Annotated in this window: 117 protein-coding genes, 3 tRNA genes and 4 pseudogenes (1 of these 124 running past the window's edge); 59 read left to right on the top strand and 65 right to left on the bottom strand. The window is 61.9% G+C overall.

What is annotated here, in order from left to right; translation table 11 throughout:
• The 5 genes from BDK61_RS11975 to BDK61_RS11955 all read right to left on the bottom strand — a co-directional run.
• Positions 1-190: the beginning of a DoxX family membrane protein gene (locus BDK61_RS11975; RefSeq protein ID WP_007190793.1), read on the bottom strand. 224 nt of this gene lie to the left of the window's left edge; only the first 190 of its 414 coding nucleotides appear in the window; its start codon is at positions 188-190; the stop codon falls past the left edge of the window.
• Between the two features lie 94 nt (positions 191-284).
• Positions 285-845, bottom strand: coding sequence for an NAD(P)/FAD-dependent oxidoreductase (locus tag BDK61_RS11970; RefSeq protein WP_121303934.1), 561 nt, complete (start codon positions 843-845; stop codon positions 285-287).
• 95 nt (positions 846-940) lie between these two features.
• The gene (locus BDK61_RS11965; protein WP_121303321.1) at positions 941-1,690 is read right to left on the bottom strand and encodes a pirin family protein; all 750 of its coding nucleotides are present in this window, start codon (positions 1,688-1,690) and stop codon (positions 941-943) included.
• A 207-nt stretch (positions 1,691-1,897) separates the two neighbouring features.
• Positions 1,898-1,972, bottom strand: a tRNA-Val gene (locus BDK61_RS11960).
• A 48-nt stretch (positions 1,973-2,020) separates the two neighbouring features.
• Entirely contained in the window at positions 2,021-2,290 is a 270-nt protein-coding gene (locus tag BDK61_RS11955; protein ID WP_004957121.1) for a DUF7553 family protein, read from the bottom strand.
• Positions 2,291-2,438: 148 nt separating this feature from the next.
• Between BDK61_RS11955 and BDK61_RS11950 the strand changes: the two genes are divergently transcribed.
• Positions 2,439-3,386: an MBL fold metallo-hydrolase gene (locus BDK61_RS11950; protein ID WP_121303320.1), complete on the top strand. Its 948-nt coding sequence runs from the start codon at positions 2,439-2,441 to the stop codon at positions 3,384-3,386.
• A gap of 49 nt (positions 3,387-3,435) precedes the next feature.
• On the opposite strand, the gene BDK61_RS11945 is transcribed toward BDK61_RS11950, so the two are convergent.
• The 14 genes from BDK61_RS11945 to BDK61_RS11880 form a co-directional block, all read right to left on the bottom strand.
• On the bottom strand, positions 3,436-4,986 hold the full coding sequence (locus tag BDK61_RS11945) for an NADH-quinone oxidoreductase subunit N (protein WP_007190797.1): 1,551 nt from the start codon (positions 4,984-4,986) through the stop codon (positions 3,436-3,438).
• Entirely contained in the window at positions 4,987-6,522 is a 1,536-nt protein-coding gene (locus BDK61_RS11940) for a complex I subunit 4 family protein (RefSeq protein WP_004957115.1), read from the bottom strand. It lies immediately after the preceding gene.
• The gene (nuoL, locus tag BDK61_RS11935) at positions 6,523-8,619 is read right to left on the bottom strand and encodes an NADH-quinone oxidoreductase subunit L (RefSeq protein ID WP_121303319.1); all 2,097 of its coding nucleotides are present in this window, start codon (positions 8,617-8,619) and stop codon (positions 6,523-6,525) included.
• A 3-nt stretch (positions 8,620-8,622) separates the two neighbouring features.
• Positions 8,623-8,925, bottom strand: a complete 303-nt coding sequence (nuoK, locus tag BDK61_RS11930) for an NADH-quinone oxidoreductase subunit NuoK (protein WP_004591676.1) — start codon at positions 8,923-8,925, stop codon at positions 8,623-8,625.
• Entirely contained in the window at positions 8,922-9,320 is a 399-nt protein-coding gene (locus BDK61_RS11925) for an NADH dehydrogenase subunit 6 (protein ID WP_004957109.1), read from the bottom strand. The genes nuoK and BDK61_RS11925 overlap by 4 nt, the downstream gene beginning before the upstream one ends.
• Positions 9,317-9,586, bottom strand: coding sequence for an NADH-quinone oxidoreductase subunit J (locus BDK61_RS11920; RefSeq protein ID WP_004518193.1), 270 nt, complete (start codon positions 9,584-9,586; stop codon positions 9,317-9,319). The genes BDK61_RS11925 and BDK61_RS11920 overlap by 4 nt, the downstream gene beginning before the upstream one ends.
• Before the next feature lie 292 nt (positions 9,587-9,878).
• On the bottom strand, positions 9,879-10,340 hold the full coding sequence (locus BDK61_RS11915; protein WP_004518194.1) for a NuoI/complex I 23 kDa subunit family protein: 462 nt from the start codon (positions 10,338-10,340) through the stop codon (positions 9,879-9,881).
• Between the two features lie 43 nt (positions 10,341-10,383).
• Positions 10,384-11,427: a complex I subunit 1/NuoH family protein gene (locus BDK61_RS11910; RefSeq protein ID WP_004957106.1), complete on the bottom strand. Its 1,044-nt coding sequence runs from the start codon at positions 11,425-11,427 to the stop codon at positions 10,384-10,386.
• Entirely contained in the window at positions 11,427-13,109 is a 1,683-nt protein-coding gene (locus BDK61_RS11905; protein ID WP_004957103.1) for an NADH-quinone oxidoreductase subunit D, read from the bottom strand. The genes BDK61_RS11910 and BDK61_RS11905 overlap by 1 nt, the downstream gene beginning before the upstream one ends.
• Before the next feature lie 6 nt (positions 13,110-13,115).
• On the bottom strand, positions 13,116-13,808 hold the full coding sequence (locus BDK61_RS11900) for an NADH-quinone oxidoreductase subunit B (protein WP_004957101.1): 693 nt from the start codon (positions 13,806-13,808) through the stop codon (positions 13,116-13,118).
• Positions 13,801-14,214, bottom strand: a complete 414-nt coding sequence (locus BDK61_RS11895) for an NADH-quinone oxidoreductase subunit A (protein ID WP_004957100.1) — start codon at positions 14,212-14,214, stop codon at positions 13,801-13,803. Before BDK61_RS11895 ends, BDK61_RS11900 begins: the two co-directional genes overlap by 8 nt.
• A 156-nt stretch (positions 14,215-14,370) precedes the next feature.
• A complete protein-coding gene (locus tag BDK61_RS11890) occupies positions 14,371-15,021 on the bottom strand; it encodes an AIR carboxylase family protein (RefSeq protein WP_004957098.1) in 651 nt (216 codons plus the stop codon).
• Between the two features lie 46 nt (positions 15,022-15,067).
• Positions 15,068-15,490: a hypothetical protein gene (locus BDK61_RS11885; RefSeq protein WP_007190801.1), complete on the bottom strand. Its 423-nt coding sequence runs from the start codon at positions 15,488-15,490 to the stop codon at positions 15,068-15,070.
• A gap of 2 nt (positions 15,491-15,492) precedes the next feature.
• Positions 15,493-17,115 (bottom strand): uracil-xanthine permease family protein, encoded by a 1,623-nt coding sequence (locus BDK61_RS11880; protein ID WP_121303318.1) that lies wholly within the window; start codon positions 17,113-17,115, stop codon positions 15,493-15,495.
• A 121-nt stretch (positions 17,116-17,236) separates the two neighbouring features.
• Between BDK61_RS11880 and BDK61_RS11875 the strand changes: the two genes are divergently transcribed.
• Positions 17,237-18,511 (top strand): HEAT repeat domain-containing protein, encoded by a 1,275-nt coding sequence (locus BDK61_RS11875; protein ID WP_004957094.1) that lies wholly within the window; start codon positions 17,237-17,239, stop codon positions 18,509-18,511.
• A gap of 42 nt (positions 18,512-18,553) precedes the next feature.
• Complete coding sequence (locus BDK61_RS11870) at positions 18,554-20,179, top strand: phospholipase D-like domain-containing protein (RefSeq protein ID WP_121303317.1); 1,626 nt, start codon at positions 18,554-18,556, stop codon at positions 20,177-20,179.
• Between the two features lie 41 nt (positions 20,180-20,220).
• Here the strand turns inward: BDK61_RS11870 and BDK61_RS11865 are convergent, their stop codons facing one another.
• On the bottom strand, positions 20,221-22,134 hold the full coding sequence (locus tag BDK61_RS11865) for a DHH family phosphoesterase (protein WP_121303316.1): 1,914 nt from the start codon (positions 22,132-22,134) through the stop codon (positions 20,221-20,223).
• Between the two features lie 94 nt (positions 22,135-22,228).
• Between BDK61_RS11865 and BDK61_RS11860 the strand changes: the two genes are divergently transcribed.
• Genes BDK61_RS11860 through BDK61_RS11850 form a run of 3 tightly spaced genes read left to right on the top strand, consistent with a single transcriptional unit; the run spans position 22,229 to position 23,856 of the window.
• On the top strand, positions 22,229-22,726 hold the full coding sequence (locus BDK61_RS11860; protein ID WP_004957088.1) for a Mov34/MPN/PAD-1 family protein: 498 nt from the start codon (positions 22,229-22,231) through the stop codon (positions 22,724-22,726).
• A complete protein-coding gene (locus BDK61_RS11855) occupies positions 22,723-23,151 on the top strand; it encodes an adenylyltransferase/cytidyltransferase family protein (protein WP_004957086.1) in 429 nt (142 codons plus the stop codon). Before BDK61_RS11860 ends, BDK61_RS11855 begins: the two co-directional genes overlap by 4 nt.
• A 39-nt stretch (positions 23,152-23,190) precedes the next feature.
• Positions 23,191-23,856: a cupin domain-containing protein gene (locus BDK61_RS11850; RefSeq protein WP_007190806.1), complete on the top strand. Its 666-nt coding sequence runs from the start codon at positions 23,191-23,193 to the stop codon at positions 23,854-23,856.
• A 36-nt stretch (positions 23,857-23,892) separates the two neighbouring features.
• Here BDK61_RS11850 and BDK61_RS11845 read toward each other — a convergent pair whose 3' ends face one another.
• The gene (locus BDK61_RS11845; RefSeq protein ID WP_121303315.1) at positions 23,893-24,327 is read right to left on the bottom strand and encodes a hypothetical protein; all 435 of its coding nucleotides are present in this window, start codon (positions 24,325-24,327) and stop codon (positions 23,893-23,895) included.
• Positions 24,328-24,548: 221 nt separating this feature from the next.
• Here BDK61_RS11845 and BDK61_RS11840 point away from each other — a divergent pair, with 221 nt between their 5' ends.
• Positions 24,549-24,815, top strand: a complete 267-nt coding sequence (locus BDK61_RS11840) for an ATP synthase subunit C (protein ID WP_121303933.1) — start codon at positions 24,549-24,551, stop codon at positions 24,813-24,815.
• A gap of 95 nt (positions 24,816-24,910) precedes the next feature.
• Here BDK61_RS11840 and BDK61_RS11835 read toward each other — a convergent pair whose 3' ends face one another.
• The gene (locus tag BDK61_RS11835; RefSeq protein ID WP_121303314.1) at positions 24,911-26,071 is read right to left on the bottom strand and encodes a pyridoxal phosphate-dependent aminotransferase; all 1,161 of its coding nucleotides are present in this window, start codon (positions 26,069-26,071) and stop codon (positions 24,911-24,913) included.
• Positions 26,068-26,481 carry a 6,7-dimethyl-8-ribityllumazine synthase gene (gene ribH, locus BDK61_RS11830; RefSeq protein WP_121303313.1) on the bottom strand — a complete coding sequence of 138 codons (414 nt, stop codon included), beginning with the start codon at positions 26,479-26,481 and terminating at the stop codon, positions 26,068-26,070. Before ribH ends, BDK61_RS11835 begins: the two co-directional genes overlap by 4 nt.
• Before the next feature lie 151 nt (positions 26,482-26,632).
• Between ribH and BDK61_RS11825 the strand changes: the two genes are divergently transcribed.
• The 3 genes from BDK61_RS11825 (at position 26,633) to BDK61_RS11815 (ending at position 30,307) form a co-directional block, all read left to right on the top strand.
• A complete protein-coding gene (locus BDK61_RS11825; protein ID WP_121303312.1) occupies positions 26,633-28,606 on the top strand; it encodes a flippase activity-associated protein Agl23 in 1,974 nt (657 codons plus the stop codon).
• Between the two features lie 25 nt (positions 28,607-28,631).
• The gene (locus tag BDK61_RS11820; protein WP_121303311.1) at positions 28,632-29,777 is read left to right on the top strand and encodes a 5-(carboxyamino)imidazole ribonucleotide synthase; all 1,146 of its coding nucleotides are present in this window, start codon (positions 28,632-28,634) and stop codon (positions 29,775-29,777) included.
• An 89-nt stretch (positions 29,778-29,866) separates the two neighbouring features.
• Positions 29,867-30,307, top strand: a complete 441-nt coding sequence (locus tag BDK61_RS11815) for a plastocyanin/azurin family copper-binding protein (RefSeq protein WP_121303310.1) — start codon at positions 29,867-29,869, stop codon at positions 30,305-30,307.
• 193 nt (positions 30,308-30,500) lie between these two features.
• Here the strand turns inward: BDK61_RS11815 and BDK61_RS11810 are convergent, their stop codons facing one another.
• The 4 genes from BDK61_RS11810 to BDK61_RS11795 are packed head-to-tail and all read right to left on the bottom strand — an operon-like array spanning position 30,501 to position 32,942.
• The gene (locus BDK61_RS11810) at positions 30,501-31,142 is read right to left on the bottom strand and encodes a 30S ribosomal protein S3ae (RefSeq protein ID WP_004957064.1); all 642 of its coding nucleotides are present in this window, start codon (positions 31,140-31,142) and stop codon (positions 30,501-30,503) included.
• Positions 31,135-31,365 (bottom strand): KEOPS complex subunit Pcc1, encoded by a 231-nt coding sequence (locus tag BDK61_RS11805; protein ID WP_004518217.1) that lies wholly within the window; start codon positions 31,363-31,365, stop codon positions 31,135-31,137. Before BDK61_RS11805 ends, BDK61_RS11810 begins: the two co-directional genes overlap by 8 nt.
• Positions 31,362-32,471 (bottom strand): hypothetical protein, encoded by a 1,110-nt coding sequence (locus BDK61_RS11800; protein WP_121303309.1) that lies wholly within the window; start codon positions 32,469-32,471, stop codon positions 31,362-31,364. The genes BDK61_RS11805 and BDK61_RS11800 overlap by 4 nt, the downstream gene beginning before the upstream one ends.
• A complete protein-coding gene (locus BDK61_RS11795; RefSeq protein WP_004957060.1) occupies positions 32,472-32,942 on the bottom strand; it encodes a 30S ribosomal protein S15 in 471 nt (156 codons plus the stop codon).
• Between the two features lie 296 nt (positions 32,943-33,238).
• Between BDK61_RS11795 and BDK61_RS11790 the strand changes: the two genes are divergently transcribed.
• The gene (locus tag BDK61_RS11790) at positions 33,239-35,005 is read left to right on the top strand and encodes a DUF7289 family protein (RefSeq protein ID WP_241432601.1); all 1,767 of its coding nucleotides are present in this window, start codon (positions 33,239-33,241) and stop codon (positions 35,003-35,005) included.
• A gap of 147 nt (positions 35,006-35,152) precedes the next feature.
• Positions 35,153-36,877: pseudogene (locus tag BDK61_RS11785) on the top strand (polymer-forming cytoskeletal protein).
• Positions 36,878-36,883: 6 nt separating this feature from the next.
• On the opposite strand, the gene BDK61_RS11780 reads toward BDK61_RS11785, so the two are convergent.
• The 5 genes from BDK61_RS11780 to BDK61_RS11760 are packed head-to-tail and all read right to left on the bottom strand — an operon-like array spanning position 36,884 to position 40,215.
• Positions 36,884-37,627 carry a DUF7289 family protein gene (locus tag BDK61_RS11780; protein WP_121303308.1) on the bottom strand — a complete coding sequence of 248 codons (744 nt, stop codon included), beginning with the start codon at positions 37,625-37,627 and terminating at the stop codon, positions 36,884-36,886.
• The gene (locus tag BDK61_RS11775) at positions 37,620-38,063 is read right to left on the bottom strand and encodes a DUF7266 family protein (RefSeq protein ID WP_007187785.1); all 444 of its coding nucleotides are present in this window, start codon (positions 38,061-38,063) and stop codon (positions 37,620-37,622) included. The genes BDK61_RS11780 and BDK61_RS11775 overlap by 8 nt, the downstream gene beginning before the upstream one ends.
• Positions 38,053-39,033 (bottom strand): DUF7261 family protein, encoded by a 981-nt coding sequence (locus tag BDK61_RS11770; RefSeq protein ID WP_121303307.1) that lies wholly within the window; start codon positions 39,031-39,033, stop codon positions 38,053-38,055. The genes BDK61_RS11775 and BDK61_RS11770 overlap by 11 nt, the downstream gene beginning before the upstream one ends.
• Positions 39,021-39,608 (bottom strand): DUF7288 family protein, encoded by a 588-nt coding sequence (locus BDK61_RS11765; protein ID WP_121303306.1) that lies wholly within the window; start codon positions 39,606-39,608, stop codon positions 39,021-39,023. The genes BDK61_RS11770 and BDK61_RS11765 overlap by 13 nt, the downstream gene beginning before the upstream one ends.
• A 1-nt stretch (position 39,609) precedes the next feature.
• Positions 39,610-40,215 (bottom strand): DUF7287 family protein, encoded by a 606-nt coding sequence (locus BDK61_RS11760; RefSeq protein WP_121303305.1) that lies wholly within the window; start codon positions 40,213-40,215, stop codon positions 39,610-39,612.
• Between the two features lie 210 nt (positions 40,216-40,425).
• Here BDK61_RS11760 and BDK61_RS11755 point away from each other — a divergent pair.
• The 3 genes from BDK61_RS11755 (at position 40,426) to BDK61_RS23850 (ending at position 44,587) form a co-directional block, all read left to right on the top strand.
• Positions 40,426-40,497, top strand: a tRNA-Ala gene (locus BDK61_RS11755).
• 305 nt (positions 40,498-40,802) lie between these two features.
• Complete coding sequence (locus BDK61_RS11750) at positions 40,803-43,508, top strand: DUF7289 family protein (RefSeq protein WP_244209776.1); 2,706 nt, start codon at positions 40,803-40,805, stop codon at positions 43,506-43,508.
• A complete protein-coding gene (locus BDK61_RS23850) occupies positions 43,490-44,587 on the top strand; it encodes a hypothetical protein (protein WP_244209774.1) in 1,098 nt (365 codons plus the stop codon). Before BDK61_RS11750 ends, BDK61_RS23850 begins: the two co-directional genes overlap by 19 nt.
• Before the next feature lie 179 nt (positions 44,588-44,766).
• Here BDK61_RS23850 and rpl12p read toward each other — a convergent pair whose 3' ends face one another.
• The 5 genes from rpl12p to BDK61_RS11725 form a co-directional block, all read right to left on the bottom strand.
• On the bottom strand, positions 44,767-45,114 hold the full coding sequence (gene rpl12p, locus BDK61_RS11745; RefSeq protein WP_004591725.1) for a 50S ribosomal protein P1: 348 nt from the start codon (positions 45,112-45,114) through the stop codon (positions 44,767-44,769).
• A gap of 17 nt (positions 45,115-45,131) precedes the next feature.
• Positions 45,132-46,178, bottom strand: a complete 1,047-nt coding sequence (locus BDK61_RS11740; RefSeq protein ID WP_121303304.1) for a 50S ribosomal protein L10 — start codon at positions 46,176-46,178, stop codon at positions 45,132-45,134.
• Position 46,179: 1 nt separating this feature from the next.
• Entirely contained in the window at positions 46,180-46,818 is a 639-nt protein-coding gene (locus tag BDK61_RS11735) for a 50S ribosomal protein L1 (RefSeq protein ID WP_004957040.1), read from the bottom strand.
• A gap of 244 nt (positions 46,819-47,062) precedes the next feature.
• On the bottom strand, positions 47,063-47,551 hold the full coding sequence (locus BDK61_RS11730; protein WP_004957037.1) for a 50S ribosomal protein L11: 489 nt from the start codon (positions 47,549-47,551) through the stop codon (positions 47,063-47,065).
• Positions 47,552-47,686: 135 nt separating this feature from the next.
• Positions 47,687-47,887, bottom strand: a complete 201-nt coding sequence (locus BDK61_RS11725; protein ID WP_004957035.1) for a VNG_1110C family protein — start codon at positions 47,885-47,887, stop codon at positions 47,687-47,689.
• A 158-nt stretch (positions 47,888-48,045) separates the two neighbouring features.
• On the opposite strand from BDK61_RS11725, the gene BDK61_RS11720 reads away from it, so the two are divergent.
• The 9 genes and pseudogenes from BDK61_RS11720 (at position 48,046) to artA (ending at position 57,222) form a co-directional block, all read left to right on the top strand.
• The gene (locus BDK61_RS11720; protein ID WP_121303303.1) at positions 48,046-49,155 is read left to right on the top strand and encodes an OBG GTPase family GTP-binding protein; all 1,110 of its coding nucleotides are present in this window, start codon (positions 48,046-48,048) and stop codon (positions 49,153-49,155) included.
• A gap of 132 nt (positions 49,156-49,287) precedes the next feature.
• Positions 49,288-49,728 carry a TIGR04206 family protein gene (locus BDK61_RS11715; RefSeq protein WP_011223605.1) on the top strand — a complete coding sequence of 147 codons (441 nt, stop codon included), beginning with the start codon at positions 49,288-49,290 and terminating at the stop codon, positions 49,726-49,728.
• Positions 49,729-49,800: 72 nt separating this feature from the next.
• Positions 49,801-50,553: a VOC family protein gene (locus BDK61_RS11710; protein WP_011223604.1), complete on the top strand. Its 753-nt coding sequence runs from the start codon at positions 49,801-49,803 to the stop codon at positions 50,551-50,553.
• Between the two features lie 429 nt (positions 50,554-50,982).
• Entirely contained in the window at positions 50,983-52,026 is a 1,044-nt protein-coding gene (locus BDK61_RS11705) for a DUF7827 domain-containing protein (protein WP_121303302.1), read from the top strand.
• Positions 51,983-52,462: pseudogene (locus tag BDK61_RS11700) on the top strand (IS5/IS1182 family transposase); the annotation flags it as partial. The gene BDK61_RS11705 and the pseudogene BDK61_RS11700, both read left to right, overlap by 44 nt.
• 46 nt (positions 52,463-52,508) lie before the next feature.
• Positions 52,509-53,654 (top strand): ISH3 family transposase, encoded by a 1,146-nt coding sequence (locus tag BDK61_RS11695; protein WP_121302812.1) that lies wholly within the window; start codon positions 52,509-52,511, stop codon positions 53,652-53,654.
• Positions 53,655-53,839: 185 nt separating this feature from the next.
• Positions 53,840-54,355: pseudogene (locus BDK61_RS11685) on the top strand (transposase); the annotation flags it as partial.
• Between the two features lie 20 nt (positions 54,356-54,375).
• Positions 54,376-56,073: pseudogene (locus tag BDK61_RS11680) on the top strand (DUF7282 domain-containing protein); the annotation flags it as partial.
• A 147-nt stretch (positions 56,074-56,220) separates the two neighbouring features.
• On the top strand, positions 56,221-57,222 hold the full coding sequence (artA, locus tag BDK61_RS11675) for an archaeosortase A (protein ID WP_121303301.1): 1,002 nt from the start codon (positions 56,221-56,223) through the stop codon (positions 57,220-57,222).
• 24 nt (positions 57,223-57,246) lie between these two features.
• On the opposite strand, the gene dph5 is transcribed toward artA, so the two are convergent.
• On the bottom strand, positions 57,247-58,026 hold the full coding sequence (gene dph5, locus BDK61_RS11670; RefSeq protein WP_011223602.1) for a diphthine synthase: 780 nt from the start codon (positions 58,024-58,026) through the stop codon (positions 57,247-57,249).
• A 75-nt stretch (positions 58,027-58,101) separates the two neighbouring features.
• Between dph5 and BDK61_RS11665 the strand changes: the two genes are divergently transcribed.
• The 4 genes from BDK61_RS11665 (at position 58,102) to BDK61_RS11650 (ending at position 60,406) form a co-directional block, all read left to right on the top strand.
• The gene (locus tag BDK61_RS11665; protein ID WP_121303300.1) at positions 58,102-59,082 is read left to right on the top strand and encodes a class I SAM-dependent methyltransferase; all 981 of its coding nucleotides are present in this window, start codon (positions 58,102-58,104) and stop codon (positions 59,080-59,082) included.
• Between the two features lie 86 nt (positions 59,083-59,168).
• Positions 59,169-59,582 carry a universal stress protein gene (locus BDK61_RS11660; RefSeq protein WP_004957014.1) on the top strand — a complete coding sequence of 138 codons (414 nt, stop codon included), beginning with the start codon at positions 59,169-59,171 and terminating at the stop codon, positions 59,580-59,582.
• A gap of 78 nt (positions 59,583-59,660) precedes the next feature.
• Positions 59,661-59,734: transfer RNA gene (locus tag BDK61_RS11655), tRNA-Thr, on the top strand.
• A 366-nt stretch (positions 59,735-60,100) separates the two neighbouring features.
• The gene (locus tag BDK61_RS11650; RefSeq protein ID WP_004957013.1) at positions 60,101-60,406 is read left to right on the top strand and encodes a DUF7562 family protein; all 306 of its coding nucleotides are present in this window, start codon (positions 60,101-60,103) and stop codon (positions 60,404-60,406) included.
• Positions 60,407-60,477: 71 nt separating this feature from the next.
• Here BDK61_RS11650 and BDK61_RS11645 read toward each other — a convergent pair whose 3' ends face one another.
• Positions 60,478-61,518, bottom strand: a complete 1,041-nt coding sequence (locus BDK61_RS11645; RefSeq protein ID WP_121303299.1) for an NAD(P)-dependent alcohol dehydrogenase — start codon at positions 61,516-61,518, stop codon at positions 60,478-60,480.
• A gap of 159 nt (positions 61,519-61,677) precedes the next feature.
• Positions 61,678-62,121, bottom strand: coding sequence for a PGF-CTERM sorting domain-containing protein (locus BDK61_RS11640; protein WP_244209770.1), 444 nt, complete (start codon positions 62,119-62,121; stop codon positions 61,678-61,680).
• Between the two features lie 38 nt (positions 62,122-62,159).
• On the opposite strand from BDK61_RS11640, the gene BDK61_RS11635 reads away from it, so the two are divergent.
• Positions 62,160-63,152 carry a transposase gene (locus BDK61_RS11635; protein WP_121302489.1) on the top strand — a complete coding sequence of 331 codons (993 nt, stop codon included), beginning with the start codon at positions 62,160-62,162 and terminating at the stop codon, positions 63,150-63,152.
• Positions 63,153-63,160: 8 nt separating this feature from the next.
• On the opposite strand, the gene BDK61_RS11630 is transcribed toward BDK61_RS11635, so the two are convergent.
• The 3 genes from BDK61_RS11630 to BDK61_RS11620 are packed head-to-tail and all read right to left on the bottom strand — an operon-like array spanning position 63,161 to position 64,585.
• Complete coding sequence (locus BDK61_RS11630) at positions 63,161-63,382, bottom strand: hypothetical protein (RefSeq protein ID WP_244209768.1); 222 nt, start codon at positions 63,380-63,382, stop codon at positions 63,161-63,163.
• Between the two features lie 54 nt (positions 63,383-63,436).
• Positions 63,437-63,679, bottom strand: a complete 243-nt coding sequence (locus BDK61_RS11625) for a DUF7385 family protein (RefSeq protein ID WP_004957007.1) — start codon at positions 63,677-63,679, stop codon at positions 63,437-63,439.
• Between the two features lie 42 nt (positions 63,680-63,721).
• Positions 63,722-64,585, bottom strand: a complete 864-nt coding sequence (locus BDK61_RS11620) for a cytochrome c oxidase subunit 3 (RefSeq protein ID WP_004957006.1) — start codon at positions 64,583-64,585, stop codon at positions 63,722-63,724.
• A gap of 165 nt (positions 64,586-64,750) precedes the next feature.
• On the opposite strand from BDK61_RS11620, the gene BDK61_RS11615 reads away from it, so the two are divergent.
• The 3 genes from BDK61_RS11615 to BDK61_RS11605 all read left to right on the top strand — a co-directional run bounded on the left by BDK61_RS11615 (position 64,751) and on the right by BDK61_RS11605 (position 66,773).
• The gene (locus BDK61_RS11615) at positions 64,751-66,097 is read left to right on the top strand and encodes a hypothetical protein (RefSeq protein WP_121303298.1); all 1,347 of its coding nucleotides are present in this window, start codon (positions 64,751-64,753) and stop codon (positions 66,095-66,097) included.
• Positions 66,094-66,405: a C2H2-type zinc finger protein gene (locus BDK61_RS11610; RefSeq protein ID WP_007187770.1), complete on the top strand. Its 312-nt coding sequence runs from the start codon at positions 66,094-66,096 to the stop codon at positions 66,403-66,405. Before BDK61_RS11615 ends, BDK61_RS11610 begins: the two co-directional genes overlap by 4 nt.
• Before the next feature lie 83 nt (positions 66,406-66,488).
• A complete protein-coding gene (locus tag BDK61_RS11605; RefSeq protein ID WP_004957000.1) occupies positions 66,489-66,773 on the top strand; it encodes a DNA-directed RNA polymerase subunit L in 285 nt (94 codons plus the stop codon).
• Positions 66,774-66,775: 2 nt separating this feature from the next.
• Here BDK61_RS11605 and BDK61_RS11600 read toward each other — a convergent pair whose 3' ends face one another.
• On the bottom strand, positions 66,776-67,624 hold the full coding sequence (locus BDK61_RS11600; protein ID WP_121303297.1) for a hypothetical protein: 849 nt from the start codon (positions 67,622-67,624) through the stop codon (positions 66,776-66,778).
• Positions 67,625-67,916: 292 nt separating this feature from the next.
• On the bottom strand, positions 67,917-68,732 hold the full coding sequence (hisF, locus tag BDK61_RS11595; protein WP_004956996.1) for an imidazole glycerol phosphate synthase subunit HisF: 816 nt from the start codon (positions 68,730-68,732) through the stop codon (positions 67,917-67,919).
• Between the two features lie 116 nt (positions 68,733-68,848).
• Between hisF and BDK61_RS11590 the strand changes: the two genes are divergently transcribed.
• From BDK61_RS11590 to BDK61_RS11580, 3 genes are all read left to right on the top strand, one after another.
• A complete protein-coding gene (locus BDK61_RS11590) occupies positions 68,849-69,040 on the top strand; it encodes a DUF7550 family protein (RefSeq protein ID WP_049919044.1) in 192 nt (63 codons plus the stop codon).
• A gap of 93 nt (positions 69,041-69,133) precedes the next feature.
• A complete protein-coding gene (locus BDK61_RS11585) occupies positions 69,134-70,345 on the top strand; it encodes an FIST signal transduction protein (protein WP_121303296.1) in 1,212 nt (403 codons plus the stop codon).
• 3 nt (positions 70,346-70,348) lie between these two features.
• Complete coding sequence (locus tag BDK61_RS11580; RefSeq protein ID WP_004956989.1) at positions 70,349-71,566, top strand: sensor histidine kinase; 1,218 nt, start codon at positions 70,349-70,351, stop codon at positions 71,564-71,566.
• 85 nt (positions 71,567-71,651) lie between these two features.
• Here BDK61_RS11580 and purL read toward each other — a convergent pair whose 3' ends face one another.
• On the bottom strand, positions 71,652-73,814 hold the full coding sequence (gene purL / locus BDK61_RS11575; RefSeq protein WP_121303295.1) for a phosphoribosylformylglycinamidine synthase subunit PurL: 2,163 nt from the start codon (positions 73,812-73,814) through the stop codon (positions 71,652-71,654).
• 329 nt (positions 73,815-74,143) lie between these two features.
• Here purL and BDK61_RS11570 point away from each other — a divergent pair, with 329 nt between their 5' ends.
• Positions 74,144-74,509: a hypothetical protein gene (locus BDK61_RS11570; RefSeq protein WP_004956984.1), complete on the top strand. Its 366-nt coding sequence runs from the start codon at positions 74,144-74,146 to the stop codon at positions 74,507-74,509.
• Between the two features lie 65 nt (positions 74,510-74,574).
• Here BDK61_RS11570 and BDK61_RS11565 read toward each other — a convergent pair whose 3' ends face one another.
• Complete coding sequence (locus BDK61_RS11565) at positions 74,575-74,907, bottom strand: hypothetical protein (protein ID WP_121303294.1); 333 nt, start codon at positions 74,905-74,907, stop codon at positions 74,575-74,577.
• A gap of 311 nt (positions 74,908-75,218) precedes the next feature.
• Positions 75,219-75,755 carry a hypothetical protein gene (locus BDK61_RS11560; protein WP_007187764.1) on the bottom strand — a complete coding sequence of 179 codons (537 nt, stop codon included), beginning with the start codon at positions 75,753-75,755 and terminating at the stop codon, positions 75,219-75,221.
• Positions 75,756-75,844: 89 nt separating this feature from the next.
• Between BDK61_RS11560 and BDK61_RS11555 the strand changes: the two genes are divergently transcribed.
• Complete coding sequence (locus tag BDK61_RS11555) at positions 75,845-76,078, top strand: DUF2249 domain-containing protein (protein WP_004956978.1); 234 nt, start codon at positions 75,845-75,847, stop codon at positions 76,076-76,078.
• On the top strand, positions 76,075-76,392 hold the full coding sequence (locus BDK61_RS11550) for a cupin domain-containing protein (protein ID WP_004956976.1): 318 nt from the start codon (positions 76,075-76,077) through the stop codon (positions 76,390-76,392). The genes BDK61_RS11555 and BDK61_RS11550 overlap by 4 nt, the downstream gene beginning before the upstream one ends.
• Before the next feature lie 79 nt (positions 76,393-76,471).
• On the opposite strand, the gene BDK61_RS11545 is transcribed toward BDK61_RS11550, so the two are convergent.
• Positions 76,472-76,744 carry a glutamyl-tRNA reductase gene (locus BDK61_RS11545; RefSeq protein ID WP_004956974.1) on the bottom strand — a complete coding sequence of 91 codons (273 nt, stop codon included), beginning with the start codon at positions 76,742-76,744 and terminating at the stop codon, positions 76,472-76,474.
• Entirely contained in the window at positions 76,741-77,025 is a 285-nt protein-coding gene (locus BDK61_RS11540) for a DUF2249 domain-containing protein (RefSeq protein ID WP_049919043.1), read from the bottom strand. Before BDK61_RS11540 ends, BDK61_RS11545 begins: the two co-directional genes overlap by 4 nt.
• A gap of 89 nt (positions 77,026-77,114) precedes the next feature.
• Between BDK61_RS11540 and BDK61_RS11535 the strand changes: the two genes are divergently transcribed.
• A complete protein-coding gene (locus BDK61_RS11535; RefSeq protein ID WP_121303293.1) occupies positions 77,115-78,428 on the top strand; it encodes a hypothetical protein in 1,314 nt (437 codons plus the stop codon).
• 1 nt (position 78,429) lies between these two features.
• On the opposite strand, the gene BDK61_RS11530 is transcribed toward BDK61_RS11535, so the two are convergent.
• The 3 genes from BDK61_RS11530 to BDK61_RS11520 form a co-directional block, all read right to left on the bottom strand.
• The gene (locus tag BDK61_RS11530) at positions 78,430-78,693 is read right to left on the bottom strand and encodes a DUF7521 family protein (protein ID WP_004956968.1); all 264 of its coding nucleotides are present in this window, start codon (positions 78,691-78,693) and stop codon (positions 78,430-78,432) included.
• 186 nt (positions 78,694-78,879) lie between these two features.
• Complete coding sequence (locus BDK61_RS11525) at positions 78,880-79,179, bottom strand: DUF7521 family protein (protein WP_121303292.1); 300 nt, start codon at positions 79,177-79,179, stop codon at positions 78,880-78,882.
• 2 nt (positions 79,180-79,181) lie between these two features.
• Entirely contained in the window at positions 79,182-79,559 is a 378-nt protein-coding gene (locus BDK61_RS11520) for a helix-turn-helix domain-containing protein (protein WP_004516178.1), read from the bottom strand.
• Positions 79,560-79,770: 211 nt separating this feature from the next.
• Here BDK61_RS11520 and BDK61_RS11515 point away from each other — a divergent pair, with 211 nt between their 5' ends.
• Positions 79,771-80,922, top strand: coding sequence for a multicopper oxidase domain-containing protein (locus BDK61_RS11515; protein WP_004956964.1), 1,152 nt, complete (start codon positions 79,771-79,773; stop codon positions 80,920-80,922).
• 268 nt (positions 80,923-81,190) lie between these two features.
• On the opposite strand, the gene BDK61_RS11510 is transcribed toward BDK61_RS11515, so the two are convergent.
• Positions 81,191-81,772, bottom strand: a complete 582-nt coding sequence (locus BDK61_RS11510) for a halocyanin domain-containing protein (RefSeq protein ID WP_121303291.1) — start codon at positions 81,770-81,772, stop codon at positions 81,191-81,193.
• A gap of 270 nt (positions 81,773-82,042) precedes the next feature.
• On the opposite strand from BDK61_RS11510, the gene BDK61_RS11505 reads away from it, so the two are divergent.
• The gene (locus BDK61_RS11505) at positions 82,043-82,567 is read left to right on the top strand and encodes a cytochrome c maturation protein CcmE domain-containing protein (protein WP_121303290.1); all 525 of its coding nucleotides are present in this window, start codon (positions 82,043-82,045) and stop codon (positions 82,565-82,567) included.
• Positions 82,568-82,581: 14 nt separating this feature from the next.
• Positions 82,582-84,111, top strand: coding sequence for a sulfite oxidase (locus BDK61_RS11500; protein ID WP_121303289.1), 1,530 nt, complete (start codon positions 82,582-82,584; stop codon positions 84,109-84,111).
• A 38-nt stretch (positions 84,112-84,149) separates the two neighbouring features.
• Here the strand turns inward: BDK61_RS11500 and BDK61_RS23740 are convergent, their stop codons facing one another.
• The gene (locus tag BDK61_RS23740; RefSeq protein ID WP_004956957.1) at positions 84,150-84,272 is read right to left on the bottom strand and encodes a hypothetical protein; all 123 of its coding nucleotides are present in this window, start codon (positions 84,270-84,272) and stop codon (positions 84,150-84,152) included.
• 2 nt (positions 84,273-84,274) lie between these two features.
• Positions 84,275-85,039 carry a cytochrome c biogenesis protein gene (locus tag BDK61_RS11495; RefSeq protein ID WP_004956955.1) on the bottom strand — a complete coding sequence of 255 codons (765 nt, stop codon included), beginning with the start codon at positions 85,037-85,039 and terminating at the stop codon, positions 84,275-84,277.
• A 145-nt stretch (positions 85,040-85,184) separates the two neighbouring features.
• On the opposite strand from BDK61_RS11495, the gene BDK61_RS11490 reads away from it, so the two are divergent.
• From BDK61_RS11490 to ccsA, 3 genes are read left to right on the top strand one after another with little or no spacing between them, the layout of a single operon-like run.
• The gene (locus tag BDK61_RS11490) at positions 85,185-86,609 is read left to right on the top strand and encodes a cytochrome-c peroxidase (RefSeq protein WP_004956952.1); all 1,425 of its coding nucleotides are present in this window, start codon (positions 85,185-85,187) and stop codon (positions 86,607-86,609) included.
• A 49-nt stretch (positions 86,610-86,658) separates the two neighbouring features.
• A complete protein-coding gene (locus tag BDK61_RS11485; protein ID WP_004956950.1) occupies positions 86,659-87,123 on the top strand; it encodes a thioredoxin family protein in 465 nt (154 codons plus the stop codon).
• Positions 87,120-89,486 carry a cytochrome c biogenesis protein CcsA gene (gene ccsA / locus BDK61_RS11480; RefSeq protein WP_121303288.1) on the top strand — a complete coding sequence of 789 codons (2,367 nt, stop codon included), beginning with the start codon at positions 87,120-87,122 and terminating at the stop codon, positions 89,484-89,486. Before BDK61_RS11485 ends, ccsA begins: the two co-directional genes overlap by 4 nt.
• 12 nt (positions 89,487-89,498) lie before the next feature.
• Here ccsA and BDK61_RS11475 read toward each other — a convergent pair whose 3' ends face one another.
• Both BDK61_RS11475 and ccmA read right to left on the bottom strand, forming a co-directional pair.
• The gene (locus BDK61_RS11475) at positions 89,499-90,176 is read right to left on the bottom strand and encodes a heme exporter protein CcmB (protein WP_004956946.1); all 678 of its coding nucleotides are present in this window, start codon (positions 90,174-90,176) and stop codon (positions 89,499-89,501) included.
• A complete protein-coding gene (ccmA, locus tag BDK61_RS11470; RefSeq protein WP_121303287.1) occupies positions 90,173-90,871 on the bottom strand; it encodes a heme ABC exporter ATP-binding protein CcmA in 699 nt (232 codons plus the stop codon). The genes BDK61_RS11475 and ccmA overlap by 4 nt, the downstream gene beginning before the upstream one ends.
• A 53-nt stretch (positions 90,872-90,924) precedes the next feature.
• Between ccmA and BDK61_RS11465 the strand changes: the two genes are divergently transcribed.
• Entirely contained in the window at positions 90,925-91,599 is a 675-nt protein-coding gene (locus BDK61_RS11465; RefSeq protein WP_121303286.1) for a cytochrome c biogenesis CcdA family protein, read from the top strand.
• Positions 91,600-91,628: 29 nt separating this feature from the next.
• Here the strand turns inward: BDK61_RS11465 and BDK61_RS11460 are convergent, their stop codons facing one another.
• Positions 91,629-92,327, bottom strand: coding sequence for a hypothetical protein (locus BDK61_RS11460; protein ID WP_244209765.1), 699 nt, complete (start codon positions 92,325-92,327; stop codon positions 91,629-91,631).
• Between the two features lie 39 nt (positions 92,328-92,366).
• Between BDK61_RS11460 and BDK61_RS11455 the strand changes: the two genes are divergently transcribed.
• The 5 genes from BDK61_RS11455 (at position 92,367) to BDK61_RS11435 (ending at position 97,143) form a co-directional block, all read left to right on the top strand.
• Complete coding sequence (locus tag BDK61_RS11455; protein WP_121303285.1) at positions 92,367-93,392, top strand: hypothetical protein; 1,026 nt, start codon at positions 92,367-92,369, stop codon at positions 93,390-93,392.
• Positions 93,393-93,566: 174 nt separating this feature from the next.
• Positions 93,567-93,881 carry an Htur_1727 family rSAM-partnered candidate RiPP gene (locus BDK61_RS11450; protein ID WP_121303284.1) on the top strand — a complete coding sequence of 105 codons (315 nt, stop codon included), beginning with the start codon at positions 93,567-93,569 and terminating at the stop codon, positions 93,879-93,881.
• Entirely contained in the window at positions 93,878-95,113 is a 1,236-nt protein-coding gene (locus BDK61_RS11445; RefSeq protein WP_121303283.1) for a TIGR04347 family pseudo-SAM/SPASM protein, read from the top strand. The genes BDK61_RS11450 and BDK61_RS11445 overlap by 4 nt, the downstream gene beginning before the upstream one ends.
• Before the next feature lie 249 nt (positions 95,114-95,362).
• Positions 95,363-96,049 carry a PHP domain-containing protein gene (locus tag BDK61_RS11440; RefSeq protein WP_004956929.1) on the top strand — a complete coding sequence of 229 codons (687 nt, stop codon included), beginning with the start codon at positions 95,363-95,365 and terminating at the stop codon, positions 96,047-96,049.
• Positions 96,049-97,143 (top strand): asparagine synthase C-terminal domain-containing protein, encoded by a 1,095-nt coding sequence (locus tag BDK61_RS11435; protein ID WP_121303282.1) that lies wholly within the window; start codon positions 96,049-96,051, stop codon positions 97,141-97,143. Before BDK61_RS11440 ends, BDK61_RS11435 begins: the two co-directional genes overlap by 1 nt.
• A gap of 7 nt (positions 97,144-97,150) precedes the next feature.
• Here BDK61_RS11435 and BDK61_RS11430 read toward each other — a convergent pair whose 3' ends face one another.
• Together BDK61_RS11430 and BDK61_RS11425 are read right to left on the bottom strand one after the other, a co-directional pair.
• Entirely contained in the window at positions 97,151-97,627 is a 477-nt protein-coding gene (locus BDK61_RS11430; RefSeq protein WP_011223578.1) for an NUDIX hydrolase, read from the bottom strand.
• A gap of 43 nt (positions 97,628-97,670) precedes the next feature.
• Positions 97,671-98,645 carry a transcription initiation factor IIB gene (locus BDK61_RS11425; protein ID WP_004591831.1) on the bottom strand — a complete coding sequence of 325 codons (975 nt, stop codon included), beginning with the start codon at positions 98,643-98,645 and terminating at the stop codon, positions 97,671-97,673.
• A gap of 225 nt (positions 98,646-98,870) precedes the next feature.
• Here BDK61_RS11425 and gatC point away from each other — a divergent pair, with 225 nt between their 5' ends.
• From gatC to BDK61_RS11405, 4 genes are all read left to right on the top strand, one after another.
• On the top strand, positions 98,871-99,149 hold the full coding sequence (gene gatC, locus BDK61_RS11420) for an Asp-tRNA(Asn)/Glu-tRNA(Gln) amidotransferase subunit GatC (protein ID WP_004956920.1): 279 nt from the start codon (positions 98,871-98,873) through the stop codon (positions 99,147-99,149).
• Positions 99,150-100,427 carry an Asp-tRNA(Asn)/Glu-tRNA(Gln) amidotransferase subunit GatA gene (gene gatA, locus BDK61_RS11415; RefSeq protein ID WP_007187744.1) on the top strand — a complete coding sequence of 426 codons (1,278 nt, stop codon included), beginning with the start codon at positions 99,150-99,152 and terminating at the stop codon, positions 100,425-100,427.
• Positions 100,428-100,518: 91 nt separating this feature from the next.
• The gene (locus tag BDK61_RS11410) at positions 100,519-101,664 is read left to right on the top strand and encodes a M48 family metallopeptidase (protein ID WP_121303281.1); all 1,146 of its coding nucleotides are present in this window, start codon (positions 100,519-100,521) and stop codon (positions 101,662-101,664) included.
• Positions 101,665-101,705: 41 nt separating this feature from the next.
• Positions 101,706-101,888, top strand: a complete 183-nt coding sequence (locus tag BDK61_RS11405) for a hypothetical protein (protein ID WP_004956911.1) — start codon at positions 101,706-101,708, stop codon at positions 101,886-101,888.
• Positions 101,889-101,920: 32 nt separating this feature from the next.
• Here BDK61_RS11405 and BDK61_RS11400 read toward each other — a convergent pair whose 3' ends face one another.
• A complete protein-coding gene (locus tag BDK61_RS11400; RefSeq protein ID WP_121303280.1) occupies positions 101,921-103,024 on the bottom strand; it encodes a glycosyltransferase family 4 protein in 1,104 nt (367 codons plus the stop codon).
• Here BDK61_RS11400 and BDK61_RS11395 point away from each other — a divergent pair.
• Positions 103,010-104,467: an MFS transporter gene (locus BDK61_RS11395; protein ID WP_269764279.1), complete on the top strand. Its 1,458-nt coding sequence runs from the start codon at positions 103,010-103,012 to the stop codon at positions 104,465-104,467. The two genes, BDK61_RS11400 and BDK61_RS11395, sit on opposite strands and share 15 nt — an antisense overlap.
• 23 nt (positions 104,468-104,490) lie before the next feature.
• Here the strand turns inward: BDK61_RS11395 and BDK61_RS11390 are convergent, their stop codons facing one another.
• The gene (locus BDK61_RS11390) at positions 104,491-105,540 is read right to left on the bottom strand and encodes a glycosyltransferase family 4 protein (RefSeq protein WP_121303279.1); all 1,050 of its coding nucleotides are present in this window, start codon (positions 105,538-105,540) and stop codon (positions 104,491-104,493) included.
• A gap of 168 nt (positions 105,541-105,708) precedes the next feature.
• On the opposite strand from BDK61_RS11390, the gene BDK61_RS11385 reads away from it, so the two are divergent.
• From BDK61_RS11385 to BDK61_RS11375, 3 genes are read left to right on the top strand one after another with little or no spacing between them, the layout of a single operon-like run.
• Positions 105,709-105,996, top strand: coding sequence for a ribonuclease P protein component 4 (locus tag BDK61_RS11385; protein ID WP_004956898.1), 288 nt, complete (start codon positions 105,709-105,711; stop codon positions 105,994-105,996).
• Between the two features lie 52 nt (positions 105,997-106,048).
• Entirely contained in the window at positions 106,049-106,297 is a 249-nt protein-coding gene (locus BDK61_RS11380) for a YhbY family RNA-binding protein (protein WP_004956895.1), read from the top strand.
• On the top strand, positions 106,297-107,175 hold the full coding sequence (locus tag BDK61_RS11375) for a mechanosensitive ion channel family protein (protein ID WP_004956892.1): 879 nt from the start codon (positions 106,297-106,299) through the stop codon (positions 107,173-107,175). Before BDK61_RS11380 ends, BDK61_RS11375 begins: the two co-directional genes overlap by 1 nt.
• A gap of 255 nt (positions 107,176-107,430) precedes the next feature.
• Here BDK61_RS11375 and BDK61_RS11370 read toward each other — a convergent pair whose 3' ends face one another.
• Together BDK61_RS11370 and BDK61_RS11360 are read right to left on the bottom strand one after the other, a co-directional pair.
• Positions 107,431-108,753: a sensor histidine kinase gene (locus BDK61_RS11370; protein WP_244209763.1), complete on the bottom strand. Its 1,323-nt coding sequence runs from the start codon at positions 108,751-108,753 to the stop codon at positions 107,431-107,433.
• A gap of 658 nt (positions 108,754-109,411) precedes the next feature.
• On the bottom strand, positions 109,412-109,954 hold the full coding sequence (locus BDK61_RS11360) for a DUF998 domain-containing protein (RefSeq protein ID WP_229380431.1): 543 nt from the start codon (positions 109,952-109,954) through the stop codon (positions 109,412-109,414).
• Between the last annotated feature and the right edge of the window lie 27 nt (positions 109,955-109,981).

The raw sequence follows: 109,981 nt of genomic DNA, 5'->3' as shown, positions 1-109,981 counted from the left end.
CGAGCCCGCCAAGGATGAGGAGCCCACCGGACGCGAGGACGGAGAATCTCGGCGCCGGGAGGCCCTTGTACTCGGCGTAGCCGGCCATCTGTTCGGTCTGCGTAAAGTGGCTCAGGCCCGTAAAGGCGAGCACGCCGCCGAAGAGGACACGGCCGGCGACGAGCAACACGACGTTGAGTTCGGGTGCCATCACAAACTCACCACCGAGCCAACGCGGGCGTTTCCAGCAGTGTGATTCGGGATAGTAGCGGAATTCATTGTGGGAGTCGATTCTGGCTGCATCGTTAGAGTTCCGGCACGTCTGACGGCATATCGAAGTCGTGGTAGTACTCGCCTTTCTCTTTCGAGAGAATGTCGAGAACAGCGGCAGCACCGTCACCGGCTGCGATGACCGCCTGCCACTTCTCCGCTCGCCCCATCGCACCGGTCGCGTACACGTTCTCGACCGACGTTTCCATGTCGACAGTCACGTCGACGACATCCTCATCGGTGAACGCACAGCCGAGATCCTCGGCGAGGCTTCGGTCACCACCAGTCGCGAGAACGACGTACTCCGTGGTGTACTCGTCGTCGTCCGTTGTGAGGACAAATCCGTCGTCAGTCTGTTCGATGGCCGTGACTTCTGTCTCGTACAGCGTTGCGCCACGGTCCCGGGCCTGCCCACGGGCAATCGTGAGGAACTCCTCGCCGCTAATTGAGCGCACGGCGGGGTAATTGAACAGGTGCGCCTTGTGCATCCACGACTCGTCCGTATCGAAGGTGATCGTTTCGAGGTCGTTCTTCGCAGCGTACTGTGCCGCACTCAGGCCGGCGGGGCCGCCGCCGACAACTGCTACATCTGCCATGTTACAGGACACGGACCGCCCACAGAAGAGTTTTACCATCTGGTAAAATATAGTCGAAGCCTCACGTCTGGCCCTGACCCACGCGACGCCCCCACTTACAGAACGTACGGTCCGCGCTGTCGAATCGGCTCGCCGTGCGGGCGACCCGAGACGGCGACGACGCGGAGTGAGTCATCGCTCTGGAGCGTCACCGACCGCGTGTCAGTGACCGGCAGCACATCACCCGCAGTGAACGGTTGCCCCTCGACCGTTCCGTCGCCGGCGACACCGTAGAGAAATCCGGACCACCCTTCCGGGACCGACCACGTCCATGTGTCGGCCACGGCGGCATCGAGATACTCCATCGGCGTATGGAGGCTGATCGGTGAGCCCTCGCCGATAACTGTCGTGACCGTCGCGCCGCCCTGCTCCGCCGTCGGCAGCGTATCGGCCGTCGCATCGCCGTAGTCCGGGTCAGCGTCCTTCTCCGCCTGCGGCAGGTTCACCCAGAGCTGGAGGCCGGTGCAGGCCTGCCCGTCGGCGGGGAATTCGGAGTGGCGTATCCCGCTCCCGGTCGTGATACGCATCGCGTCGTTCTCGTATGCGGTATTTGCAACGCCCAGCGAGTCTTCGTGCTCCATAGCACCCTCAATCATGTACGAGACGATCTCGAACCCGCGATGGGGGTGCATCGGAAACCCGTTGTCGGGGTCGATGTAGAACTGCTCGAACAGGACAAACGGGTCCAGATTGTACGGATAGCTGTCCGTCGGAAACGCACGATTCGAATTCACGCCCGTCCCATGCCGGACTTTCTCTCCGGATAGCGGCCCGACAGCCGACGCCCGCGACTCGCTTTCGGTCATACACTTCCTTGTTTACCGAGCGGTAAAAACGGCGTGGCTGCAGCGCAACCGACCGCTATCTAGACTCCCCGTGGCGCTACGACGGTGGTACCAAATTCGCGGTGCGCTCACCGAGGCTAATTCTGGATACTCTGTGTGGCAACTCCGAATTACGAGAATGGTCCCAAACGGTCGTACGCCCTCCTTCAAAAGCGTGCAGTGAGCGGATGGGTTGGGGCGGATTCGAACCGCCGACTTCCTCCGTGTGAAGGAGGTATCATAACCGAACTAGATCACCAACCCAGTGCACTCAAGTCTATTCGAGCGCATCCCTTAAGAATTGCTTTCCGACTACGCTTCCTGCTCTTCGGTACCGCGGTACTCGCTGATCTTTTCGCGGGCGTCAGCGATCGCTTCCTCGGCTTCCCCCTCTGCTTTTCCCTGCAGTTCCTTCAGGTCGGCCTTGACGGCCTCCAGTCGGCTGGGTTCCGGCTCTACTTCCTTCCCAGTGAGTTCTCGGAACCGTTCCTCGACCGGTTCGAGTTCCTCTTTGACGCCCTTGGTTGCGGTTTTGCCGGCGCGCTTCAGGTAGTATCGTGCGTCTTCGAAGTGTTTGTTCATATCTGACCCTACGAGAAGGACGAATATATCTTTTGTGCCCGGAAAACAATGAGGAACTACGGGTAACCGAGGGACGACGAGCGGCCACGATGGTAAACGTGTCGTACGGGTACGAACTGTTTTGCGCCACCACCTGCAACGAGGAGATATGTTCACACGGGTGTCGATTCCGACGCCATTTCAGGTCGGGCCAGTCAATGCATACATCGCGCGACGAACTATCGTCGATCCGGGCCCCGACAGCGAGGAAGCGTGGTCGCGTCTGGTCGAGGCGCTTGAAGCACGCGAGCTGTCGCCGGATGACATCGAGCAGGTACTTGTCACACACCCGCACCCGGACCATTTCGGCATGGCGAACCGGTTTGCCAAGCGAGGGGCGCGTGTCCTCGCCAGCGAACCGGGAGCAGAAATCATGGGCGATTTTGCGGCGCAACTGCACACTGAGCAGTCCTACTTCGCGGATTTCTTCGAGCGCTGCGGTGTCTCACGCGAGACTGCTGAAACTGTCACCCAGCTACCGGAAGCCTTCCTGCCCTACGCTCAGAGCGTCGACACCGACCGCGCGCTCGCGGCCGGTGATACCGTCACCGTCGACGATACAGAACTTACGGTCGACACCGTTCAGGGCCACTCTGCGGGCGAAATAATCTTCTCATATGACTTTCAGGGCCGCCGCGAAGCGGTTGTCGGCGACAACGTGCTGGGTGACATCACGCCCAATCCGTTCCTGCAGGTGCCCGACGAGAGGGGGACGCGCCCGAAGGTGTTACCGGCATTTAACGACTCGCTACGATGGCTCCGCGAGCAGGGTCACGACCGCTTTCTCACCGGCCACCGCGAGCCCGTCGAATCACCGCCGGAACGCATCGACGACATCCTCGCGGAACACGACCAGCGCACCGCGGAGGTCGCCGACATCGTCTCTGGCGGAGCGACGACACCGAGCGACGTGATGACCGCGCTGTTCGGCGACCTCCCGGCCACAGAGTACTTCGCCGGGATGAGCGAGGCTGTCGGCCACTTGGACGTACTCGAAGTCACTGACCGTGTGGAAAAACGCGAGAGCGGCGGCGTCTTCGTGTACGAATCAGCGTAAGCCGCTGCCGCACTGAACGAACGGGAGAAACGGAACGGAAGTCGGTCCGTTACAGCAACTGCGCGGCCTGGAACGCGATTTCGGAGACGCGGTTGAACCCAGGAACGAGTAGCACCGTCACGATGGCGGCACCCACCACGGCGGTGTACAGCCCCATCGGGTACGACTCAATGGTCCGGCTGCCGGTCGGTTCCTCGATCCACATCGCCTTGACGACGCGAGAGTAGTAGAACAGGCTGAGCGCACTGTTGATGATGAGCGCGGCGGCCAGTGACCACGCGCCGACGTTGAGCGTCGCCGAGAACAGGTAGAACTTCGAGAAGAACCCGCCGCCGATCGGCAGGCCGGCGAGGCTGAACAGGAACACCGTCATCGCCGCGCAGGCGACCGGCGCTTCCTTGCCGAGGCCGTTGTAGTCCTCGAAGCGGCGGCCGACGCCCCAGTACTCGGCCAGCGCAATGAACAGGAACGCGCCCGTGTTCATGAAGCCGTAGACGAGCAGGTGAGACATCCCAGCGCTCAGGCTGAGACTCAGGCCCTCACCGGAACCAGACACGGCGGCGAGTCCGATGAGGACGTACCCGGCGTGACCGACGCTGGAGTAGGCCAGCATCCGCTTGACCGTCTCTTGGGTCGCGGCGGCGAAGTTCCCGATGAACATCGTCGCGATAGCGAGGATCTGGAACGCCATCACCCAGTTGATCGCCCCGCCAGCGGCGAGCAGGTCACCGATAGGGAACGCAACGGCGAATGCGCGGAACGCCAGCACGAAGCCGGCGGCCTTCGACGCCGAGGAGAGGAACGCCGAGATTGGCGCTGGTGCGCCCTCGTATGCCTCGGGGGCCCAGAAGTGGAACGGCACGGAGGCGGTCTTGAACGCGACGCCGCCGATAATCATCAGGATACCGACGCCGAGGATAGCCATCGGGACGGCAGGGTCACCGGACTGGGCCTGTATCGACCCCTCGGAGATGGTCTGGATCGTGCCACTGGAGATAGCGGTTGCGACGCCGTCAAACCGAAGCACGCCCGTTGCAGCGTACACCAGCGAGATGCCGTAGGCCAGCACCGCCGAAGACACCGCGCCGATGAGGAAGTACTTCAGTCCCGCCTCGACGCTGCCCTTGTTCTCCTTGAGGAAGGCGACGAGCGCGTAGGACGGTAGCGACACCAGCTCGAGTGCGACGAAGGCCGTTGCCAGGCTGTTGGCCGCACTGAGGAGGCTCATCCCAGTCGCGGACAGCAGGACCAGCGCGAAGAACTCGGCTTGGTAGCTGTGTTCGGTAATGTAGTCGTAGCTCGCGAGCACGACCAGGGTCGTGACGCTGCCGACGATGGCCATGAAGAACAGGGCCATCTGGTCGACGACGAGCTGGCTGTTGAACAGCGCGACGCCAGTGTTGTCTGCCATCCCAGTCCCGGCGGTGATGAACCACCCGGCGAACCCGAAGGAAAGCAGGGAGCCGAGCACCGAGATACCGGCCAGCAGTCCCGTGTTCGTTGAGTCCGGATCAATCGAGTCCGCTAGCAACAACACCAGAGAGGCGAGGGCCAGCGAGAGCGCTGGGGCGAGCGCCATCCAGTCAGGGAGTGCGACCATCTATGCACCACCTCCGATATCGAGAACCGGTGAAATCGAGTCCTGTATCATACCAAAGGAGAGGTCCGGCGCGACACCGAGTGCGATGACCAGCAGGAGCAACACGGCCAGCGGTGCGACATCGTGGAATGCGGCCGGGCTGACCTCGTAGTCTGTTTCCAGATTGAAACCACCAAACAGCGTGCGCTGCATGGCCCACAGCAGGTAGCCGGCCACGATGACGATGCCGAACATCGCCAGTGAGGTCAGCACCGGTGCAGCCCCACCGAGCGTCGGCGCGTTGAACGAGCCCTGGAAGATGAAGTACTCCCCGGCGAAGCCAGCCATCAGCGGCAGGCCCATGTATCCGAAGGCGGCGGCGACGAAGATGCCAACCGTCCAGGGCATACGGTCCGCGAGGCCGGACATGTCGCCGACCATCCGCGTGTGCGTCGTGTTATAGATAACGCCGACAGACATGAACATCAGCCCCGAGATGAGGCCGTGGGCGATCATCTGGAAGGTCGCCCCGCCCATGCCGTAAGGCGTGAACGCGACTAGACCCAAGATGACGTAGCCCATCGACGAAATCGACGAGTAGGCGACGATGCGCTTGAGGTCGCGCTGTGCCAGCGCGAGCATCGCGCCGTAGATGACGCTGACAACGCCGATAATCGCCAGCGGAACCGCGAGCTGGCGTGCCGTGTCAGCGAGCATCGTGAAGTTGAACCGCAGCAGTGCGTAAGTCCCCATCTTCAGGAGGACGCCGGCCAGCATGACCGACACCGGCGTCGGGGCCTCAACGTGAGCGTCTGGCAGCCACGTATGCAGCGGGAAGACGGGCACCTTCACCGCGAACCCGAAGAACATCAGGATGAAGGAGATGGTCATCAGGTTCACGCCGGCGATGGTCGGGAGACCGCTTGCGGTGCGGAACGCCTCGGCCATCGCGGGCAGGGACAGTGACGTGAGGTCAGTGCTGAACACGAGCGCGAACAGGCCCGCGAACATGACCAGCGACGCCACGTTCGTGTAGACGAAGAACTTGATCGCGGCGTACTTCCGGCGCGGGCCGCCCCAGACACCGATGAGCAGGTACATCGGGATGAGGACGCCCTCCCAGAAGACGAACCAGAGGAAGAAATCGAGCGCGGAGAACACGCCGATGAGGCTCACTTCCATGAACAGCATCAGCCCGTAGAACTGGGACTGGCGCTCGTCGATTGGCGTCCACGCGGACACGATGGCAAGCGTCGTCAGTACTGTCGTCAGCGCGAGCAGCGGCATACTGATGCCGTCAAGGCCGACGTAGTACGACACTTCCAGTTCACCCAGCGTGATCCACGGGATCTGCTGGCCGAACGCGATATCGGCGGGCGACAGCAGCGCGTTGCCCGTGCCGCCGTACTGCGTGAGGTACACCCAGTACATGTAGATGCTGCCAAGTGCCGGCACCGCACTGACGGCTGCGGCGAGCTTTCCGGCGTACCGGTCAGGCGAGAGGAACACGAGGCCGGTTCCCAGCAGGGTCACGATCAGCAGTGCAGCGACCCACATCTAGAACCACCCTCCCATGATGCCGAAGGCAGCAAGCAAGAGCACGAGTCCAAGCGTCAACAGCGTCGCGTAGTTGCTGACGACGCCGGACTGGATGCGTCGGATGCGGCTGCCGCCGAACAGGCTGACGCTGGAGATGCCGTTGACGACGCCGTCGACGACACCCTGGTCGAACTTGTTCATCACACGGGCGAGCGGGTAGGTGACACCCGTCGCGAGCCACACCTGATATTCGTCCTGGTAGTAGTTGTGCATGAGTAGCGTCTTCAGACTGCCAAGCTTGTCGGTATGCTCAACCGGGTCGGCACCAGCATAGAGACTCCGGGCGACGAACACACCGGCGAGTGCCAGCCCGAGCGAGAGAGCCGCTGAAGCCAGCAGCGTCCCGGTCTCACCACCCAGCGGATACGCTGGGTCGACGTGTGGGACGTTGTGTAGCAGCTCCTCGTAGTGGTGCAGGTCTGTCGAAAGGAGCGCCGGCCAGCCGCCCTCCTCCGGCCCGGTCAGCCATTTGTGGAGGAAGTCGATCTCCGCGCCGGTGAGCTTCTTGACCGGGGCCATGTTGATGAACCCGATGGTCGTTGCGAGGATGCCAAGCACCGTCAGCGGGCCCTTGACGTTCCAGCGGACGGGCTCGGGGTCACGCGCGGTGTCCGAGCGGGCGTCACCGTGGAAGGTCAGGTACACCATCCGGAAGGTGTAGAAGCCGGTGAAGAACACGGCCAGCAGCCCCATCGCGTACGCGACGAGATAGGCCGTGCCGAGACCACCCTCAGTGCCGAATCCGTGGATGAGTGCCTCGTACAGCACCTCATCCTTGGACCAGAAGCCGGCGAAGGGAACGATGCCGGCCAGTGCGAGTGACCCGGCGAGGAACGTCCAGTAGGTCACCGGCATCCGGTCTTTCAGACCGCCCATGTCCCACATATTCTCGTTGTGGTGCATGGCGATGATGACCGACCCTGCGCCGAGGAAGAGCAGCGCTTTGAACACGGCGTGGGTGGTCAGGTGGAAGACGGCGGCGATGTAGCCACCCGAGCCCAGCGCGAGCATCATGTACCCGTACTGGGAGATGGTGGAGTACGCGAGCACTTGCTTGATTTCCTGTTTGACCAGGCCCATCGTTGCCGCAAACAGTGCGGTGAAGCCGCCGATAAGGGCGATGACGGCCAGTGCCGTCGGCGAAAGCGCGTAGAAGCCGTACATACGCGCGACGAGGTACACACCAGCTGCGACCATCGTCGCTGCGTGAATCAGGGCCGAGACCGGCGTCGGACCTTCCATGGCGTCGGGCAGCCACGTGTGCAGCGGGAACTGCGCGGACTTGCCGACGACGCCGCCAAGCACGAGGAGGCCGAGCACGGTGAACCAGGCCTGTGGGCCCATGCCGACCGTCTCCAGCATCGCGATGCCTTCGGTCTCGCCGTCGACGATGGCGTGTTCGGCAAGCATCGGGAAGCTCTCGGCGACCACTTCGCCGCCCTGCGTAATGGGGGCGAAGAGACCGGTCCCGAAGGTGGCGAAGATGCCGACGACGCCGATAAGGAAGAAGTAGTCACCGAATCGGGTGACCAAGAACGCCTTCTTCGCGGCGCTCGGCGGGCCGTCGTCACGGAACCAGAAGCCGATGAGCAGGTACGAACACAGGCCCACCAGCTCGAAGAACATGAACGCCATCAGGAGGTTGTTGGCGACGACGAACCCGAGCATGCTCGCCGTGAACAGGCCGAGCCCGGCGTAATAGCGCGGGAGGCCACTCTCGCCCTCGTCGTTCATGTATCCAAGCGAGAAGATGTGGACGAGGAACGAGATGAGACAGACGATAAGCAGCATGAGCGCCGACAGCGGGTCAAGTAGCAGGCCGAAGTTCAGCCGGAGTGACTCGACGCTTGCGGTCCACGTGTACAGTATCTCGTTGTGGACCTCACCGCCGGCCACCGTTAGCGCGACCCAGATCGACAGCAGGAGCGACCCACCCGTCGCGGTAATGCCTGCGAGCGCACCGCCTTTCGGCATGCGGTCGCCGGCAAACAGCGCGACGAGGAACGATACGAACGGCAGCAGGACAATCGCCGGAGCGTATGTGAATGCAGCCATCTGTTACCACCTCATCGTCGTCGCCTTCGTCACGTCCACGTCTGTGAAGTTGCGGTACAGGACCAGGACGATACCAATCCCGATGGCGACCTCTGCAGCGGCGAGTGCCATCGTGAACAGGCTGAACACCTGGCCGGTGAGGTTCCCGTGTTGCAGCGAGAACGCGACGAGGTTGATGTTCGCAGCGTTCAACATCAGCTCGACGGACATCAGGAAGATGAGCGCGTTCCGTCGCGTGAGGATGCCGAACAGGCCGATACAGAATATGGCCGCCGACAGGAGGAGATACGTCTCAGCTGGAATCACGAGTCGTCACCTCCCGGGCCACCGTCAGCGGCAACGGCCATGTCGTCGTCGTCCGTGGTTTCGACGCCGAGCGTTACCGATTCGCCGGCAACTTCGCGTCGGGCAAGCATGACGGCCCCGACGAGCGCGGCCACCAGCACGATGTCGATGATCTCGAAGGCGACGAGGAACCCTTCACCGGGAACGGCCGTCTCACCCTCGCCCATAATCGCGCTCGGGGCGATATCGAACAGCGCCGCGCCGAGGCTCTTGGTTATCGCCGCTCCCTCGCCAAAGCCCGCTGGTGCGGGAAACGAGACGCCCATGAACACTGCACCGAGAACGACGAACAGGGCGATTGCGGCCAGTCCAGCGACGAAACTCCCCTCCGTCTGTAGTTCGGGTTTTGTGGTCATGGTGTCACCTCGATCACCGACTCGTCCTCGCGGGTCAGCATCACCGCGAAGGTGATGAGAATGAGGACGCCGCCGACATACACCAGGATCTGCATCGTTGCGACGAACGCCGCCTGGTTCATGACGTAAAACACTGCGACGCTGATAAGGGACACGCCCAGTAACAGCGCCGAGTGCCAGACGTCCCGGACTAACACGACGCCCGCAGCGCTGCCCACCGTTACGATAGCGAACAGCGCGAACGCAATTGACTCTGCCAGTGCCATCTTACTTGGAGACTCTTTGCGGCGTCCCTTTGAAGATTCCTCTTTCGTCTCGCCAGTAGAGCCACTGTTTGCCGGGATAACCCCCCAGATTTCGGGGCACTCCGGTCTTGCTGGCGAAAAAGTGTAAGAAAATCCCCATTCACGGTGGCGCATACCGTTACTCCATTCCGACTCGACACTGTAAATCTGGCCTCTCAACGGCTGTGGCCATTCCAAAGAGGCCGGTGTTAGACAGAATGGCGCAGTCGCTTCGGGTGTATTGATAGAAACCCGCTGAGAGTCCGTCGAAGAATTACTGGTAGTCGACTTCGCCGTCGCCCTCGCCGATCCACGCGCCCCGGTCAGGTTCGCGGGACTCCAGTGGGTCGATATCCTTGTACCACGGCACGTTCTTGAGCTGTTCCTTGTCGTAGGCGAACTCGTCTTTCGTGTCCGCGGTGAACTCGAAGTTCTGGGTCAGCAGGATCGCGTCGGTTGGGCAGACTTCCTCGCACAGTCGGCAGTAGATACACTGGCCGATGTGGAGGTTGTACTGCTCGCCGTTGCGCTGCTCGTCCATCACGATCTGGATGGTGTTGTTCGGGCAGACGTTTTCACACTGCCGGCACCAGATACACCGCTCCTGGCTCCACTTGTGGACGCCGCGGAAGCGGGGACTCACCTCAGGGGCGACGTCCGGGTATTCCACCGTGAACGTCTCCCCGTCGAGGGCGTGTTTCATCGTCGTCGCCATTGATTTCAGGATTCCAATCATGACAGGTCTCCTCCGGTCGCTCGTGGGTCGGTTCGCGTGGCCGTCATTGGACGGTCACCCCGACGATAACCGCGGTCAGCAGCAGGTTCGCCAGCGAGAGCACCAGCATTCCCTTCCAGCCGATTTCGATGAGCTGGTCGATCCGGACACGCGGGACCGCCGAGCGGGCCCACTGCGTGAACAGGAAGACGCCCCAGATCTTGATGAGGAACCAGACGATGCCCGGTAGGACCGGACCGGCCGGTCCACCGAGGAAAATCGTGGCGATGATCGCCCCACCGAGGAAGATGTGGATGAACTCCCCGAGGTAAATCAGGACGAAGTACACCGAGGAGTACTCGGTCTGGTAGCCAGCGACAATCTCGGTTGGTGCCTCCGGGATGTCGAACGGATTCCGGCCGACCTCCGCGAGGTTTGCGATCATGAACAGCACGAACGCGAAGGGGTTCACGAACGCATACCACGACGGCAGCGGGCCGATCAGCGACTGCTGCTGTGCGGCGACGATCTCGCTCATCTGGAGCGAGCCGGCGAAGATAACCACCGACGCGCCGGTCAGGATGAGCGGGATCTCGTAGGCGAGGTTCTGCGCGACGGCGCGCAGCCCGCCAAGGAATGAGTACTTGTTGTTCGATGCGTAGCCGGCCATCACGAGGCCAATCGACGTGGTCGAGGCCACGGCGAACACGTACGCCAGTCCGACTTCGGGGTCGGCGAGATGGATGCCGTTCCCCATCGGAATCACAGCAAAACCAAGCAGCGCGGTACTGGCGATAATCAGCGGCGCGAGGTCCCACGCCGGTCGGTCGACGCCTTCGGGAACGATGAGTTCCTTCGACAGCAGGCGAACGGCGTCAGCCACGATAATGAACAGCCCGTACGGGCCGATACGGTCGACGGCGATACGGTCGGTGAACGCGGCCGTAATCTTTCGCTTTGCCCACGGACCGGCAAGCGCCGTGTTCGTCATCATGAGCGTCCCGATGAGACCAGCCCCAACGAGACTCAACAGGATCATCACGGCCGTGCTGTTGGGATCAAGCCCAAGCAGGTTCGCGAGCGTTTCCGGTAACGGCGCCGACTGCATTACCGGTCCACCTCCCCGAGGACAATGTCGAGGCTCCCGAGCGAGGCGATCATGTCAGGGATGTACTCGCCCTGAGACATCTCCGGCAGCGTCTGCAGGTTCGAGAAGCACGGGCTGCGGATCTTGAACCGGGCCGGCTTGTCCGTCCCATCCGAGCGGATGTAGATGCCGAGTTCGCCCTTCGCGCCCTCGACGGAGCGGTAGATCTCCTTGTCAGGGTCCGGGCGGAGCGTCCGCGGGACGTTGGCCTGAATCTCGCGGTCGTCTTCCGGCCACTGCTCCAGCAGGTCGACACACTGCTCGATGATGCGGGCGGACTCCTCGACCTCACGAAGGCGGACGAGAACGCGACTGAAGTTGTCGCCGCCCTGCTCGGTGACGACGTTCCAGTCGAGTTCGTCGTAGTAGCCGTATGGGTCGTCCCGCCGGATATCGTAGTCGACGCCCGAGCCGCGTGCCACGGGACCGGTCGCGCCGTACTGTTTGACCTGCTCCGGGGAGAGGACGCCGGTGTCGACACACCGCATCTGGAAGATCTCGTTACCGGTGACGAGGTCGTGGATCTCTTCGAGCTTGTGCGGGAGGTCATCGAGGAAGTCACGGATCTTCTCGAAGTACTCCTCGCGGGGCTCGGGCAGGTCCCAGGCAACGCCACCCAGCCGGAGGTAGTTGAACATCAGCCGCTGGCCGGTCAGGTCTTCCAGCAGGTTCTGAACGATTTCGCGGTCGCGGATGCCGTACTGGAAGACAGCGGTGAAGTCGCCGAACACGTCCAGCGCAAACGTCGCCAGCGCGAGTTCGTGCGAGGCGATCCGGCACATCTCCGCCGACATCGTCCGGATGACCTGCGCGTACTCGGGAACGTCAATGTCTGCGAGGTCCTCGGCTGCGCGCGCGTACGCCCATTCGTTGAGGATCCCAGCAGAAATGTAGTCCCACCGGTCCGGGTACGGCATGATCTGGTGACGGTAGGTGCCCTGCTGGCACATCTGCTCCTCACAGCGGTGCAGGTAGCCGATATCGGGTTCGAGGTCGGCGATCTGCTCGCCGTCAAGCACCGTCTCGACGTGGAGCACGCCGTGGGTCGCCGGGTGGTGCGGACCGATATTGACGAACATCGTGTCCGGGTCGTCCTCGCTGCGTTTGTCGTCTTTCAGTGGGTTCGCGTGCTCGCGCAGTGAGACGATCTGTGGCTGGTCCTGATTGTAGTCCTGGCTCAGGGGGTGGCCCTGCCAGGTCTCGGGCAGCAGGATGCGCCGGAGGTCCGGGTGGTCGTCGTAGTCGATACCGACCAAGTCGTAGGCCTCCCGCTCGTGCCAGTCTGCGGTGTCGTAAACGCGAGCGGCCGACTCGTTGTGCGGGTCGTCTTTCGGCGAGGGGACGACAATCGACAGCTCCTGTGTCGGGTCGTTGTACTTCCGCAGGTGGTAGATGGATTCGTACCGGTCGTCGTACTCCTGTGCCGTGACACAGGCGCAGTGGTCGAACCCAGCTTCCTCTTTCAGCGTCGAAAGGACTTCCTGAACCTCATCGGGACGGATGACGAACCCTTCAGCGTTGACGTGTTCCTCACGGTCGAGGACGTGGCCACCGAGCAGGTCCGCGAGCGCGTCGTAATCAAGGCCGTCCTCCGTAACGCCGACATCGAGCGCCGTATCGCGTGATGGTTTTTCTAAACTCATGGCAAGTTAGGGAGAGTCGTTCCAGTTGTACCGCATAACGAGGTCTTCCTCGTCGATTTCGCTGGCGAGTTTGTCCACGAGCTCGTCCTGTTCGAGGTCGCCGAACTGCTCCAGTTCGTAGGGTTTGACCGTCACCGGCGAGGACTCGCCCTCGGCGATGCGCTCTTGGAGCTTGGCAACGCCGTAGATGAGTGCCTCGGGGCGTGGCGGACAGCCCGGGACGTGGATGTCGACCGGGATGACCTCCTCAGCGCCCTTGATGACGTTGTACCCTTCCTGGAACGGACCGCCGGAAATGGTACAGGATCCCATCGAGACGACAAACTTCGGCTCAGGCATCTGGTCGTAGACGCGCTTCATCCGCGGCGCGAACTTCGAGACGATGGTCCCCGGAACGATGATAACGTCCGCCTGGCGTGGGGATGCGCGTGGCACCCCTGAACCGAAGCGGTCGAGGTCGTGTTTGATCGCGTAGGTGTGGATCATCTCGATGCTACAGCAGGCGATCCCGAACTGCAGCATGAACATCGAGGAGCCCCGGACCCAGTTCATGAACTTGTCGAACTTGGTCAGGATGAACGGCGTCGACCCGAACGCCTCGCGTAGCGTCGAATTAAAGCGGTCGTCAGCCCCGTCACCCATGCGGGCCTCCTGTGTCGATACGTCTTCGACGGCCGGTGGTGTTTGGTCACTACTCATATGTGTCTGCCCCCTTCGTGGCGCGCGGACTGCGCACCCACTGAACTGCGCCGTTACGCCAGGCCCAACCGAGTCCGATGGCGAGAATCGTGATGAATACGACCATCGGTAGCAGTGCCGTGGTCATCCCGAGCTCAGCGGCGGCGTCGCTGTAGATGACCGTCCACGGGAAGATGAAGACGGTCTCGATGTCGAAGACGACGAACAGCAGCGCGACCATGTAGTACTGGATATTAAACTTGATCTGTCGACTGCTGCCAGTCGGCACTTCACCGGACTCGTAGGTGGTGCGTTTGCCTTGTTCCGGCACGCTGGGCCGCAAGAGGCTCGAAACTGCCATCATCGTCAGTGGGATGGCTAGCGCCACGACCGCGAGCGCGCCGATGGCGATCCATGGATTACTCATTCCGGTATCTCCTATCGTCTCTCGGTTAGAAGTACTCGCATATAAGGGTTCATTGTTCGGTTTTTCGGCCTTGCGGGTGTTTAAGAACCGACACGCTCTCGGATGGAAAGTGACCTGCATCGGCCACACCCCCCAGGGTATGACGCCCCTCGGGTATCACTCGTCCCAATACTCGCGTTTGAATCCGGGCGTCCCGAGTTCGTGGAGGTCACGCGACGCCTCGCCAACGTCGGCCTGGAGCCCCTCGTGGTACGAGACGAGCCGGTCACGGAGTTCGTCGTGCTGCCGTGCAAGGATTTGTGCCGCTGAGAGGGCGGCGTTGAACGACTTGCCGGCGTCGACCGCCGTCATCGGCGCGCCCTGTGGCATCCCGATAACCGAGTCGACGGATTTCTCCTGCACTGGGACACCGATGACTGGCAGCGGGTAGGCGATGCTGGCGGTCATGTTCGGCAGGTCAGCGGATTTACCGCCAGCGCCAGCGATTATCACGTCGATACCGCGGTCGGCGGCCGTCTCTGCGTACGCGTACATCAGGTCCGGCGTCCGATGGGCCGAGCAAACGAACGTTTCGAAGGTGAAGCGGCTCTCGGGCGCGTCAGTGTAGTCCGTCTGTTCCTCGAAGCCGAGTTCGTCGGCGAGCGCCGCGTAGGCTCCCGGTCGCTTGCCCTGTCCGCCGGCCATCGTCGGCAGGTCTGAGTCGGAGCCCATGATGATGCCGACATCGGGCGTCAGGTCGTTCGGTCGGTCCATCTCGGCCTCTTCGTGCAACTGGTCGATAAGCGACTGCACGTTGTCTGCGGGCATACGACCGACTGGAACGGGGACGGGCGTAAGTGTAGGCGATTTCCGGTCAATCGGCTAGCGCCTGCTCCAGTTCGGCAAGCAGCGCCTGTGGGTCCGCGGGGAAGCACCTGAGCGGGTCGGTACGCCCGGTGACCTGTACCCTGAGTGTGTACCGCTTGCGGTAGGTGAGCGCGAGACTGACAGCACCAGCGACAGCGAAGGCCCCGCCGAGGAGGACGGACCGGTCGAGCGACAGTAACCCGAACCCGATCAGCGCGACGCTCATCACCGCGAGGAACCAGTCGATGTCCTGCAGACTCACCTCGACCACGTCGTCGAGATCGACGACCACCGGCTCGTCACCGCGGTCGACGACGAGGCGGTCAGCACCGAGAACCACAGTCCCGCCGGTTCGGAGCGTGCCGGTGTACCGTTCGGTGTCGATGGGCGGTACGGTGTCTGCGGCCGTGCCGTCGCTGTCGTCTCCCACGGTTAGTCGTCGCTCACCGCAGACGGGCGGTCGCCGCCGCGGCCACGAATCCGGTCTAACGCTGAGACGTATTCACTGTCGTCTTCGGTGAGCGCGGCCCAGGCCGCGAGCCCGCGCTCCTCGCGGGTCCCCGGCACGGTGTTGTCGAGGACAAATGCGACGATGCCACCGACAACCATCCCGGTCCCGCCCATGACGAACAACGTGGTCGCGACCACATCGGTCCCGAGGACGCTCCCCAGCACCGGGACAGCCGCTAGACCCTGCTGGAGGGCTGTCGCGCCGCCGACATCCATTCCCTGTCCGACCTGGCTCATGTACTCGGGCACCGCGAGGCCGGCAAAAAGTGCGAAACCGACGATGAAGACGTTTCGGTTGGCATCGAGGTCGACGTACTTCAGCTGTGAGAGCCCGACGGCGGCGATCTGTCCGAACATGACGATGTAGAGCCCACCGATAATCGGCGACGGGATGGTCGCGAACAACTGGCCCGCCGGGCCGAAGTACCCGACCAGAATCATCACCGCAGCGCCGATCTGCACGACGTAGCGGGACGCGACGCCGGTGATAGCGATTGCTCCAACGTTCTCAGTGTACGACGTACAGCCATTGCCGGTGCCCATAATGCCGGCAAACATGTTGCCGACCCCCTCCATGCCGATACCATCGTTGATTCGGCTGCTGTTCGGCGCGCCGCGGCCAGCAATGCGGGCAACGGAGTGGTAGTCGCCGAAACTCTCGACAACAGAGGCGAGCATCCCGGCGAACATCCCGACGATGAAGCCCGGCGTGAACTGCGGGAGCCCCCACTGGAACGGGTAGATCGGCTGGACCAGCGGGGCGCTCGTGACAGAACCGAGCGAGACGTAGCTGACCGAGCCCGCGGCGAAGACGCCAGTGACTGAGAGGAGAGCCGCGACGGTCCACGCAAACAGAATACCCAAGAGTACGGGAAAGAGCTTGAACGCGCGGTGGCGTCGGTCGAGGTACTGCGAACACGCGATAATCGAGAGCATCGTCAGCCCGAGCAGCCACCAGTTCTGCCCGGTCCCGGGGCTACCGAAGTTCGGGTTCGCAATCTGTGGAACATTAAACAGCGCTAGTCCAATAAGCGCAATGACCGGCGCGATGACGATCGGGCCGACATATCGCTTCAGCTTTCCCATGAGGCCGCTGTAGCCGATCACCACCTCGACGATGCCGGCGACGATGACAGCCCCCTGTAGTTCGACGAGCATGGTCTGCCAGTCCGCGCCCTGCTGGGCCAGCACGCCGATGATGGCCAGCCCGGGCGCGAGCATGGAGAACGTCCCGCCCTGAACGATCGGATATCTGTTTCCGAGCGTTGTCTGGGCGAGCGTCGCGATACCTGAGACGACGAAGAACGTCCCGATGAGACGGCCGACCTGATCCGGCGCAGCCTCGAACATCCCCATCGCACCCGCGAGTCCGAGCGGAATCGCGACGGATGCGCCGATCATCGTCAGGTAGTGCTGGACGCCGAGCAGTATCGCTTGCTTTCGTGGTGGTTTGTCGTCGATGCCATACTCGACGAAGCCGGCGGTTTCCGGTTCCTCCGGTGTGGTCGGGTTCTGTCTGTCATCCGGCGGTGTCGCGTCAGTCATGCTCGCTACCCATGGCACTGCAACTCCCGATACATATTCTTTGCTCGTTGGCCCGGCGGCGGCGGGACCCGCCCGCCTCGAAAGGAAAACGCTCTTGGCCCGCTCCGACACAGTCTTGGACATGAGCAACGGGGACGACGAGGCCGACGCGTCGGACGACGCCGAGGCAACAGATGAGATCGACGTGACCGCCGAAGAACTGGAATCGCGTCTCACAGAGGCCGGCGACGCGTTAGAGGCCGCAGAGACGGAGGCCGACCTCGACGACGTCGAGTCGTCCCTCGACGACATCGAGAGTGACCTCGAGGCTGCCGACCTGCCCGAACCCGACGAGGACGATGACGACGCCGAGGACCCCCGCGAGGAACTGGAGTCCCAGCTTTCGGACCTCCGGGACGACCTTGACGAACAGCGCGGCCCCTACGCCGAAGACGTCGTCACCATCGTTTCCGACGCCGCCGACACCGTCACTGACAGCGAGTGGACCGACGACGGAGAGGGCGAGGCTCAGGAGGCCGTCGAGACGTTCCTCGACGAAAGCGCCGAGTTCATCGACCACGACGCTGACACGGGCGGCGATTTCGTCGCTGCCGGGGATGCGCTGACCACAGTCGTCGACGCTATCGAAGCGGCAAACCTCGACCCTGACGAGGACACGGAAACTATCGAAGGGCTCCTCGAAGCGGCGGAAACGTTGGAGACAGGGCTGGACGAAGCCGAAGTCTGGGACGACCTCACGGTACAAGAGCAACTCGACGCCCGCGGCTTCTATGATATCCTGACCAACGAGAACCGGAAGGACTTCCCGCCGGAGTGGAACGCCGCCAAGCTCCACGCCGAGGAAGGGGACTTCGATCAGGTCCTGTTCGCCTACGACAAACTCGGGTCGGAGTTCTTCGACGGGTACATCGTCGACTTACTGTACAACCTCGGGAGCGACGCCGAACCGGCCTTCGACGCGATGCACCAGCGTGCACAGAAACGCGAGAAAGGGCCAATCGAGGTACTGGGGAAAATCGGCGACGAGCGTGCGACTGAGACGCTGCACGACTACATCGACGGCGACGGCGACCCTGCGCTCCAGAAAGTCACGCTGCGCGCACTGGGCGCTATCGGCAGTGCCGAGTCGGTCCAGCCGGTCGCCAACCGACTTGACGCCGACAGCGAGGAAGTCCGCTCAGTCGCGGCGCGCGCACTGGGGCTGCTCGGCGACACTCGCGCCATCGAGCCGCTGAGCGATGTCCTCAAATCCGGCGAAAGCGACTCCGTGCGTGCCTCCGCCGCGTGGGCGCTCCGACAGATCGGGACCGAAACGGCACTCGACGAAGCCGCCCGCTACACGGACGACCGCGCGTATATCGTCCAAGCCGAGGCCGAAAAGGCAGCCAGTGCCTGAAGCAGGATACCTTTTTATACGAGCGGGCGGCCAGACGCCCCGATGCGGTCGTTCGCCCCACTCGTCTGTTGCGTGCTCGTCCTCGCAGCGATAGGTCCATACACCGCCACTGGACAGGCGACTCCAACTGCAACAGCAGCCAGCGGTCCCGAAGAACCGTCGATTCACGCAGTGTATCCGGACCCCGTCGCCGGCGGTGACGAGGGGGAATTCATCGTCATCACAGTCCCTGCTGGGACAGACATCGGGCAGTATGCTATCACTGACGGTGACGGTACTGCAGGTGTTCCGAACACTACCGCTCACGGGCGCGTCGTCCTCTCAATGGCACCGAACCGGACACGGAAACTCACCGACTGGCCGGTCGTCGGCCTCGATGGTCATCTTGCGCTGGCAAACGGCGGCGAGCGAATCCAGCTGCAGCGAGGCAACCGGACTGTTGACGCTGTCCGATACACGGATTCAGTCGAGGGTGAACTCGGCGTCATTAACGGGTCTGTCGTCCGTTGGCAGTCACTGGGTGCGACAGACCGCCCGGTCATCAGGGCTGCCGGCGGCGAGGTCCGCGCGTTCGCGCTGCCGGATGCCTCCGCCGCACCGATTCGACCGATACGGAACGCGGACAAGCGAGTGTTCTTGGCCGGGTACACGCTCTCTTCGGCAAGGGTCGCCGACGCTCTTATCGCCGCCCAGCGCCGCGGTGCGACGGTTCGCGTCCTGCTCAAGGGCGAACCGGTCGGCAGCCGTACCGCCGCGGAGGCTAGCACTCTTGACCGACTGGCCGAGGCAGGTGTCTCCGTCCGAGTGATGACTGGCCCACGTGCCAGATACCGCTACCACCACGCGAAGTACGCTGTCGCCGACGGGCAGGCCGTCGTGCTGACAGAGAACTGGAAGCCCGCCGGCACTGGCGGCAACAGCAGCCGCGGCTGGGGGGTGGTCACGGCACAGCCGCGGGTCGTCGATGGGTTGAACCAGACGTTCCAGTCCGATACCGGCTGGCAAGACAGCGAGCGGTGGGAAGAGTACCGTCAAGGTCGACAGTTCGAGCGAGCCGAGCCAGCGACCGGGACGTATCCGACCGAATTCCAGGCTGAATCGGTGGTCGTCCAGCGGACAGACCTCTTGGTCACCCCCGATAACGCCCAGGGTGAACTTGTCGCGACGATAGACGACGCGAACGACTCGATTGACGTTATCCAGCCGACGGTCGGGGACTGGAACAGCCCGCTTTTGCGGGCGCTCCGCCGGGCTGCGTCGCGCGGCGTTGAGGTCCGTCTCCTGTTGAGTGACGCCTGGTACGTCCGCGAGGAGAACACGCAGACAGCACAGCGCTTTCGAGAGTGGGCCGACCGCAACGACGCGCCGCTGACGGCGAAAGTGGCGGCCCCCGACGGTCGCTACGAAAAGATACACGCCAAGGGCGCAGTTATCGACGACAAACGGGCCGTCGTCGGCAGCCTCAACTGGAACGAACAGGCGGCGACTGCGAACCGAGAGGTCGTACTGGTGTTGCACGGCAGCGACGCGGCCGACTATTTCGGCGCGGTCTTTGACGCTGACTGGGGGGCCGGCGGGTTCGACACGCCGGTCGGTGTCATCGGGGCGCTGCTCGGACTCCTCGTGGTCACCGGGCTCGCCGCTCGTCGGGTCTCGTTTGAAACGTAGAAAACTGTGTCGCGGTCAGCCTGCGCAACGGGGGCGACGGCCTACACTTCTTCCGGCAGCGCCGTCGAACTTCCGAGCTCCTCGTCGATTTCGGCTTCGGCCATCTTCTCGACGAGGGCGTCGATGACTGACTCGCGGCGGCCCTTGACGAACTTGATGGAGCCGACGACGAGGTGGCCACCACCGGAGACGCCGCCACCGTCGACCTCCTCGCTGAGCTCGGTTACCATCCGCGGGATGTCCAGACGGACACCGTCCGAGCGCAGGACGGCGAAGTCCGGGCCGTAGCCGATGGTGATGACGGGGTCACCGGTCTCGGCGACCTTCCGGTCGTGGATTTCGCCGGTCGTTTTGCCCGGCGCAGGGTAAGTAAAGCGATGGGCGTGGTTCTCCACGTCGATGGTGTAGAGGTGTGCGCCGTTGTCGAGCCGTTCGTGGTCGACGTGACTCATGGCGGCATCGAGCTGGTCCTCAACATCGCGTTCGGCGCGTTCGGAGAGGAATTCGACGACTTCGCCGTGGCGGTCTCGGTCGTCACAGTCGACGTTCAGCACGTCAGTGATCAGCTCTTCGCCGGAGTTGTAGCGCAGCCAGTGGGTCGCGTAGTCGAGGGCTTCGCCGATGTCGCGCAGATCGTTCTCGTCGTAGCCCTTCTCGCTTGCGAGGCCGATGTAGTCCCGCATCGCCTCAGCCTCGGAGCGGTCAGACAGGCCCGCGACCGCGGGAACGTGCTGGAGGTCCTCGGTGAGGTCGGGGTCGATCATCCGGGCGAGCTCGACACACAGCATCCCCGTGGTGATGCGGTAGTCCTCGTCGTGGAGGTAGGGGTTGACGTGCTGCTCGATGAGCGGCTCGACGGCCTCGGGGTCCGGGTGGTGGTGGTCGACGACGACCACCGGGATGTCGTAGTGTCGAAGGTTTCGATAGGCCGGCGTGTCCTCTTCGGTGGAGCCGTTGTCGAGCATCAGCAGCATCGGGAGCTTCTGCCCGTGACGGGTGCGGTCCTCCAGCGCGAAGTTGAGGTCCCGCGTTACGTCCTCCATCTCGTAGTAGGGGGCCTTGCTCGGGAGGCGTTTGAGGAGGTGCTGGGGCGCGCTGGCGTCCTCGTACTGGGAGGCAATGAACGATTCCAGTGCGACCTGCAGCGGGACGCTCGCACAGAGCCCGTCACCGTCGGCGTGGTGACGCATCCGGATCGGACGGCCCGAAAGCACTGTCCTGCGGAGTTCCGTCGCGACTTCCCGGAGGTCGTCCCACAGCTTCTCGAAAGCAGGCCATTCGACCAGTGGTTCGACATCGGCTGGTTCGGCGGCCTCGGCCAGTGCGGCGTCGAGGTCGCTCTCGACGGCGGCGGCTTCTTCGCCGTCGAGCACGGTCAGCGATTCGGCCTCGACCTGCAGGCCGTCGTCGCGCTCCTCTGCGCGCCCGGAGACGCGGACGATATCGTCGATTTCGACGTCGGGGTGCGCCCGGACACCGGCCTCCTCGAAGGCAGCACATGGGACGATACCGGTTTCGTCACGGACTTGGAACACTGTGGGACCGCCGGTCTGTTTGATCTGGACGACCTGTCCCTCGATGATGACCGTCTCACCGGTCGCGTCGTCGAGGTCAGCGACGGTGGTCGCGTTGCCGTGGGCAACACGCTGTTCCTCGTAGTCAGCAACCCGTACTTCCTCGAAGCTCAGGTCGCCGTCGGGACGGATCTCGCCGAGTTCGACAATAAGATCGTCACCCACGTCGTACTGGCCCAAGAGATTAGAGTCGTGGACGAGCCCGGAAACAGCGTCGGAAAGGTCGACGAATACGCCGTATTCGACGGTGCCGTTGACAGTTGCGTGGTACAGTGCGCCTTCTTCGAGATCATCGGACGTACATTGGTCCGCGAGATCGTAGACGATGGTCCCGCCGTCGGGGACCGTCGCACCGTCACCGGTGCCAGTTGGCGAAGACATTTGTCAATCCTTCGGTGCTCCCCCGTTTGTACTCTTCGGAATCCGCGGAGGGACGAACACAACGCGTAAAAAGCGTCCGACCTGACTGCGTGGTATGGGGTTGTTTCGAACGAGCGGGATACTCGGGATCGCGGAGTCCGCACTCGAGTTCGCGCTCGCTGCCTCCGAAGAGGCCCATCCTAACGAGTATATGGGCTTCCTCCGGGGCGATGACGCCAGCAAGCTCGGGCTCGACGAAGATGGGACAGTTCTGACCGACGTTCTCGTTATCCCGGGGACAGAGTCGAACCCGGTCAGTGCGACCGTCAAGACGAGCATGGTGCCGAATGATATGCGAGCAGCAGGGTCAATTCACTCGCACCCGAACGGTGTCCTCAAACCCAGCGACGCCGACCTCGCGACGTTTGGTCGCGGCGACGTCCATATCATCGTCGGCTACCCGTATGGCCACGATGACTGGAAGGCGTTCGACAGCGACGGAACAGAAGTCGAACTGCCGGTGCTCGACGTAGAGCCGCCCGAAGAGTCTTTTTTCGATTTCGACCAGGCTGACATCGACGCCGAGCTACGCGAGGAGGAGTTCGATCAGTGACCCGCGTCGTCGCACAGGGAACATTCGACATTCTGCACCCGGGCCACGTCCACTACCTGCAGGACGCCGCCGACATGGGTGATGAACTCCACGTCATCGTGGCCCGCTCGGTCAACGTCACGCACAAGGAGCCGCCTGTCGTCCCGGACGAGCAACGCCGGGAGATGGTCGGGGCGCTCAAGCCGGTTGACGAAGCACATCTCGGCCACTCCGAAGATATCTTCATCCCGATCGAGCGCATCGAACCGGACATCATCGCACTGGGCTACGACCAGCACCACGACGACGAGCAACTCGAAGCGGCGCTGTCCGCCCGGGGTATCGACTGTGATATCTGTCGGGCCAGTCCGCTGGAAACTGAGGCGGCTGACCGGGTCCTGTCGACTGGCCGGATTATCGACCGGATTCTCGACGAACGGAGCTGAGAAGACAACACTTTCGAGGTCGCAGGCCAACTAGTGGCTATGTCAACCGTCACGACAGGCCGGACGCTTGACGCCAACGGCGACCCCGTTCCGGGAACCGGGTTCGAACTGGACCCCGATAGCCAGTTCGCCGACCGAGTTCGGGAGCGAACCGGCCCTGTCACGTCACATCCGACCCGACCTGTGTGGGGCATCCCGCTGGAGGGATCGGGCGACACCATCCGGACGCTCAGCGTCTTCGGACCCGGCTACGGCGGGCCACCCGAACACTATCACGAGCAGAGCCCGGAACGCTTCGAAGTCGAACGGGGCTCGCTGACGATGATGCTTGATGGCACGGACCACGAGGTGACGGCGGGCGAAACGGCCACCGTCGAGACAGGCGTCACGCACACCTTCCGGAACGACACCGACAAGCGAGCCATCGTCATCACGAACATCTACTCGCCGGGTCGACTCCGGCAAGTACTCCCGACACTCGGCGGTCTGGCCCACGACGACGATGGAAACCCCGAGAACCCGCTCCAGCAGGCCCTCGTCGCGGACCGTCTCGACGGCAACACAGTCTTCACGAGACAGGAACGGCTCGAACCGCTGTCACGGCTCCTCACGCCGGTCGCAGAACTCGCTGGCTATCAGGGTGCCTACGCGAAGTACACGCAGCCGGCCTTCTGGGAGCGCCACGTCGAACAGCCTGACCTATGACAGCCTCCCTGCGGTGAACGGCGGGGTTGTTCGCCATCACGCTGCCCCCTCGACGGTGACCGTTGCTTCCGAGACCACCCGTTCGTCAAAGGCATCCGTGCCGGCCTCAACCGCCAGCGCGTACTCGCCGGGTGACGCGTCGTTTGGGACGGCCACAGCCAGGGTACCGGTAACCGAATCAACAACAGGGTCCCAGACTAGCTCAGGTGGATACGACTCCCGAACGGCGGTCGGCTCCGGCTTGAATCCCTTGTGTGTCACCTGCCAGCGCTCGGGAATCTCGGCCAGTTGCCAGGTCAGGACGCCAACTGACGAGGCCTGCACTTCGATCCGTGATGTCTCACCGGGCGCGACGGACGCATCTGCGGTCTCGACGGCGAGACCGCCGTTCGAGCCGTCGCCAGGGGACCCACAGCCGGCCAGGCAAAGCGTTCCGGCCGAGAGGACGAGCACCATTCTCCGGGTACGCATACCGACTGTTCCAGCGGTTGGAGCAAAATAGTTCGCCGGCAACTGCTCGAAACAGCGTCTGGTTCGAACGCCATCGCTGTTCAGAAATCAAGTGGATTCCCACCAGAAAACTGTACATTCGTATTCATCCGCCAGCGAGCATGGTAAAACACAAGCATGAATACCGGGGGGTGGAAGTCATCGGTCCGGTGATTGCCCTCGCCGCCGAATGGAAAACTGCCATGTCAGGAACCGCAAGCGCGGTCGTGTTACAGACCGGCGGTCCAGCGATCTCCGCCGAGGCGGCCAGCTATCTCGCGGGGGGACTCGCAGCCCTCGCCGTCGGGTTAGCGGCGCTGGGATCCGGGTTCGCCGAGCGTGGTATCGGTGCGGCGGCGGTCGGGGCCATCGCCGAGGACCCCGATATGTTCGGTCGAGGCCTCATTCTCACAGTCCTGCCCGAGACCCTCGTCATCCTCACGCTGGTGACAGTGTTCGTCGTAACGTAGCAGAAGTAGCCGTCTCCGCGGCCTGTCCACTCTTTTGTTGCGGTCCAGACGGCTGCGCTACCGAGTGTCGAAGAGAGTGAGCCGCAGCGAGGCGCTTAGATCAGGTCCGCCTCGGCGAGGCGGTCGACGGCTTCTTGCAGTCGCTCCTTGCTGTTGGCGTAAGAGATACGAGCGTAGCCGGGCGTCCCGAACGCGGTTCCGGGGACGGTCGCGACCTGTGCCTCGGAGATAGCCTGATCACACCATTCGGTATCGTCACCATCCGGCGCGATTTCGGGCATCATGTAGAACGCGCCCTGTGGCTCGGGGACGTGGACGCCGTGGTCTTCGAACAGGCCCATGAGGAACTCGCGGCGCTCGGCAAAGGCCTGACGCATCTCCTCGACGGCGTCGTCGGTGTTCGTGATGGCCTCGACGCCGGCGTGCTGGACGAAGTTCACGGCACAGGAGACGGAGTGAGAGTGGACCTTGCCGGCCTGTGAGACCAGTTCTTCCGGGGCCGCGAAGTAACCCAGCCGCCAGCCGGTCATCGAGTAGGCCTTCGAGAAGCCGTTGAGGGTGATTGTTCGGTCTTCCATGCCTTCAAGCGTGCCCAGCGAGACGGCTTCGACGCCGTCGTAGGTGATCTCCTTGTAGATCTCGTCCGAGATGACCGTGATGTCGTGCTCGACAGCGAGGTCACGGACGCCCTCCAGCGCATCGCGGGAGTACACCGCGCCGTGGGGGTTGCCCGGCGAGTTGACGACAAGCAGTTCCGTCTCGTCGGATACGGCGTCAGCGAGGTCGTCGAGCGCGCCTTCAAGCTGGAAGTCGTGGGTGGCAGTGTCGACACGGGTCAGCGTCCCGCCGGCGAGTTTCGCCATCGCTTCGTAGGACACCCAGGCCGGGTCGAGCAGGGCGACCTCGTCGCCGTCATCGATGATGGTCTGGAAGATCTCGTACAGCGCCTGCTTACCGCCCGGCGTGACGATGAGGTTGTCCGGGCCGTACTGAGTGAGACCGTCATCGTGGAGACTGTCGGCGATTGCCTCCTTCAGTTCGGGGATGCCGTTGGAGGACGTGTAGCCGGTGTGGCCGGCGTCAAGTGCGTCCTTGGCGGCGTCTTTGATGTTCTCTGGCGTGTCGAAGTCGGGTTCGCCGACGCTCAGGTCGACGACGTCTTTCCCCTCGGCTTCCAGCTCTGCGGCCTTGTTGCTGATTGCGAGGGTCGCGCTCGGTTCTACACGTTCGACGCGGGATGCAAAGTCCATAGTCATTGTTCGAGTTCAGTGGCGAGTTCGATTGCGCTCCGGACGGCTGAGTCCCCCTTGTCGGTTCGGACCTCGGCCTCGTCCTGGCTCATGCCCGGGCCGATGATGCCCAGCGTGACGGGGGTGTCTCGGTCGAGGGAGACGTCGGTCAGCCCCTGCGCGGCGGCGTTGCCGATGATCTGGTCGTGGTCGGTGTCGCCGCTGATGATTGCGCCGAGGACGGCCACGGCGTCGATGTCCGACCGGCGCGCGAGCCGGTCGGCGGCCAGCGGCGTATCGTAGGACCCCGGGACATCAATCGACGCGACAATCTCGGCGTCATTGTCGGCAGCGGCCTCGTAAGCCCCGTGCTCCATCTCCTCGATAACGGCCCCGTGTTTATCATACTGGGCGACAACCAGCCCGAGCTGCACCATACCTGACACCCGGGCAGGGGCGACTAAAGAACTACCGTTCCGTGCTTGCACGGCCACAGGTCGTTACGTCGATATCGGCGACGGGCGAGTAGCTTAAAATCCTGTTATAGAAACCAGAAGGATTCTAATGCCCCATGTGCTTGAGCCAGATATGGCTGAGTCGTCCCTGCTGTCTGCCCTCCACGATTTCCGGGACCGGAGCCGGTCCTGGTTCGCGGACGACCCCCGCGCCGCCGTGAAGCTCGTCGTCGCCGTGACGCTTCTCGGACTCGTCCTCAGAATCGCGGCGCTCGGGAGCCGCGTCGCCCACTTCGACGAGGGCCGCGTGGCCTACTGGGCGCTGCATCTCCGCGATTCTGGGTCGTTCGCGTATCGCTACATCATCCACGGCCCGTTCATTCAACACGTCGATAGCTGGATGTTCACCGTCGCTGCGCCGACCGACTTCACGATGCGGCTCCCGGTCGCGATTGTCGGCGGCCTGCTCCCGCTGACAGCGCTGCTCTTTCGCAAGCACCTCCGGTCCGACGAGACTGTTCTCATGGCTGTGTTTCTCGCACTCAATCCGGTGCTGTTGTACTTCTCGCGGTTCATGCGCAGCGACGTGCTGGTCGCGGCGTTCATGTTCACCGCCTTCGGCCTGCTCGTCCGGTTCGTTGACACTCGGAAGGCGCGGTATCTCTACGGCGTCGCCGCGTTCATGGCGCTCGGGTTCGCCTCGAAGGAGAACGCCATCGTCTACGTGCTAACGTGGCTCGGCGCGACCGGCCTTCTGCTGGCGAAGATGCTCGTCCTCCCGAACGGCTACCGCGACGCCGTCGGCTTCCTCCGGACCGTCCCGAGCCTCGGTGCAATCTGGGGCCGGCTGTCGGGCCGGGCCCGGGCGGATGTAGGGCTCGTTGTCAACATCGTTCGCTCGTTCCGCAACCGCCATGACAGCGCCGCCTCCGTCCTCGCAGCGTACGCGAGCCACATCGTCCTTGCCGCGCTGGTGTTCGGCTTCGTCTCGTTGTTCTTCTACGCCCCGCGGGGGGCCGGTGTCGCGGGCATCGAACACCCGCCGGCACCGGTCGCGAGTGGCGACGTGAACTTCTGGTCCGGCGTGACGAACCCATCGCTGTTCCCGGAACTCGTCCAGACCACATGGGAGCGCGTCGTCGGCCAGTACAGCGAGTGGTTCTCGCCGGCCTCGGAGAAAGCCACGACCACTGAAACGGGCCTAGTCGACTCTATCGAAACGTTCTACGAGAGCGTCGACGGCCACTACGAGGTGCTGCTGAAAGCGCTGGGCTACACCGCCGCCCCGCTGGTCCTGTTCTCGGCGTTCGGGTACGCACTGGACCGGCTCGGAACCGTCGAGCCGCGCCACCTCGTCCCGTTCGCGGCCTACGGCGGCTACGTCTCGATTCTGGGCTACCCCATCGGGACCGACATCGGCGCGCCGTGGCTCGCCGTCCACGTCGTGGTCCCGCTGTCGATTCCGGCCGCCGTCGGACTCGCTGCTGTGATCCGGTGGGGGAACGAATCGCTGTCGACCGACGACGTGACCGGCGCTGCCATCGCCGCTGCCATCGTCCTGCTCGTTACTGCACTCGTCGTCAACACGACCGCAACGCGGGTGTACACCAACGAGCATCTGGAGGGGAACCCGCTGGTCCAGTACGCCCAGCCACAGGAGTCGCTCCGGACGGACCTGGCGGAGATGGACCGAATCGCGACGGCCAACGGAAACGGCACCGATGTCGTCATGTATCACGGAGAGCGCGGCGACGCCTACGACGCCGATGACGCGTACGTCAAAGAAGACCGCGGTCAGTGGAACGACTCGTGGTGGAACACCAGACCGACCTGCTTGCAATGGCACAATTCACTGCCGCTGCCGTGGTACTACGCGGCCGAGGACGTGAACGTTTCCTGTGAGAACCGGTCCGACAGGCTCGCCGAGCAGGCGCAGGCGGACCAGCCACCGATAGTCATCACCCAGCAGATTGACAGCACGGTCCCTGCCGAACAGCTCGAAGCCGCCGGATACGTGCCCAGAACCCACCGGATGCGAACGAAATACGGCTCGAACGACATGACGGTGTGGGTCCACGAGTCCTACGGCCGAGAACCGAACGGTTAACCCTGCTGCTGTGAAAGCGCGCGGTATGACGCTCACGTCACCAGGGCCGACCGTCGGCGTGGTCGGCGGTGGCCAACTCGGCCGGATGCTGGGCGAGGCGGCTGCGCCGCTCGGCCTCGAACTGCTCGTGACCGACCCGACGCCGGATTGCCCGGCCGCGCCGGTCGTCCGCGACCAGATTGTCGGGGACTTCGACGAGGCGGCAACCCTGCGGGAACTCGCCGAGCGCGCCGACTACCTCACCTTCGAGATCGAACTGGCCGACCCGGACGTGCTTGAACGGGTCGCTGAAGAGACAGGGACGCCGGTACATCCCGCTCCCGAAACGCTCCGAACGATTCAGGACAAGCTCGTCCAGAAGCGCCGGCTGTCGGACGCTGGCGTTCCGGTCCCCGAGTTCCGCGCCGTTGACACCGCCGATGACCTCCGTGAGGCCTGCGAGGAACTGGGCTACCCCGCAATGCTCAAGGCCCGAACCGGCGGCTACGATGGCCGCGGGAACATCCGTGTTGAGGGCCCAGAGGACGTTGCGGACGCTTTCGACGAGATCGCCGGCCCCGCGATGGTCGAGGCGATGGTCGATTTCGAGCGGGAACTGGCGGTCATGGGCTGTCGCGGTGCAGACGAGCGAGACACGTTCCCGGTCACCGAGACGATTCACCGTGAGGAAATCCTCCGGGAGTCCGTCGCGCCGGCCAGAGCGTCACGAGCCGTCCGCGAACGCGCCCGAGATGTCGCGCACGACGTGTTCGACGTGATGGAGGGTCGCGGCGTGTTCGGCATCGAACTGTTCGAGACGACCGACGGCGAGATCCTTCTCAACGAGATCGCGCCGCGCCCGCACAACTCCGGCCACTGGACTATCGAAGGGTGTCACACCTCGCAGTTTGAGCAACACCTCCGCGCTGTCACCGGCCAGCCGCTGGGGTCGACCGACCAGCGGTTCCCCACTGTGTCGACCAACATCCTCGGGGATGTCTCAGAGCGCCAGCCGGCGGAGCTACGGGGCGAGGACAGTGTGCTTGGGACGCCGCGGGCACACCTGCACTGGTACGGCAAGCTCGAAGTGTACGGCCTCCGGAAGATGGGGCACGTGACGCTGACCGACGACGACCGCGACGGCCTGCTCGCCGACGCCCGCGACCTCCGTGACGGGCTGACCTTCGAGTGACCGCCACCGACTGCGTCGTGAGTGGGATCTAGAGACTGACCACGGTCCGGAACCGAGCGGTCTTTGGCTCTGCAGTCCCGAGTCGGCGTATGGACCGACGGCAGTTTCTCCGTGCGGCCGGCCCGGCGGCAGTCGCAGGGCTCGCCGGTTGTCTCGGCGGTGGGAGCGCTGACACCGACTACGACGTGGGGATGTCTGCGAAGGCGTTTCGCCCGGTACAGATTACCGTCGAACCGGGGACAACCGTGCGGTGGCTCAACACGAGCAAGCAGGGCCATTCGGTCACGGCCTACGAGGACGATATCCCCGACGAGGCCGATTACTTCGCCTCCGGCGGCTTCGACACCGAGCAGGCGGCCCGTGACAACTGGGGGAACTCCTCTGGCGGGACGATGTACGAGGGTGACGATTTCACCCACACTTTCGAGACAGTCGGCGAGTATGCCTACTTCTGCATCCCACACGAACGAGCCGGGATGGTCGGGACTGTCGTCGTAACCGAAAACCCCGATACGGCGAGCGGCGAGTAGCCACGTCATCACTTTTCTCGCAGCATCCTCGTCCGCGCTGAGCGAGCCGTTCACACGCTGTTTTGCGTTCTCGGTTGCTAGCTTATCGCCGTCGTGTGACAGTATACGTCACAGTAGAGACTCGCGTCTGCCGCGTCGCTGTTAGAGGGTCTCTCACTACGGCGGAAAAATCGAACGTCGGTGCTTGAACGTGTTAGGCTTCGACGTCGACGTCTTCTTCGTCCACGTCGACGGCCGTCTCTTCTTCGGCGGCGACTTCTTCGGGCCGCGCTTCGAGCGTGGTCTTCTTGATCTCGACGCGTCGGAGCGGGTAGATGTCCTTGGCCTCGCCGTAGATAGCCGAGGAGAGGCGCCCTTCGACGACACTGTCGATGAGCTGTTCGAAGGTGTGGTCTTCGGCCGTCTCGCGAACGAGGTCGATCATCGTTCGGCGGATGGCCTTCTCCTGAGAGGCGTCGGCCTTCTTGGTCGTCACGGCGACCGGCTGAATCTGGACGCGGTAGTCGTCCGTGGTCAGCACGGTGATGTAGGCCTCAACCTTCGAGGAGCCCCGGCGGACGAGCGAGCGGAGATAGTCCCGTGTGAGTTCGTGGCGGATGAACTCCGTGTACGCTGAGTCCGAGGCGACCTCGTTGATCTTGAAGGTCAGCTTCGTGTTGTTCTCGCTGGCGTCGTTGGTCAGTTCGCCGAGCGTTGTTTCGATGGTGCGTCCGAGCACCTTGTCCGGTTCCTCTGCCGGTGTCTTACCGAGAACCTCCCGGTCGAACTGCTCGGGAGCCTGCACGGTGTACCACCGTTTCTGTTCTGTGCGCTTGGAAACGCTTCGTTCACTCATGGTTGGATTGTGTGTGTTGGTCTGCGAGCTGTGCTGCAACCCGGATGTTGACGACGTAGTCGTCGACGGTCGCCTGCAGGCCGCCGGTCGAATCACGCTCGACAGTTGTGACCACGGCATCACCCTCGACACGCGTGGTCATTTCATCGGTGTTGTCCGGCCGCACCGCGCGTGCGACGCGTTCGGGCGAGTCGTGTGTCGTCCGAATCTCGGCCCGTCTCATACTGCCTCCCGGAACGCTTCGATGAAGTCGGCCGTCGAAACGTCGAACCGGGCGCGTGCCCGGTCGCCCGTTCCAACGGCGTCGCCGCCGACTGTTTCGGCGGCTGCGTGCATCGTTTCGGCCACGTCCCGGCCGTCCGTGGCGCGGGCTGCGGCCCGGTCGTCGGTGACAACGAGTGTCACCGGTTCCGGCGCGCGGTAGTCTGCGAATAGGCGGGCGACAGTGCCGGTCGGCATCGCGTCGCCGCGAGCGACGAACAGGCCGTCGTACCGGCCTGTGGTCGCTTCGGACACTGCGTCGTGGGCGCGTGTGGCGTGACTGCGCCAGGTGGCCAGCGCGTCCTCGCTGACGGCCTCGTGACCGAGTGCGAGTGCGACGGCGGTGCCCGGCTGTTCGCGGGCGACGGCGTCGAGCACGTCGGCGTAGCCACCGACAGTCTCGAAGGGGCCGCCTGCTGTCGGACGGAGTGCGCGCTGGACCGCGTCGGCGGCCCGGGGCGGCGCGTCCGTGGTTACTGTCAGCGCGACCAGCGACGCGAGGCGTCGGTGGTCGTCGGCCGACGGAGGTCCGTCGGGCGAGATGTCGAGTTCCGCCAGTGTGGCCCGCGCTGCGTCGGCGTCGCCCGAGAAGGGCGCGACGAACAGCGTCGAGTGGGCCAGCCCGTCCGCGAGGTCTGTACCCGGCACTGCGACGCCGGGCCGCTGGTCGAGCCCCGCCTGCTCGGCGGCTTCGGCGACGGTCCCGTCAACGTCCCCGGCGGCAATCGTGCCGGCTAGGGCGAGCGCGGGGTCGGCCGTACCGAGTTCGCGGGCGGTCTCGAAGGCAGTCGCGGCGGCGCGGTCGGTCAACGTTACGTCGGCGGTCGGCTGCGTGCGACCGATTGCGATGGTGATGTCGGTCTCAGTGGTCCGGTCGGGGTCCTCGAACGGGCGGACGACGCTCGCCTGGAACGGCGTGTCGCCTAGTGCCCGCGCCAGCAGGCCGGTCGCGGCCAGCGCCTCGCCGGTCGCGTCGCTGACGAGGCGCACAAAGGCGGCCTCCCGCAGCGACCCGGCGAGGTCACCGGGCGACGTGGCTGGTGTCGGTTCCCGACCGGTCGCCGACATCTATTCGAGACCCAGCGCCTCGACGGCGTTGTCGTAGCTGTAGGTGAAGTCCTCGTCGACCTCGTCACCGCGGTAGTAGTCGATGAGGCGTCGGATCTTCGACTGCGTGTTCTGGAGCGCACGCTTGTTCTGGTAGTCACCGGGGTTCTCGTCCATGTGGTCGCGAAGGCGGACGGCCCGTTCGAGCAGGTTCCGAAGGTCTTCTGGCAGGTCCGGTTCGGCTTCGTTTTCCTCGAGGATCTCAGTGACTTTCTTGCCGGTCGCGAGCGAGACGTCAGGGATCGGCGTGCCCTGAACGCCCTCGTCGCGCAGCTTCAGGCCGATCTCGCTGGGCGAGTGGCCCTGTTCGGCCAGTTCGACGACGCGCGCTTCGATGGCGTCCTCGTCAACGTCGCTCCACTCCGGGGGTTCGTCTGCCGCCGGTTTGTCCGAGTCGGACGAACCGCGACGGCGTGTATGCATTCGTGCCATTGTAATCTGGTTGGAACCGCACGAACCGCTCTCGTTACGAGGCGTATTGGCACTGTACAGTGCCGAACACGGCCGCAATCCCGAGCTGTGAAAGTCCACAGCGAGTCAGATTTGCGGTCGTGCTGTTCCCATCTTCCTGTCTGAGAGGGCGCGACTAAACCGTTCCGCTTCCCAGCCGAGTCTCGAAACGACGACACCGTCCACGAATCCATACCACAGAGAACCTTCTTCGCAGTATTACAATTGATAACGTGCCCGACTGTTTTAAATTGTTTGCCGGAGTACGTCTGTGTAATATGGGTAGCGCTGGGTGGGGCCTCGGAAACCGTGGGCAAAGTGCTCCGCTCGGACTGGCGCTAGTTTTTGCGGTGATGATTGTATCGACGACAGCGGTCGTCGCACTGGGTGCTGACGCAATCACGACCACGCAGACGCAACTCGATGTGGAACGAACCGAAAAGTCGTTGACGGAACTCAACTCCAAAACCGCGCTCGTGGCACTGGGACAGACGGACGTACAACAGGTTTCCCTTCCCGCGAGCAGTTCAAGCACCTATCAAATCGACGAGGATGCCGGGTGGATGAACGTCTCCTATCAGAATACAACGTCCGGGAGTCGGACGACCGTATTCAACGAATCGATGGGTGAGGTGGCGTATCACGGCAGCGATGAGACGCGACTCGCGTATCAGGGGGGCGGCGTCTGGCGGACTAACGGCGACGGAACATCGGTGATGGTGTCCCCACCCGAGTTCCACTACCGGGATGCGACGCTAACGCTGCCGCTCGTAACGGTGAGTGGGTCCGGGGCAATCAGAGACAGTGCGTCGATCTCTCACAACCAGACAACGTCGCACTTTCCGAACAGCACGCGCAACGCGAATTTCACGAACCCGCTTGAAGATGGGAAAGTCAACGTTACTGTCCAGAGCGAGTACTACCGCGCATGGGGAGGGTACTTCGAGGAGCGAACGGACGGTGACGTGACGTACCACCCCGATAGGAATCGGGTTTCGATTATTCTCAAGGTCCCTGCAGGGCCGCGAACGGTGCGGAGCGCCGTCGCCGCGACGAGCGACGCCGGTTCGATCAAACTGAGCGGGAACGATGCATTTACCGACAGCTATACTTCGGCGGACGGGGACGGCTACGACGCCTCCGAGGCCGGTGATAGCGGCAATCTCACGACGGCAGGCGATATCACCGTCACCGGGAGTGCGGAACTGAACGGAAACATCACCTCGGGCGGTCGCGTCGAATTCAGTAGTAACTCGATGACGTTCAACGGCGACCGGGTAGAATGGGCGGACACGTTCGACGACAAACACGGAGCGTGTTCGGGTTCCTGCTCCGACGAACAGATCAGTTCGTTTGGCGACACTACCAATATCAACTCGTATGTCGACACACAGGTCGACGGACTCTCGTCGTCGAACGATAACGGTGGAACGATAGCCGACGACGGCGTTATCGACGGGACAGAGGGGACGACGACGCTGTCTGCGGGCCGCTATCACGTCGACAGAATCGACTTGAGCGACGATGTTGAGTTCGACACGACAGGCGGAGACGTAATCATTGGCGTCGAGAATTACGTGAGCCTCAACACCAGGAACGACATCACGGTGTCCGGCCCGAACCAGGTGAAAATATACATAAACGGCACATCGCCTGCGTCGGGCGGGAGTGCTGACGGCTATCACTTCTTCACACGGGCGAGCGAGATCAGGACAACCGGTGCCGTCAGTGAGCGGTCAACACAGGTGTGGATCTACGGCAAAGACACCCTCCAAGCCCGGATGGAAAAGAAGGGATCAGATAAGTCTAGAGTCACCGGCGTCATCTATGCGCCGGGGGGAAAGACCGGTACGAGTACGTTCGAGATCTGGAAGAGCGAACTCTACGGCGGTGCGGTCACCAGCCAAGTCGAACTCGAAAAAGGTGGCAGAGTCCACTTTGACCGGGCGCTCAAACAGGAGCGCACAATTCCCAAAGACACAAGCGTGGTTGCGATCACCTACCTCCACATCTCGACGAACGACGTCAATATCACGTCCAACTGACAGCTGACACGCCCACGCCATTGCTATCAGAAGTAGTAGCGCTTGGCGTCGGTCGGTTTTCGCTGCGTCTGCCATAGACCGCCGCTAGTAGCGACTGTTCCGCGACCGGCCAGCAATCTTATCAACCATGATAACCACTGTCGGATGATGAACGTTCCCAGGGGTCAGCAACGCGCACAATCGGCCCCGCTTGGGCTTCTACTGGTCCTCAGTCTCGTCATCGTCGGGTCCGGTGTCGTTGTCAGCCTGGGAGCGACGGCGCTGGTCGATACTGAGGCCGGGCTCGATGTCTCCCGGGCGGAGACTGGGATGACCCAGCTGGACTCTCAGGCGGCGCTGGTGGCGCTTGGGAACGCCGACAGCCAGCGGGTATCACTCGTCGGGACGGACAAATCGACGTACCGAATCGACGACACCGCGGGTCGGATGACCGTCAACATCACCAACCACTCGGCCTCGCCCTCGACGACAACCACATTGATGTATGAGCGACTCGGCGCGGTCGTCTACGAAAACGGGAATCAGAAGATAGCCTATCAGGGCGGTGGGGTATGGCGGCGCTCCGCTGGTGGCAGTGTCATGGTTTCACCGCCGGAGTTCTACTACCGCGACGCGACGCTGACACTCCCGCTCATCACCGTCCGCGGTGACCGATCACTTGGCTCACGGGCGAGTATTTCGAAGGGCAGCACGACGCAGGTGTATCCTGACCAGGCGGCTGGGAACATCAATCCGCTGGATACGGGAACGGTCAACATCACCGTCAGGAGCGACTACTACCGGTCCTGGGGACGCTACTTCGAAGAGCGGACCGATGGCGATGCGTACTACGACCACGAAAACGACAGCGTGACCACGACGCTTGTCGTGCCAACGGGGCCGCGAGAAGTGACGAGCGCCGTCGCGGCCACGTCCGCTGGCGGACAGATTGCGCTCTCCGGCAGTGGTACCGACCCCGCTTGAACGGATAGCTACAATTCGTCTGTCGGCGATTATTCGACCTCACGGGGGTCGTTCGGAACAATCACCACAGCCGGTGACGTGTACGTGAAAGGGAACAGCGAGGTGGATGGCGCTGTTCGGTCCGGAGACCGGGTCGAGGTCAAAGGAAGCGGTGTCGTCACCCGTGACGTGGAATACTCGACCACGAAGCATATCAAGGGCACTGTTAACGGCAATGTCAGACAGATTTCGGGTGTCGAGGGAGCTGGCGCTATCGATGGCTTGGTGAACCGGCGAGTCGCCAACGCAAGCGATACCAATGCCAACGGCGCGACCGGCAGCATTTCGGGGAACCAGCTTGCCGCTGGTGACCAGACGCTGGACGCGGGCACATACTACCTCGAAGACCTGACGCTGAGCGGCGAGACGCTGACGATTAACACAGGTGGTGACGACGTGACTATCGCTGTCCGGGACTACGTCTACATCGAGAACAACGGGCGGATCAAGGTCAACGGTGGCGGAAAGGTCCGTCTCTACGTCAAAGGCGAAGCAATGTCCCCCAGCGGCCACCACTTCCACATCTATCGCACCGGGGACGTCGACATCGATAACGCCAACAACTCCAAGCAGTTCTGGATGTACGGCCGGTCGGACTTTGACGCCTTCATCGAGGGAGACACTGATACGCCGCAGTTTGAGGGCGTGATTTACGCACCCGCTGGCGGCGTCGGTGCAAGCAGTGTCTCGGTCAAAAAGGCGGAGCTGTACGGCGGCCTCGTCGCCGGGTCAGTTACGGTAGACAACGGCGGGCTGGTCCATTATGACCGAGCGCTCAGAAACGAGCGAGCCGTCCCGAAAAACACGAACATCATCCGGCTGACGTACCTCCACGTCTCGAAGAACCGGATCAACGTGACCAGCGGGTAGGGCTGGTCACTGGTCAATCTCGACTGCGATGTCGTGATAGACCACGTACGTCCGCTGGATATCGCCGGAGGACGACGTGAAGTTACACCAGCCGTTGGCCGCGCAACTGAACCCTTCGCTCTCGAAGTAGGACTGCCAGAGTGCCTCACGCTGTGGGGCCGAGTCGACACTGATGTTGACGTGTTCGATGTTGCCGTCGGTATCGGCGAACGAGACGTTGCTGCTCCGGTGGTTTGTCCGGACAAGCACTGTCGACCCGCCCAGGCTCTGCTGGTCACTGGCGGTCGTGCCGACCACCGTGATGAGAACACGGTCATCTGAGACGAGTATCGGCGGCGTCCGTTTTTGCACGCCACCGTCCCGGTTCGTCCGATACACTGCCCCAGCCTCGTATACGAGCTCGCGCTCCTGATTGCCGGCGTAGATAATCGGTCGTATCTCCCAGGTCCCGACATCTTTGGGCGCAGTTCCGTCGTGGACATGTACCGATATCGTCGTGTTTTCGCCCGTCCTGAGCGATGCCTCCCCGAGGCTGACTTCGGTCGCACGACTCGGTGCCCCCTGTTTGTGGAGGTCCGCGATGTTGTCCGAGAGCACATCGAATGCCCGCTCAGCGTTCTCCATCTGCTCCGCGTCCCGAGCGTTCTGTAACGCCCCCAGGCCGCTTACTGAAACGAGTATTATCGACGCCACAATGAGACTGAACACTAGAGCAAAGCTCAGCACCTCACTTACCGCGCGGTCAGCCATCTCGGACCTCCAGTTGATCGCTTGATTCGTCGTAGAACACAGTTATCACACCGCCGCCGGCGGTGGAGTCCCCTAGGGCTGTCCGGGTTGTGAGCGACACAGTCACCGACACCTCCGGAGCGGTCGATTCGAGCGTGAGTTCATCGGCAGCGGGGTCAATCGAGACTCGGTAGCCGGTCCCACTCACCCGCGCTGGGAACGTGTGATCTAGATTCACAGTCGGGTCGTCGTCGGCAGCGACCACCAGCCGATCAACACGAGCGATGTCAGAGGCCACTTGCTGTCCGATGACTTCGAGTTCGTCCCTGATGACCTGCTCCTGCCGGCTTTCGACGAAATTGCCGCCAGCAATGAGGAGTCCGGATACCAAAATAGAGGCGATGGCCAGACTCAGCGTGTAGCTTAGCGTCGTCGAGACGGCGCGGTTACGACGCATCTGGCTCACCCGGGGCCACCCGTATCTTTGCCTCGTACCGTAAGTTCGACGTGTCGTAGCGATAGCGGACGGTCGCGTTGTAGACCGCGGTCGTGCTGAACGGCGACGCGGGCGCTGTATCGAGCGTGTTTGCTGGCGTACTATCGCGGACGACCATCGAGTAGTTCCCCTTGATCTGGTCGCCCGACTCGTAGGTGATGTTGTACTCGTCGCCGACGCCATGGGCGAATCGCCCGTCGAAGCTCCCGCCCTGAAGCGCGAGACACGGCTCGCCCTGCACCGTGCCGCCGGTCACGTCGATATGGGCGTACGGTTCCTCGATAGGGACAGCACACGTCTGTGTGCCGCTCGGTGTGTCGACTTCCACGTTGACCGTCCCGCTGGGGCCGACGTCGCCCCAGATGCGCATCATCCATTTCGGGTTACCACCGGTGCCGTTCGTTGTGACGACGAACTCGCTCCCTGAACTGGGGAGTTGCGTCGCGTTGATGACGAACCGTCTGGTCGCGTTCGTTCCGTCGCCCGGGCGCGTGACCCGCTCTCTGACCATCCAATTGGCGCTCGGCGTCGCCTCGCCGGATTCGAACAGTGACGTGTTGGTCTGAGCAATTCGCGTGCCGTAGGTCGGCGAGCCGGCGAGTGTGACGTTTACCAGTGTCCCGCTCGTGACCCGCTGCCGCTCCGTCTGCGTACTTGTGGTCCGTACGCTCTCGCGTACACTAGTTTCGAGCGCCGACTGGGTCGAGTAGTTGTACCTGTTAGCCGCGACAATACCCTGCCCGATGTTTGCCTCCACCATCGCTCGCATCTCCAGCGCGTCGTTGCTCCCGGCAACCTCACCCCGGCTCGCGAGGTTCTGCGTGTAAATCGCGGAGTTGACGACCAGCGCAAGACCGATGAACGTCACCGCCAGCGCTAACGCGGCGATAAGGATTATTTGTCCGCGTTTGTCGTCGTTCAGATGCGCCACGCGACCACCTCCACGCTGACCGTGTTGTAGACGTTCTTTCCGGTGTCCGAAACCGTATAATCGGTCGCTGGGCCACCGAGCCGCGTGCTGTTGCGAGTCCCGTCCGCGTCTCGCAAGTGGTCGTCGTCCATGAGCGTAATTGTGTGGCTGGCACGCACTGCGTTGTCGCTTGGTTCACCGCTGTAGACGTAGCGGGTCGTCACAGTTCTTCCCTGCGTGTTCTGGAACCTGAGATAGACGTTGTAGGCGATTCCCCGCTGGTCGAACGCACGCTCTAGCAACTCCCCGAACCGGTTGTCCGGGGGCCCGTTCGTGTAGTACTCCCGACCACCGGCTGTGTTGTGGAACTGCGCCGTGCTGTTGTCCCAGTAGAGCACAGCCGGTTTCAGTGCGCCCTCTGCCGCCGCGGAGGCGAGGACCCCGTGGCCGATTGCCTGCTGCTGGTTCTCGATGTGTTGACTTGACGTGCTCGCGGACAGCGGCGTCACTGCTGTCATCTGTAGCGCGAACACCAGACTTGCCAGTAACAGCATTCCGCTGACAATCGCTTCGAGCGTGTGCGCCTGCGCACGCATACTACCACATCACCACGCGAACTGTGACATCCTGCCCGTTCAGCGAGACCACCCGCAACGCAGTGACCGACGCGTCGTTGTTTGTCGGTGGATTCCCACCGATCGTGAGTATCGTCCCACAGCCGGCCCCGGCTTCAACGAGTTCCTCGCTTCCTCCATCCCAGCAGAGCGTTTCATCGGCGGCTGCTGTTGCCGTCGCGTTCCCCCGGATTGTGACGTTCACGTTCTCCCGAGCCGGGTTGAGCCCGACCCGTTCCTCTGCACTCCCACCGGAGTTGTAGCCACATCCTGACGGTGGTGCGTTCCCAGCGAAGAACTCCTGTGTACAGTGTTCCTCCAGAACGTACGGCTGTTGTGGCGACCCAAGCATCCCCATTGTGAGTCCATCGGCCACTCTGTCGGTCGTGACCGTCTCTTCCTGCACCCCCGCAGAAAACGGCGATAATAGCCCCGGAATGAACAAGAAAATGAATATCAGGACGCTTAGAAATAGGCTCATGCCGATGGCGAAGTCCAGTGTCGTCTGCCCACGCCGGTGCTTTTCGATCCAGAGTGACCGGCTGGCACGCCGGTTGGTAGACTGCGTCTCATTTCTCCTACGGTTCATAAGCCTGATTCACTAAACTGAGATTACTGTAGGGATGGTATCAGGCGTTATAACCATTGTGGCCGTACTGGAACTCCAATTACCGGATTTCTACACACCCTGCAAGGTCGATGCAATGCTGGTCTAAACAAGATCGTGGGTCCGGTTCTCTATGTCCCTGTGCTTCGATGGGTTTAAGCAATCCCATCGGAAAATAAGCAATGCACGCAAGGGCTCGTAGATCAGGGGTAGATCACTCCCTTGGCATGGGAGAGGCCCCGGGTTCAAATCCCGGCGAGTCCATCCTAATTTTACCGTCGTAGATGGATACGTGGATCCAACTAATAGCTCTGGTTTTCCCGTCTGGAGTGGACATTCCGTACTGTGTCAGTTCTGGCTTGGTTATATAATTCCGGATTCAGTTTTTATTATGAGGTCACCAGCGCCTCACATACGAAATAGAATGCGGGATATCAGCTACGGCCACTGAGTGTAATAGTGTTTCATAACTGAGTACCTATACCTCAACGTCGCCAACTTATGTCGCTGTTTTGTCGAGATAGTGTGAAACAGTACACTTATGTGCAATAGTTGGTATGTAATTGAATATGTTCGAGTGGGGCAGCTGGGGGGCTGGAGACCGGGGTGTATCACACGTTCTGGGTGTGGTGTTGTTGGCAAGTGCTGTCATCATCGGCGCGATACTGATCGTTCAAGTGGGGCAACAGACGATCGGAGATATCAACGACGACGCGAATGTTGAGCTCGCTGAGGAGGTGCTGCTGTCGGTTGATCAGAGCTTCCAGCGGTCAGATACCAATGAGTCAGTCGAGATACCAGACCGGGTTCGATCTGATATCACTGTTACAGACGATGCGACATACAATCTGACGTTGAACGGCCGCTCGGCCTGTTCGACCGGGAACCGTTCGTTACAGACGATTCGATATCAAGAGAACGGCCAACAGGTCGGCTATCAGGGAGGGGGTGTGTGGCGGATGACCGAGTCGGGCGCGACGATGTCGTCGCCCCCAGCAGTGAACTACGACCAAGGGGCGCTGTCGGTCTCATTCGCAAATATCTCCGGACAGCAGATCGGAGGAAATTCGGTTGCAATTCGGTCGAACGCGACGGCCGAGCGGCCACACGAGGCGGCACTACAGATGGCCCTGTTCACTGATGTGTCCTACGAGGACGCTCGAACCGGCTCATTTTCGTCACCCAGTTATGAGTGTCCCCCGTCGCAGGTCGCCAACGCGACACTGACGATCAAAAACAGTAGCTATGCCCGCGCGTGGGCGGATTGGGCACGGAGCACCTACGATGACCAGTACGTCACTGTGACACCGGCCTCGGCTGAGCCGGGTGAAACGATTCATGTACGCTTTGCGCTCGGTGACGTGTCCGATTCGAAGTTCGCAGTCGATAACATTACCGTGCAGTCAGACCCTTCGAATCCCGGCCAGGCAACCGTCTCAGCGATGGTCACCAACACTGGCGGGCTGAAAGACACTCAGACCATCACATTGAAACACAATCGTTCGGGGGCGCCGAGCGAGGCGACAGAGACGGTCACGCTCGGCGGCGGGGAATCTATCACTGTGAGTGGCACGGTCGACATCGCAGTCGCGAAACCACACAACTTCACCGTCGAATCAGACCACGATACTGCCTTTGAGAGAATCGTGTATACGACTGTTCCCGGTACGCCGTCGTTGGATATCACAGGCAGTTCGATGCCAGCGACGGCGCGGCTGAATCAGGTCCCGTCGGCGACAGTCACGGTCACGAACAACGGGGAAATGACCGCGGATCAAGAGGTCCTGTTTCTGGTGAACGGTTCTGTGAACGCGACACGGAACCTAATAGTCGATCCGGGACAGAGCCGGACCGTCGACTTCGGCCCGTCGATGCCGACCAACGAGAATGGCACATACGATCTGGAGGTCGAGACAGAGGATGATACATACTCACAGCCCAAGGATGACGGGAGCTATTTCATTGTTGGCGATTCCGGTGTCTTTGAAGTTACGTCAGTTTCACCCCCCGGCGGGGTAGAGAGTGGTGAGACGGCAACTATTGGGGCGACAATCAAAAACACCGGGGACATTCGCAGCACCGGCTCCGTCACGATACATATCAAGGACGAGTCGGGGGCTGAAATAGACTCAAAAAGCAGGGACTTCACGCTCAATGGAACCAGGAACGGGGCAGAGGAAGAGACAATAACCCTCACCAGTGGCTCACTCACTGCGCCTTCGTACAGCAATTATACCTATCTCGTAGAGACACCGAATGACGCCGTCAACGGGACGTTCACTGTTGGCGCATCGGCCCCACCAGTGTTTGATGTCACCAGTGTCAGCGTCAATAATCCAGTCAGACCGGAGAACAAGACGACGGTTAGCTTCACTGTTAGCAACACCGGTGGAACGACGGATACCCAGATGCTTCACATTAGCAGAGACTGGGGTGCTGACAAATCATCTGAGGTGCAGCTTGACCCGGGTAAAGATGAGACGGTCACGCAGACGTTTACCGTTCCATCTGAAGAGGGGCTCTATCGCCTGAACTTTATGACCGAGAACCAGACCGCTTGGCGGATGTTGAATGTTCAATTGAATCCAGTAATTAAACGCGATGGGTCAGAAGTAACAACTAACAGGAGAATAAACGGATCAATAGTGCTCAAAGGGGCTGAACTGGAAAGCAATACTGTTGATACTATTTCTCATACTCGTGTAGAGATGGCTCTGGAGGTCCGGAATCAGTCCGAGTACGAAATCCCGTTATGGCGCGATGTAGGCAACGACTTCGAGGACGGTGATGTGAACGGCCCGTATGCAGAAGAGCGGCTTGTTACCGGTGATGATCATCCATATGAGTACACAAGAACCTTCGAAAAGAATACGACCTTCTCGTTATTCGCCACGTCCTATTGGTGTGATGAGTACACATCGACTGATGTGACGTTTGAGATAGACGGAAATGAGTACGATACAGAACGATGCGTGGACCATGACGAGGTTCGTATTTCAGTTGATAACCCTGAGAATAACCAGAACGTAGACATTTTGCGTAGTGGTGATAAAACACCTGGATACGGGCAGGCAAGCAGTGCACAGCGCAGGCTTGAGGATATGCTCGGCGAAGAGCGACTCAACAATACAGGCAGCGACAACGCAACTCTCTCTCTCTTGCTGACGGTGAACTGGTTTTTCTTTATGAACTCTCAGAGAGGGATGCAAGCCCTGAAAACGCATACAGCAGTGATGACCCGGACTACAACGACGCAATGGCACTGTTCAGAGTGAACTCTATCGAGGAGTCTCTCTCAAAGCCAGCGTTCAGGGTTATCGACGTTGACGCTCCTGCTCGTGTTGACGAGACGAATGCACACGTGACGGCGACCGTCAAGAACGTGGGTGGCAGGTCCGGTAACGCGACGCTCACAAGTACCTTTGACGGGAGCGCAGCCGGTACGGAGACAAAAGAAATTGAGCCAAACGAGACAAAACAGTTCACCTTCGTCTTCGGGACCGGTAGCAAGCCGACGGAACAGTTGTATCTGTACAATATCTCCCTGTCTGACGAACGCAAGCGGTGGGGCGGAAATATCTACGTCGGCGAACTGGACGAGCAGTTCATGCAGGTCGATTCGGTCAGAGCCTCGGGTGCGATCGACAGTGATGGGTCTGCCAACGCTACGATTAACATCACAAATGTCGGCGATGAGGACGGAATTGCCGAAGTTGCGCTCTACACAAAGAACACCGACGACGCGAGTTCGACGTTCACAGAGGCTGACTCTACGACAACCTCGGGGCTCACAAACGGGGAGACAGAGCAAGTAAACCTCAGCATGCCGACCGACCGCGGCAACTACACGTACTACGTGCAGACGCGGAACGGGACGTCAGCAAAGCAGTCGTTCTTCGTCGGCCGGTCAAATGTCGTGGTGAACGACACGCAGGGAATCAATATCGGCGCAGAAAAATACGACACTTCAACACTCATCGAACGCCGTGGCGGTGCACAGCGGATGACCGTCGAAGTGTTTAATAATGGTACGGTCGGCAGCGAGCGTGAAGTGAACCTCACTATTACGAACAAGAGCGACGGGTCGGCCGTGTTCACAGGCTCTACAAATGTCACAGTCGGTAGCGGCGACCTGCGAGATGTCGACAAGTACCCGGCGTGGGCTGGCTACGACACCGACCTCGACCCCGGATACTACACGTACGAGGTCACAGTGTACAACGACACGGCCAGCGGGTCAATTGACGATACTGCGACGGGAGAAATCTACCTGAAGGAAGTCGACGAGAGTGGCGCAACCACGAACGACTCACCCATCTCGATTGACTCCGATACGATTACAATCGGTAGTTAAGGCCACAGCAGACCCGCTTTTTTGAGAACGGCTTCTGTGTCAGCGGTACAGTCTAGATTACATGTCTGGACGTGGCTCAGCATAATCGTATATAGAAACACGGCTATCGGCGGGGTCAGTATTGACTCCTCTCACCGGTCGAGCGCACGTAAAGAAAAACTGAGCTGTGTTGAACCGAGTTAGCCGAAGAGTTCGCCGAGGCCCTCACCGCTTGCCTCGTCGTCTTCGTCGTCATCGTCGTCGCCGCCGTCGTCGGCAGCCTCTTCTTCGGCTTCCTCGTCGGCCTCGTCGGCCTCGTCGGCGTCACCCTCTGCGGGTGCGGCCGCGCCACCGCTTGCCGGCACCGGTGCCGCAGCGGCCTGGTCGACGGCCTCTTCGATGTCGACGTCCTCGAGGGCGGCGACGAGGGCCTTGACACGGGACTCCTCGACGTCGACGCCTGCGGCGTCGAGCACGTCGGTGAGGTTGTCTTCGTTGATCTCTTCGCCCGATTCGTTCAGGATGAGTGCAGCGTATACGTATTCCATTGTTGTAGTCTGTGTTGTTAGAACATCGCTCCGAGCGCGTCGCCGGCGTCCTCGTCATCGTCGTCATCGTCGTCGGCCTCCTCGGCCGCGTCGTCGGCGTCCGCGTCGTCCTCGGATGCGGTGTCCTCGTCTTGGTCGTCAGTCGGTTCCTCTGTCGCCACGTCGGCCTCGACGCCCTGAAGCTCCTCTGGGAGTGCCTCTTCGTCGTCAATCTGCGAGGCGAGCGCACGGACCTGTGCGTCAGCCTTGCTCACGAGGTCAGGCACGACCTCGGGGTCCTCGATGGCCGCCTGGAGCGCGAGGCTCTTGGCGTTGCCACGAGCGGACTGGAGCATCGTCGGGGCCGTCGTCGCGGTCGGGTAGTCGGCGTTGACCGAGAGATTGAACGCTCGGCCGGCAGCCGCCTGGATGTCGCTCCGGTACTCGTCGATGTCGAGTTCCAGTTCCTCGGGTTCGAACAGCACACCGTCGGCGAAGACGGCGCGAAGGTCGAGACCGACCTCCTTCGGTTCGATACCGAGTTCGTTCAGCACGTTCGAAAGTTCCTGAGAGACTTCCTCGCCGGTGTCAAGCACCGTCGAGTCAGAAAGGACCTGAATGGAGCCTTCCTGAATGCGTGCGTCGGCACCCACGCTCTGGAGTTCGCCAACGAACGGACCGGGGTCGACGCCCGTGTCGCCTTCCGGAATCACGATATCGTTCGGGGCCACCTCACCGGCACCGATGGGTGCGGGCGTCTTGGAGGCCTCGAGTTCCTGAAACAGCGAGAACGGGTTATCGTCGGTCCCGATGAGTCCAACCTGCCCGGTGATGTAGCCGTTGAGGTCTTCGAGTCCGTCATCGACATCGTCGAGTGCACGCTCAAGCAGCGTGTTCCGGGAAACGCGAAGTTCGGCGGTCCCGTACAGGTCACGTCGCATGTCCTGCAGTTGCCGGGAGGGAATCCCGGCGATGTTGACGACGCCGACGCTCTCGTAGGATTCGATCATCTCTACGATGGCGTCGACCTCTTCCTGCTTCCACTCGGGAATGGTTTCGGTCTTGCGTTCGGATTCGGCGCTCATATCAGGCAACCTCCATCGCAGGCCCCATCGTCGTCTTCACGTAGACAGTGTCGATGTTGAGCGGGCCCTTCTCGAGGTCCGCGTGCAGACGGCGGAGGATAACGTCGATGTTGTCCGCGATATTCTCGGCGGACATGTCCTCCGCGCCGACCCGCGTGTGGAACGTTCGCCGTTCCCCGCTGCGGAGCTGCACGGTGTTTTTCATGCGTTCGATGACCTCGACGACGTCGTCGTCGGGGTCGAGCGGTTCCGGCATCTTCCCACGCGGACCGAGGACGGTCCCGAGGTAGCGACCGATATCCTGCATCAGTCCCTTCTCCGCAATGAAGAAGTCAGTGTCATCGGCAAGGTCCTTGGCGGCGTCGTCGTCGCCACCGAGTTCCTCGAGTTCATCCTCGTCGAGTACGTCGTCTGCGACTTCCTCGGCACGAAGGGCGGTTTCGCCCTCGGCGAAGACCACAATAGTGGTCTCCTGACCGGTGCCAGCAGGAAGCACGACGGACTCGTCGACGCGGTTCGACGGGTCGTTAAGATCTAAGTCGCGCAGGTTCACAGCGAGGTCGACCGTTTCGCGGAAATTCCGCTCAGGTGCGTCCTCGAGTGCGCGCGAGACTGCGTTTTCTATTTCCTGATCTGCCATTGTTCACCTCCGTAGTACGCCAATCGGCTTCTACGGGTCAGTGAAACAGGCGGATGCCTGTCTCGTGCGGGTAGACGCCAATGCGACACTTAAACCCGTCGAACCAGCACAAGGACCGCTGACGGGCGTGTTTCCGGTTCGCAGGGGCCAGTCGTTAACGGGGGTACCATCGACTGTGCAGTGGCTCAACAGCGTCGAAAGCAAGGAAAAACACACGCCAGTCGCACAGCAACGCCAGTCCGACTTACGCTTGGGCTTCGGCCGCAAACACGTCGTCGTACTCGCCTGCGTCGATGCGCTCCTTGAACTCGCGTGGGTTCTCGCCTTCAATAGTGACACCGAGAGAGGTGCACGTCCCAACGACTTCTTTTGCGGCGTTCGTGAGGTCGTAGGAGAGCAGGTCGGGGTGCTTCTGCTCGGCGATCTGTTTGACCTGGTCGACGGAGAGGTCAGCGACGAAGTCCTCCTGGGGCTCGCCGCTGCCGGTTTCGAAGCCAGCCTCGTCCTTGATGAGTTCGGCCGTCGGCGGGACACCGACTTCGATCTCGAAAGAACCGTCGTCGTCATACTCAACGGTGACGGGGACTTCGGTGCCGTCGAACGCTGCCGTCTGGTCGTTGATCTCCTGTACGACTGCCTGCACGTCCACCGGTGTCGGGCCGAGTTCCGGACCGAGTGGCGGGCCAGGGTTGGCCTCCCCACCGGGAACGAGGACTTCGATAGTTCCAGCCATACATAGTGGAATCCTCGCGGCAGTTTAAAGGATTGCGTTTCACGGATAACTGCGTGAGGCTCCCACACGCACGAGCACTCACCGTTGACTCATCATCAGAACGCCAGCGCGACAACAAATGGAGTACTTGTCAGCTCAGGCGAACGTCACGCCGTTCCGAGCGAGGAAATCGCTCGCGTCTTTGATTTCGACCGGGGAGCCAATTATCCGGATCTGTTCGCCTTCCTGATGAACGCTCACAGTGAACCGCTGTTCCAGTTCCTCGCGAATGCCGTCGAGCGCACCGACTGGCAGCAGTATCTGCGTGCTGTCGCGAAACCGACTCGCCGCTCCCATTATCGACATATGACGGAGGGCAGCCTATAGGTGTGTCGAATTACATGAGGGTCGTTTGACCATTCTGAACGGCAGGACGGCCCCATGACGTATGCCGCTGGGGTCGCGTCGGCGAGGGAGGAAAGCCTTATTCGGTGTGAGGGGCCGACATACATCTAATGGGGCTCGAAGAGGAGATTCAGGAACTCGAAGACGAAATCGCCAGCACTCCCTACAACAAGTCTACAGAGGCCCATATCGGTCGGCTGAAGTCCAAGCTCGCGGAGAAAAAGGAGAAGCTCGAACAGCAGGCTTCCTCGGGCGGCGGCGGTGGCTACGGCGTTGAGAAACACGGCGATGCGACCGTCGCGCTCGTCGGGTTCCCCAGCGTCGGGAAGTCGACGCTGCTGAACGCACTCACAAACGCCGAGTCCGAAACGGGAGCCTACGAGTTTACCACACTTGATGTCTACCCGGGAATGCTCAAGCACAAGGGTGCGAACATCCAGATTCTCGATGTTCCCGGACTTATCGAAGGGGCTGCTGGCGGCCGCGGTGGTGGGAAAGAAGTGCTGTCCGTCGTCCGGACCGCTGACCTCATCGTCTTCCTCATCTCCGTCTTCGAGATTGACCAATACGACCGCCTCCGAGAAGAATTGTACAAGAACAAAATCCGCCTCGATCAGGATCCACCATGGGTCAACGTCCGCAAGAAGGGTAAAGACGGGATTTCGGTTAACACGGCTACTGGCGTCGAACTCGACGACGAGACGGTCAAAGCTGTCCTGCGCGAACACGGGTACGTCAACGCCGACGTAACCATCGGCGAGCAGCTCGGTATCGACCAGCTCATCGACGGCGTGATGGACAACCGTGTCTACCTGCCGTCCCTCGTCGCCGTCAACAAAGCCGACCTTATCGAGCCCGACTATCTTCCGAAAGTCGAAGACGAACTCCAAGAGCGAGACATTGACCCAGAGGAAGCGATCTTCATCAGCGCCGAGGAAGAGAAAGGACTGGATAGCCTCACCGAACGCATCTGGGAGGAACTCGGCCTGATCCGGATTTACATGGACAAGCCGGGCCGCGGTGTTGACCGCGAGGAACCGCTAATACTCCGTGAAGGCGACACCGTTGACGACGCCTGCGAGAAACTCGGCGGCAGCTTCGACGAGCGCTTCCGCTTTGCTCGTGTAACCGGCCCGAGCGCCAAGCACGACGAACAGCAGGTCGGGCGCGACCACGAACTCGCGGACGAGGATATCCTGCGAATCGTCGCTAACCGCTAGGTTGTCGCGCGTCGGTTCTCGCGTGCACGCGAACAACTGAAAAAGGGGTCCCACGGAAGAACAATCCTGTGGAGGACCGCTACCGCATAGCGGAGTAGATGCGTTCATTGGTGTGGAACCCTGCTACCAACTATGGACCGCGGTCCCAGACGCCGTCTTATCGCCGTCGTTGTTGCCGGCTTCGTCCCCTGGACAGTGGTGCTAATTGGAAAGGAACTGACGCTCGTCTTCTCGTTTGGCCTGTTCAACACGAACCCGCCGGAGTTGCTCTCGGTCTACAGCTACTTCATCCGCTTTACCAGCGCACTCCCGCAGTTTATCGAATCGTGGGGTTCGGGCGTCCTGCTGTATGCCTTTGCTCTAGCCAGCGCCGTTGCGGGTGTCGTCTGGCGTGAGGATGTTCGGGTGACCGCCCTCGCACTCGCAGGTGCGGGTCTGACGCAGTTTCCGGTGTTTCTGGGGTTCAACAGGCGGCTCAACTACGTGGCTGTCCCGGTCGGCTCCCTTGTCCTGCTTATCGTGGTCTGGTGGTACTACCTCCCGGCTATCCGAGCGGACACGGCGACGCGGTGACCTGTGGTATCGAATCCGGACGGAACCGCCTCTGGCGGTAGCCTTTTCGCTCGCTCGAACCACATACCGTGTATGTGGTCACTCGATCATACGATGATGCGCGTCGAGGATCTGGACGCCTCACTGGACTGGTACCAGACGTATTTCGATTACGAGGAGAAGGGTCGCTGGGAGGCCGATAGCTTTACTAATGTCTTCCTTGGTCCGGAGGATGTCCACGACGAGGGTGCACTGCTCGAACTCACGTACAACCACGACGGGCGCTCGTATACGATGGGCGACGCGTGGGGACATATCGCCGTCCGCTGTGATGACGTGTACGACGCCTACGACGACCTGATGGACGCCGGCGTCGAGGATTACCGCGACCCAGACTCCTGTGGCGGTTCCTATGCCTTCGTCACAGACCCTGATGGCCACGAAATCGAGATCGTCGAGCGAGACCACGGCACGAAGTGGTCCCTCGACCACACAATGATCCGTGTCGAAGACGCCGAACAGGCTATCGGCTGGTACGTCCGGAAGCTCAACTACGAACTGTTCCGCCGTGAGGAGTTCGACGACTTCGCACTGTACTTCCTCAAACCCGAGGACGCCCCCGACGAGGCGATGTCGGTCGAACTCACCTACAACTACGACGGCCGGTCCTACGAACTCGGCGACGCGTGGGGGCATCTCGCGGTCCAGACTGATGACCTCCACGGCGCGTGGGAGACGCTGATGGGGCGCCACGCCGAGGACTACCGTGACCCTGAGAGCTGTGACGACCGCTATGCGTTCACCAAAGACCCCGACGGCCGCGAAATCGAAATCGTGACGAACTGACGGCACTGGTCGGTACTACCCGTCTGTTCTAATCTATTCTCGCGCGGTAGCTGTCAGAAGGAGATTCGTCTGCGGAGGCGTTCCTGAGCGAGCAGTGAGGATTCGTGAAGCCTTATCGTCTCAGGCCAGCGATATCATCTCCGATACGTAGATCTGGGCCGTCAAACGCCCGAATGCTGATCTTGTTATACACCTACAAGATTCTTAAACCACATCTAATCGCCACTGACGGTGCCTTCGTGCCCTGGCCATTCATGATAGTTGGATTTTCTTACCACAAAACATTTACAACAGACACCTGTCGTTTAGACTGTATCCCTACCCATGACGCCAGAAGTGAGTACGCCGGTTCGGTCTATGCGTGGTCGTGGTGACCGCGTTCCGACCAGGTGAAAAACTGCTGGGGTCGCCCGATAGCAAACACAAACTATGACAGATACAAACGAGAAAATACGCAGTCTGTTCCTGACCGCGCTCATGGTGTTCTCGGTATTCGCCATGACCACCGGTTTCGTGGGCAGTGCTGCCGCGGCTAACTTGGACGCTGGGACGTTCTACAGCGGCCAAGAGGTAACGTTTGACGTAACAACCAACAACGCAGACTACGAAGTTCGGACCGTGGACGATAGCGGCGACAATGACCAAGTGGGCTCGCTTCGCCGCACGGTCAATTCCGGCAGCAACGGTATCATTGAGTTCGAACTCGATGACCGCCTCAGCGAAGGTGACTTTGTCGTCCAACGGTCGTCAACTGGTGACGTCGTCAATCTTAACGACGGTACTGAGAATCCTGTAGGCTCGAACGGCCTTGCAGCCTCTGAGACATTTGAGGTTGTCCGGCAGGACCTCACCGCTGACTTCGACGATGACAGTGTCGGCACCTCCGGTGACTCGGCTGAGGTTGACTTCGAGATCTCATCCGATGTCCGGAACGGATACGCGGTCAACATCTCCTCTGAGGATCTTGACCGTGACGAACTCGCCGATATCTTCGTCAATAATGCAAATGCCAACGTGCCCAGCAGCGCCACGGTTATTACTAGTAGTAGCCAGTCCGGCCAACTAGAAAACGTCAATAACCCGACTGAGTTCTTCGAGGACACCGAGAAGATCCAGATTGTCGGTGACTCAGAGGGAGACTACACGCTGGATTTCACGGACATTAACGAAGGCAACTACACAATCGAGACTAACGTGACCGACACCGGCGCCTCGGACTCGGACACCATCGAGGTCGAGGACACCGGTGACGACGAAGCAGCCTTCGCAGATGGTGTCGTCACTGAAGAGCGTGGTGACGTGGCAAACATCACCATCCAACTCGACAACACCGACGAAGCGACCGTGCAGGTCGGTGACAAGGATGATGATAACTACTACGAGCGTGTCATAGAAAGCGCCACATGCAAAGCAGCAGGGTGCGGAAAGTGTGTCCAACACAACCGCGACCCTGCAGGACGTAGGTTCGGTTAACGACTTCTTGAATGCGGCGGCTACCGAGACAGTACCGCTGTTCGAGCATCTTGAGTTCGAGTTTCTGCTGGAGTACGACGTGTTCGCCCCCTCGGGGCGGGGGCGAACACGAGTCCATGAGCCACCAGACCTCTTTCGCGGCTTTCTACACTGCTACTACAAGGATGTATACGGCACACGTCCAGTCACACGAGAACTCCAGCACAGCCTCGTCTGGTACTACTGCGGACTCGACAAACCACCATCCAGAGACACAGTTGACCGGTTTCTTACCGATCTCGAACACGTCATCGATGATGTCTTCAAGAGACTCGTCGAGCAAGCCGCCTGCCGGGGCCTGCTCGACTCGACGTACTCCATCGACTCAACCCACATCGAAGCGGTCCAGTACAACGACGCCGCCTCGTGGAACTACGACCCAACAGCTGAGGAACACTCAGTCGATCACATCGGGTTAGAGGAAGCGTCTACTTGGGAAGAGTGTGGAAGCCACCCAAGCAGACAGCGAGATAGAAGAAGAGCACCTGCTTAATTTTGTCGTCAATAGTCTTGACGAGGAACTTTCATTAGATCTCGGCGAGAATGTCAAGGTCACGGCAGAGACGCTCTATGAGGTCCTCGCCGGCGCCAGCGCCGGCGGGACCTCGATCAATCACGTCTGCGAAACGACTGACGACTCACCACACGCTAATACCGTCCGTGGACATCTCACCGATCAGTTTGAACTGGATTCGGTTGAATCGGTTGGAGACACGCTGCTTCAACGAGATACGCTTGAGACACTTCCAGATCGACCGGTGGAGGTCTGCGCAGACCTCCACCTCGATCCCTACTACGGTGATGAGGACGAAACCGAGGCTCTGTACTCCTCACAGGCCAAGCGTGGAACAACGACGTTTCACGCCTATGCAACGCTCTACGTGCGCGTACGCAACAAGCGATACACGCTGGCGGTTCGCCAGCTCGTTGCTGGCGAAACCACCAGCGATGTCCTCGGTGAGTTTCTTGAACTCCTTGACGGCCTTGACCTCGGCGTCAAGGCCGTCTACCTTGATCGAGGTTTCTACAACAGCACCTGTCTCAAGCTGCTGTACGCGCACAATTACGCCTATGTGATGCCGATCGTCAAGTGGGGTGAGACGATTCAAAACAAACTCAGCAAAGGCTGGAGCCGCGAGATCGAACACGATCTCGCTGGCGAGGTGGAGTTCCCTGTGTTCATCGACTGCGTGTACCAGCAGGGACGGTACGACGAACACGGGGTGGCGCGTCACGGCTACGCCGCTGACGCGCCCTTTATCGACACGCCACGAGATGCACGAGATCACTACAGCAAGCGCTTCGGCATCGAATCAAGCTACCGATTAGCCAAGCAGAGCCTCGCTTTCACTAGTTCTCAGGATGCTGGACTACGGTTGGTAATGTTTGTAGTGAGCCTACTGCTTCAGAACAGCTGGCGATATCTCCACTGGAGGTACGTGGCGGCGCCCCGCCGTGGGGGGCGCCGCCTCTTGCAGTGGTCGTTCACGGAGTTTTGCGAAATGACGCTTCGCGCAGCTTGGACAGCACTTGGTGTCCGCAGGTCTGTTCCAGCGAATCAACCACTTGACGGCCGGTTCTTCCGGTAGCTGTCCATCGGGCCGGACGGCGGTCGTCAGTGGTGACACTGTCGCGTCGGCGGCAGTCCGCCGCCGACAGCGACGGTCCATCCCGAAAATCATGCTCACCAGCGGTTCGAAGATGCTCCACAGCTAGTTCGGTTTAGTTCACCGTAATCAAACGGGGTTACGCGGCTGTCGATGTGATCGACTGACACTACTACGGCTTCGGCTGTACGATCGTCTCGACCGGTCCAAAGATTCCGATAGCAGCGGAGTTCACACAGAGCAAACAAGCGGATCAAGAGACGGCGATGCGCGTCACGTGTGACGCGCTCGCCGTCGATACACCCATCTGGATGCTTGGAGACAGCGCATACGATATCCTCGATTGGCACGACCACCTGCTGGCCGCAGGGGTCGTGCCAATTGCCCCGTACAACCCGCGAAATACCGACGATCCGCTCGATATCGAGTATAGGGTCGAAGATCGTATCACCGAACACAGTGAGGAAGTTCTGCTCAAACAGTCCATCTTGGACGAGACGTACAACCACCGGATAGGAGTCGAACGAACTAACGATGCCGTCAAGGACTGCGGCCTCGGGCACGTCCGCGCCCGAGGCCGCGTCCACGCTCGAACAGAAGTGTTCGTTGCGCTCTGCCTACGACTCGTCGTTGCAATCACCAACTACGAGCGAGGAAACGAGCCGGGCTGTGAGATGCTATGAGATGGATTCTATGACACGCTCACTACGCCATCGCCGAAGTGACTGACGACAACGACGACGGTGAAGTCTCCGTCAAATTCAATAGCTACCAAGCTGGCTCCGGCAATGCCGGTGATGTCCTTGTCCCCGGCGACGACGAAACCACCATCGATGAGGTCAACGAGAGGACGTTCGGTGGATTCGGTGGCTCGAATGCCGGCGATGACATTCTTGAGGCGACCGACTACGACATGCTGACGGTTGAAGGGCACGTTAACCTCGCTGGCAACAGCACAGCAGAGGTTGAAGACGAGGACGATGTCGGTACGCTCTCGCTTGAAGAGCGGTCCACCGAGAACGTTCAGGTGTGGCGCGCCCCAGCCAGCACGTACAACGATGATATCGATGACCTCGAGGATGATGAAACCGCACCGGTCTACGACCTGATCGAGGCTGGAAACATCACGCAGACCGATGAAGCGGCGATCGACGATGTCAACGACGACATCATCATCCAAGTCGAGGCGTCCGGTCTCGAAGGTGTGTTCACTGACGGGAGCGGGAACCTCGACACGAGTAGCTACGGTAGCGCCTCCGGCGCTGAGGATACCGGTGCTGTGTTCCAGCATGCACTTGAGGATGATGACCCTGGTGCAAACGTAGATACCAGCGGTACTGATATCGACGCGCTCAGTAGCGGTGATTACAAGGTAATCTACGACGAGGCCAACGACACGCACTTCGTCGCCATCGATGGGAATGCCCTCGAAAGCGCCTTCTCAATTGAGGACGAAGACGAGTACGCGGCGAACTTCACCGTCTACGATCAGAACAGTGACCTTGTCGACGACGACGACGACAGCGAAGTCGCCAACGACAGCGTTCAGTTCGTCGACGCTGATGCGACGCTGAACAACGATGATGATATCAGCCTTCAGGCTGCTTCTGGACAGCAGATCTTTGGGACGACGAACGTCGCACCCAGCAGCGAGGTAACGATTCGCCTCCGCAGCCAGTCGAGCAGCAGCCCGTTCCTGCTCCAGCCGGAGACAGCCGTCACAGAGAACGGTACGTTCACGGCAACGGCTGACCTCAGTGACCGTAGCCCTGGAACGAACTTCACGGCACAGGCCCGTATCGACGGCAGTAACGTTGGTGACGACATCGATGGCACGCTCGTTGAAGGCGAAGTGGCCACCGTGAGCATCAGTGATCAAGAATCTGACGGTAGCGAAGTCGTCGTTGACAACGTGCAGCTGTCCGCCGGTGGCTTCATTGTCATCCACGACGACTCCCTCCTTGAGGGTGAAGTCGCGGGTAGCGTCGTCGGGAGCTCCGAGTACCTCGAGGAAGGCAGCCACGAGGACATCACGATCACGCTCGACGAGCCGATGGACGAGGACTTCACCGCGGTCGCGATGCCGCACCTCGACACCAACGGCAACGAAGCGTACGACTTCCCGGGTGCTGACGACCCGTACACCTCGGGCGACGGCCCTGTCACGGACAGTGCGAACGTGACCGTCACCTCCGAGGAAGAGCCGACGGCCACGGAAGAGCCGACGGAAACCGAAACCGAACCGCCGGAAACCGAGGAGCAGACTGAGGAGACCACCACCATGGACTCCGGAACCGACGAAGCTGAGACCACGGAAGCGTCCGGTCCCGGCTTCACGGCAGCCATCGCGCTCATCGCGCTCGTCGCTGCTGCGCTCCTCGCCGTCCGACGCGACAACTAACTGGAATCGCTCCAGTCTCTGAACACCGTTCTTTCTTTTGCGTGCTACGCCGGTAGCGGCGGCGCTGTCGTTGACGCGTTCTGACGACGACACCGCACAGTAGCGCAACGACAAAACATATACGCCGGTTTGGCTAACGTACAGGCAATGAGTGAGACAGTCCTGCAGACGGGTGTCGACATCGCTGGACTGTCGTTCGGCCCGGTCACGGTCTCGGAACCGCTGATGTGGCTCGTTCTTGCGGCGTTTCTCGGAAGCGTAGCCGTCGCCCAGTACGACGAGGAACTTGCCCGCCCAGTCGGGACGGTCGGCTGGGTTTTGTTCGCAGCGTACTGGCTCGTTCTGGCACCACACTTCATTTTGATACAGAAAAGCGTCGTCGAGGGACTGGGAAGCGTCATCGCCGTGCCCCTGTCGCTGTACACCGGCTACTTACTCTGGAACGGCCGGGAGTCGCTGCTGGTGTTGACCCGTGCCATCGGTATCATGGGCGTCATCTACGTGCCCTTCCTCACCATTGGACCGCTCCGCCAGACAATCATCGAAGTCGTCACCGATCAGGTCGTCTTCCTGATGACGCTCATCGGGTACGACCCGATGGTGGTGGACGGACTCTCGCACAACGGCATCGACATCGCGTCGAAGCAGTACCCCTACGAGAACACGTTCTGGTTCGACGGGAACGAGCGGCCGATAACGTACACTATCATTCTGGCCTGTACAGGTATCGGCAGCATCTCCATCTTCGCCGGCGGAATACTGGCAGTCAAGGCACCGTGGCGGCGGAAACTCCGCGTGCTGGTCGTGGCCGTCGGCATCATCTACGTGTTGAACCTCATTCGGAACCTCGGGATCGCGCTGGCATTTGGCCTCCAGAAAGCGCAGTTCTTCCCGGGAACGGTCATGGCGCTGTTCGGCCTTAGCGACGCACAGCTGGTATCCTACTACATCGTCGACCGGATGCTGGCGCAGTTCGGCTCAGTCATCGTCCTCGTCGGGCTGACGTGGGTACTGATGCGGGAGCTACCGGAGCTCACCGTTATCGTCGAAGACCTCCTGTTTCTGGTGACCGGAACCGAGTACGACCTTGGAACGACATTCGAAAAGGACCAGTCGGAGTCGGGTCCTGCGACGCCCGGTGACGACTGAACTGCGTCGCGGAACCGACGCTCGCTATTCTAACGCTGCTCCAGCAACTGACTCCAGTGTATCCGCCTCAAGTGGGTGGAGCGAACCGGGAATGACGAGCAGATGTAGCGGGTCGCCGAACGTCTGCGTAGCGAGTTCGTCGAGCGTGTCAGCGGCCACTAATGGGTCTGGACTGCCGGCCCTGGCCACGACAACCCCAAGTGTGTCCGGGAATGGCTCCGACAGCATGGTGGCAGCCTGACTGGCGGTCATGTACGTGTCGTCGCTTTCCTCCCAGTGGGGGTCGTCGACTTTGATGTCGAGGTAGACCAGCGTGTGCAGGTCCCGGTCTCGATTGTCCTCGATGGTAGCGACGACGCTGTCCGGAACGCCGTCACCGCCGTGTGCGTCCTCGAACGGAAGGGTCGTAGCCTTCCCGAAGCGGTAGTTCTGCAGGCCGGTCAGCGAGCCGGCAGCAGTCTGGGCGGTCGTCCCGTGAACGATTCGGGTTTCGATACCACGGTCCGCGGCCCGAAGCCGGAGGTCAGCGTGTGTCGTCGAGACCATCGTATCCCCGGCGGTACAGAAGACGACGTGTTCGCTCTCGGCGGCTTCGAGAATCGGCTCAGGGTCCTGCTCGATGCCGGCTCGGTCTCTGCGTTCGATACTCGTCTCCAGTGTGTCCTCCAGCGTTTCGATATCAGTACCGATCAGCCGGCTCGTGTAAAATTCGGCGAACACCCGGTCAGCGTCCCGGATGGCGTCGCGGCCCGCGACCGTGACCGAGCGCTCATCATAGAGGCCCAGCCCGACGAATGTGAGCATATCTGAAGTGGGTCGCGGCCGGGGATAAAGGGCGCGAAGCGTCAGGCTTACCGCCCGTGGTCGGGGAGGGGGAGTATGGGCGTTCCCTGCGTTCGCGTTCCCCGTGAGGCCGGCGAAGAGACGCGCCAGCGCCTCGCCGAGGCAAACCTCGTCGACGACGGCTATGACATCACGGTTGTCGACGGGCAGCTGTACGTTCCTGTTACCGACCCCACAGCGGTGCCGTCGGACTTCACCGTTGTCGAGGCAGACCCGCCGGTCCGCGAGGGCCAGACGATGCCGGCGGACGCCCTCGACTTCGACCCGAGCTACGAGCGCATCGGTGATGTCGCGATTGTCGATGAAGATGATGACGAGCGAGCCCGAATGATCGCCGATGCAATCATGGGTTCGGACCTGCCCGTGCGAGCGGTATTGAACCGCGCATCGAAGATCAAAGGCGAACAGCGGGTCCGGGACTGGGACATACTTGCTGGTGAAGGAACAGAAGTCACCCACCGGGAGTACGGCTGTACGTTCGACCTCGACCTCGCCGAAGTGTACTTTTCGCCGCGGCTGGCGACGGAACGCCATCGCGTCACCAAGCAGGTCGGCGAAGGCGAGCAGACCTTCGATATGTTTGCCGGTGTCGGCCCGTTCGCGATTCCGTTTGCCAAACGCGGGGCGAGCTGCGTTGGGACCGACATCAACGAGACGGCGATCGAGTATCTGCAGGCGAATGCGGAGCGTAACGGTGTCGCTGACCGCATGACGGGTATCTGCGGCGACGTGCGTGAGGTGGCCGGCGAGTACGAGGACTGGGCCGACCGCGTCGTGATGAACCTGCCACACAGCGCCGACGAGTTTCTGGAGACCGCTGTCCGGCTGGCGGCCGACGAATGTGTGGTTCACTATTACGATATCCAGCACGAGGACGACCTGTTCGGACCCGGCCAGAAAGCGATCCGGGCGGCTGCGGAGCCAGCCTACGACGTGACGGTCGAAACGCGCCACACTGTCCGGTCGTATGCCCCGAAGGAACACAACATCGTCCTCGACGTTCGACTGACACGCTGAAACGAACAGTTATTATCATCACCGGTACGGGGACCGAATTGCTTAACGACGAGGAAGTCGGACGCTTGTATCTAGGAGGGTAAAATATGTACACAATACTTGTTCCCGTCGACGCCGATGAGGACCGCGCCCGCGGCCAGGCCGCCTTCGTCGCGGAGCTACCGTCTGCTGAGACCGAGATCGAGGCCGTGATCACACACGCATTGACCAAGGAGGAGGCAGAAGCGCCCGAGGAGATACGCAACGTCGAGCGGATCTCGACAGTCAGACTCGTGCGTGACTACCTCAAGGACCACAACGTCGATGTCCAACTGGCCGAGGGTCAGCAGCCGCCGGCCGACGGCATCGTCGAGCTGGCCGACGAGTTCGACGCCGACCAGATCGTCATGGGGTCGCGAAAGCGGTCGCCGACCGGCAAGGCCGTGTTCGGGAGCGTATCCCAGCAGGTCCTGCTTGAGGCGGACGACCCGGTCACCGTCGTCGGGTCCCGAGAGGAGTGAGAACGTTCCTCTCGGTAGCCCCAATTCGCAATCCTTATTGCGGTTATGCGTCCAACAACTGATGTACGCGAGCGACGCGCCGGTGTAGCTCAGACTGGCAGAGCGAATCCTTCGTAAGGATTAGGCCGAGGGTTCAAATCCCTCCACCGGCTTTTTGCGAGGAACTAACGTGACGAGCGAAAGCTACTGTGGGATTTGAATCAGGGAGGAGCTTTGCTCCGACCGTGGTTCACAATCTTCCACCGGCTTCCCCTTTCCAGTGCCGCCTTGACAAGTAGTTTTCATACCTATGACAGCCTGTCAGCAGCCGTCGGTCCTGCGTCGCTGGCATAGCAATGTCGCACGAGCCATATAAAAACGACCCTCGTCAGTGATGCAATACGGCAACAGGGCGCTGGACAGAACATCCGGTTGTAAACGATGGTCACACAGTACAGACTACCGGCGGGTACTGCGGTGTGCTCACGAGAGCGCCACGACGGACATACGTGTGGGCAGTCAGAGGGAGTGTGGTCATAATGGATTTCAGAAACGCCTGGCACCGCGACACCGATGAAGAGGTCTGTTGCATCGCCTGCGGTGACACGGTTGCTCGGTCGAATGCCCGCGAATACGACAAGTACGGCGACCGCTGGAACCGCGACGACAAGTCCTTTGAGTACCTGTGCAAGCCCTGCTACCGAGAGTACTGTCACTTCGGCCGAACCGGGCTGGAAGACCGGCTTGAAGCGGCCGGTGCCGGGACCGTAAGCCGAGACGCGTTTCTCAGACGCTATCATGATCTGGCAGACGAAACGGAGCAGACCCGCGCGGACGGTCGGTAAGCCGAAAGGCGGGTGCCCTGTTTGGCGATACGGCACCGCAACGCAGGCAGTTCAAGAAGCGAACAGACGCTTCAGGGTGTGATGACTGCTCGGCCGTCAATCTCCCGGTCTTCCAGCATCTGTGCGACGGTGTTCACGTCGCCGAGGTCGTACTGGGTCGTGTGCAGGTCGACCGCGCCGCGGTCGACGAGCGCAACCAGTTCCTGCAGTTCGGTGTACTGACCGACGATGTTACCCTGATAGGCGAACTCGCCGTTGACGAGCGCCTGAGCAGGTTCGTGGATGTGCCCGCCGTAGCCGATGATGTGGTGGTCGCCGCCGGCGGCACAGATGTCTGGCGCGAGCGCCGTCGTCTCGTCGGCCCCGACGAAGTCAAGCACCTGTGCGGCACCGACGCCGTCGCTGATGGCTTCGACCTCGCTGGCGACGTCCTCGCTTTCGGGGTCGATGGTGTAGTGTGCGCCGAGGTCGTCGGCGAGGTCGCGGGCGGACTGCTTGATGTCGACAGCGACGAGGTCAGCGGCACACATCGCGTCGAGACACTGGAGGCCGATGTGGCCAAGGCCGCCGATGCCGATAACGACAGCGGTGTCGCCCGGGTTGAGCCCGTCGACGGCCTTCTTCGCCGCGTGGTAGGCCGTGATGCCGGCGTCGGCGTGCGGGGCGATGTCGGCCGGGTCGACACCCTCTGGCAGCGGGATGACCGACCGGTCGCTGGTCAGGAGCTGGTCGGCGAAGCCGCCGTCCGTCGTCAGGCCGTTGAACGCGTCGTTCTCGCAGTACATCGTCTCCCCTTGCCGGCACGGCCGGCAGGTGCCACAGGTCTGGACCGGGTGACAGATGACCTGGTCGCCCGCAGCGACGATGTCAACGTCGTCGCCCGTTTCGATGACTGTCCCGGCGTTCTCGTGGCCCAGTGTCATCGGGAGGTCCTGCGGGACGTACTGCTCCCACATTCCCTCGATGATGTGGTTGTCAGTCTGGCACCAGCCGGCCCCCTCGACTTCGACGATGACATCATCTCCGGATGCGACCTGTGGCGCATCTACGTCGTCTATCGAGAGCCCGTCCGACATGTTGTGCGTGTACTCGTGGAGTCTGGCTGCGCGCATCGTCCTGTATCCGGACGAAACGACAATAAACCCGCATTACAAAATATCGGATATATTAGCGGTATCGCTCGTTGCAACATTTAGAACTGTATTAGCCACCCGGCCAGAGTCTGTCGACGCTGGGGGGAAAAACAATGCGTGCGGGACGCTCTCAGCTACTCAGTCTCGACTGGCCAGCAGTGCGGCCCCGAGCAGCGCCACAACGGCGACAGGAATCCCCATTCCGGGGCCGAAGGCCGACGACGGCGCGGGGCTGGTCGCGCGGATCGGTTCGTCGACCGGTTCGTCAGCCGCGTATTCCCAGACAGCGGTCTCGTTCTGAACGATATCAGCGTTCGAGGACGAGATGTCAGCGGGCATTGTCAGCTGATACTCGACCGCGACACCGTTGCCGAAGGCCACATCAGTATCTTCGTTCGCAGTGACGAACGTCCGGTCTTCGTACGTGACGTTGCCCCCGCTAGCGTTGACCGACACGTCGCTTTCCGGGCCGGGGTTCCAGTCCGTGAATGTCATCGAGAGTGTGACGTTCTCACCCTCCAGTTCTTGGTCGTACGTGTAGTTCGACATCCGACTGGTATTTACGTCGGCCGAGCGTGTCATAGAAAGCGCCACATGCAAAGCAGCAGGGTGCGGAAAGTGTGTCCAACACAACCGCGACCCTGCAGGACGTAGGTTCGGTTAACGACTTCTTGAATGCGGCGGCTACCGAGACAGTACCGCTGTTCGAGCATCTTGAGTTCGAGTTTCTGCTGGAGTACGACGTGTTCGCCCCCTCGGGGCGGGGGCGAACACGAGTCCATGAGCCACCAGACCTCTTTCGCGGCTTTCTACACTGCTACTACAAGGATGTATACGGCACACGTCCAGTCACACGAGAACTCCAGCACAGCCTCGTCTGGTACTACTGCGGACTCGACAAACCACCATCCAGAGACACAGTTGACCGGTTTCTTACCGATCTCGAACACGTCATCGATGATGTCTTCAAGAGACTCGTCGAGCAGGCCGCCTGCCGGGGCCTGCTCGACTCGACGTACTCCATCGACTCAACCCACATCGAAGCGGTCCAGTACAACGACGCCGCCTCGTGGAACTACGACCCAACAGCTGAGGAACACTACTACGGCTTCGGCTGTACGATCGTCTCGACCGGTCCAAAGATTCCGATAGCAGCGGAGTTCACACAGAGCAAACAAGCGGATCAAGAGACGGCGATGCGCGTCACGTGTGACGCGCTCGCCGTCGATACACCCATCTGGATGCTTGGAGACAGCGCATACGATATCCTCGATTGGCACGACCACCTGCTGGCCGCAGGGGTCGTGCCAATTGCCCCGTACAACCCGCGAAATACCGACGATCCGCTCGATATCGAGTATAGGGTCGAAGATCGTATCACCGAACACAGTGAGGAAGTTCTGCTCAAACAGTCCATCTTGGACGAGACGTACAACCACCGGATAGGAGTCGAACGAACTAACGATGCCGTCAAGGACTGCGGCCTCGGGCACGTCCGCGCCCGAGGCCGCGTCCACGCTCGAACAGAAGTGTTCGTTGCGCTCTGCCTACGGCTCGTCGTTGCAATCACCAACTACGAGCGAGGAAACGAGCCGGGCTGTGAGATGCTATGAGATGGATTCTATGACACGCTCTCGGCCAGAAGGTAGCCTTCGACCGAGTCATAGCCCTCCTGCTGGGCCTGGCTCTGCAGGCCGTCGTACACAGATGGGGACATTTCGAGGGTCAGGTCGTACTCCGAAACAGTGCCGTCCGCGGCCACTGTTGAGTCAACCGTCGCTGTCACACACCCGGAGAGAACGACGAGAGCAGCAAGACCAATCGCAGGGACAATCCGATGCATACCTCACCGAATCGGATGGGCTGGCATAAGCCTTGTTACCGGGGTCGACACGGCTCAATGTGTCAGGACCAGTAGCTGGTCGTCAGTCCGAACCAGACAGAAGGGCGACCCGGGGTCTCCAAAGGTGTTCGTCCGCTTTTCGCTGATAAAGAGCGTCTCGAACTCGTTGCCACAGGCCGGACAGGCGAACCCCTTCCGGTTCGACAGCGTCATCGTCCCGCGGTCGTCTTTCAGCAGCTTGAGCCCGTGTCGGTACTCGTGTACGTCGAAGCTCCCGCTGACATCTAGCCGGTCCATGCGTGTGAAACGAGTGGCGGCCGTCTAAAACTCGTCGGCGACCTACACCAGGTTCGCGCCCATATAGAGCACGACGACGAGGAAGATCCAGACGATGTCGACGAAGTGCCAGTACATCGATGCCGTCGAGACGGAGGTGTGCCGTTCAGCCGAGTACTGACCGTAGTACCCGCGAATAAAGACGATACCCAGAAGGACAGCACCCATCGTGACGTGGAGGCCGTGGAGGCCCGTCAGCCCGTAGAATGCGGACCCGTAGATGCCGCCGCCGATGCTGAAGCCCTTGTGAACGATGAATTCGTAGTACTCGTACACCTGGCCGCCGATGAAGACGATTCCCAGTAGCAGCGTCGCGCCCAGCAGCTTCAGGAACCGGCTCCGGTTCCCGCTCCGGAGCGCGATGTGACTGTAGTGCAGCGTCACCGAACTGGCGATCAGAAGCAGCGTATTGACGATCACGAGTGAGCCGAACACCTCAGGAACGGCCGCCTGTGTCCAGACCTCGCCGCCACGAACGATGAAGTAGTAGACGAAGCCAGCGCCGAAGGTGGCGATTTCGCTCCCAAGGAACAGCAGCATGGCGAACTTCAGCGTCTTGTCCGAGTGGTAGTCCGTCCCGCGCTCCCAGAAGTCCGAGACGAAGGCGTGGTACAGCCAGCCGTAGATGCCGACGAGGAAGAGGCCGACACTCCCGGCCATCGCTCCCGCCCCGACCGTCTGGCTGACAAGTGCGTTTTCGCCCATCGAGAGCACGAGCAGGGCCGCGCTGACGTAGATGCCCGAACCACCGATTGCCGTCACAAAGGGCCACCAGCTGGCCTCACCGAACCCGTGGGGCCAGTCCTCCGTCGCCGGGAGGTGATGCTCCCCGTGCCCGTCGTCCGCGTGTTCATCGGAGACACTCATACTAGGGCCCTTGCGAACGGAATACTAAAAGCCCATCCAATTCCCTGCGGTGCGTTCCGCCTCCAGCCCAGGCGAGGAGTGGCTCGCCCACATCCCGGAAGCTACACGAGGGCGAAGGCCCAACTGCCGACGATGACATCTGGGAGGCGTCGTACGGTCGCGCTGGTGGTGTGCGGACTGGGCTGGCTGGCCGCGACGGGGACGGCAAGCGCACACGGCGGCAGTCTCGCCGGCGGCGGCCGCGAGTCGCTGACGATACCGACGTGGCTCTTCCTGAGTACCGGTGGTGCGGCTGTCGGCGCGTCGTTCTTGCTGGCGTCGTTCGTCACCGACCGGACGTTCGTGGAGCGCATCCACAACTGGGGCCGTCCGCTGTCGGGTGGTTTCGAAGGCATCCTACGGCTCGCTGGGCAACTCGTTGGGCTCGGCGGACTCGCCGCGGTGTTCGTCGTGGGCTTCTTCGGACCGACGAACGCCCGGACGAATCTCGCAATACTGCTCGTCTGGGTCGGCTGGTGGGCCGGGCTCGCGATGACGACGTACCTCGTGGGCAACAGCTGGGCGACGCTCAACCCGTTCAAGACGCTCGCCAAACTCCTCCCGTCGCTCAACCGCAGTTACCCTGCCCGCGTCGGGTCGTGGCCTGCCGTCGGTGGGTTGCTCGTGCTGGTATGGGTCGAGGTCGTCAGCCCGCTCGCCGACCAGCCGCGACTGCTTGCGTCGGTTGTCGCCGGATACACCGTGCTGACAATTGCAGGCGCACTCGTGTTCGGACCCGACGACTGGTTCGCCCACGCTGACCCGGTGGAGCGGGTGTTCCGCTACTACGGTCGCTTTGCGCCTATCGGCCGCGACGAGGACGGCCTTCGACTTCGGCTTCCCGGCATGGACCTCTCGACGCCGCGGCTGGTCGACGGCCCGGACGAAGTCGCCTTCGTGGTCGCCCTGTTGTGGGTCACGACCTACGACGGGTTGGTCACGACGCCGGCCTGGCGCGACCTGACGACGCCGACCGTCGACGCCGGCGTCCCGCCGCACCTCCTGTATCCAGTCGCGCTCGGGCTCGGCTTCGCCGGCTTCCTCGGCGTGTATCGGCTCGCGGTCCGGCTTTCCCGCGATATGTCGGATACGTATCTGGCCCCAGCGGTTCTCGCACAGCGGTTCGCGCCGCCGCTCGTCGCTATCGCCGTTGGCTACCACTTCGCGCACTACCTCGGGTACTTCCTCGTGCTCGCCCCATCGCTGGCCGTCGCGCTCACGTCGCCGTTTGCGGACCCGGCAGTAGTGCCGACCATCGACCTGCCGGCGTGGTTCGGCGCGGTTGCGCTCGCGTCGGTCATCGTCGGTCACTTGGTCGCTATCTGGGTGGCCCACGCCGCCGCATACGACCTCTTTCCCGCGCGACTGCAGGCGATTCGGTCGCAGTATCCCTTCATCGCGGTCATGGTGTTCTACACGATGACGAGCCTCTGGGTCGTCTCCCAGCCGGAGGTGGCACTCCCACATCTATGACTGACACAGCAACCCAACCAGCGGCCGATACGGCAGCGACAAGTACTGACGACGAAGCAGCCTACGATGTCCCGGCCGACGCCACGGCCTACAGCTGTTCGTACTGCGGCCGGCCGTTCGCCCGCGAGTCCTGGCTCGCGCTCCACCGCGGCCTAGCCCATCCCAACGAACTCGACGACGAGGAGGTCGAGGCCTTCCGGGTAGCCCACGACGAGGAGGAAGAGTCGCTTTCGACGTTCCGACTCCAGGCACTGGGCGCACTCGTGCTCATCTACTTTGGTTTCCTGATGGTGTACGCGCTCGTGTGAACTTCACTCGTTTTCGAGGCATCTCTGACGACTACGGACGGGAAGCGAAGCGTTGATGGGTCGCAGGTGACCAAACAGTGGGTATGGACCTTCGCGTTATCGACAAATCCGACACGGAACTCTCTATCGAAATCGCCGGTGAGGACCACACGTTCATGAACGTGATCAAGGGAGCGCTACTGGAGACAGAGGGCGTCACGGCGGCGACCTACGACGTGAACCCGGAACAGTCCGGTGGCCAGACGGACCCGGTCCTGACCATCAAGACCGAGGAGGGCGTCGACGCGCTGGAGGCCCTCGAAGACGGAACCGACGCCGTCATCGAAAAAGCAGACAACTTCACGGACGCGTTCGAAGCCGCCGCGTAATTCTAACAGAGTATGTACGTGACGAACACGCGTTCGTCCGGACCAACGTGGATGTCGAGGCCAACCAGTCCGGTGTCCGCTCGCTGGATTCTGTTGCCCCGCTCGAGGTAGCTGTCGACGAGTGCGGTCGCCAGCGCCGTCTCATTCTGGAACTGGTCGAGCGACTGTGGTGTTCGGTCGTAGGCCACCTCATAGCTGACCACGACTGGGCGTTCACAGGGGAGGTCGAATCGGGACACGCCCTCCCGCGTGGGCCGCTCCGCATTGTCGTACCTCGCATCGACACGGCCCTTGTTGTAGTAGGCTGCAGCGTCGTCGATGGTCGCGTTCCGCGAAACGGTCCCGCCGCCGACGCCCGACCGCCGGACATTGTACACGTCAAGGTATGTGTCCTCGACATCGGCAATCGAGAACGAGTTAACCGTGTCGCCGCTTCCAGCAGGGGACGCAATCGGCGGTGGACCAGCGGGAGTTTCAGCGGCAAAGCCCGGCAGCGTGATGCCGCCCACAGCGGCGAGTCCGATGAGCCCGAGCAACACTGCTACGGCGGCGTAGCCGATCACATACTTCGTCTCGAGTACGTCCAGCCAGCCGGTCTGTATGTCATCGAGCGGGTCGTCTTCCGGTGGCCCCACTCGTCGCTCGAAGTTACTCCCGCCACAGCGTTTGCACGGCGGAGAGTTCTTCTGATGCTGGCGACCGCAGTCCAGACAGACCCATCTGGGCCCACCCTCGACGACCTCTTCGTTGACCTGCGTCACGGCCTCCTCAAAAGAACCGTGGCCGCAGTTATCACACGGCGGGTCGTTCTCCTCGTGGGGTTTGCCACACCATTCACACCGCCATTTCATTGTTGATTCTCCGTGGTGGGCGAATAAAACCTGCCCGATGCCAGGCCACAGTGCCGCGGTTTTCTGGGGACGGTCCCCCGCAGTCGGTCGGTCAGTTGGCTCGACAGATACAATCCACCCTGTGGACAGGTCCTGCCAGTAGCTAAAAAAGATATGCCCGCAAACAGTGAGAACTGACATGGAACCTTGGGGCGCGGAGAAAACCGATGCTATCTGAGGCGTCGGGCAAACTGCGGCATACAGAGAGACAGGTACGTGTGTTTACTATTGCGACCCCAAGCCGGAGACGGCGTTACAGTCGGACCGGAATCCCCTTGCTGTCGAGATACTCCTTGGTCTCGGCGATAGAGTACTCGCCGAAGTGGAAGATAGAGGCGGCGAGGCCGGCGTCCGCGCCTGCGTCGACGAACACTTCCTCCATGTCTTCCGGACTACCACAGCCTGAGGAGGCGATGACAGGCGTCGAAACGGTGTCACAGACGGCTTTCATCAGCGGGATGTCGTAGCCATCCTTGGTCCCGTCGGCGTCGATGGAGTTGACGAACAGTTCGCCCGCGCCGCGCTCTTCGGCCTCGGTGGCCCATTCGATGACATCCAGTCCGGTCCCTTCGCGGCCGCCCTTGACCGTGCATTCGAACCAGCAGGACTCGCCGTCGACCTCGGTGTAGTGCTCGCCCTCCTCGTCGAAGCGCCGACGGGCGTCGACGGAGATGACGATACACTGGCTCCCGAAGGCCGCCGCGCCCTCATTGATGAGGTCGGGTTCGGCGATAGCGCCGGAGTTGATCGACACCTTATCTGCGCCAGCCCGGAGCGTCTCCTTGATGTCGGCACGGGTACGGATACCGCCGCCGACGGTCAGCGGGATGAACACCTCGTCGGCCACGGCCGAGACAGTATCAAGCATCGTTTCGCGTCCCTCAGCGGAGGCAGTGATGTCCAGAAAGACGAACTCGTCGGCGCCGGACTCGTTGTAGGCCTTTGCCATCTCCACCGGGTCGCCGGTGTACTCCAGATCCTCGAAGTTGACTCCTGTGTACACCGCCGCGTCCCCGTTCTCGTCCACGTCCACGTCGATACAGGGGATGATCCGTTTCGTAAGCGTCATTCGATACCTGTGGGTTCGACGCAACGCCGTTTGACCGTTTCGACTGGTGCAAGTGTCTGGCCGATATACGGTGGGAATCCGACAGCTACACGTATGGCGCCTCAGAAGCACCAACCATGGCAGACGACCACCACGAGGAGGACCGGCCGGATTACGACCCAGAACACGTCGAACTGCCCGCGCGAGAACCGCCGCTTCGGTCGACGGCCCCACAGAGCTCGTTCACGATGTCTCAAGTCGGCACGGGGCTCGGCGTACTGCTGGTCGGACTGGTGCTTACCTTCGGCATCGCGCTGGCGCTTGCCTGATCGAATTGGCATGACCACGGCGGCCAGCATGAATATCAGATCTGATACTTCTGGGGAGAGTATATAGGTTTCCACGCCAACAACTGTTGTACTATGCCGTCCCAGTCGGACGCGAGTACGGTGGTCGCAACAGGAACGTCAGTGGCGACCACTGGTCGGCGTGCTGGCCGAGAGGCGACCAGCACTGCTCGTGACCGACTGGATGCCGATCGGGTGGACTTTTGTCAGGTGTTTTCCAGCACTGGGTTCGATGCTGAAGCCGTTCTGGCGGGCGTAACTGCCCTTGTCGACGATGAGACAGCCGTTGTCGGCTGTACGGCCGGCGGTACGTTCACCGAAGAGCGAGCGATGGACGCCGGCGTGGCAGTCACACTCGTTACCAGTGACTCGTTCCGGTTCGATACGGCCCTCGCCACCGGTCTCAGCGAGAACACCCGCGGGGCTGTCAGAGACGCCGTCCGGTCGCTTCCGGAAAACATCGAGGAACCATACCAGTCAGCGCTTGTCCTCCACGATGGGCTCGCAGGCGTCGGTGAACAGTTGTCGCTGTCGGTCCAGCGACGGCTTGGCCCCTATGTCGAATTTGCAGGTGGGGCGGCGTCTGACGGTCTCCGAATGGAATCGACGCCAGTGTTTTGCGATGCGTCGGTTGTTGAGGACGCAGTCGTTCTCGTGCTCATCTCCGGGAAAAAGCGTCCGGTCATTACCGTCAACCACGGGCACACCCCCATCTCAGAGCCGTGGGAGGTAACCGATGTCTCCGGAAATGTGGTTCACGAACTCAACGGTGAACCAGCGTTTGAAGTGTGGAAAGACGCTGTTCGAGACCACGTTGCGGAGAGAACAGGAATAGCGGTCGATGATGTCCCAGTCGGTTCAGCGGAGCTCAGGAAGCTCATGGTCGCATACCTGTTCGGTATCGACCAGGGCGAGACCTACAAGATACGCTGGCCCCGGACTGCGATTGAAGAGACTGGCGCACTGCAGTTCGCCATTGATATTCCGGAGGGGACTGTCCTCCGTATAATGCATGGCAACAGAGCGGACCAGATCGCGTCCGCTGAGCAGGCTGCTGCAGACGCTGTTTCGCTGTGTGACGGGAATATCGCTGGCGCGTTCGTCTACGACTGTGCGTGCCGTCAGATTCTTTTCGACGACGCGTTTTCATCGGCTGTCGATGGGATCACATCGACCCTGTCGGCCCCAGTCGCTGGATTCGAGACGTACGGGGAGCTGTGCATGCAAGCTGGGCAACTCAGCGGCTTTCACAACACGACAACAGTGCTCTTTGCACTGCCGGAGTAACAGATGAATCGAACAGGGCTCGTTTCAAAGTTCGCAGAAACGGTTGGTATCGAAAAGGCGTCGGCTATCGTTGACGACGCAATGGCTGACCTCGGTATTGGTGGCGAAACGGAGATAGACGGCACGGATGCACAGGACATCTGTGATATAATCCAGCACAACAACGAGGGATATATCGCGCTCGTCGCGAGTGAGCTCCGCGTACAACTGGCGGCACAAGAACGGTTTGACGCGCTTCTTGGGAATATCCCTAACCCGGCTGTTGTCGTCGAGTTTAAACAACGAGAACCGTACGTCAAGTCGATCAACGAAGCGTTCGCGGACTCGTTCGGCTACGACCGGACGGATGCAGTCGGAACGGAGCTTCGGGCACTCCTCGCGCCGCCCGGAGCCGACGCCGAGGTTATCAGGGCAGACTGGTGGGAACAGACCGGCCAGTCAGAGCAAGAGGTCAGACGGATGACTGCATCAGGGGAGGTCCGGACCTACCTGTTCCGGAGCACTATTGTCACGCATGACAGCAGTCAGCTGGAAGGGTACGGGATATACACCGATATCACTGAACGAAAGCGCCGCGAACAACAGCTGAAACACCAGAACGAGCGCCTCGACGAGTTTGTCAGTATCGTCAGCCACGACCTTCGGAACCCGTTGAACGTCGCATCCGGCCGCACCCACCTCCTGCTCAATGACACCGAGGATGCGGCTGTTCAGGAGGGGCTACAGGAGGTCGCTGCGGCACATGAGCGGATGACACGGATCCTCGATGACACCCTGACGCTCGCTCGGCAGGGGCGCGTCGTCGGAGAAACCGCAAGCGTCCCCATCGAAACCGTCGCAGCCGACGCATGGCAACAGGTCGAAACTGAGGACGCAACGCTCACGGTCGAAACTGAAGCGGTCATCGAGGCGGACTCAGAGCGCCTCCAGCAGCTATTCGAGAATCTCTACCGGAACGCCATCGAGCACGCCGGCGCGGAATGCACCGTTGTCGTTTCCGCGCCCGAGGCACACGAGCAGAACGGGTTCTCTATCGCGGACGACGGCCCTGGCATTCCACCAGACGACCGTGAGCTGGTGTTCGAACACGGCTACTCAACGAACTCGGATGGGACAGGGTTCGGCCTGTCAATCGTTCAGAGCATCGCTGAAGCGCACGGCTGGTCGGTCGCAGTCTCTGAGAGCGAAATGGGCGGTGCGCGGTTCGATATCCGCTGGTAATCAGGCTATAGTAGCCATTGCAAGTCATTACACACCCAATCGCAGGACGGCACTGCGATCGGTGTGTAAATCGTTCCAATTGTTACTATAGTTCGTCGTCGATGACCGACCGCAGGTCAGCGATGTCCGCAGCGTTGTACGCCAGCGTCTCGTCGTTGACCGTAATATCGAGTCCGTTCGAGTCGTTCGCCTCGCCCAGTTCCGTCACTGGGGCGACGCCGTCGAAGGCCTCCCGGACCGCCGCCGGGTCGGTCGTCTCGAACACGACTCGGCCGGGCCGCTCGTTGAACAGGAGTCGAGCCGGGGTGCCGTGCTCGGTGGTCCCGATTCCGACCGACGCACCGGCGTCCTCGTGGACCATCTCGGCCAGCGTTACCGCGAGGCCGCCGTGGCTCACGTCGTGGCTTGCCAGCACGTGGTCGGCGTCGGCGACCTCGGCGATGGTTTCGATGACCTCAGACGAGTCCGCCGGGAGGGCGGGGAAGCGGTCGGTCCCGCCGAACTGCGCGGTGTACTCGGACCCGCCCAGACGCGGGTCGGTCTCACCTTCCAGTGCGGTGTCCCCGACGACGACGAGCGTTCCCTCGCCGGACAGCGACAGCGGCGGGGCATCGTAGCCCTCCTTGACGCCGACCAGCGCGAGCGTCGGTGTGGGGGGAATCGGTCCGTCCTGGGAATCGTTGTACAAGGAGACGTTCCCCCCGACCACCGGCACGTCAAGGTCGCTGCACATGTCCGCCAGGCCGTCAACAATGCCTTTGAAGCCGCCGTACACGTCAGGCTTCTCGGGGTTGCCGCCGTTCAGACAGTCCACAGCCGCATGGGGTGTCGCGCCCTTCGCGGCGACGTTCGTGGCGTTTTCCAGCGCGACGGCGCGTGCACCTTCGTACGGCGCGGCGTCGGTCCAGTTGGGGTCCGCGCCGGCAGAGAACGCCAGTCCGGTCCCGGCCTCACGGATGGCGAGCAGTGCGGCGTCGTCGCCGGGCAGGACGCTCGTGCGGACCTGCACCTCGTGGTCGTACTGGCGGTACACCCATCGCTTCGAGGCGCAGTTCGGGCTGCTGACGATCTCCTCGAAGGCTTCCTCCAGCGCGACCGTTGGCAGGTCTCGTTCCTGTCTCGGCGGCGCGTCGCTGGGCAGGTCGTTCATCGGCGCGCCCTCACCGAGGAACTCCGCGTCCACGTCGACGACCGTCTCGTCCTCGAACGTGCAGACGTAGTTCGTGCCTGGCTCGGTGAGTTCGCCGATGACCGAACAGCCGAGGTCGAACCGCTCGGCGAGTTCGGCCACGCGGTCGACGTCCTCGGGCGCGACCTCGTACACCATCCGTTCCTGACTCTCGGCGAGCAGGTACTCCATGGCGTTCATGTTGGGCTCGCGCTCGTGGACGCGGTCGAGTTCGATACGTGCACCGAGACCGCCCTTGGCGACCAGTTCGGACGACGCGCCGCCGAGGCCAGCGGCCCCAAGGTCGCGGGCCGACTCGACGAGTTCCTCGTCCAGCAGCGCCTCGTTGCACTCGACGAGTAGCTTCTCCGCGTACGGGTCGCCGACCTGCACGGCCGGTCGGTCCTCCGTTTCAGCGTCCTCCGCGAGGTCCTCGCTGGCGAAGGACGCCCCGCCGAGCCCGTCTCGCCCCGTCGCGTTGCCGACGAGAACGAGCTTGTTGCCCGGCTCCTGGGCTTCGGCAGTGATGGTCCGCTCGGGCTCCAGCAGGCCGATACAGGACACGTTCACGAGCGGGTTCCCCTCGTAGTCGTCGTGGAAGGCGACGCCCCCGGTGACAGTTGGAACGCCGATGCAGTTCCCGTAGTGGGAGATACCCTCGACGACGCCCTCGAAGAGATAGCGGGAGTGCTCCCGGTCAAAGTCGCCGAAGTACAGACAGTCGGCCAGCGCGATGGGGTAGGCCCCCATCGACAGTGTGTCGCGGACGATACCGCCCACGCCGGTCGCTGCCCCGTCGAACGGGTCGACGTAGGACGGGTGGTTGTGGGACTCGACACCCATCGTGATGTACATCTCCTCGCCGTCGCCGTGGGACGGCAGGGAGACGACGGCTGCGTCGTCGCCGGGGCCGATGACGACCTGATCGCCTTCGGAGTCGAACGCCGACAGCAGGGGGCGAGAGGAGCGATACGCGCAGTGTTCGCTCCAGAGGTTCTCGAAGAGAGCGGCCTCCGCCCGTGTCGGCTCCCGACCGATCTCCTCGACCACGAGTTCGTGGTCCGCGTCGGACAGGCTCATTACCTCCTTGTGGCCGCCCACAAGATAAGTCCCTTTCCATGCACCCGCGCTGGCAGGACGCGAACGTCCGGCAGCACACAACTCGCACCTGTCGAGGCGAGCGCCTGTTCAACAACCCGACACACCGCCCATAGCTGAGACTCACAGCTGAATACGAGTGGGCACCGGCATCGGCTATGGACTTTCAGGAGGGACAATATTGGTCTTTAGAATAGCTATCCCGCGTACAATTACCTCAAAATCTCTGGAGAGCCCATATCTCTCTCCTTTTCAAATCAGATAACTGGCCCTCGCAGTATATATGGCCGCTAGCCATACCCGAATGCAGTATGGGTGCTGGCGATGGTGACTGGCTGACACTGGAGGGGAGTTCCTTCTCCAGCCGGTCCTTCTCCAGTGTGTGGGCGGTGGCGCTGGCGACCTACGGCGTCGGCGACGTGGTCACCACTATCGCCATCGTCTACTTCGTCCCGACGTTCACCGAGGCGAATCCAGCGATTCGGTGGGCGATCCAGTCGTTTGGCGGCGGCGGCTTCCTCGGACTCAAACTCCTCGTTATCTACTGCTGTCTCGGCCTGAGCATCTGGGGCGGCGTGCTGGAGGAGGACCCGCTGCTCTACTACGGGCCGCCGGCTCTCCTGACGGTGCTGGGGCTCGCCGTGACCGGGTTCAATCTCACGCTCCTGTTCTCCTGAAAGGCCCTCACGGGCGTGGTGCTTCGGAGCGGAGGCGCAAGCAAGAAGTCTCAGTCGTTGCCAGACTATTCAGCCGTCGTGTTGCTGGTAGTGTTCCCGGCCGACTGGTTGGGGGCCGATGTCGGGGTTTCGGTGAGGAGCGAACTCGGCGGTGGCGAGCCACTGCCGCCGCTTTCGGTCGGTGTGGAGTCAGTTCCGTCCGGTGTCTCTGTTGGTGTCGATTCTGTCGGGCTGGGCGTCATCTCGGTGGTGGGCTGGTCGGGGGCCGAGTCGCTGCTGTCGGTGAGACCAAGGGTCCCGACGCCAGCACCGATGACGGCGAGTAGAAGGAGCAGAACCAGTCCAAGAAGCCGCTTGTTGTAGGTCCCGTCCGCATCTCGGAAGATACCGCTACTCATCTCAGCTCTGCCTCCGGCCCGCCGCGACACCACGCTGGAAGTAACCCGGTCTCATCGTTTTCTGATAGTTTGTTGCTTTTGTCGTGGAGGAGGCCTCCACTGTCCCACCAAGCCACCGATGTCCCACCCAGTTGACTCAGTATATGACATGTCGCCCAGCAAACCGTATAATGGTTTCCATGTCTTCAGCCGTCAAGACAGGCGGTTCACTCCCACAGTATTGCGGCAGTGTGAGTCCCGGGCCGACCATCTACCCAGAGATTGTCTCGATGTGAGTACACGGAAAGCGCTACTGCGATGACTGTCCGCTGTCAGAACGGCACGCTGTCGTCGGACGCTTCATCTCCACCGTCCGTCTGCAGTTCGCCGGTTTGCCGGTACCGCGTCTCGAGTTGCTGGAGTTTATCATTGATGCTCGCGCTCTGGTGATGGTTCGGACTCACGCGGACACGGACACGGTCGTACTCGTGGCGGTCCGACAGCCCGTTCCAGGCGCGGAACGCGCCGACAGTCAGCGTGTCGCTCTGGGGGCAGAACTCGGTCGTCGGCGTGAACTCCGCTCTGAGTACACTGCTGTCGTCCGTTTCACGGCCGTAGCGGAAGCCCGCGTCTGGGTGCCGGTGGTCGAGGTTTAGCCGTGCGAGGTTGTACCCGAAGGTCATGTCGTACACGCCGCGCTCGTCGAACAAATCCATCGTGAGGCGGTGGAAAGTGGCGTGGTCGTCGCCGGTCAGTACTGCGGTCTCAGACAGGAACGGACCGGGGTCCGGGTTACGTTCGGGAACGAACGTCCCGTAGCTATCGAACCCGACATCTGAGCCGCCACGGAGGCCGGAGAGAAGGCTCATATTGAGTAGAACACGCGGTAGACATCAGGCCTTACTCCCGAACGTGTTCGGGGGAACCCCCTCCACAGCTCCCAGTAAACACGCAGGTGATGCCAGCAACCACACTCGACCTGCGGGAAACGCCGCCGGCGGAACGACACGCCAAGATACACGACTCCTTTGAGGCGCTGTCCGCCGGGGAGACGCTTCGAATTATCAACGACCACGAGCCAAAGCCGCTGTTCTACGAGTTGCAAGCCGAAGTCGAGGCGTTCGACGCGGCGAACTACCAGTGCGAGCAGGACGGCCCACAGAAGTATATCGCCGACCTCCCAAAGCAATGAGCGAATCGACCGCCGCAGAAACGGAGCGAGCGACACTCGACGGCGATTCGGACGGTCGGACCAGACTGTTCGACGGGGAGCCAAAAACCATCCAGTTGACGCTCGATGCAGGCGAGTCGATTCCGCCTCACACGCATCCCGATCGGGACATCGTGTTCCTCCTCCGTTCGGGCGCCGTGGACCTGACGCTTGGCGACGAGACGCTGTCACTCTCGCCCGGAGACGTCGTTCGGTTTGACGGTGACCAGGACATCTCTCCCGCTGCAACGGCGGACAGCGAGGCACTGCTAGTGCTCGCAGCGTCGTCGGAATAGGCTCACTACCGGCTGTACCTTCGTACAGCTATGTGCGCCCCCGGAAGACCAATATTATTCACGGGAGTGTAGCCCAGCATCACTCGAACAGTGAGAGCGCTGTTTCGATCCGTTCGTCGTCCGAACTCCTCGCCGCGTCCCGTAGACTCGCTCGAGGGACAGCGAGCAGTCGCTCGACGAGTCGTTCGCTCAGTTCCTCAACGACGAGCCGCTGGTCAGCCGTTAGTTCGCCATCAGTCTGTAGCTGTGACAGCGTCCGTTCGAGTTGCTCCCGCTGAATCTTCGCTCCTCGGCTGTCGATCCGAGCGATCGCTTCGTCGACGTCGACAGGTGGCTCTGTGTTCCGACTCATCTGCGCCAGATGATTGTCACTGTCGCGTCGTCGGTCTCAACACTTTCGAAGTCGTAGCCTCTGTCCTTGAGTTTCGGGTAGAGATGCTGCGGGGCGCGGTCGTTGAACTGGACGAGGATGGTGTCATCGTTCAACTCCGCAAGCCGCTCTAGTGTCTGCTTGAGTGGCTTCGGTGGCCCGAGCGACTGCACATCAAGCCGTTCCATCGGCGCGTCATCGGGCGCATCCGTTTCCGAAATCAGGGCTGCGGTTTGCGCTGTTGGCTGGTGGTTCGCCGTCATGTGTTCCCGTTTGGCTGTGACCGGGCCGACTGTTTTCCCGAACATATTCGGCCACATTGCCAGCAAGGACAGGGTCGTAGTAGACAACAATGAGCGGAATACCTGCTGACGTGGACGCAGACGCCGCACCGCCAATGACGGTCCCGCTGCGTCATTTCGTCGTCGCACTGGCGTTTCTGGTCGCTGGTGTCTCCGTTGGCGTCGTCGAGGGGCGGGCCGGCCACCTTGCGCAGGTCCACCTCCTGCTTGCGGGGTGGGTCTGTCTCACGATTATGGGTGCGCTGACACAGTTTGTCCCGGTCTGGTGCGGAATCGAACTCCATTCCCGCCGCCTTGCTGCTGTGCAGTTACCGCTCGCTGCGGTCGGGTTCGCGGGGCTGGCGGCTGCGTTCCTGACAGCCACCCCCGCCATCTTACCGGTCGCCGGAGCGTTCGCGCTGGTCGGGGTCTGGACTCTCTGTTACAACATCGGTCGGACGCTACTCGCTGCAGCGCCCGATGTCACGGCGATTCATTTCGGCTGGGCGCTGGTATTTTTCGCCCTCGTGACGGCCGCCGGGTTCGTGCTGGCAATGGACCACGCCGTCGGCGTCCTCCCGCTGCTGGGAATCGGCCGACAGGGCCTCTTGCTTGCCCATGGAACACTCGCCGTGTTCGGCGCGGTCCTGACGACTGTCGCGGGCGCACTGGCACAGCTCGCTCCGATGTTCACGCAGGCAGACACCGGCAGAATCGACGCGGCGGTCCAGCGGGCTGAAACGGCCGTCTATCCGCTGGGCGTTCTTGCGTTGGCCGGTGGTCGCCTGGTCGGCTCTCCCGTTCTGGCCCGGCTCGGCGCAGTTCTCGTCGCTGCTGGTCTCGGCGCGGTGGCGGTGCTTCTGGCGCGACAGCTCGTCGGTGCGCGTGTCGAGTGGTCGCCGATGCTGACCCGCTATAGCGTCGCGGCGCTGTCGCTGTTTCTCTGGGCAGGGCTGACGGTGGTCGCGTGGTGGAACGACCCGCTCGCGTACACCGGGCTGCTCGGTCAGCCGTCGACAGCGCTACTCGTCGGCGGCATCGGCTTTGTCGTCTTCGGGACGCTGTATCACGTCGTCCCGTTCATCATCTGGGTCCACCGGTACAGCGACCGCCTCGGCTTCGAGGACGTTCCGATGGTCGATGACCTGTACGACCACCGCATCGCGGCGGTAGATGGTGTTGCAGTGACTATTGCGTACGCCCTCCTCGCGAGCAATCAGTGGTTTGCGACACCGGACGGCACGGCGCTGGTCGCCGGGATTTTCGCGTTTTTCGGGACGCTGCTGTTCGCGGGCAACCTCGTCGCTGTCCTCGTTGCGCATAGCCCACAATCGCTGCCAACACTGCTGACCGGTCGTGAACACACGTCCGCCAAGGACTCGTGACTCAAGTTGGCGTGGTCGGCTGGTCCGTATACAGCGAGTAGGTCAGAATAAAGAACCCAGCAGCGGTAAACAGTTCCTCAACAGTGACGCTCTGTGCCACCGGCAGCCCGACAAGCTGGTGCAGGCTGCCGCCGAGTATTGCGCCCAGTGTGACGAACCCGATTCCGAGACAGAGCGCTCGCATCGCCGGTGCCTGAGTACGGCGGTACGCGCGGTAAGTCAACGTTGTCAGTATCACGCCACAGAACAGCGTGACTGTTTTCATTCCGATTAACAACACTGCGTTCGCTCCAAGCATGACTCTGATTGACACGTCCTGCTAAATATACCGTCCGTAGCGTTTCCAGTCGGTGAGAATACCACTGTCACGACGCGACACGGACGTTGCCCGCTCGAAAAAATCGAGACGTAAGAGATCAAAAGTCTGCCGCGCGGGTGCGCTACGGACTCGCTACCGAACGTACAGCGAGTACAGGATGATGCCCAGGCCGATGGCCGTCAGCGAACTCGACGTAAATACGCTCACGGGAAGCAGTTCCTGCCCGAGAAACCTGCCGACAACGATATCCAGAGCGCCGCCGGCAAACGCACCGAGGGTCACTACCCCAAACCCGTATGTGAGCCACTTGTGCTGGGGGCTTTTCGTCCGGCTGTACGCCTGATACGAGTAGTACGTTATCAGTCCGCCAAGAATGAGGATCAGTGTCTTCGAGACGACGATGCCGACCTGTGAACTTGGGATGTGTACCATGGTTATGTCTCCTTTCGCACCTCAGACCAGAGGTTTTCGAGTCGTTGGTCCGGCGTTCGAGCGCGGTGTGAGATGTCGACGGTGAGCGACAGTTCCTCGTCGAGACTGATGACGACCTCCTCGAAATCAATCGCGTATCGGCTGGCGTGTTGGCCGTCCGACCGGACCTCAACGCCCTCGTACAGCAACGAGGATTCCGTCAGTAATTCGAGCTTTCGGTAGGTCGTCGATAGCGGTACGCCGCTCCGGTCGGATATCTCGCTCGCCGTCAACGGTTCCTCCAGTACGCTGACAATGGCGCGACAGTCCTCATCGTCGAGTGCGTCGAGGACCGCCTGTAACTCCGGCGTCTCCTCGTCAGCGAAGGGGTCCCGGACCATCCTTGCCCGAAACTGCCCGCCCAAGACGTTTAATGTAACCGACTTCGGAGCGCTTACCGCCCGATACAGCCGACGTTTCCGCCACACAGCACGCAATATATGGGGGACTTATCTGTAACCGTGCCCCGGTTCCCAGTAACTGAGAACGGTTCTGCCGGCCTGAGAACTGGCTTTGGGGGTTTATACTGTGGTGTCTTAGCCCCAGTTGCTTATGGAAGACCAGATCGGCGCACCCGGATCGGGCATCTCCCGTCGTGACTTCGTGAAAGCCTCCGGCCTCGGTGGCACGGTGGCGCTTGCGGGCTGTACCGCGCCGGGTGAGGTTCCAACCGAAGAGTCAGTCGACGCCAGTACGACCCCAGCACAGTCCGAGGGGGACCTCCCGACCACGTCTCCCCCGGAGATCGTCAACGTTGACGAGCAGGGTGGCGAAGTGACGCTGTCCTCCGTTCCCGCCAAACACGAGGCCCATCCCGGCAAATCGATGGGCGGCCCGGTCGAACTGCCAAAGGTGTGGGCGTTCAAGGCCGACGACGGCGAACCGAGCGTCCCCGGTCCGATTCTCCGGACGACGGAGGGCGAGGACATGGAGGTCACGTTCGACAACACGGACGGTATGCGCCCGCATACGGTCCACTTCCACGCCGTCCAGAAGCAGTGGGAAGACGACGGCGTCCCGACGACCACGGGCATCCGCATCGACCCCGGCGAGAAACACACCTACACGATCCCCGCGAACGTGACGGGCACCCATCTCTACCACTGCCACTACCAGACCCATCGCCATATTGACATGGGGATGTACGGTATCTTCCGCGTCGACCCGAAGGGGTACGAGCCGGCCGACAAGGAGTACTTCATGACGCTGAAGGAGTGGGACTCCCGGCTGAACCAGCAGATGGCCGGCATGGACGCCAACTACGACGTTCGCAACCGCCGCCCTGACACGTTCACGGTCAACGGCAAGTCGGCACCCCGGACGCTCCACCCGGAAGATGGCTCGCCGATCATCGTCGAGCAAGGTGATACGGTGCGCATCCACATGTGCAACAACGGGTACATGGATCACCCGATGCACATCCACAACCACCGCTTCCAAGTGACCCACAAGGACGGCGGGAAGATTCCGGAAGCCGCCCGCCACGACCAGGATATCACCAGCATCCCGCCCGCCGGTCGGCACACGATTGAGTTCGAAGCCGACGCTGATCCCGGCATCTACCTCGCACACTGTCACAAGGTCAGTCACGCGATGAACGGGACCGCGTACCCCGGTGGGATGATCACTGGTGTCGTCTACAAGGAGGCGATGGACACCGACATCTTCAAACAGCTGATGGACTACGCCGGCTACGAAGCGTAAGACGGCGACCCCGCGTGTCGATTCGCGTCGAAGCGGCTTTTATCAGACATCCCAGCCCCACAGGTGGAACTAGGTCACACTGGTCCGGTGTAGTGTGGCTGAGTGAGCGTTTGTGTTCCGGCCGCGCCGGAAATCATCGGAATGTGGCTCCTGTCCTGAGTTGGGAGCGAATGTTCGCAAGACACGGGCACCATCGCTCCGTCGGTGGGATGCTACGTTCGAAAAAAGTCGAACAGGTCTGTAGTTCAGCCCGACAGCCGATATGGCGTTACCGGACGATGACGCTGCCTTTCATCCCGAGTGCCTTGTGGGGCGTACAGTAGTAGTTGTACACGCCGGTTTCCTCGAAGGTGTACTCGAACTTGACGCCTGTTCCACTAGCTGAGGACCCGGAATTGAACGTCTCGTCTTCCGCTACGACGTTGTGTGCGGCCCCCTTGCCGGTCCACTCCCATTGCACCGTTGTCCCGGTCGAAACCTCGATTGCGGCCGGGGCGTACGCGAAGTTCCCGTTGTTCCCCGATGCGCCGACATCCACCGTGACGGAGTCTTGATCGGTCGCGTCGGCCACACTGCCGTCGAAGTTACTCGTGTCGCTGAGATACGATGACACTGACGATGGGACGTCCCCGCTCCCAGACGCCGCAGCCTCCGTTTCCGTAGCGGTCGCCGTCTCCGTTGGCGCGGCCGTCTCCGTACTGGCATCCGCCTCGGTTTCGGCGCTCGGTGACTGCTCGCCCCCACTTGAGGTTGTCCCAGGTGCGGCACACCCAGCGATAGATGCTCCTGCAACCACTGTGCCGATACTCGCGATGAACCGACGTCTGTCAAGATCGTCTGTCTCAGTCATAGGTATCGAATTGCGTTCCGCCCGACGCGTCACGCGACCATGTTGGTCATGAGGAAGTGAATATGTTCGGGGCGATAATAGCCGCGTGTGTTCTCAGGAGCTGGGAACGGGCTGGGCTACTGAAACCGTTCGTATGCCTACGCATGAACAAGGGTGCGTACGCGTTCGGTAGTTACAAACTCCTGTAGCCATCATGGACTCACACGAGTACACGAACTGCGCTGTGACCGAACGGTCTGACCGTGACGCCACACTATCGCACGATCATCTATGCAAACGAAGACACGACTACTCGTCGGCGGTGTGTTAATTCCGGTACTGTTCGGGGCGATGGCCGTCACCACGATGGGTGGTGCTGCCGAGTTTACGACGCCAACGAAGATAACGGACACCAACGAATACAACGGAGACAGAGTAAACCTCGAAGGAATCGTCATCGATATCGAACAGACAAACGATCAACTGTCTTTCAATGTCACTGACGAGAACGAATCGGTTCCTGTCGTCTATGACGGCCCGATGCCGGAAACGATGTCCGTCGGGCGGACAGTCGTTGCGAAGGGGTACTACAACGGAAGCGTAGTCGAGGCTGAGTCGCTGTCCATTCGCGCACACGAAGGTGAACACCCAGCAGGTCATAACAACTCAACGGAGTACGACGCCACGAAATACGAGTCGATGAACGGTACCCACGCGAACGTCACGGGCCACGAGAACGTGACGGCATACGGCAACGTGTCAAGCGATAACGGGACAAACAGCGAGCAAGTAGTCGCGGCACGGCCGGTACAATAACCACGTTATGATCCATGAGTGAGACGTCTGAGGTTTTTCAGGGACGGTCCCGCCGTGCAATCACTGTCTTCACCAGCGGGGTCTCGGTTGTGGGGACCTCGTTCGCACTGTACGGGACGTCTCGGGAGTTCGTCATCATCGCGGCGAGCCGAACCGCGCTGGACATCCTCCCGAGCTCAGTAGTCGCCTCGATTATCTGGAACTTCGGCGACCTGTCGTTTTCGCTTGCTCTCCTCGTGTTCGGAATCGCACTGGCCGGGGTCACTGGTGCGGTCAGCTACGCTGGCTTTCGGACAGGTGAGCGGCTTGTCGAAGGGGCTCCGAACATCGGTGGCATGGTGCTATCGCTGCTTGCCGTCTGGGTGTTCGTCGCCGCTACTGTCTGGGCACCGCTGCCCGCCATCGTACCTGCCGCCGCCGGGACAATCGGGACCGGGCTGGTGATTGCACGCTCGACCGACAACAGCAACGGGCAGCCGGCGACCCCTGATGACAGACGTGCGTTCGTAAAGACCCTCGCCGGACTCGGGGCTTACAACGTCGTCGCGCACGCTGTCGGATTCGTGCAGGGTAGCGGGTCCCAGACAGAGGACCTCTCGACATCGTCATCAGAACGTGAAGACGAGTCTAACCCGGTTGAACAGCGCCTCGCCACGGCCGCCGACCGGTCGTTCGATGTCGAGGGGATGACCGGCCTGGTCGACACGACGGATTCGTTTTTCACCGTCGATATCAACCCCCGTCCGCCGACTGTCGAGGCGGATAGCTGGACGCTCTCAGTCACCGGCAACGTCGAGACGGAGCGAGAGTTTACATACGAAGACCTCAGACAGCGAGAAACGATCACCCGGTTCAAAACGCTCCGCTGTCTGGGCGACCCGGTCGACGGCGAGCAGATCGGGACCGCCCTCTGGACGGGCTGTTCGCTCATGGACCTCCTCTCCGAAGCCGGCGCGAACGGAAGCCACGTCGTCTTCCGCGCGGCCGACGATTACTACTACTCGATGCCGATGTCGATGCTTTCGGACGCGATGCTGGCCTACGGGATGAACGAGAACCAACTCCCGCGCCAGCACGGGTTCCCGGTCCGCGCGCTGCTTCCTAACCGGTGGGGCAAACTCAACGTGAAGTGGCTCGACGAGATCGAGGTCGTCGACCAGTCGGAGAGCGGCTACTGGGAAGAACGAGGCTGGAACGGGATGGGAACAGTCAATACGGTCGTCAAAATCAGCACGAGTAACCGTCTTTCCGACGGGCGGGTCCAGCTCGGTGGACACGCCTATGCCGGAACAGATGGAATACGGGCGGTGCTTGTCTCACTCGATGGTGGCGAAACGTGGGACACGGCGACGCTATCGGACCAACTACCGGACCCGGACACCTGGCGGCAATGGAAGTACGAATGGCAGCCCGAACGCTCCAGCTACACTGTCATTGCGAAAGCAATCGACGGGACCGGAGCGGAGCAGACACGCGTGCGCTCAAGTCCGTTCCCGGACGGCGCGACCGGCTGGAGTCGGCTCGATTTGAGCGTCCAGTTGTAAAAACTGGCTCGGCCCGGTCAACCGGGACGGGAGCTGCGTTACTGATCGACGAGTTCCGAAATCTGTTCTTCGAGCGCCGTGACTTGGTTACGGAGATAGCCGACGTACATGATGAGTGCCAGAAAGACCGCGCTGTAGCCGACCAGAAGGAGGGGTTCCATCTTCAATCACCCCCCTGGCTCGGCCCCATCGCGTGGTCGTCGAGCGTCCGGTCGCGGCGGGCGTAGTTGACCCGACGTTTGAGTTCGCGTAGCTGTACCCGGGACCCGACGAGGTAGAGATAGACGAGCAGGAGTGCCGCGATGGAAAGGAGTAACGCCGGGACTGTAATCGTCGCGTCCGCGTCCGGATTCCCGGTCGTCGGTCGGTGGAACGTGGGCGTCCAGAGCCGCGTGGACAGATACGAGAGCGGCACAGTCACGAACCCGACGATGCCGTACACCGACGTAATGCGCTTGAGAGAGGCAGAATCCCCGCCGGCGGAGTAGATGAGCAGGTAGCCCGCGTAGATGAACCAGATGACGAGGAACGTGACCAGACGGATGTCAGTCCACTCCCACCAGCTGTTCCAGATAACTTTCCCCCAGACGCTCCCGGTCACCAGCGTCAGTGTGACCATCAGGAACCCGACTTCGCCCGACGAATGGGCGAGGAACTCCCAGAACGGCGTCTCGGTCGCCAGATAAAGGGCACACCCGAGGAATGTCACTGTGAGCGCAACCGCTGCGGCCGTCGCCAGACCGATATGCCAGTACGCAATCAGGTTGATCTGATTGCTGACGCCGTACATCGAATCTGACGCCATGCCGAAGATGCTCCCCAGCGATGCGACCCCAGCGAGAAGGGTCAAGTACTTGATACTGCTAGACTGAAACAACGCGCGGAGATACGGAATCCCGCGGGTTTCGAGCCGTGACAATACGTTCATACGCTCAGTTCTTGAGGCCAAACAAAAAACTGTTGTGCGGATTCTCAATCAACCACAGACCGGGAACCGATAGACTGCGCTTGTCTGCTTTAAGTATCCCCTCCCTGAATATTTACCGCTCCATTTTAAGAGGGCTAGGGAACATATGCGGTATATGTCGCGACAGCCGTTGGCTCGCGCCGTCTTCGTCGTTGGCATGTCGCTACTGTTGATTGGCGGACCTATTGTAAGCACCGTCGGTGCTGTGGATGGGGGGCCGTCAGGTGAAGCAGTGAGCGACACGCTTGACGAGACAGCGCAACAGACCGCACAGACGAGTAATCAGAGTAGCAACGAGACGTCCGATTTACCCGTCGAACCACCAACCAGTCAGCCGCTGCCGTCCTATGAGGAAGTCCGGAAGCCAAATGACACAGAGGCAAAGATCGAACTCGGGAAGAAACTGTTCTTCGATCCGCGCCTCTCTGACACCGGCTCTATCTCCTGTAACACCTGCCACAACGTGATGGAAGGTGGCGACGGCAGCCGAACTGTCGGTCGCGGTGTCCACGGCCAGACCGGGCCGCGCAACTCGCCGACGGTGTGGAACGCCGTGTTCATGAGCACTCAGTTCTGGGACGGCCGCGCCGACACGCTTGAAGCGCAGGCAAAAGGTCCCATCACCGCAGGCGTCGAGATGGGGATGCCGACCTCCGAGGCGGCGATGGAGAAGATACGTAACAACGAGGGCTACGTTGAGCTGTACGAAGATGTCTACGGCGGTGAGGACCCGGTCACGCTCAACAACACCGTCGACGCGATCGCCGCGTACGAGCGGACGCTCATCACGCCGAACAGCTCGTACGACCGGTACGTCAGAGGCGACGAGGACGCCCTGACCGAACGGCAGCTCAACGGGATGGAGACGTTCAAAGAGCTGGGCTGTCAGGGCTGTCACTCCGGGCCCGCGTTCAACGGCCCGCAGTGGCAGATGGAGAACGGAAACGGATACTACCAGAAGCTAGGCGTCTACCAGGGTTCGAACCCGCAGTGTGACCAGTACATCGACCGATACAACCTGTACGCTGACTCCGGGCGCGCCGGAGTGACCGGTGACAGCAGTGACGAGCATATGTTCAAGGTTCCGACGCTCCGGAACGTCGAGCACACAGCGCCGTACTTCCACAACGGTCAGGTCCGGACGCTAGAGAACGCGACGAAGGTGATGGCGTCCTGTCAGGTCGGCCAGAATATCTCCGACCAGCAGGCCGAGAACGTCACCGCGTTCATGACCAGCCTCACCGGACAGTACCCCGAGCAGCAAATGCCGCGTATCCCGTCCCGGAGTGGCGGCGAGCCGATGCTCCCCGAAGATGCGGGCGACGCATCTGCGCCGGACACTGACGACGCTGCTTCGGTCGGAACGCCCGCAGAGACGGCCGCAGCACAGCAGACAGCGGAACCACAGCAGGCAGGGGTCAGCGGCGGTAGCAGCGACGGGAGTTCCCCGACCAGTGCCGCCGCGTTCATGATGGCCGCGGCGTTACTCATCGCGCTCCTTGCTGTGGCGTACGCCCAGCGCAAGCGGTAACAGGAATCGACAGCCTTTCTGGCATCACATATTTTGACACAGTCACCAAATGAACGCTCGTAAAACGATCACCATCGCGTTCTTCCTGGTAGTCCTTGGGGTAGGCTACTATTCGATGAACGCTGCACCGGTGGTCCGAGACGACGCACACACGTATCAGGGCGGTTTAGAGTGGGAAACCGACCCCGGTACTGCGCTCGATGCGGCCCAGTCACAGGACAAGCCGGTTCTGGTCTACTACTGGGCGACGTGGTGTACGTACTGCGAGCGGTATGACAAGAACCACTACCGGAACGAGACTATCCGTGCTGCGATGGATGACTACGTCCTGCTCGCAATAAACATCGACGACCCGGGGAACGGAACAGCGCTGGTTCGCCAGCACCAAGCGACGTATCCGCCACAGCACCGGATTATGACGCCAAACGGCGACACTGTCGAGAGCGTCGAGGGGTACATCGGGCGGGACGAACTGCTTGCAACGCTTGAGAAGGGGTCCGAGGAGGCAACATGACAACAGTCGTATTCGGGCTAGCAGTCGGGACCTGGCTGCTGGCAATCGGCCTGTTCGGAAGCGTGCTTGCCACGGCGCTACTCGGCTACGAGTACGTGACCGGCGACGAGTCGTTCCTTCGCGTCAGCCAGGCTGCCGCGGGCGTCGCGACAGGGTCGTTCGTCATCGCACTGCTATACCTGACTTCGCAGTTTCTCAGTGGGGATTACACCAACGCGTATGTCTGGGACAACACTGCAAATTACCTCCCGACGCTGTACAAAGTCACAGGAGTGTACGCGTCCAACGCGGGATCGATACTGCTGTGGGCGATGCTCACGGCCGTTGTCGTCACGACGACCTTGCTTCTGGGCCGGTACAGCACACGCGGCACACGTCTCTCGCAATCCCTTGGGATGGGCGTTGTCACCGTGTTCGCCTGGATGCTAGTCAACGACAGCCCGTTTACTCCCCTGTCGGCAGAGTACCCGTCGGTCGCGGCTAACGGGATTCCACAGGACGGCAGCGGGCTGAACCCGCTACTGGTCGACCCGTTCATGGCAATCCACCCGCCGATAACGTTCTCGGCGTACGCGCTCATGGTGGTTCCCTTTACCGTTGGCGTGACCCACTTCGTTACCAGGCTCCGGGGGACAGAGAGCATCTTCGACGACTGGCTGGGCAGCATGACGCGCTGGCTCCGGGGGTCGTGGCTCCTGCTGACTGCCGCGATCACGCTTGGCGGCATCTGGGCGTATCGAGTCCTCGGCTGGGGTGGCTTCTGGTCGTGGGACCCAGTCGAAACGTCAGTGCTCATCCCGTGGCTCGGACTGACCGCCGTGTTGCATACGCTCAACCAGTACCGGCGCTCCGGCCGGTACGCAGTACTCGCGCCGGCTGCCACGGCGGCGTTGCTCCCGCTCGTCATCTACGCGACGACCGTGGTCCGGAGCGGTGTCTTCCGGAGCGTCCACTCGTTCGCCGGCGGGGGCATCGGGAGCGGCGTCCTGTTCCTCCTCGGAACGACGAGCACGCTGGCGGTCGGTCCCGCGTTCATCCACTGGTTCAGGACTGAGCAAAGCGACGCCGAAGAAGCGAGCCTGCTCGACCGGGCGACAATATACCACGCTGCCGTGCTCGGGTTCATCCTGCTTGCGTTCGTCTCGCTCTGGGGCCTCACGTTCCCCGTGGTTCGCAGCCTCGCTTCAGGTGTCGAAGTCAGCGTCGACGCGCGGTACTACAACCTCTGGAGCTTCCCGGTCGTCGTCGGGATGCTCCTTGCCGGAGGGATGTACGCACAGCAAGAGCGCTTCAGTACGCGAGGGACAGTCGGGACCGCCGCTACAGTGCTCATCGCCGCCCTCGCCGTTGGTGTCGTGCTGGCACGACCTGAGTGGCAACTGTCGTCGACTGAGCCGTTCGACCCGGTGTATTACCGCGCCATCGGGAGCCTCAGTGTGGTCACCGTGCTGCCGCCGGCCGTGTACTTCGCAGGCGCGTGGATCGTCCGCTACGCGGGCCGCCTCCGCCGACTGACCGGACGGCAGGCGAAGCTAAACGAGACCGGCATCGCCCTCATTCACGTCGGCGCGGCGCTGCTCATCGTCTCCGTCTCCTTCGTCTATGTCTTCTCGACGACAGCGTCCGTCGGTATCGTGGGCGCGACAGAACTGGACGATACCGGCGAGCGAATCGTCCGCGACGTCGAGGGGTCGCCGTACACGGTCGAGGTAACCAACTACTCGCCGGAGAACACGCCGACGATGACCGAGGCGGCGATGACGCCGGCCGAAGCCGGCTCCGTTGACCCCTCGTCATCGGTGATTCTCGTAAAAGGAGAGGTGACCGCAGTGCAACGCTTCGAGGACACGACCATCGCACAGCTCAACGGGTCCCGCGTGTGGGTCGGTGCCGACAGCGGGACGGTGCAGTTCGAAGAGGGGTCGGTGATCGTCGCCCGCGGGACACTCTCTGACCCTCGTTCCGAGAACATCGACGCGCTCGTCTACACCAACGGGGAAAACGTCGGACCGGCGTCGGCCCCGCCGACAGACGTGTACTCGCCGCGGGTCGTCGACCATCGGTTCGACGTTCAACTGTACCGGGGCGACACGCTGGTCGCCGATGGCACTGTCGCTGAACAGTCGTATCGCGGTCGCGATATGCAGACGAACGACCCGCTCATCGAACGTGGCATCACCGGCGACACGTACGTCGTGGGGACTCGAACCGCGGGCGGGCTCTCGATCGAAATCAGTCGCTACCCGCTTGCCAACCAGATCTGGTTCGGCGTCGCAGTGATGCTCGTCGGCATGGGGCTGGTCTTCCTGTTCGATCCAGCGTCGGGTGCCGCCGGTGGCCGTCGCTCCGGAAATCGCGATTGAGTCGAAGCGCGGTCAGGCCTCGATGACGAACTCGAAGCTCACCCACCCGGTGACGATGACGGTCCCGTCGTACACGAGGAGGATTCGGAACCACTCCGACAGCCAGAATGGCCCACCGGCGAGGCTCGTGAGTTCGATCCCTGCGAGGATAACCGGGACGACGAGCGGGACGAGCAACACCGGCAGGAGTGATTCGTTGACCTGTGAGTTTAACGTCAGCGCGGTCAACAACACGCCGGCGGCGCTGAATCCGATTGCGGCGAGTGGGAACACGAGCGCCAGTTGGACGAGCAAGGCGGGTTCGAACGGCGTGCCGAGAAACACCGTTACAGCGACGAGTGTTACCCACCCGATTGCAGTCACGAACACTGCCGAACTACAGACCTTGCCAAGGTAAATCGCGGACCGGTCGACAGGTGCGAGCATCAGCCCCTCGATTGCGGCGTTGTCGTCCTCGACGGCGATGCCACGGGAGAGGGCGAGCGTCGTGGCGAAGACGAGTGCGATCCACAGGCCACCGCGGGCGATGACCGCTTGCTCGTCCACGCGGCGGACGAACACAAACGAGAAGATAACGACTATCAGCAGCGCCAGCACTGCCGCGCCGTTGGCCCGGCGCTTACCGCGTGCTTCGAGCAACAGGTCTTTCGCCGCGATAGCTCGGACGACGCGAAGATACTGCCGAATCATAATTGTCGAGGTGCGTTCACATACTGTTGTTTGATCGCGTCCGGCCCGGGACACTGGGCCGTGTCGATATCCCGGACGAGCTGTCCGCCGTCGAGCACGAGCACCCGGTCGGCGTAGCGGAACCCGCGGTCCACGTCGTGTGTCGCAAAGACGACTGTCGTCTCCTCCAGTTCGCGTAGCTGATCCGTCACCCGCAGCAGTGACTCCTCGTCGAGCCCGGTGAACGGCTCGTCAAGCAACAACAGCGCGGGGTCATGTAGCGTCGCCCGTGCGAGTGCGAGCCGCTTTGCCATCCCGTGGGAGAACTCGCTTACGGGGTCGGTCCCTCTGTCGGTGAGCCCGACAGCGTCCAGCTGGGCCTCACATCGATTCGGGTCAACCCCATGTAACCGGGCGTGCAGGCGAAGGTTCTCGAGGGCAGTCAGCTGTTCATACAGATACGTCTCGTGGGCGACGAACCCGAGTTCCCCGCGCTGTGTCGGCCGGTCGCGGGAGAACTCGGTGCCTTGCAGGGAAATCGTCCCCTCGCTCGGTCGGGTCAGCGTCGCCAGAAGTCTGAGTAACGTGGTCTTGCCTGACCCGTTGTGACCGAACAGAAGCACCGTCTCGCCGCGGCTCACGTCGATAGTAATCCCCTCAACACCGACCTTTGGGCCGAAATACTTTGAGACTGTAGACAGCGAGAGGAAGGCCATCACCGGAGACACGGACAGCAGATGTTTTTACCTTTTGTAATGCAAGTACGGGTATGGCAGCGGTTTCGCTTCTCGCGTCGTTTGCCGCCGGTGCCGTGACTGTCTTTACGCCGTGTTGCCTCCCGGTGCTTCCGCCGCTCCTGTCGGGGAGCGTGGGCCATCGGCTGAAACCGCTCACGATTGTCGCTGGGAGCATCGTCTCGTTTACGCTCGTCGGCCTGCTCACGGGTTATCTGGGAACGCTCACGTCCGACTCGCTTCGGGCGCCCGCGTTCCTCGTCATCATCGCCTTCGGCGCGGTCATGGCCGATGACGACCTCCACGAAGCGTACGCGGCGACCGCGTCGAAAATCTCGGGACGGGTCGACGGTATCAGCGTTCTCTCGAGTGCGGCCCACCCGCTCGCCGCCGGGTTCACGCTCGGACTCGTTATCGGGATCCTCTGGTTGCCGTGCGTCGGCCCGGTTCTGGGTGCCGTGTTGGCGTATGCGGGAACGACTGGCGATGTCTCACAGAGTGGTCTCCTGCTGTTCAGTTACGGTGCCGGATTCGGCCTCCCGATGCTCGGTGTTGCCTACGGGAGCAAGGTCGTCGGCGGACGGGTCAGAGACGCACTCCCGGGCGTCGAACAGACGGAAACGGTCCGTCGTCTCGCCGGGTATCTCTTGCTACTGAGTGGTGTCGCGCTGCTGTTCCAGCTAGACCGCGTCTTGCTCTCGAATATCTGACGCGGCAACAGCGTGGTGTCGCTGGTGTGCTATGTGGCCATTGCAGCAACACGAAGCATCAGGAACAGCATCATCACCTGCAGTGCCCCCTGGACGGTAAGTAGTGTTGCGGTACGAGCGCCGAGGGAAACAACGCGCTCGGGGTCGGGGTTCGCGCTCTGGAGTTCGCGATACGTGAGAACGTCTGTCGGCAGCACGCCGAGCAGTGCGATGCCCGCGATAGCGACTGCGACACCGAGTACGGTCCGGATCAGCGTGGTCATCGGCCACACGATCTCGTAGGTCAGCGCCATCGTGACGCCGGCGGCAATCGTCACGACTGCCAAGGTGGGCAACAGGACAATCGTCGCCGGCACGAGTCGACCCACGATCGCGTAGGCCGCTGTCGTATCACGCTCCCGCAACAGCGGCGCAACGATGAATCCATACATGAGCACGAGCGCCGTCCACGCGGTCCCAACCCAGACGTGGACGGTGCGTAACGTCGCGATTGTGCCAGTCAGGGACGCGTACCCGAACCCGACAGCAACGCAGGCTGCCAGTCCTGCACCGACGACCCCCGCGACGGTCGGTGTGCCTCGGTCGGCGACGGTATCGGGACGGTCCGGCATCGGTCTGTAGTACGTCCCGTCGATGAAAAACAAGTCGGTCGACACGCGCGGTGGTTGGCTCACGCCGTCGTCCGCCAGCGTCCGGCGGTGAGGATGCTGGGATTGCACAACGCTCATAGGTTCGGTCGAAAAACATCCGAACAAGGCTCCCAAATCGTGAATCGAAACCAGACGCGCCGGAGAACGCTCGCGTTGCTCGGGTCCGCGCTTTCGATTCCAGTCGCCGGCTGTTCGTCCGGCGGCCTGTTCGGCACCGAAACGGCAACCCCCCCTGACACCGCGACACCGACGCCCGAGCGGACAGTGCAACGAGTGCCGACGGAGTACCAGTTCCGGCGCTGGCTCCCCCCGCTGTGGACGCTCCCGTATTCGACCCCTCAGAAGGTCGGCTATCAGACCGTGAGCGTCTCCGACCTGCGGTTCGCTCGGCTTGATGCGTCAGCCGGGAACGAACTCATCGCTGACGCGGCAAGCGATGCGCGGACGGAGAACAGCGTTCCGATGGCGATGACGTACCGGACCGAGGCGCTCGAAGTCGCCGTCATCGCCCGTGGGCCGACAGCGTCCCTGCTCGAATCGTTCGAAGCACAGGACATGACGAAGGACTCGACCGTCGACGGCTACCAGGTGTATCACCAGACCGACGAGCAGGGCGAGCGCCAGCTCACGTACATCGGCGGCAACGAATGGAGTGTCTACGTCCGGTTCAGCGGCGAGCAAGACGACGACCTCACCTCGGCGCTCCTCGATACTAGAACGGGCAACGAGCCGTCGTGGACGGGAGCCAGCCCCGAGACTCGGCCCCTGTTTTATGACGCCTACGTCGCCGCTGACGCACAGGGCGTGCTGTTCCCGTCACCGAATCCGGGCAGCTTCGAGGGCGTTGCGGGCGACCTCTACGGTGCGCTCGCGAGTACCGTCTTTCCCAACAGCAGCAACCAGTCGTACGATACCGCGCGGATGCAGGTCACGCTCTCGTTTGCCCCCGACGCGCCCGCGGAACCCGCTGCCGTCGAAGCCGTCTATCGAGGTGCCGCGGAGTCCGCCGAACGGGAGACGTTCCGCCTGTCGTACTGGCCGGTCTTCGACGACCCGACCGTCGAGCGAGCGGGCGAGAGCACGATACGTGTCCGACAGGACGTGGATACCCAGACGCTCCGTGACGCGCAGACCTCGGAGTGAGAAGCGGCTTGGCTGCAACAGTCTAATATCGCGCTGTGTTGGCACTGGTCACTGATATCGTTCGGATGGCGATAGCGACGTTTTCCGGTCGCTCCGAGACGCCACCGTTCGGGTAGTTCCCAGTAGCTGAGAACGCGCCAGTCCCGTTTTTCTTGGGGAGTCTAACTGGGGAGTATGGAAGAGTTCGACCACGAGGTAGACGCCCCGCGCGGCGCAACGAGTCGCGAGTGGGAGGTGTTCGTCCGCGAGGACACGGCGGACCCGCTCACTCACGTCGGCAGTGTCAGCGCGCCGTCCGTCGACATCGCCCGGGAGCAGGCCGCGTCGCTGTTCACACGGACCGCCGTCACGCTGTGGTTGTGTCCCGCCGACAAGACCCGCCGCTACCAGACGGACGAGACGACGCTTGGGACGGGAAAGACGGGGGACGACGCTACCATGAGCGTCGACGAGATGGAGTCGGAGACGCTCCGGGGTGAAAACCGATGATTTCGGTCTCGAAACTGCTCTGTGACCTCGACGCTGAGGGGGACGGGCTCCGATACGACGCGGCAAACGAGTCGACCAAACGCCAGATACGGGACAAAAAGCAGCGCCGACCCGTTGTCGTCTGGAACGTCACCAAGCAGTGCAACCTCTACTGTGACCACTGTTACGCCGCCGCCGACACCGAAATCGCCGATGGCGAGCTTTCGACCGCGGAAGGGAAGGCGCTGCTCGATGACCTGGCCGACTACGGCGCGCCGGTGGTGCTGTTCTCCGGCGGCGAGCCGCTCGTCCGGCAGGACCTCGAAGAACTGGTCGCCTACGCGAACGAGGTCGGCGTCCGACCGGTGCTTTCGACCAACGGGACACTCATCACCGAGGAACGCGCCCAGTCGCTGAAAGACGCCGGGCTGAAATACGCCGGCGTCTCCGTCGACGGCCTGCCGGAGCGAAACGACGACTTCCGCGGGGTTGACGGCGCGTTCGAGGGCGCAGTCCAGGGAATCGAGAACTGCCTCGATGCGGGCCTGAAGACGGGCCTCCGGTACACCATCACCGAGCGCAACGCCGCGGACCTAGAGGGCGTCGTTGACCTGCTAACCGACGTTGGCGTGGACCGTTTCTGCTTCTACCACCTGGATTACGGCGGCCGCGGAACTGAGATTGTCGACGCTGACCTCACGCCCGAGGCCCGCCGGCAGGCGGTGAAGCGGGTCTGCGACATGACCCGCGAGTACCACGACCGCGGCGAAGAAATCGAGACGTTGCTGGTTGGGAACTACGCCGACGCAGCCTACCTCGTCGAGTACGCTCGCGAACACATGAGCGACGCGCAGGCAAAGCGGGTGTACGAGTACCTGCAGGTCAACGGCGGGGACCCGACCGGCGAACGCGTCGCCGACGTGGACTATCAGGGCAACGTCCACCTCACGCAGTTCTGGCAGGGGTACTCGCTGGGGAACGTTCGGGACCGCTCGTTCGGCGCTATCTGGGAGGACGAGTCGAACCCGCTGCTTTCGGCGCTTCGGAACCGCGAAGAGCATCTCACGGGGAAATGCGCCGACTGCCGCTACGCCGGGGTCTGCCGCGGGGCGTCCCGACTCCGGGCGCTCACCGTCGAAGACGACCTGTTCGCCCCGGACCCGCAGTGTTATCTGGAAGACACTGAGGTCCACGGGCCGGCGCCGTTTGACACCGGTGAGAACTCGCTGGCGAGCGGGAGTTCGGCCGACTGAGCCGCCAGCGTCCCACCCCATTTTAATCCCCGCCAAGCTGAGGGGCACGACTCATTCCTGCGTACCGGCAACTATCACATGCGACCGTCGATTGACGGTCGTATCGTCGGGAAACGCACGCTCAGTCTCGTGGGACAGATGGGCGTTCCTTCGGGCATTCGGCCGCCATGGACACGGCGGCCGGTTTGTTCTCTGTGAGCACTGGGGCGGACCGGGGCGTTTTTGCCCTGCCCCCCGTTATCGCCACCTGTGCAGTCGGTTGAGCTACACGCGCATTCGTCGCTGTCGTACGACGGCCGGGACCCGGTCGAGCTTCTCTTAGAGCAAGCCAGCGGCGTCGGTCTGGACGCGCTGGCCGTGACTGACCACGACGAAATCGACGCCAGCCTCCGGGCGGCCGAACTCGCCCCGGAGTACGGTCTCGTCGGGATTCCCGGGATGGAGGTCACGTGTGCCGCCGGACACGTCCTCGCTCTGGGGATTCAGGAGGCGATTCCGCCACACCTCCCGTTCGATGAGACGCTTGACCGCATCCGCGAGCAGGGCGGGCTCGCAGTCGTTCCCCATCCGTTTCAGGAGTCCCGCCACGGCGTGTTAGAACATATCTCGAAAGACGAACTCGCGACTGCCGACGCCATCGAAGTGTACAACTCGCGGCTGCTGACCGGACGGTCGAATCGACAGGCCGAGCGGTTCGCGCGACGGCGGGGGCTGCCGATGACCGCCGGCAGCGACGCCCACATCGCGGAGATGGTCGGGCAGGCGGTCACCAACGTCGGCACGGACGAGCGGACAGTCGAAGCGATTCTCGACGCCATCCGTGAGGGCAAGACGACCGTCGAGGGCAAGCGGACGCCGTGGCGAATCAGCTTCCGGCAGGCCGCCGGCGGGGCGAAGCGACGGGTCAAGAACGGCATCGCGGAGCTCCTACAGTGATGCAGGGGGCCGATGCGGACACCGTCGCCGACGCCCTCGTAAGCGACGACGCGCTCCCGGGTGCTGGCGGCTTCGCGGGCGAACTTGACGGAACGCTCGTCCGCGACGTTCTCGGACGGTACCCGCTGTTCGTGGAGCGTGCCGTTTCTGACGAGGCGCGGCTTGACCCCGGACAGTGGAGCCACGACCCGACGGCGCTGGCCGACCCGCGGTCGTTCCCTGCCGGCCATATTCGAAACGAGAGCGGGACCCAACAGCGGTGGTCGCTCCCGTCGTTGGACCCGTTCGGAGACCGTGAAACAGCTATCGAGACGGTCGGTGAGACTGTCGAGACGAGCATTGACGCTGTCGACACTGACTCTCTCGCAATCGCCTTTTCTGGCGGCGTGGACTCGGCGCTGCTCGCGGCCCGACTCGACGCGCCGCTGTACGTCGCCGGGTTCCCGGACAGCCACGATATCGAGGCGGCGCGGTCAGCCGCCGAACTGCTGGGGACCGAGGTCCGCGTGGTCGAACTCACCCACGACGCCATCGAACGGGCCGTCCCCGAGATCGCTCGCGCCACCGCACGCACGAACGCGATGGACGTACAGATAGCGCTCCCGCTGTACCTCGTCGCCGAGCGGGTCGCCGCAGACGGTTTCGACCGACTGGCGCTCGGCCAGGGAGCCGACGAGCTGTTCGGCGGCTACGCGAAAGTCGCCAAGGCTCCAGAAGACCCTCGCGTCGAGGCCGACACCGTCCGCGGGGCTCAGCGGGAGGTCATCGCCTCGCTCCCCGACCAACTGGAGCGGGACGTGCTCGCCTTGCGGGCCGCCGGCGTCGAGCCGGTAACGCCGCTGTTACACGACCGCGTTATTGGTGCCGCGCTCCGACTGGACGGCGACCTGCTCGTCGACGGCGAGACGCGAAAGGTCGCGCTCCGGGCGGCGGCCCGGGAATCGCTCCCGGACGAGATTGCGGACCGGGATAAAAAGGCCGCCCAGTACGGCTCGCTTGCCGCCCGAGAACTCGACCGGCTGGCGCGACAGGCCGGCTACAAGCGCCGGATGGACGACCACGTTACCCAGTACGTCGAATCGCTCGTGGAGTGAGCCGCGGCTACGCCTCGCGGACGGATTCGATTGCTCGCTGGCCGACCTCGACGACATCTGCCGGGAGTTCCTCACTTCGGGCCTGTAACTCATCAGCAGAGAACCATTCCCAGTCGTCAGCTGGCTGTTCGCCCGGCCCCGGTGTGATGTCGCGGCTGTCCGTCCGGCCATAGAAGATGAAGTCGATGTGCTGGTGGCCGACATCGCCCTCTGCGTTGACGTTGATGTCCTCGAGCAGGAAATGCTGTGGCTGGGGCATCGACTGAACAGTCTCGCTCTCGATGTCCTGTTGTGGTGCGATGAGGTCCACATCGAGGCCCAATTCCTCGCGGGTCTCGCGCAGCGCGGCCTCGTGAGGGAGTTCGTCGCGGTCGATGTGGCCGCCAGCGGGCAGCCACATATCGAGCTTACTGTGCTCGTGGAGCGCGACGGAGCCGTCACTGACAACGTAGACGGTGGCGACAAAATGCCGAGTGGTCTCCATACCGATGGAACGGCACAATCGGTGGTTTAGGTTACGATACCGATTAGGGGTGGATGTTGTCCTCTGCTTCCAGCAGTTCGTGGTAGCGGTTGCGGATGGTAACCTCGGAGATGTTGGCGACTTCGCTGACCTGACTCTGGGTCACCTTCTCATTGGTGAGCAGTGAAGCGGCGTACACCGCCGCAGCGGCGAGGCCGACCGGGGACTTCCCGGAGTGGACGCCCTCTTGCTTGGCGTTCTGGAGGAGCTGGCGGGCACGCCGTTCGACCTCCTCCGAGAGGTCGAGGTCCGACGCGAACCGCGGGACGTAGCTTTCGGGGTCGGCCGGCTGGATTTCGAGGCTGAGTTCGCGGACGACGTAGCGGTAAGTCCGGGCGATTTCGTCTTTCTCGACGCGTGAGACGCCGGCAATCTCATCGAGCGACCGCGGCGTCCCGGCCTGGCGCGCGGCGGCGTACAGCGACGCCGTCGAGACGCCCTCGATGGAGCGGCCGGGGAGCAGGTCCTCGTCGAGTGCGCGCCGATAGATGACGCTAGCCGTTTCGCGGACGTTCTCTGGCAGTCCGAGCGCCGAAGCCATCCGGTCAATCTCACCGAGGGCCTGTTTGAGGTTGCGTTCTTTGGAGTCGCGGGTGCGGAACCGCTCGTTCCAGGTCCGCAGACGCTGCATCTTCTCGCGCTGGCGCGAGGACAGGGAGTTGCCGTAGGCGTCCTTGTCCTGCCAGCCGATGTTCGTCGAGAGGCCCTTGTCGTGCATCATGTTCGTCGTCGGCGCGCCGACGCGGGACTTCTCGTCTTTCTCTTTCGAATCGAACGCGCGCCACTCGGGACCGGGGTCGATCTCGTCTTCTTCGACGACTAGCCCACAGTCTTCACACACCGTTTCACCGCGCTCGCTGTCGGAGAGTAACGCACCGCTACACTCCGGACAGACGAGTGACTCCGACTCCTCTTCCTCCGTCTGCTCTGTCTCCGTCTCGCGCTCGTTCGAGTATCGGCGGATGCTGGTATCGGTCATTTGTTGGGGGGTGGGACAACCGGGTATCGTACCCGAAAAACGTGTTGTAACCAATTGTTGTATCTACGGCGACTTAAAAGTTTTGTCTGTTTCAGAAGTCCAATTTTCGGAACGGAAAACAAGAGTTGGCAAATCTTGTGTATTCCCTTCACTAATTGTTAATTGGTCTATAAGTCTGCCCGGTGTTTCGAAACGCTTACCGCGCATCCAGCACTCCGCCCCGACATGAGCGACCCCGCCGTCGATCCCGAGGAGGTCAAGCACGTCGCCGACCTCGCCCGTGTCGACCTCGCAGACGACGAGATCGAACGGTTCACTGAGCAATTTGCCGACATTCTCGACGCGTTCGAAGCGCTCGACGATGTCCCCGAGACGGAACGGGAGGCCGAACTTTCGAACGTGATGCGCCCCGACGAGACACGAGAGAGTCTCTCGCAAGAGGAGGCGCTCCAGAACGCCAGCGACACCGAAGAAGGGCAGTTCAAGGGGCCGAAGGTGTCGTAAATGACGGAGTACAACGGCTACGTCACCGACGAGACCATCGAGGGCGCGGATGACGGCCCGCTGGCGGGCAAGACCGTCGCGGTCAAGGACAACATCTCCACCGAGGGCGTCCGGACGACCTGTGGCTCGGCGATGCTTGAAGACTACGTGCCGCCGTACGACGCGACGGTCGTCGAGCGGCTGAAAGACGCCGGCGCGACCATCCCCGGCAAGACGAACATGGACGAGTTTGGGATGGGGACGACCACCGAAACGTCAGCGTTCGGGGCCGTCGAGAACCCCGCCGCTGAAGGCCGCGTGCCGGGCGGTTCCTCCGGCGGATCGGCTGCTGTCGTCGCCGCTGGCGACGCTGACCTCGCACTCGGAAGCGACACTGGCGGTTCTATCCGCTGCCCGGCCGCTTTCTGTGGCGTCGTCGGCATCAAGCCGACCTACGGGCTGGTTTCCCGGTACGGCCTCATCGCCTACGCTAACAGCCTCGAACAGATCGGTCCCATCGCGCCGTCTGTTGAGGGCGCTGCGGAACTGCTGGATGTCATCGCCGGGCCCGACGAACACGACGCGACGACGCAGGAAGCGCCCGAGGCCGACGGCTCCTACGCAGCGGCCGCCGACGGTGACGTCGACGGACTCTCTATCGGCGTTCCGACGGAACTGCTTGACGGGGCTGACGAAGCGGTCGTCGAGACGTTCTGGGACGCAATGGACGACCTCGAAGCCCAGGGCGCGAGCTACCACGAGGTCGACCTCCCGTCGGTGGAACACGCCGTCGAAGCGTACTACGTCATCGCCATGTCCGAGGCGTCCTCAAACCTCGCGCGGTTCGACGGCGTCCGCTACGGCCAATCGGGCGGCTACGACGGCAACTGGAACGAGTCCTTCGCGAACGCCCGCGAACAGGGCTTCGGTGAGGAGGTCAAGCGCCGGATTCTCCTCGGAACGTACGCCCTCTCAGCGGGCTATCACGACAAGTACTACAAGAAAGCACAGGACGCCCGCGCGTGGGTCAAACAGGACTTCGACGAGGCGCTTGACGATGCCGACGTGCTCGCCTCGCCGACGATGCCCGTCCCGCCGATGAAACGCGGCGAAAGCCTCGACGACCCGCTCACGATGTATCTGGCCGACGCCAACACGACGCCGGTGAACCTTGCAAACCTTCCGGCTATCTCCGTTCCCGCTGGCGAAACCGACGATGGACTGCCGGTCGGGCTCCAGTTGGTCGGGCCGGCGTTCGGTGAACGCGAAATTATCCGGGCCGGCAGCGCACTGGCATAAGCACGCGAGTAAGCAATCATCCGAGCCGATGGCCTGAGGCTGGGGCCGAACCCTCCGTACACTTTTTGTTCGTCATGACGAACAGACAATTATGGCTTCCCTCCTGTCCACTACGTGGTCCCTCCGCGCACGCCTCCTCGCGCTCGTAGTGGGACTTGTTGTGTTCGACGCCGTGGCTGTCGCCGTCGCGTACGTGCTGGGTCATGTCGCTTTTGGCCTCCTGCCGCTGGTCGGGTACGACACCGGGACGCTGTTCTGGACGATGGGGTTCGATATCGTGCCGCTGTGGCCCGTTATCCTCGTCGGGACGCCGCTCGTCCTCGCCGTCCAGTCCATCTACGGCTACCGGATGACGCTCCGGGGTGCTGGGACAACTGCAACGGAATCCAGGGCATCCGATCCCGAGTCCATCGATGAGATGCGGGCGGAGGTACGGCGCAGCGAAACCGCCGACCGTCTCCAAGGGCGAGTGGTTCGGTTAGCACAGACGGCAGACATGGCGACACCGGACGTGACGGTTATCGACGCCGAAGCGCCCAACAGCTACGTCGCCAGCCGGCCCGGCGAGCAGACGCTGTTCGTGACCACGGCGCTCGTCGACCAGCTCGACGACGCGGAACTCGACGCCGTCATCGCCCACGAACTGGCCCACCTCAAGAACGGCGACGCGTTCGTCATGACTGCGGCCGCGTTCCTCCCGACCGTCAGCGCGCTGTTTACTCGCACGCTCGGGAAGACAGTGCAGTACTCGGGGCTTTGTCACTGGTTCCTCGGCGGTGAGGACCGGGACGGGACGTGGTTCGCTGGCGGGAACATTCAAATCGTGATGCTGCTCTTTGCTGCCATTGCGATACCGGTCACGGCGACGCTGTATCTCGCTAGCACGGCCTGCTACCGGCTGTTGTCCAGAATCCGGGAGTACGCTGCAGACGCAGGCGGTGTCGCTATCTGTGGCTCCCCGGCGGCACTTGCCAGCGCGCTGGAGACGCTGACAGACAGTCAGCGTCCGGACACAGACATCCGAACCGCCGAGACCGGCGTCCGAGAACTCTGTGTGGTTCCCCACGCCATTGCGCCCGACGAGCAAACTCCGCCAGAGGGACGGGCCGAACGCCTCGCTCATCGCTGGCGAACAGTCACCGAACGTGTGCTACCCGGGTCGCATCCAGCCGTCGACGACCGCATCGATGCCCTGACGGAGCGACAGTCCACCCTCGACCAGCACGAGCAGCCGTGACGAATGGGTACAGTTTACTCGCCGGCGGCCCGAGAAGGTGTATGAGCGACGACGACGGGCGATTGAGCTGGCTCCACTGGCCGACGGTCCTGAAGGGGCTGGCCCTGGGCATCGGGGCCGGCCTGATACTGGCCGTGTCACTGGGGGATTTCTATCTCGGAATGCTGCTTGGAACGCTCAACGGGCTCGCGTTCGGTATCGGCTGGTCGCACTCGCGGGCCTGAGTTGCGTGACTCAGACGCTGCGTGGATGACGGCTACAGCACGCTGTCGTACACGTCGGCCAGTTTGTCGATGGCGTGCTCGACGCTAATAATATCGCGCCGGGCGAGACAGCGCTCTCGAAGATGTTCCTGCTCGTCGAGGACGCGCTCGATAGCTCGACGGAAGCCGTCGATATCGCCTTCGTCGTAGGTGTAGCCGGTTTCGCCGTCCTCGACAGTGTCGCTGAGTGCGCCGGCGTCGACACCGGCGACGGGCGTCCCACAGCAGTTTGCCTCCAGCGCGACCAGACCCTGCGTCTCGACGGGGCTGGGGAACGCGAACACGTCGAGCGTCGAGTACAGTTCGGGGAGTTCCACGCGGTCTAAGAAGCCGAGAAAGCGCACGTCGGCGTCGCTGTGCTCGGCCGTCGCTTCGAGTGACTCGCGGGCCGGCCCGTCACCGGCGAACACGACGGTCACGTCCAGCCCCTCGCAGGCGGTGATGATGTCCTCCAAGCATTTCTCGTAGCCGTGGCGGCCGGTGTAGCCGACGATAGGGCCGTCGGGGAGGTCATAGCGCTCCCGGAACGCAGCTGTGTCGACCGGTTCGAACGCGGTCGTGTCGACGCCGTTCGGAACGACGGTCACTGTCGTATCGAGGCCAATAGACTCCCGGAGATGGGTCGCTGCGCGCTCGCTTGGCGCGATAACGGTGTCGGCACGGCCCAGGAACCAGCGTTCGTAGCTCTCGGCGCTGGAGCGGACCGCTGACTCGACAGCGCCGTTGAACGAGACGTACTCGGCGTACTCGCTCGTGGGCGTGTGATACGACGCGACGAACGGGATGTCGAGTTTCCCTGCGAGTCGCTGGCCCGCCATCCCGAGGCTGAACGGCGTGTGGGCGTGGACCAGTTCGGCGTCCCGGACGCCCTTCGGTATCTGTGGCATCCCGAGTCGAAACCCCTCGTAGAACGGGAACGGAAGGCTCCGGACCGGATACTCGTTTTCGGATGAGTCGTGGTCGCTTTTCGGGTAGACCACGTCCATGCGACCGCCGCGGTCGCGCCAGCGGTCCCGCCACGTCTCGACCGTGTAGGTCACTCCATTGACGGTCGGGAGGTACGTGTCGGTAAACGTCGCGACGTGCGGCAGTGCCATCGCCGCGGCGTAGCAGGACCAGGGCTTAAACCGTTGCCATTGGCAAGCCACACGTCAGACGACTGTCACCGGAGCACAGGCGCCAGAGCGCTTTTCAGGCACCGTGGTGGATTGTGGGTAATGGACCGGGACGGCTGGCTGTACGCCTGGGCACTCGCGTCGGTTGCGCTGGGCGGGGGCTCACTGCTTGTTCCGCTGTATTTCGTCGCCATCGGCGGCGAGACGTTCATGCTGGGCGTTCTCGCCGGGGTGGCCGCCGCCGCGGGTGCGCCGGGCGCACTCATCTTCGGACGCATCGCAGACAAAACGGGGAAGCGTCGGTCGCTCGTCCTCCTCGCACTGGGGCTTGCGACCCTTGCGCTGGTGCTTGTCTCGCTTACTGAGGAGCCGTGGCTTGTCATCGCCGGTAACGGCCTGCTATGGTTCGCAGCGGGCGCTGTCGCGCCGGTACTGACGCTGCTTGTCACCGCAGGGACCGTCGAGCGGGACTGGCCGGCGCGGTTCGCTGTATTGAACCGCTATCAGGGCTGGGGCTGGGCCGGTGGGTTAGTCCTCGGGCTCGTGTGGACGGCGTTACTCTCTGGACCACTTGGAGAGATTGCCGCCCAGCAGTCGCTGCTGTGGCTGTGTGCGGCTGCCGTCGGCCTGTCGGCGTTTCTCGCAGCGAAGTGGCTTCCGCCCGACCCCACGGAAATCGACCGTCCGCGGGCCAGCCGGGTGGCACGGGCTATCGCCCGGTCGCGCCGACTGCCGGTCCGGAGCGCAACGTTCCCGGTCGGTCAGGGCCGACTGTACTGGCTCACGCGGTCGCTACACCCCCGGGAGGTCGCGGCCCGGTTCTCCCCGGCACTGACAATCTACTTTGGCGCTGTCATCGTCTTCTTCGTCGGTTTCGGCGTGTTCTGGGGACCGTTGCCGCTGTATCTCTCGCGGACGCTCGGCTACGAATCGGGACTCGTCTTCGCGCTGTATCTCGTCTCCAGCGTCGGCTCGGCGCTGTGGTACGATCGTGCTGGCGCACTCGCTGAACGCTACAGCCCGAGCGGGCTCCAAGTCGGGGGCCTGCTCGCCCGCGCGGCGCTCCATCCGGCTGTTGCCGCTGTGGGACTGCTCCTCCCGGCCACGCTCGTCGGCACAGCGGTCAACGGTGTCGTGTTCGCCCTCATCGGCGTCGCCTGGGCCGTCATCGCCGTCACCGCGGCCAGCGTCGTCACCCAGCTCGCACCGCCGGCGATCCGCGGCGAGGCGCTCGGGCTGTACACCGCTATCTCCGGGCTCGCGAGCGGTGTCGGGTCGATACTCGGCGGCTGGCTCGGGGGCTACGACTTCCTGCTCGCGTTCGGCGTCGCCGGCGCGCTGGTGCTGGTCGGCGCGGTGCTAGTCGCGGTCGTCTGGCGGCGCTCATCAACGATATCTGTCAACAGCGAACCGCTCTCAGCGTAACAACTGTCCGCTTCGAACGACCCTCAGGCTAGCTCTTCGTACGTCTCGACAAGCCGCCGGCTGACCCGGTCTAAGCTGTGTTCTCTGGCCGTCTGTCTTGCGTTCTCACCAAGCCGCTCCCGCAGGTCGGGGTTCTCGGCGAGGCGCTCCAGCGCTTCGCGGAACTCGGCCTCGTCCGCGCAAATGAGACAGTCGTGACCGTCCTCGTAGTACTCCCGGAACACCGGAATGTCCGAGAGGACGACCGCCTTCCCGCAGGCCATCGCCTCTAGCACGGCGATGCCCTGATTCTCGGCCTTCGTCGGGAACAGGTACACGTCGCCGGCCCCGAAGGCACCACGAATGTCCTCGACCCACCCGGTAAAAGTCACGTTCTCAGGCGGGTTGTTCACCCACCGGGAGACGGTCTTTGAGGCCTGTGGCCCGGCGTCGTAGGGGCCAAACCACGCGAAGTCGTGCTCCGTCTCCTGGGCGAGTTCACAGAACGTCGTCAGCCCCTTGCGCTCAAAGACGTTTCCGACAGCGAAAACCACCATCCCATCCAGGTCGTAGCGCCGCCGGTAGTCCTCTCGCATATCCTCGTGGCCCGCCAGTGCGTCGATGTCGACGCCATTTGTCATCGGCCGTATCGGCGCGTCGACTGGGTACGATTCGAGGATACCTTTCGTGTATTCAGAGGGACAGAGGACGAGGTCGGCCTGGGAGTAAAACCACCGGAGGTAGCGGCCCAGCGCCGGCGCGATCAGATTCGACCCGCGGAAGCTATCCCGGAAATCCTCGCGGGTGACGTGAGCGTGGAGGACGAGCGGGATGTCTGCCTGCGCCGCGTACCGGGCCACGGCAACGGAGCCCGGCCCGATCATGTTGCAGTGGGCGATGTCAAACTCGCGGAACATCGGGTCGTTGAACGCGATATTGCCCCCCAGCGCCCATGCCGGGTGCCCCTCCTGCCAGGGCGTCGTCTCGACCTCAATGTCGGTCTCGGACAGCGCCGCCCGCTGGTGGTCTACGGCGGTGCCGATGCCCGACCGGTCGAGGCGGTCGGCCAGTTCGAGATAGTTCAGGACGCGCACGTCTCGGGGCTCTCTGGCCGGGCCGAAAATCCTATCGACTTTCCCTGTGAGAGGCAGTGCTTGCGTCCCACACAAAAGTTCAGAACAGCCAGAAAGTACCCAAAGCATGATATCGAAGCTGCTAGCTCGTTCGGAAGGCATTTTCCCGCCGCCGACCCAGTACCGCCAATGACGGACGAGGCGACCATCGCCCGCGAGCGTATCGAGCGCCTCCAGTCGCTCGCTCGCGAGGCCGTTCAGGCCGGTAACGAGGAGCGCGCCCGGTCGTACGTCCGACGCGCTCGGCGCGTCGCCGAACGCCACCGCCTGCGCCTGCCACGGTCGTTCGAGCGGTCGACGTGTGACGCCTGCGATACGTACCTCCTCCACGGACACAACGCCCGGTCTCGAACCCAGGCCGGCCACGTCGTCATCACGTGTGACTGTGGGTCACAGTCCCGCTATCCGTACGACTGAGGATTCTTTACGACTACTGGTTTTAAGAGGCTGTCCTCGCTAAACGGTGTACATGAGTGATTCTTCTCGACAGTCGCGGATACACGACCTCGACGCGACGCTTCGCGTCGGCAAACACGGCATCGAATCCGTCGCAGACGAACTCGACGACCAACTGGAGAACACAGACCTCGTGAAGGTGAAGTTCCTCCGGTCGTCCCGGGGCGGCACAACAGCCGAGGAACTCGCCGACGACCTTGCTGAGATGGTCAACGCCAGTGTGATTCAGGTGCGGGGCCACACCGCGGTGTTCGAGAAATGATGCAGGTCCAGCCACTCGCCGACCTGCTCGAAGGCTTTGGCGTGCCAGCCGCCGGCTCTATCGCCTCGGCGGTGGTTTTCGTCGTCGTCTTCGTCCTCGTCTACATCCTTGGGAAGGCGATTGTCCTGCCCATCGTCGACCGATCGCTCAAGTCGCGCGACCTCGATACCCACGCTCGGCAACCGCTGAAGAAGGTCGTCAGCATCGGTATCGTGTTCGTCGCCATCTCTGTCGCCTTCGGGATGGCCGAATACGGGAACTTCCTGCAGTCGCTGGCGACCATCGCCGCGGCGGCGACACTGGCCATCGGCTTCGCGATGCAGGACGTTATTTCGAACTTTGTCGCCGGCGTGTTCATCTACACTGACAAGCCGTTCCGGATCGGCGACTGGATAGAGTGGGACGGCAACTCCGGCGTCGTCGAGGACATTAGCCTTCGAGTCACCCGCGTCCGGACCTTCGACAACGAACTGCTGACCGTGCCGAACTCGAATCTAACCGATGGCGTTATTAAGAACCCTGTCGCCAAGGACCAGCTCCGCTTGAAGTTCGTGTTCGGCATCGACTACGACGACGACATCGACGAAGCGACTGAAATCATTCTCGACGAGGCCAGGGAACACCCAGAAATAATGGACGACCCTGAGCCATCCGTTCGCCTCGTTGAACTCGGTGATTCCTCTGTCGGACTGCAGTCCCGTATCTGGATCAAGAACCCGAGTCGGTCCGACTTCGTCAAGACGCGCGCCGAATACGTCAAGTCGGTCAAGCAACGCTTCGACGCCGAGGACATCAACATGCCGTACCCGAACCGGACCATCGGCGGCGGGCTGGAGATGACCGGGTTCGACGGCGTCGTGGAACCAGCCGACGACTGATCTGCCGCTGGCGCAACCTCGTCGTCAGGGACTGCAACACACCGACCTACACCGACGTTTTGCGGTCTGTGTGACGTTACATGCGGTGCGGAATCGCCGTTCCGATTCTTCGTCTTCGTTTCACGCAAAATACGATGGGCACCTCACTGTTGGTCGCGTAGAAACGATGCTTCCTCAGACGGTCCCGTTACTGCTCACCGACTTGCTCGTCGCAGAACACAGGCGCTGGGGGCGCTCGCCCATCTATCGAACGAATCAGCTTGTTAGGTTTGAGACGGCCACATTCAATCGTTTTACTGTATAGACGGGGTTAGAAGCGCACGAAGCGCCAGCAAATACAAGGCCGCCCTGTCCGTCGTTGTCTGTCGCGAGTGTCAGCGAAACCACTGTGCCGCCTTGGTCGGTGGAGTCGATCTGGAGTGGCCCACCGTTTTTCAGACTCACCCACTGTGCGAGCCACAGTCCCATACCGCTACCATGTTCGAGTGGCGCCTCCACCGTGTCCTCGATAACTCGCGCTTCGTGTTCCGGAAGGCCCGGACCGTCGTCCACCACCTCTACCAGAGTCCGACCAGTGTCCTGTGTGCGAACGCGGATTTCTACCGTCGGACTGGGTTGGTCGTTGTGAGCGATAGCGTTCTCGACGAGTTCGAGAAGTCCAATTCTGAGTTCGTTGGATGGTGCCAGCACTGTCGTGTCGAGTGGTCCCTGGATACTGATTTCAGCGTCTGGGTTTGCCTGCGTGACTTCTTCCTGTACTGCCTCTATCGTCGGTCGCAGTTCCGTGCCCTGAGTCCGGTCATAGGATGTACCTGAATCGGCCAGTATGAGAAAGTGGTCGACTTTCTCAGTGACATTGTATAGTCGATTGGTGACTTGCCGTATGGTCTTGGACATGTCCGAAACATTCGATTCCGAGAGATCCGAGAGGTCCTCCGCGAGTCGTTTAGCCTCCACAAGTCGGGCATGCAGATCCGATGTGCGGGGAGAATCAACGTCTCTGGTCTCTACTTCCCCGTCAAGCGTCTCCAGCACATCTTGCAGTGCCCTTAGTCTATCGCTGTCAGGGAGTGTCGAGAGATGCTCGTCTAGCATCTCTGCCTGCCCCAGCAATGTGGTGACTCTGTTTCGAAGGTTGTGCCGCAGCATCCGCGTCGCCACGCTCAACTGCTGTTGCTGTCTATGCTCGTCGGTTGTGTCAACTGCAGCCTGCATGACACCCTTGATGTTGCCCTCGCTGTCACGCATGGGCTCGGCCCGGATATTGTATATCCTGTCACCTGTCGGTTTCTGGAATGTCACTTTACGAGTGACTGGTTCACCAGTCTCCAAGACGGCCTTCTTCAGTTCTAACGTCGGCTCGGCAATGTCGGGCGGAAAGAGTTCGTCATCCCGTTTTCCCAGCGCCTCTGGGTCGGAGATACTGTTGGGCCCCTGATCATTAACCCATGTGTGCCTGAGGTCAGTGTCGACCCGAGCGGCGGTGATATCGGCAAGTTTTAGAACGAGATTCAGGTGCTGTTTCGTCTTTCGCAGTTCCGCCGTGGAATCTACACTCTCCTCTTGGTTTTTATCCATTCTATTACTTATTTGTTATAAAAAATAGAAATAAATGCATAAATGGTTTTTGTATCATTGACTGTCAGAATCGGAATTGGCCAGCGGCACGATGACCACCACATCTATCACGTCGTGCCCAACAGAGAAAATGAAGTTAGAGGCGACAAATCGCAATATAACGGGTTGATAATGAGGGGCGTGCCACGGACGGCTGAGTCAACCGTCATACAGCTCGACAGCAAGTTTTCCCACATCAATGCCCATCTCGAACTCAGACCGAATGCCCGGAAGCCGGACTCATAGTGATCGCAGCCGTGGTGGTCGATGTCGACAGATTGTTGGATACGCTGGGTGGCGATACGACACAACCGGCTTCGCGGAGGGCGTGGCGCGTCCTGAGCTTCGGTCGAGACACCAAATGGGCGATCAAGTCGACTAATAGATACGCTACATCCTGCCGTCGCGCTCCTCCCAATTGCTGAATAAGCCATGTCAGTGTGTGCGAGATGGAACTCACCACCTCAGGTGGCGAATTCCTTCAGTTCGTTACAGCCGGCAGTGCGGGCAAATGAATGCTGAAGACTGCATACACAGTGCAAGTCTGTCAAGGCTTTTGAAGAGACGACAGGTCGAGAGCAATTGGGTCACTCCGGAGTTTGTCGATTCGGATAATCGCCTACCGTATCGCCAGAAGGTAGCCACCGAATGCGGGTAACCAGATGATGATAGGATAGACGACCCAGCGTTCGATTCCACCCGGTCCGAGTGGCTCAACTGGACTGGGGCCACCGACGAGCAATCCGTAGACGAAGACACTGACAAGAACCAGCAGAGAGATACCACCGAAGAGGCCACAGAGGAACGAGAACGGTCTAGAAACGACCTGAGAAGAGAGAACGACAGTGATACCGCCGCTAAAGAAGGTGAGAAGAGCAAATATCCCGTGCCACGGTGTCACATTCCCTGGAAAAACGCCGACGCCGAACGCAGCGAACCCAAATACTGCGAGTGCGAGTGGGAACCCACGTCGGTCCATCGTCCGGTAGAGAAAGTATGCCGAGAGGAGTACCATCGCCCCCGTTACCAGCATCGTTGTGTTGAAGATTGTCGCAGACGGTTCGTGAATCACGGGGTTCGGTGGGCGGGTCGATCCCAGATCACTGATGTCCTGTCTCGTCGAATAGTTTGGGTAGAGGACCTCAGCGGTAATTATCCCCATGAAGCCAATGAACCCGGCCAACGTCAG

It is taken from the genome of Haloarcula quadrata (genome assembly GCF_003634715.1).
Taxonomy (GTDB): Archaea; Halobacteriota; Halobacteria; order Halobacteriales; family Haloarculaceae; genus Haloarcula; species Haloarcula marismortui.
This window is presented reverse-complemented; position numbering and strand designations above follow the sequence as displayed.

Bases quoted from the DNA above. Each gene is read 5' to 3' on its own strand.
- BDK61_RS11425 (WP_004591831.1), bottom strand. From the start codon at position 98,645: ATGACCGATACCAGCATCCGCCGATACTCGAACGAGCGCGAGACGGAG.
- BDK61_RS11835 (WP_121303314.1), bottom strand. From the start codon at position 26,071: ATGACTATGGACTTTGCATCCCGCGTCGAACGTGTAGAACCGAGCGCG.
- BDK61_RS11800 (WP_121303309.1), bottom strand. From the start codon at position 32,471: ATGTCGGCGACCGGTCGGGAACCGACACCAGCCACGTCGCCCGGTGAC.
- ccsA (WP_121303288.1), top strand. From the start codon at position 87,120: ATGACAACAGTCGTATTCGGGCTAGCAGTCGGGACCTGGCTGCTGGCA.
- BDK61_RS11900 (WP_004957101.1), bottom strand. From the start codon at position 13,808: ATGAGTAGTGACCAAACACCACCGGCCGTCGAAGACGTATCGACACAG.
- BDK61_RS11495 (WP_004956955.1), bottom strand. From the start codon at position 85,039: ATGAACGTATTGTCACGGCTCGAAACCCGCGGGATTCCGTATCTCCGC.
- BDK61_RS11910 (WP_004957106.1), bottom strand. From the start codon at position 11,427: ATGCAGTCGGCGCCGTTACCGGAAACGCTCGCGAACCTGCTTGGGCTT.
- BDK61_RS11650 (WP_004957013.1), top strand. From the start codon at position 60,101: ATGGATTTCAGAAACGCCTGGCACCGCGACACCGATGAAGAGGTCTGT.
- purL (WP_121303295.1), bottom strand. From the start codon at position 73,814: ATGAGCCTGTCCGACGCGGACCACGAACTCGTGGTCGAGGAGATCGGT.
- BDK61_RS11600 (WP_121303297.1), bottom strand. From the start codon at position 67,624: ATGAAATGGCGGTGTGAATGGTGTGGCAAACCCCACGAGGAGAACGAC.
- BDK61_RS11915 (WP_004518194.1), bottom strand. From the start codon at position 10,340: ATGATTGGAATCCTGAAATCAATGGCGACGACGATGAAACACGCCCTC.
- BDK61_RS11820 (WP_121303311.1), top strand. From the start codon at position 28,632: ATGACGCTCACGTCACCAGGGCCGACCGTCGGCGTGGTCGGCGGTGGC.
- BDK61_RS11565 (WP_121303294.1), bottom strand. From the start codon at position 74,907: ATGAGTAGCGGTATCTTCCGAGATGCGGACGGGACCTACAACAAGCGG.
- BDK61_RS11640 (WP_244209770.1), bottom strand. From the start codon at position 62,121: ATGACACGCTCGGCCGACGTAAATACCAGTCGGATGTCGAACTACACG.
- nuoL (WP_121303319.1), bottom strand. From the start codon at position 8,619: ATGGCTGCATTCACATACGCTCCGGCGATTGTCCTGCTGCCGTTCGTA.
- artA (WP_121303301.1), top strand. From the start codon at position 56,221: ATGAGTGAGACAGTCCTGCAGACGGGTGTCGACATCGCTGGACTGTCG.
- BDK61_RS11970 (WP_121303934.1), bottom strand. From the start codon at position 845: ATGGCAGATGTAGCAGTTGTCGGCGGCGGCCCCGCCGGCCTGAGTGCG.
- BDK61_RS11940 (WP_004957115.1), bottom strand. From the start codon at position 6,522: ATGTGGGTCGCTGCACTGCTGATCGTGACCCTGCTGGGAACCGGCCTC.
- BDK61_RS11880 (WP_121303318.1), bottom strand. From the start codon at position 17,115: ATGACTGACGCGACACCGCCGGATGACAGACAGAACCCGACCACACCG.
- BDK61_RS23740 (WP_004956957.1), bottom strand. From the start codon at position 84,272: ATGGAACCCCTCCTTCTGGTCGGCTACAGCGCGGTCTTTCTGGCACTC.
- BDK61_RS11520 (WP_004516178.1), bottom strand. From the start codon at position 79,559: ATGGTCCGGGACCCCTTCGCTGACGAGGAGACGCCGGAGTTACAGGCG.
- BDK61_RS11400 (WP_121303280.1), bottom strand. From the start codon at position 103,024: ATGGCACTGCCGCACGTCGCGACGTTTACCGACACGTACCTCCCGACC.
- BDK61_RS11810 (WP_004957064.1), bottom strand. From the start codon at position 31,142: ATGAGTGAACGAAGCGTTTCCAAGCGCACAGAACAGAAACGGTGGTAC.
- BDK61_RS11645 (WP_121303299.1), bottom strand. From the start codon at position 61,518: ATGCGCGCAGCCAGACTCCACGAGTACACGCACAACATGTCGGACGGG.
- BDK61_RS11895 (WP_004957100.1), bottom strand. From the start codon at position 14,214: ATGAGTAATCCATGGATCGCCATCGGCGCGCTCGCGGTCGTGGCGCTA.
- BDK61_RS11510 (WP_121303291.1), bottom strand. From the start codon at position 81,772: ATGACTGAGACAGACGATCTTGACAGACGTCGGTTCATCGCGAGTATC.
- BDK61_RS11920 (WP_004518193.1), bottom strand. From the start codon at position 9,586: ATGGCACTGGCAGAGTCAATTGCGTTCGCGCTGTTCGCTATCGTAACG.
- BDK61_RS11435 (WP_121303282.1), top strand. From the start codon at position 96,049: ATGCAGGGGGCCGATGCGGACACCGTCGCCGACGCCCTCGTAAGCGAC.
- BDK61_RS11840 (WP_121303933.1), top strand. From the start codon at position 24,549: ATGTCAGGAACCGCAAGCGCGGTCGTGTTACAGACCGGCGGTCCAGCG.
- BDK61_RS11955 (WP_004957121.1), bottom strand. From the start codon at position 2,290: ATGAACAAACACTTCGAAGACGCACGATACTACCTGAAGCGCGCCGGC.
- dph5 (WP_011223602.1), bottom strand. From the start codon at position 58,026: ATGCTCACATTCGTCGGGCTGGGCCTCTATGATGAGCGCTCGGTCACG.
- BDK61_RS11375 (WP_004956892.1), top strand. From the start codon at position 106,297: ATGCAGGTCCAGCCACTCGCCGACCTGCTCGAAGGCTTTGGCGTGCCA.
- BDK61_RS11750 (WP_244209776.1), top strand. From the start codon at position 40,803: ATGTTCGAGTGGGGCAGCTGGGGGGCTGGAGACCGGGGTGTATCACAC.
- ribH (WP_121303313.1), bottom strand. From the start codon at position 26,481: ATGGTGCAGCTCGGGCTGGTTGTCGCCCAGTATGATAAACACGGGGCC.
- BDK61_RS11875 (WP_004957094.1), top strand. From the start codon at position 17,237: ATGAGCAACGGGGACGACGAGGCCGACGCGTCGGACGACGCCGAGGCA.
- BDK61_RS11925 (WP_004957109.1), bottom strand. From the start codon at position 9,320: ATGACCACAAAACCCGAACTACAGACGGAGGGGAGTTTCGTCGCTGGA.
- hisF (WP_004956996.1), bottom strand. From the start codon at position 68,732: ATGACGCTTACGAAACGGATCATCCCCTGTATCGACGTGGACGTGGAC.
- BDK61_RS11660 (WP_004957014.1), top strand. From the start codon at position 59,169: ATGTACACAATACTTGTTCCCGTCGACGCCGATGAGGACCGCGCCCGC.
- BDK61_RS11540 (WP_049919043.1), bottom strand. From the start codon at position 77,025: ATGACGGCGAACCACCAGCCAACAGCGCAAACCGCAGCCCTGATTTCG.
- BDK61_RS23850 (WP_244209774.1), top strand. From the start codon at position 43,490: ATGGCACTGTTCAGAGTGAACTCTATCGAGGAGTCTCTCTCAAAGCCA.
- BDK61_RS11550 (WP_004956976.1), top strand. From the start codon at position 76,075: ATGAGCGAATCGACCGCCGCAGAAACGGAGCGAGCGACACTCGACGGC.
- BDK61_RS11465 (WP_121303286.1), top strand. From the start codon at position 90,925: ATGGCAGCGGTTTCGCTTCTCGCGTCGTTTGCCGCCGGTGCCGTGACT.
- BDK61_RS11525 (WP_121303292.1), bottom strand. From the start codon at position 79,179: ATGGTACACATCCCAAGTTCACAGGTCGGCATCGTCGTCTCGAAGACA.
- BDK61_RS11545 (WP_004956974.1), bottom strand. From the start codon at position 76,744: ATGAGTCGGAACACAGAGCCACCTGTCGACGTCGACGAAGCGATCGCT.
- BDK61_RS11360 (WP_229380431.1), bottom strand. From the start codon at position 109,954: ATGGGGATAATTACCGCTGAGGTCCTCTACCCAAACTATTCGACGAGA.
- BDK61_RS11860 (WP_004957088.1), top strand. From the start codon at position 22,229: ATGGGGTTGTTTCGAACGAGCGGGATACTCGGGATCGCGGAGTCCGCA.
- BDK61_RS11530 (WP_004956968.1), bottom strand. From the start codon at position 78,693: ATGAAAACAGTCACGCTGTTCTGTGGCGTGATACTGACAACGTTGACT.
- ccmA (WP_121303287.1), bottom strand. From the start codon at position 90,871: ATGGCCTTCCTCTCGCTGTCTACAGTCTCAAAGTATTTCGGCCCAAAG.
- BDK61_RS11720 (WP_121303303.1), top strand. From the start codon at position 48,046: ATGGGGCTCGAAGAGGAGATTCAGGAACTCGAAGACGAAATCGCCAGC.
- BDK61_RS11630 (WP_244209768.1), bottom strand. From the start codon at position 63,382: ATGCATCGGATTGTCCCTGCGATTGGTCTTGCTGCTCTCGTCGTTCTC.
- BDK61_RS11845 (WP_121303315.1), bottom strand. From the start codon at position 24,327: ATGCGTACCCGGAGAATGGTGCTCGTCCTCTCGGCCGGAACGCTTTGC.
- BDK61_RS11735 (WP_004957040.1), bottom strand. From the start codon at position 46,818: ATGGCAGATCAGGAAATAGAAAACGCAGTCTCGCGCGCACTCGAGGAC.
- BDK61_RS11410 (WP_121303281.1), top strand. From the start codon at position 100,519: ATGGCTTCCCTCCTGTCCACTACGTGGTCCCTCCGCGCACGCCTCCTC.
- BDK61_RS11780 (WP_121303308.1), bottom strand. From the start codon at position 37,627: ATGGCTGACCGCGCGGTAAGTGAGGTGCTGAGCTTTGCTCTAGTGTTC.
- BDK61_RS11790 (WP_241432601.1), top strand. From the start codon at position 33,239: ATGGGTAGCGCTGGGTGGGGCCTCGGAAACCGTGGGCAAAGTGCTCCG.
- BDK61_RS11850 (WP_007190806.1), top strand. From the start codon at position 23,191: ATGTCAACCGTCACGACAGGCCGGACGCTTGACGCCAACGGCGACCCC.
- rpl12p (WP_004591725.1), bottom strand. From the start codon at position 45,114: ATGGAATACGTATACGCTGCACTCATCCTGAACGAATCGGGCGAAGAG.
- BDK61_RS11385 (WP_004956898.1), top strand. From the start codon at position 105,709: ATGACGGACGAGGCGACCATCGCCCGCGAGCGTATCGAGCGCCTCCAG.
- BDK61_RS11485 (WP_004956950.1), top strand. From the start codon at position 86,659: ATGAACGCTCGTAAAACGATCACCATCGCGTTCTTCCTGGTAGTCCTT.
- BDK61_RS11450 (WP_121303284.1), top strand. From the start codon at position 93,567: ATGGAAGAGTTCGACCACGAGGTAGACGCCCCGCGCGGCGCAACGAGT.
- BDK61_RS11585 (WP_121303296.1), top strand. From the start codon at position 69,134: ATGCCGTCCCAGTCGGACGCGAGTACGGTGGTCGCAACAGGAACGTCA.
- BDK61_RS11535 (WP_121303293.1), top strand. From the start codon at position 77,115: ATGAGCGGAATACCTGCTGACGTGGACGCAGACGCCGCACCGCCAATG.
- BDK61_RS11590 (WP_049919044.1), top strand. From the start codon at position 68,849: ATGGCAGACGACCACCACGAGGAGGACCGGCCGGATTACGACCCAGAA.
- BDK61_RS11500 (WP_121303289.1), top strand. From the start codon at position 82,582: ATGAGTGAGACGTCTGAGGTTTTTCAGGGACGGTCCCGCCGTGCAATC.
- BDK61_RS11555 (WP_004956978.1), top strand. From the start codon at position 75,845: ATGCCAGCAACCACACTCGACCTGCGGGAAACGCCGCCGGCGGAACGA.
- BDK61_RS11445 (WP_121303283.1), top strand. From the start codon at position 93,878: ATGATTTCGGTCTCGAAACTGCTCTGTGACCTCGACGCTGAGGGGGAC.
- BDK61_RS11610 (WP_007187770.1), top strand. From the start codon at position 66,094: ATGACTGACACAGCAACCCAACCAGCGGCCGATACGGCAGCGACAAGT.
- BDK61_RS11570 (WP_004956984.1), top strand. From the start codon at position 74,144: ATGGGTGCTGGCGATGGTGACTGGCTGACACTGGAGGGGAGTTCCTTC.
- BDK61_RS11765 (WP_121303306.1), bottom strand. From the start codon at position 39,608: ATGCGTGCGCAGGCGCACACGCTCGAAGCGATTGTCAGCGGAATGCTG.
- BDK61_RS11825 (WP_121303312.1), top strand. From the start codon at position 26,633: ATGGCTGAGTCGTCCCTGCTGTCTGCCCTCCACGATTTCCGGGACCGG.
- gatC (WP_004956920.1), top strand. From the start codon at position 98,871: ATGAGCGACCCCGCCGTCGATCCCGAGGAGGTCAAGCACGTCGCCGAC.
- BDK61_RS11370 (WP_244209763.1), bottom strand. From the start codon at position 108,753: ATGGATAAAAACCAAGAGGAGAGTGTAGATTCCACGGCGGAACTGCGA.
- BDK61_RS11475 (WP_004956946.1), bottom strand. From the start codon at position 90,176: ATGATTCGGCAGTATCTTCGCGTCGTCCGAGCTATCGCGGCGAAAGAC.
- BDK61_RS11945 (WP_007190797.1), bottom strand. From the start codon at position 4,986: ATGGTCGCACTCCCTGACTGGATGGCGCTCGCCCCAGCGCTCTCGCTG.
- BDK61_RS11965 (WP_121303321.1), bottom strand. From the start codon at position 1,690: ATGACCGAAAGCGAGTCGCGGGCGTCGGCTGTCGGGCCGCTATCCGGA.
- BDK61_RS11505 (WP_121303290.1), top strand. From the start codon at position 82,043: ATGCAAACGAAGACACGACTACTCGTCGGCGGTGTGTTAATTCCGGTA.
- BDK61_RS11740 (WP_121303304.1), bottom strand. From the start codon at position 46,178: ATGAGCGCCGAATCCGAACGCAAGACCGAAACCATTCCCGAGTGGAAG.
- BDK61_RS11665 (WP_121303300.1), top strand. From the start codon at position 58,102: ATGGGCGTTCCCTGCGTTCGCGTTCCCCGTGAGGCCGGCGAAGAGACG.
- BDK61_RS11625 (WP_004957007.1), bottom strand. From the start codon at position 63,679: ATGGACCGGCTAGATGTCAGCGGGAGCTTCGACGTACACGAGTACCGA.
- BDK61_RS11905 (WP_004957103.1), bottom strand. From the start codon at position 13,109: ATGAGTTTAGAAAAACCATCACGCGATACGGCGCTCGATGTCGGCGTT.
- BDK61_RS11605 (WP_004957000.1), top strand. From the start codon at position 66,489: ATGGACCTTCGCGTTATCGACAAATCCGACACGGAACTCTCTATCGAA.
- BDK61_RS11775 (WP_007187785.1), bottom strand. From the start codon at position 38,063: ATGCGTCGTAACCGCGCCGTCTCGACGACGCTAAGCTACACGCTGAGT.
- BDK61_RS11430 (WP_011223578.1), bottom strand. From the start codon at position 97,627: ATGGAGACCACTCGGCATTTTGTCGCCACCGTCTACGTTGTCAGTGAC.
- BDK61_RS11380 (WP_004956895.1), top strand. From the start codon at position 106,049: ATGAGTGATTCTTCTCGACAGTCGCGGATACACGACCTCGACGCGACG.
- BDK61_RS11760 (WP_121303305.1), bottom strand. From the start codon at position 40,215: ATGAACCGTAGGAGAAATGAGACGCAGTCTACCAACCGGCGTGCCAGC.
- gatA (WP_007187744.1), top strand. From the start codon at position 99,150: ATGACGGAGTACAACGGCTACGTCACCGACGAGACCATCGAGGGCGCG.
- BDK61_RS11870 (WP_121303317.1), top strand. From the start codon at position 18,554: ATGCGGTCGTTCGCCCCACTCGTCTGTTGCGTGCTCGTCCTCGCAGCG.
- BDK61_RS11710 (WP_011223604.1), top strand. From the start codon at position 49,801: ATGTGGTCACTCGATCATACGATGATGCGCGTCGAGGATCTGGACGCC.
- BDK61_RS11705 (WP_121303302.1), top strand. From the start codon at position 50,983: ATGACAGATACAAACGAGAAAATACGCAGTCTGTTCCTGACCGCGCTC.
- BDK61_RS11805 (WP_004518217.1), bottom strand. From the start codon at position 31,365: ATGAGACGGGCCGAGATTCGGACGACACACGACTCGCCCGAACGCGTC.
- BDK61_RS11865 (WP_121303316.1), bottom strand. From the start codon at position 22,134: ATGTCTTCGCCAACTGGCACCGGTGACGGTGCGACGGTCCCCGACGGC.
- BDK61_RS11730 (WP_004957037.1), bottom strand. From the start codon at position 47,551: ATGGCTGGAACTATCGAAGTCCTCGTTCCCGGTGGGGAGGCCAACCCT.
- BDK61_RS11795 (WP_004957060.1), bottom strand. From the start codon at position 32,942: ATGGCACGAATGCATACACGCCGTCGCGGTTCGTCCGACTCGGACAAA.
- BDK61_RS11460 (WP_244209765.1), bottom strand. From the start codon at position 92,327: ATGAGCGTTGTGCAATCCCAGCATCCTCACCGCCGGACGCTGGCGGAC.
- BDK61_RS11580 (WP_004956989.1), top strand. From the start codon at position 70,349: ATGAATCGAACAGGGCTCGTTTCAAAGTTCGCAGAAACGGTTGGTATC.
- BDK61_RS11815 (WP_121303310.1), top strand. From the start codon at position 29,867: ATGGACCGACGGCAGTTTCTCCGTGCGGCCGGCCCGGCGGCAGTCGCA.
- BDK61_RS11560 (WP_007187764.1), bottom strand. From the start codon at position 75,755: ATGAGCCTTCTCTCCGGCCTCCGTGGCGGCTCAGATGTCGGGTTCGAT.
- BDK61_RS11890 (WP_004957098.1), bottom strand. From the start codon at position 15,021: ATGCCCGCAGACAACGTGCAGTCGCTTATCGACCAGTTGCACGAAGAG.
- BDK61_RS11725 (WP_004957035.1), bottom strand. From the start codon at position 47,887: ATGGGAGCGGCGAGTCGGTTTCGCGACAGCACGCAGATACTGCTGCCA.
- BDK61_RS11405 (WP_004956911.1), top strand. From the start codon at position 101,706: ATGAGCGACGACGACGGGCGATTGAGCTGGCTCCACTGGCCGACGGTC.
- BDK61_RS11715 (WP_011223605.1), top strand. From the start codon at position 49,288: ATGGACCGCGGTCCCAGACGCCGTCTTATCGCCGTCGTTGTTGCCGGC.
- BDK61_RS11620 (WP_004957006.1), bottom strand. From the start codon at position 64,585: ATGAGTGTCTCCGATGAACACGCGGACGACGGGCACGGGGAGCATCAC.
- BDK61_RS11490 (WP_004956952.1), top strand. From the start codon at position 85,185: ATGCGGTATATGTCGCGACAGCCGTTGGCTCGCGCCGTCTTCGTCGTT.
- BDK61_RS11515 (WP_004956964.1), top strand. From the start codon at position 79,771: ATGGAAGACCAGATCGGCGCACCCGGATCGGGCATCTCCCGTCGTGAC.
- BDK61_RS11950 (WP_121303320.1), top strand. From the start codon at position 2,439: ATGTTCACACGGGTGTCGATTCCGACGCCATTTCAGGTCGGGCCAGTC.